Source organism: Winogradskyella pelagia (assembly GCF_017581965.1).
Classification (GTDB): Bacteria; Bacteroidota; Bacteroidia; order Flavobacteriales; family Flavobacteriaceae; genus Winogradskyella; species Winogradskyella pelagia.
Map to the genome: position 1 here is coordinate 1 of NZ_JAGEVF010000001.1, position 115,343 is coordinate 115,343.

Consider the following 115,343-nt stretch of genomic DNA (forward strand, 5'->3'; position numbering starts at 1 on the left):
AGTAGACCTTTGGTTGAGATAGCCGCTTGCGGACAAACTAAATGCTTAAATTAGACCATGATTAAGTTTTTTCGTAAAATTAGATACGACCTTATTGAAAAAAATAAAACTAGAAAGTATCTTAAATATGCCGTTGGAGAAATTGTCCTTGTGGTTATCGGGATTTTAATTGCTTTACAGATTAATAATTGGAACGAAAACCTGAAAAACAAAAAGGAAGAAATTTCTGTACTAAAGGAATTGTTAAGTGATTCCAAAACAAATCTTTTAAGTTTGGAAGAAGATGTCTTTTTAAACCAAAGAGCTATTAGTTCTAATATTTTGATTAATGATATTCTTATAAACGAAAGGCCTTATAATGATTCCTTGGACATACATTTTGGAAACATTCAATATAACACACAGTTTACCCTCAATACAGCTGGTTATGAAAATCTAAAGTCTCGTGGATTTGAAATAATATCAAACGATTCATTAAGAAAGTCCATTATTAATGTCTATGATAGGTGGTTTGATTTTATTGATGATTTAGGAGATATGAATAACACAGTAAGTTTAGAGCAATTTAATCCTAGTTATAAGTTTTATTTTAAAAATTTTGAACGTGATTTAGAAGCATTATATGCCTCATTTAAACCTCAGGATTATGAAAAACTGATTCAAAATAATGCATTTTTAAAATTGATTAGAGAACAGAAGTATAATAACGAGTATACCATTCAGGCTTTAGACATGGGTATAACTCAAATAAAAGAACTAATAGCTCAGTTGGAAACTGAATTAGAAAAATAACGAAAGCACAACATCGTGTATAGCTCATTGCGACTGAATTCCTAATCGGAATTCATTGCAATTTGCTATCTTTCGAATACGGCGAAAAATCATAGCTGATTTTCCGCAACGAGTCATACACAAACAAGTTGTGTTTAATTAAATGAAACTATACAAATATCATACTGTTAATAAAAATCTAGTTTGGAGTTTATCTAACTCTAAGAATTGGTATAGCAAGCTGCTATACTTAAATGACCCATACGAAGTATTTTTTGAAGACAATACTGGAACAGAAGTTTATAAAAATTTTAAAGAAAAGTTATGTGTTTGTAGCTTTTCTAAAAATAAAGAAGAAATATTAATGTGGTCTCACTATGCAGATGAACATAGAGGTGTATGTTTAGAATTTGACTGCATTGAAGACGATGACTTTAATGGTTCAATTCATCACATAAACTACGATAATAAAATATCATCGATACAAGAAGTTAAAGTCACCAAAACTGGACATTTGTCTATAAACCTAGATTCAAATGGTAAATGGTTGAATCAGAAATTAGAAACTTGGAAATACGAAGACGAAGCGAGAAAAATAATGATTGAGGAGAACTCCAATTTGAAAGGTGTAGCTAGAGATTTTCCAGGTAAATTAATCGCAATTTATTTTGGTATTAATGCAAGTCAGTTTGATATTGACCTAGTAAAAAAAATAACTAAAGATTATGAAGGGTTGAAATATTTTAGAGTCAAATTGGGAATAAATTCTGGAAAAATGTCAGTACAAGAAGAAATATAACTAAACACAACAATGGCTATAAGTAATTGCTTGTTCTCACCTACTTGTAAAATGCCTTCGTAATTTTCTCGCGTTCGTTATTGTTTACTAATTTAGTTCCTAGGCAGGCAATACACGAGCGAAGCAAACCTAACCCAAGCGTTGTATTACATTATATCAATAAAAATAGAGCTGAAGAATGATAAAAGGACTTTTTGAAACTCATTTATTCGTTGAAAATCTTGAACGTTCTACAGAATTTTATTCAACTGTTTTAAAACTTGAACAGTTTCTTTACGAAGAAGAAAGAAGAGCTGCCTTGTTTTGGATTGGAGATAAACCAAGACAATCATTTTTAGGGCTTTGGGAAAAACCAAAAGATGAAATTGACTTAAGGCATTTTGCTTTTGAGTGCGACTGGGAATGGATTTTAAATGAATCTGTTGACTTTCTAAAATCTCATAAAATCAGTTTTTGGAATTTTTTAGGTGACAATTCAGAAAAACCAATGGTTTTTGCAAATATTCCAGCTATCGCCATTTACTTTTCAGATCCTGACGGACATTATTTAGAATTTATCGGAAAACTACCCGGAAAGTATAGACCAGAAAAAGGGAGTATGGTAGTTTCCTATGAAGAGTGGCAAGAATTAGAGAAAAATTTAAAATAACGCGATACAACAATGGCTACAAGTAGTACTGTTATGCTTTAGCAAATAACAAGCTCAGAACAGGCCTCTGAATATTACTTGCATCAGATTTCCATCAAAAAAATAGTAACTTTAATTCTTTAAGTGATGGTGATTCCAGACCGTCAACAAAAACGAGGGCAATAGTGGTAATGACAAAATCTGTAATAACCTTTCTTTTTATAGTTTCAGTATTTATGGCTTTTGGGCAAAGCGTGGACCAACCATTTGCTCAAAAAAAAATGAAAAAAGACCTTGAGGTGTTTAAAGACATTAGGCTAAAAGCCAATTCTGGGCTTTATAAATACCGAACAAAAAAACAGATTGATAGTCTTTACATTTGGGCTGAGAATGAAATTGACAAGGCTTCCATCTATCGCGATTTTTACAACATTATTTGTAAATTGACCGATTTTGAAGGGAGCCTACATAACTCTACTAGTTTACCTTCAAAATTCCGGAAAAGTTTAAGAGAGGAATCTTACGGTTATTTCCCCTACCCAATCAAATGGATTGAGGGAAAATGGAGGATAAATTTTGATAAAGGTAATATTCCCTTAGGCGCTGAAATCATAAGCATCAATAATGAGAAGATTTACGACATCATTACAAACTTATATAAATATTATACGACGGATGGTGTAAACACCACAGGGAAACGCATAGGAATAGACATTAGTTTTAGTAAATATTATCGTTTTAATTATGGATTAAAGGACGAATTTATAATTGAATATAAGACAATACATTCGAATGAAATCAAAAAAACCTCACTCAGCAGTGTCGCCTACAAAGACTTTTACAAAAATGTAAACAAGAGATATTCAAAACCCTTTGATTATGTCAACCATAAAGATTGGAAGGAAAATGAAACCTATACCTATGAAATGGCGAATAAACATACTGGGATTTTAACCGTAAATGATTTTGGATTAGGAAATGAAGAAAACCCCAAACACTTAAAATATGTCTCCTTTTTAGACAGTGTGTTTACAAGCCTAAAACATCATAATATTAAAAATTTAATTGTGGATGTTCGTTATAATGGTGGTGGAGATGACCCAAATGATTTGGTAACATATTCGTATCTAACGCAAAGGAATTTTCAGGAAAACAAAAGGGCATGGATTAGTTTTGAGAAAATCCCACTATTGAGATACATTGATTTCTGGTTGCCAAAATTTTTAAGACCTCTTTTCGTGGGTTCCTACAACAAAGACTTTAAAGAGGAATTTCCCTTGGAGAAAAATGGAAAATTTTGTCAAGATGAAAATAGTGCAGACCATTTTGTGAGAATACCCAATAAAAATGCTTTTACTGGTAATATTTATCTACTTATAAGTCCTAGAGTGGCTTCTGCTGGTAGTTTATTTGCTGCTATGGTCAATGGCAATAAGAATACTACGAGCATTGGAGAAGAGACAATGGGTGGCTATTATGGGCATAATGGACATACACCATTAGCTTACAAATTACCCAAATCTAAAATCGTAGTTTATTTTTCCGTTGTAAATTTAGAACAAGATGTTCCTAAAAAATCAAATCAATATTACAATAGAGGAATTATCCCAGACATTGAGGTATCACAATCTTTGGCGGATTTTCTAATCCATGAAGACACACAATTAAATTATGTGCTCAAACTTATAGAAAATAAAGATAAATGAGATATTTAATAAAACAAGCTACACTTTTACCTTTACTTTTTTTTATTCCTGTCTTTGTAGCTGGATTTTTAGTGCCTGATTACGATTTAATTAAACAACACGGTAGCGAAATTACTGTGACCTCATTTGAAACTGCAAAGCTCATTATTAATACGGGAGCTATTCTAACTGGATTATCGTGTATTATTCTTGCTTTTGGAATCATCGTGAATTTTAAAAAATACTACGTTTTAAGTGGCTTAATAGCCGTTTTTGGAGTCTCAATGGTTTCTAACGGAATTTACCCAATGGGTACGCTTATGCATGGGTTTTATGGCATTGGACTAACTCTAATGATAATTCCATTTATTGCATGCTATGAGTTAAAGAATGAGGACGTCAAAAAGGTGTTCTTTAAAATTTCGCTCATATCAGGTTTCATTATTTTTATCTACTTATGGTCCATGCTCGTAGGACTAGACCCAGCTAATTATAGAGGGTTAACCCAGCGCCTGGCAAGTTTATTTATATTTGGATGGTTAGCATACCTCGCTTTTCAGTTTTATAAACTGTTACCTGTAAAAGACTAACTGTAATTATTAGATAACACTAAATCTATTTTTGATATCCATAACTATAACAAGGAATCAATTTCTCTTCCTTCTCTCTGTTGCCGTTGTGTTTATTTAATTTGTATTTGTTAAATTAGATGAAATCATGCAATACTATCCTGGCCCTGTATTAGTATTTGCTTAAAACAATAAAATGACCCATTACGAGAAGAAACTTCATAGGATGCGTAGGGATGTTTATTCAAACGAAGGGCAAATTAATACCGCAATTGGTATTAGAAACTATATCGAAAATAATTATGAAATCAATTTAAATTTAGATTTACTGTCCTGTGTTCAATGTGTTTCTAAATATCATATGTTGCGCCTGTTCAAAAAGTATTATGGCCAGACACCAAGACAATATTTAATGGATAAACGTATTGAGAAATCTAAAGATCATCTTATAAACGGGTTATCGGTAACTGCGACCTGTTTCGCTGTTGGATTTGAAAGCCTTGGCTCATTTAGTTCGTTATTTAAAACTAAAACAGGGAAATCACCAAGTGTATTTCAAAAAGAGCAACTTTCGAGAAGGAAAATAAAGTAAAGGTTCTGAACTTTGAAAAATCATTTAACTAATTAATCATGAAAGTAACACTAATTAGCATTCCGGTAAGAGACCAAGAAAAAGCTTTAAGATTCTACACAGAGAAATTAGGATTTATAAAAAAGAAGGATTTACCACTTGGAGGAGGTAACAGATGGCTAACCTTAGTTTCCCCAGAATGGCAAGATGGTCCAGAATTAGTATTGGAGCCCGCCCCTAATCATTTTGAACCCTCCAAGGTATATCAAGATGCATTAATGGAAGCAGGATACCCATATACTCAATTTGATTCTGAAAACGTTGAAGCAGACTACAAGAGATTGAAAGAATTAGGTGTGGAATTTAGTATGAAACCCACTGAAATGGGTACAGTTAAAGTTGCTGTTTTTAATGATACCTGTGGAAACAATATTCAAATAGTAGAAACCTTATAAGCTTAATAATTACTATAAAAAAGCTAGTCAATAGAACGATAAATAGCTAGTTTAGCCTTATGCTTAAGCTGATTTAAAACTTTTTATTATAGTATGCCAAGTGATAACCTTTAATCAAATGACTAACCTACTATCTCAAAGCCTACATTAAAGAATGGTAATTCTGCTCAACATATTAGAAGAAGAAATTAGTGATGAAAAAAAAACCAAATAAAGACCAAAAAACCTATCCAGAAGGCCATTTTGTCGGTATGTGGATGGGAATAGGAATGGCTATTTTCTCAGGAATGGGCATTCCCATTAGTATAGCAACAGGAAACAACACCTTTATAGCTATTGGCCCTGCCATTGGTGTAGCTTTTGGCATAGCGGTAGGGCAAAGTGTTGAAAATACCTATAAAAAAGCAGGTAGAATAAGACCGCTGACCGTTAAAGAAAAGCGCACTAGAAAAATTTTACTTATAGGTGGAATAGTAGCGCTCCTACTTGGTGTTTTAGCATTTACCTTAATTTATTTTAATAGATTTTAAAATACAATGTAACATTTTATGATTTCTGCATCTAAAGGAAAATTAAACTACAGAAATCATGAAACAATTTATCTTATGCATTGCGCTAATTACCATTGCGGCTTCAATTCAGGCACAAAACAACCAAAGAGTTATTGAGGTAAAAGTCTCTGGTCAAGGGGAACCATTGCTATTTATTCCAGGATTTACTGTGCCAGGAGACATCTGGGAACCCTTTGTGAAACAACTGGAACAAGATTTTGAGTGCCATGTGATTACACTTGCTGGCTTTGGTGGAAAAACACCAATTGATTTTCCTTGGCTTCCACAAGTTAATTCAGCACTTCAAAACTATATCATCGCTAATAACCTAAGCAACGTCACCATTATTGGTCACAGTTTAGGAGGGACAATTGCCACATGGTTGGCTAGCAGAGATTCCCTAAATCTCAGACAAATAATTTTAGTAGACGCGCTACCTGCATCAGGTGCATTAATGATACCTAATTTTAACCCAGATAATTTAGTCTATGAAAGTCCTTTTAACTCGCAGCAATTAAATATGACGGACGAAGAATTTGCGCAAATGGCAGCTGGCATGTCAAGAGGTATGAGTCTAAACACATCTTCACAAGAGCAAATAAAAAAATGGATGGTAAATGCCGACCGTAAAACCTATGTCTATGGCTATACAGATTATCTTAAATTAGACCTCAGAAAAGACTTAAAAAGCATTAATATTCCCGTAACCATAATTGCAGCTGATACACCTTACGGAAAAGATATGGTGACCAAGACCTACCAAAGTCAGTACGCCAATTTAAAAACATACGATTTTATTTTAGCAGAAAACGCTGCACATTTTATTATGTTAGACTAACCAGAATGGTTTATGGAACAAATAGAATCGCAATTATTGCCTAAAGAATGACCATAGAGAAAGATTTTACTTATATCTATAACACACATGCTCCAAAAGTCCATAGACTTTGCTTGGGTTATGCCTCTGGCAACAACGAGCGCGCCAAAGAATGGCTTCAAGAAACTTTTATCAAAGTTTGGAATCATAGGGCCTCTTTTAAAGGAGACGCTTCTGTTGAAACTTGGATCTATAGAATTGCGGTGAATACCTGTCTTAGTGATTTACGCAAAAGCAAAAAACATATTCCCGTAAATGAAGGATTGCTTTCTAATCACCTCGATGATGACAACAATAATAACGAAGCTCAAATAAACCAAATGTATCGTTGCATAAATCAGCTTACGACACAAAATAAAGCCTTAATTCTACTAGAGTTAGAGGAGATTCCTCAAGCTACAATTGCTGAAACCACGGGCTTAGCACATGGAACATTACGAACACGCCTAAGCCGCATTAGAAAGGCATTATTAAAATGTATTACAAATGGAAAATGATACTCTAAAAAACATATGGTCTATACAAGGCAAAGACTTTACGCCTTCCTCTGCTAAAGACATTATCAACAAAGCAAAAAAACAAAGACAAGGGCAGTATATTGGAATAGGAGTTATGGGTATTACAGTGCTCATTTTAGTAGCGTATTCCATTTACTTTGCCACCACCTTTTGGAACAACTTTACATTAGGATTAGTCCTAATGATATCAAGTTTACTTTTTAGAATTGTCCTAGAAGTGATTACCGTTTATAAAAAAGAAAATCGGCTCATAGAAATGGATAGTAAATCCTATCATTCCTATTTAAAAAGGCATTATAGGTTACGGTTAATTATCAACTATTACATCACACCGCTTTGTTTTATAATTTACGCTTATGGATTTTACTTGCTCCTTCCCTTTTTTAAACGAGAGTTTTCAAATGGCTTCTATAACTACCTTTTGGTTTCAGGAATTCTATCAATCCTCGTGGTTTTAGGAATTGTAATCAACAGCGTAGTTAAAGAACGACGATTCTTCAAAGAATTAAGCAATCACTAACCCTAGTAAAAACTAAAATCTCGTAATGAAAACAGATTCCTTACCTCAACTGAAACAAGACCTTCAATTTAAAGCAAAAAATGGTATTGATTTTATTTTTGCTGCTGCAATCCTATGGTTGCTTATTTCATACACATGGACGCTTGATTTTTCATCTTACAATAGAAGCATCCTCACTTTTATGGTTGGTGCCATTCTGTTGCCTCTGGCCTTTGGCCTTTCTAAAGTATTTAAGACTAAGTGGAAACTTAAAGATAATCCGCTTCAACCCCTTGGGTTATGGCTAAATTTTGCACAACTCATCTACTTCCCGTTTTTAATTTTCATCCTCATTAAATATCCCGATTATTTTATAATGACCTATGCTATTATTACAGGAGCACACTTATTCCCATATGCTTGGCTTTACGATGAAATAGGGTATGCTGTTTTTGCTGTACTTATTGCAGCTGGATCACTTTTAATTGCACTTAATTGTACTATTGAAGATATGTGGTATATTCCACTTTATACATCTGTTTTACTTCTAATCTTAGGATTATGGATTTACAGGAATTGGTTGAAACTAGCTATGAAATAGAGTTAATTTGATTAAAAAAACTATCTTATAAGACTATTTGCTGCATTAAGCAGTAAGCCTTTGAACTCAGTAAATAAAAAAGAAATCATTTCAAAAGTCCAAAATAAAAGTGGTGTTAAATGGAAGGTTATTTCCATGCTCAGTATTGTTTGTGCTCTGTTACCATCTGTGATTTTTAGTTTATGGATTTATACCTTTAACCAAGAATCTAATCCTATTCATCGTAAAGTGGTGTTTAGAAATTATTTTCCTGATGCACTACATGGCAGATGGGATATCACCTATTTGGCAATAGTATGCTGTATTTTGGCCATAATTCTAAGTGGTTGGATAAAAGAATACTGTCCAAAAGTTTGGAGAAGGATACATATCTTTATTATTCTAATTAGCAGTATCCTGTTACTTCTTTTTGGGATTACCTTGTTGTAAGCATTAAATACATATTAGTTTTTGCGTTAATTGGTAATAGAAAAATTTTCATCTTCTGTAAAATTCTTACCTTCATCAATAATGAGTAATTAATCCTAAATCAATTCTTATGATTTCAAAATATGTGTCACTTCTTTCAATACTCTTTTGTGGCTTATCCGTCTGTGCTCAAACCTATATCTCTAATGTGACGGTTGTAGATGTAGAAAAACAAAAATTAATACCCAATCAAACTGTGGTCATAACGGATGACCTAATTTCAGTAATTGATAAGGCTAAACGTGTTAGAATCCCTGAAGGTTCGACACTAATTGACGGCTCAGGTAAATATCTCATGCCAGGTATGGTGGATGCGCACATTCACTTTTTCCAAAATGGAGGATTGTACACAAGACCAGATGTTGTAGACTTACGAAAATATAAATCTTATGAGGAGGAATTGGCCCTTGCTAAATCCGATATGGAACATAAACTTCGACGCTATCTTAAAAATGGTATTACTACCGTAATTGATGTTGGTGCTAATTACCATTTTTTAAAGCAGCGAAATGATTTTACAGATAAAGATTTTGCGCCTTCAATATTTATTACCGGACCACTTCTTACCACCTATGAACCTTCAGTCTATGAAAATCTTGGTGATGACGAACCTTTTACCCTAACCAAATCCATTGAAGATGGTGTTGAAGGTGTAAAGGCCCAACTCCCTTTTAACACGGACTTTATAAAAATCTGGTATATCGCAGGTGCAGACGGTTTAAGTATAGAAGAAAGTGCTAAAAAGAACTTACCAATAGTAAAGGCCATTATAGAAGAAGCTCATAAGCACAACTTAAAAGTTGCCGTGCATGCCACCCAACGTATAACCGCCCAGCTCGCAGTTGAAAATGGCGCGGACTTTTTGGTGCATAGCGTAGATGATGAAGTGGTTAAACAAGATTTTGTAGATCTTCTAAAGGCGAAAAATACAATTCTTTGCCCTACTCTAGTGGTCCATGCTGGTTATATGAAAACATTTGGGCAAAATCATAGCTTTAGCCGTCATGAATTTCGCCAGGCAGACCCTTATCAATTAGGGTCGCTATTAGATCTAAAGCATTTAGAAGATACCGCATTGGTTAATGGTCTAAAAAGTTATGCCAATTCACCTCAAGGAGCTGCATCCTTAAAAAAAGCAGATTCCATTAGTATGGTTAACCTCAAGCTCTTATCCGATGCAGGAGTAATCATAGCAACAGGTACTGATGCTGGTAATATTGGGACTTTACACGTATCCTCCTATATAGCCGAACTTAAAGCCATGCAAAATAGCGGAATGAGCAACTGGGAAATTCTAAAAGCTTCTACAATTAATGGAGCAAAGATCTTTGATAAAGCAACTGATTTTGGGACGGTTAATGTTGGGAAAAAAGCAAATCTAGTATTACTAGATGCTAACCCAATCGACGATATTAGCAACGTTTCTAAAATTCATAGCGTTATAAATAAGGGGACAGTATTTAATCCAGAAACACTCATAAAAGATTCTCCTTCGGATTTAGCACAACGGCAATTAAATGCCTATAACTTTAGAGATATAGAAGCCTTTTTGGAACCTTACCATGACGATGTAGAAGTCTATTCATTTCCAAACCAATTATTGTACAAAGGGAAGGCGACGATGAGAGAGCAGTACACTGGGATGTTTAATAACACACCTAACCTCCATTGCGAACTCAAAGAGCGCATTGTTCAGGGCCAAACCGTTATAGATAAAGAACGTGTGCAATTTGGCGATAGAATTCTTGAGGCTGTGGCCATATACACTATTGAAGACAACAAGATTAAACGTGTGTATTTTATTCAGTAATTAAAATTTATGCAGCAAGGATTTATTTTACTAATTGCTTGTTTTTTATGTAGCTTCGTTGGGAGCACCCAAGACTTTAGAATAACTAACGGTGTTGCTTTTGTTAATGATACAGCTTATGTGAAAATTGAAAAAAAGAACAAGAAGAACTATAGCATCTATAATATAGAATCTGGTGAAAAGTTACTTATTATCAACCTTTTTAAGGTTTATAATAGTTTTTCAAAAAGTAAACATAAACTTCCTCGGGTATTTTTTGTTAGGCTTAAAGAAAACATGGTATTTGAAGTAGACATTCAAAATAAATTAGATTTAATCTCTTTTCTCTATAATTATAAACTGATTTCGATTGACGGTAATGTTAACGAAAAAATGCTTGTTAGGCATTTAAATTATAACGAAAAATATGCAATACTTAAATCCTCAAAAAAATCTAATAATTGATGAACAGTTCCCACAACAGCCAGATTTAATCCTCATAAATTCTTAGATTTATTATCTTTAAATCACAACAACGAGTTATTTATGCAACGAAAATGTCCAGAATGTGGAGATAAAATTATTGGCAGAGCCGATAAGAAATTCTGCAGTGATTCTTGCAGAAATGCACATAACAATAGGCTTAATCAAGACCATTCTAAGTTACTACGAAATACTAATAACCGTTTGCGTAAAAACTATAGAATATTACAAAGGCTCAATCCTAAAAAAACAACCAAGTGTCCCAAAGCCAAATTAATAGAAAGAGGCTTCGATTTTAATCTTTTTACCAGTATCTACACTACTAAAGCTGGGGCAACCTATTATTTTGTCTATGATCAAGGCTATTTACCTTTAGAAGGTGATTTTTATGCCTTAGTAAAAAAAGATGGTTAATTACTACTATTGGTCTTACTATTCCAGTTGACACCTTTAAGTTGCAAGGCGGCTTTAAGGATATCCTTTTGACTTATTTGACCAACTAATTTCCCGTTTTCGACGATTGGGAACCGTCGTCTCTTAGAGTTTAAGAATTTATTAGCCGCATCGAATACATCCATGTTACCATCTATGGTCTCTACATCACGCGCCATTCGTTTCTCAACATTATCGTGTTCTAAAGGCATATTGTAATACCGACTTTCACTTAGTTGTTTTAAGCAATCCCCTTCAGAAATAATTCCAACAAGTTCATTGCTCCCATTTACAACAGGACCACCTGAAATCTTATACTTAATTAATGACTCCACTACTTCTTGTACAGACTGATCTGGCTTAAAGGTAATAAGCTTGGTAGTCATATAATCCTTAACCTTTAATGCTGTGGGCGCCGCAGTATTTTGCTGCTTGCGTGACCCTTGAAAACTTTTTATGCCCATATTGGATTAATTTAGTGTGTCCTTGAAAGTTACTTAAAATTAATGATTTAACAAAACACCCTTGGTGCTGGACATAATACGTAACTTTGCCAAAATTGAAATCTATTTGAAACCGAAAATCTCTATATTAGGTTGTGGGTGGCTGGGTTTAGATTTGGCCAAGTTGCTCGTAAACTCAGGATATGACGTTAAAGGCTCGACAACAACTAAAGCCAAACTCAAACAATTACAAGAGAATGCCATAAGGCCATTTCATATAGAACTGACTGAAGATGGCATTACAGGAAACTTTACTGCTTTTCTTTCAGAATGCGATATTTTGATTCTTGCTATTCCACCAGGATTAAGGAAAAACCCAAATAAAAGTCATGTTAAGGAGATGCAACATGTGGTCAAAGCCTTGCAAAGGTCTACAGTAAAAAAGTTAGTATATGTGAGCTCAACCTCTGTATTTAAAGATGATTTTCACTTTCCGATAATTTCAGAAAAAACTGCTCCTAACAGCACTAACAACTCAGCACAACAACTTATTGAGATTGAACAATTATTATCTTCAATCCCTCAAATAAAAACTACCATTATACGATTTTCTGGTTTGGTGGGCGAAGACAGGCACCCTGGTTACTACCTTCGAGGCCGCAAAAATATTTCAAATCCAGAAGCACCAATCAACTTAATTCATAAAACGGATTGTATTGCCATCATATCACAAATCATAAACCAAAATATTTGGGATGAAGCTTTCAATGCTTCATATCCTAACCATCCTGAAAGAAAAACGTACTATACCGAATTTTGTAATACACGTCAATTACCTGTTCCTAGTTTCTCCATGTCACAAAAAAGCAAAGGAAAAATAATTGACAGTTCATATTTGGTACAAACTTTGAGCTATAGCTTTAACAAAGCACCATAATTATTAATGGATTTTTAAGTCCTTTTATATTTAATTTTTATAGTTTTAGCCCCTTGAAAATAATAGCTTAAACACGGATAGCGCAAGCCTATCCATTTTAATAAATTCAAACTAAAATGAAACAGATTTTAACTGTACTAGTAGTAGTTTCACTATCGTTTAGCGTATTTGCTCAATCTACGGCAGAATTAAAGCAACACTACGAAACGTATTACCTAGAAATGAAAAAACAAGGTGATGTTCAAGGCGTAATCAACGCAATAACACACCTAAATATCCTAGAACCGTCAGTGGCTAGAAGGGATACCTTAGCGTATCTATATCTCTCAGAAGGTAGATATATTCAGGCCATCAACACTATCGGTGTAGATAAAAACCCAACAGATTCAGATATGAATGTTGAAGTAAAGGCCTTAGCTCTAAAAAATCTCAATCAACCTAAAATGGCCTTAGAACATTTTGAGATTCTTAACCAACGTAAGCCCAATGTCTTTTTAGCTTACGAGATAGCCGACATGAAAATTCAGACAGGAGACCTTGCTGGGGCAAGAACGAATTTAGATTATGCTATGGCGAATGTAAAAGATGATATGAAACGCGCATTTTACGAGACACAGCAACCCTATGAAACATCCATGAAAGCTGCATTAATGTATTTAAATGGACTGCTAACATTCGCGGAAGACAAAACAGCAAATATAGATGCTGCTCTAAAACTTATGAATGATGCCTTGGCTATTGACCCAAACTTTAATATGGCTAAAATGTCTAGACAAGCTTTAGAGGCTCAAAAAGGGCAACAGGCAACTGCGCCTACAAAGCAATAAACTGCATATATAATAAAACAAAAAGCAGCTAATAGCTGCTTTTTTTATTCTCTTAATTCTAAGATTTATTCAGGTTGAATACTGTCGAATAAATCCCGTTCTAATTTTTTGTTAATCTGAAAATTTAGATTTGCAAAAGCCACAAACAACTGTTTAATACTTTTTAATTGATCTTGAATTTTTATATTGTCTAAGATTAAATCGTCATTTAATTTTAGCAGTGCCGTAACCACTACACCAACACGCGATGATATTGGGTTTGTGTTAAGTACCTCAGGCATACTTTCTTGCAACTCCTGCACAAAAGTCATTATTATCTCACGTTCTCCGTTGAATAGAGATAAATCACCTTGCTTTAAATAACTTATCTGTGTCGCTAACTGCTGATACTTTTGCCAATCAGCGACGGCATTCTCTCCCTCGGTACTTAAGGCATAATCCGTATAACTTAATTGCTCTATTTTTTTAGGTGTTAACCCTGAAGGTTCTTTGGTTTCAGCAGACGCCTCTAGGTTTTCTTTTTGTGCACCATTTCCACAAGCCTGTCCTAGTAAAAGCAGTATAATCACTATTAGTTTTATGGATCTCATTTTATATAAAATAGGCCTAAAGATACTGAAACTAATATATTCTTATAATATTGTTTTGGCCGCGAATAATATTAGCAAATTATCAACAAAAGACCTTTATTTCTGATAATTTTAATACCTGCCTTGATGCTTTCTGTTTATTTTTGAGAACTCTTTAATCCTTTTCAACATGCCTAAAATTTTAATCCTAGGAGCTTGCGGCCAAATAGGTACAGAATTAACCACCAAACTACGGTCTATCCATGGTAAGAATAATGTTATAGCCAGCGATATTAACACACGTAATCTAGAACTTGTACATTCTGGACCCTTTGAAATTATAGATGCCAAAAATTTTAATGCTGTTAGGGACTGTTGTATAGATTATAAAATTGATACGGTTTACCTTATGGCAGCCTTGTTAAGTGCTACGGGCGAAAAGTACCCTATGGAAGCATGGGATTTAAATATGAATTCGCTTTTTCATGTACTTAACTTGGCAAAGGATGGTACAATTAAACGCATATTTTGGCCTTCAAGTATCGCAGTATTTGGACCTACCACACCTAAGGTTAATACACCACAGCATACTATTTGCGAACCAACAACCGTATACGGCATCACTAAACAGGTTGGTGAACGTTGGTGCGAGTATTATCACAATAAACTAGGAGTTGATGTAAGAAGTTTGAGATATCCTGGCATTATAAGCCATAAAGCTATGCCTGGAGGCGGTACTACAGATTATGCTGTTGAAATTTATCACGAAGCTATTAAAACAGGTCATTACAACTGTTTCTTATCTGAGCATACAGAACTTCCAATGATTTTTATGGAAGATGCCATTAAGGCTACCATAGATTTGATGGAAGCTGACGCAAAAGCGCTCTCTATACGTTCTTCCTATAACTTAGCATCAATAAGTTTTACTCCAGAAGATTTAGCTAACAGTATTAAAACGCACTTACCAGATTTTACTATTGAATATAATCCAGACTTTAGACAGGCTATTGCGGATTCTTGGCCATCATCCATAGATGATAGTGTTGCACAAGAGGACTGGAATTGGAGTGCTCAATATAGTTTAGAGGCCATGACTGCCGAAATGTTGCAGCAATTAAAGCTGAGGTATAAGTAAATAAGGCATTTTATTGTGGCCTTACCAGGACTCGAACCTGGATCTAAAGTTTAGGAAACTCTTATTCTATCCCTTGAACTATAAGGCCTGTTTTTAATAGGGTGGCTATATACTAAAAACAAAAAGCCACTACTAAAGTGGCTTTGTTTGCTCCTCAGGTTGGGCTCGAACCAACGACCCTCTGATTAACAGTCAGATGCTCTAACCAACTGAGCTACTGAGGAAGTTGTTACGCTTAAAAAGTTTTATTTAAGCGGTTGCAAATATACCTCTTTTTTATTTTTATCAAAATATAAATTTAAAAATAATAATCGGCTCCTCAACAATCTATAGTGGTTAAATCCTACTCTTTTATAACCAGTTTTTTTACAATCTTTACTGCTGATTGTTTGTCGACTATTTCCATAACATAAATTCCTTGATTCATGTTTGGCAGTTCTATCTTAGCTTCTATAGTTGGTTCGTTGATTTTATAATTAAAAACAAGGGCTCCGGTTATATTGTATACATTAATGTCGCCTGAAAACAAAGTTCCAAAACTAATAGTCGTAACCTGATCTCTCAATGGATTTGGATAAAGCGCGGCCTCTAAAGTTGAATTTTCATTAACACTTAAAACGGAGAGTAATGCAGAATAGGCATTTAAACGTCCAGCACCATAATAATCGTCAAACCCTACGGTATCTTCAATAGGGTTACCTGTTAAATCATCTGCGGTATTCCTTAAAATATCTCGAATTTGCATAGGTGTGAGTTGAGGGTCTTGCGCTAACAATAAAGAAGCCACACCAGCTACATGAGGAGCAGCTTGCGACGTACCCGCCCAATATGATGTGTAATTTGTATCGGACGTATGCGATATGTTAACCGTATAGTTTCCTGGGGCTACTACATCTATATGTGGACCAAAATTACTACCACTTGCGGCACTCCACGGAAAAGGTGATGACCTTTGCCCATCTGGATCTATGGATCCAACTGCAATTACCTCTGGAAAGGCTACTGGATAATACGGTGTATTATTATCAAAATTCATCATAGACGCCACGAAAACAACACCATTAGCATATCCATTTTGAATAACGGCATTTAGGGTAGCAGAATTAAAACTACTTCCCCAAGACATGTTAATAATCTTAGCCCCTTGGTCAATGGCATACTGCACAGCGTTAATAGCCCATGCGCCATCTAAATATGCATTATCAGAATTTAACATCTTAACATTCATTATTTTACAATTCCAATTAACCCCTGCAAAACCAACACCGTTATTGGGATTGGCTGCAATTACCCCTGCAATGTTACTTCCATGGCCAACATCATCCGAAAGGTTATTGTTATTGTAGGCAAAATTCCACCCATCAACGTCATCGATATAACCATTGTTGTCATTGTCTATCCCATCTAAAATTTCATTTTCATTAGTCCATAAGCGTCCGGCTAATTCTGGGTGATCTAGTTTTACACCCGAATCAATAACAGCGATAATGGTTTCGTCACCTTGCTCTATTTGCCATGCTTCGTCCATTTGAATATCAACACCCTCTTGTGGGTTACCTAGCGGAAAAGACCCGTCATTATGCATTCCCCATTGAAAGCCAAAGGCACTGTCATTAGGTAGTGTAGAGAGTAATTCAAAACTTTGACCTGCAGCAGAACCTTTAAAGTTGGGCTCTACATAAACAAATAAGCCTGTATCACTGTAGTCCCTCACCACATCTTCAATGGTCTGGGAATTGGCGAAATACATAGCATAGGTGTCCTGATTTTTCCTAATGCCTGTTAGAATGATGTCGGTTAATCCATACTGCGAATTCAAATCTGATAAATCGCCCTGTTGAAGTTTTTCAAAAGGTGATAACTGCTTATTATTATTGGTAGGTTTTAGCTGTACGAGAATAGAGTTGTCCAGCACATCTGAGGATTGAGCGCCTAAAACTATAGTAAATAGTAAAAACGCGGTAAAAAAGGTAAAATTCTTCATGACATATAAATTTAATTAAACGATTAGTTATTATACATCGTTTAAGTTCACTATTGTCATCAAGTTAAGAAAACTAATTACTTAATTAGTTATGGCTTTAAAGATATCATTGCCGTTTGCAAACAAAACCAAGCCTATTAAAATAAAGAATCCTATGACTTGGGCGCGCTCTAAGAACTGTTCACTTGGTTTCTTTCCTGAAATCATTTCAAACAATAAAAAGGTGACATGCCCGCCATCTAAAGCGGGAATTGGGAGAAGATTTAAAATTGCCAACATTATTGACAAAAATGCTGTTAAACCCCAAAAATACTGCCAACTCCACACTGGAGAAAACTGATCATAAATAGCTTTAAACCCACCAAGTCCTTTGTAAGCGCCTGTACTTGGATTAAAAATGGCTTTCAATTGGCTTCCATAATTACTTATGGTCTTAGTGAATTTGTACCAACCAGCTCCAAAACTTTCTCCAAACGTATATTCTTTTCTAAAAATGTCGTAGTAGCCTAATTCCTCAAATCGTTTTGGATTGTTATACGGTCTAATGCCAAATTTCCCATTGGCATCTAAACTTAATGTCATTACCGTCGTTGTATTGTCTTCTCTCAAAAGCTCAACGGCCACCTCTTGGTTTTCAAGTCCCTTGGTTAGTTCGTCTAACTGGTCAAAATACTTAAGCTCTTTTCCATTAATTTTGGTAATGATGTCTCCTTGCTTAAGAGCTTTGTTTACATTAACGGAGCTATCAGATACTATTCCTACCATAAACGGAATACGATACTCAAAGTTCTGTTTTACCCTACTATCAGAGTAGCGTCCTAAAAAATCTTCTGGCAATTCAATAACCTTCTTTTCTCCTGCTCTCTCAATAGTAATTTGTTGAGCACTGATAAGATTAAAACCTATATCTGAATCATTAATGATGGGCGCATCATTAATTTTTAAAATTTTGTCTCCAGTTTTAAATCCTAATTCTTCTAATAATGGGTTTTCAATAGAATATCCCCCTTTTAAACTTTCAACCTTAACATCTGAATCACCATAGGTAAAAGACATCGCCACATAAATAAAATACGCCAAAATAAAATTCACCGTAACACCCCCAAGCATAATTATAAGGCGCTGCCAAGCTGGCTTAGAACGAAACTCCCATGGCTTTGGTGGCTGGGCCATTTGCTCTTTATCCATACTCTCATCTATCATGCCAGCTATTTTTACATAGCCACCTAGTGGTAACCAACCTATGCCGTAAACTGTTTCACCTATTTTCTTCTTAAATAGAGAAAACTTAACATCAAAGAAGAGGTAGAACTTCTCAACCTTAGTTTTAAATAACTTTGCTGGGATGAAGTGGCCGAGCTCGTGTAAAACTATTAATAGCGACAAGCTGAGTAAAAATTGAGATATCTTTATTACAAATTCCATGGAGTTCGTCAAATTTCGATTGACAAAAGTAAGGTTTTCAGGTTAGTTTGAAAATAATTCTAATTGCAATCCCTATTATTTTAACGGCATTTTAAACATATGAATAATTACATTTTACAAATGTGTTAAATCTATTCTTAAAATGAGGCGTGCATCGTAAATTTGCAACTGCAAATTAAAGAGCTTTTATGTCGTTGATTTCATTTTTTAAAGGGTACAAAAAATTTGGGGTTTTCTTCTCTATTTTGTGTGTAGTCATCATTGCCATTATTTACAATATTTTAAATGTAGATAAACCTTTGCCTATTTATCAACCTGCTATGGTAAGCGAAGAATTGGTAGATAGCACTATTCAGCATCAATTAAAATACCATACCATTTCAGATTTTAAATTGATTAATCAAAACGGTGAAATTGTAACCCAAGACACCTACAAGGATAAAATATACATCGCGGATTTCTTTTTTACAACATGCCAAACCATCTGTCCGATAATGACAGATCATATGTATCAAATTCAAAAAGAAATCATTAATGATGATGACGTGATGTTGCTTTCACACTCTGTAACCCCGAAAATAGATAGTGTTGCGCAATTGAAACGCTATGCCAAAAAAAAAGGAGTGATTGATAGAAAATGGAATTTAGTCACGGGCGATAAAAAACAAATTTACGAGTTAGCAAGAAAAAGTTATCTGGCTGTAAAAACGGATGGTAATGGTGATCAGTATGACATGATTCATACTGAAAATTTTATGCTTATAGATAAGAAAAGGCAAATTAGAGGTTTTTATGACGGTACCAATCCTGAGGATATTGAAAGACTTTTGGAGGACCTAGCCGTGCTTAAAAACGAATCTTAAAATCTTCAAAAATTGGTGTAACCACCTGATTTATTTATCTTATTTTTGCTTCTTTAAATTTATTCTAAATAAACATAGGTTGACAGTAGCAGAGTTAAAACGCGGTCAAAAAGCAATTATCAAGGACGTTTCTTCGATACATATTCCTTTAAAATTATTGGAAATGGGTTGCTTACCAGGAAATGCCGTAGAGCTTCTTCAAGTAGCTCCTTTTGCTGACCCTATGTATCTCAACGTAAATGGGTCTCACCTCGCAATAAGACGTGAAACTGCAAATTACATAATAATAGAGTCCACTAATGAGTAAGCAAATAAATGTTGCTTTAATTGGAAACCCAAATACCGGTAAAACCTCAGTATTTAACGCATTAACGGGTCTTAACCAAAAAGTTGGAAACTATCCTGGTATTACCGTTGAAAAGAAGGAAGGTGTCTGCAAATTAACCCGCAATCTCAAGGCGCACATTATAGATTTGCCCGGCACTTACAGTCTCAATGCTTCGTCATTAGACGAAAATGTGGTTATTGAACTCTTACTTAACAAAAACGATAAAGATTTTCCGGATGTTGCTGTTGTTGTCAGTGAAGTGGAGAACCTGAAAAGAAATCTACTCCTATTCACTCAAATTAAAGACCTAGAAATCCCTGCAATTCTAGTTATTAATATGTCTGATAGGATGGCCTACAAAGGGATTTCTCTAGATATTGACTATTTAGAGGAGCAACTACAAACTAAAATTGCCTTACTAAGTACACGAAAGAATAAAGGTATTGATAATCTAAAGCAGATTATAACTAATTATAAGGCCTTAAATACAACACCTTGCCTTGATGCATCGGTTATTGATAAGGACTATTTCAATTCTCTAAAGAAAACATTTCCTAATCAGTTACTTTATAAACTTTGGTTGGTGATAACCCAGGATGTTAATTTTGGGAAGGTCAGCAAAAACGATTATGACGCCATTGCAGATTTTAAAACAAAATCGGCAACGGAGCTGAAAAGACTTCAGCAAAAGGAAACCATTAAGCGCTACCAATTTATTAATGATACCCTAAAGAAAGGGCAATCTATAGATACTAAAAACGCTAAGGATATTAGAATAAAATTAGACCGTATCTTAACGCACAAAGTATGGGGCTATCTTATTTTTGGAGTTATATTATTAACCATTTTTCAAGCTATTTATGACTGGTCTAGTGTGCCTATGGATTTCATCGATAGCACTTTTGCCTCACTCAGTGAGTGGACCAAAACAGTTTTACCAGAAGGATTGTTTACCAGTTTATTAGCTGAAGGCATTATCCCTGGATTAGGAGGAATAGTCATATTTATTCCTCAAATAGCCTTTTTGTTTTTATTTATTTCAGTGCTGGAAGAAAGTGGTTATATGAGTCGCGTGGTGTTTCTTATGGATCGTATAATGAGACGTTTTGGGCTAAGTGGCAAAAGTGTTGTCCCGCTTATTTCTGGAACAGCATGTGCAATACCAGCCATAATGGCCACTAGGAATATTGAAAGTTGGAAAGAGCGCTTAATAACTATTTTGGTAACACCTTTTACGACATGCTCGGCAAGGCTTCCTGTTTACCTTATCATAATAGCACTTGTGATTCCGGAAGGTCGGTTTTTAGGACTAAGCTATCAGGCACTTACCTTAATGCTCTTATATCTTCTCGGGTTTGCTACTGCTGTGGGCTCTGCTTATCTTCTAAATAAAGTGTTGAAAATAAAAAGTAAATCTTTCTTTGTTATAGAAATGCCTAACTACAAAGTCCCTCTTCTTAAAAATGTGGCTTTAACAGTCGTTGAAAAAACCAAAGCATTTGTGTTCGGTGCCGGTAAAATCATTTTAGCGATTTCTATAGTTTTATGGTTTTTAGCTTCCTTTGGTCCCGGTGACAATTTTAATAATGCAGAAGCAATTGTCAGCGAAGCTTGGTCTAACGAACAAATTACAGAAGAAGAACTAGAACAAAAGATTGCCTCTCATAAACTAGAACATTCCTTTATTGGTTTAACGGGACGAGCTATAGAGCCTGCTATTAGACCTCTTGGTTATGATTGGAAAATTGGGATTGCTATTGTTAGCTCTTTCGCTGCAAGAGAGGTCTTTGTGGGGACCCTTGCTACCATCTATAGTGTAGGCAGTGACGAGGAGGAAACCATAAAAAACAGAATGGCAGGAGAGGTTAACCCTATTCTTGGTGGGCCTTTGTTTAACCTTGCCTCAGGGATTTCATTATTACTCTTTTATGCTTTTGCGATGCAATGTATGAGCACCTTAGCTATTGTAAAACGAGAGACCAATAGCTGGAAATGGCCCATACTACAGTTAGTTATTATGAGTGCTTTTGCGTACCTTGTAGCATTAGCCGCATATCAAATTCTTAAATAAATGAATGTAGTTATACAACATATACTTGCTTTTTCTGCTTTGGCTATTGCTTTATTGTTTTTGGTAAAAACGTTTATTTGGTGGCCAAAGAAAAAAGTATCCCACAGCTGCTCAAGCCATGGCGATTGTGGTTGTCATTAAGAAATTATTATTATTTTTGTTTCGGTTTAATCACCACCTCTAATATGTAATCTTTCTGGTCTATAGGTTCCGAATCGATTGGATAAGGGCTTAAGGAAAATGCATAAAGTTTATAGTTGTCTGTTTCCGCTATTAGATTATTTCTTTCAGACACAAAACCACTCGCGTCTATACGAATGGTAATGGTTTCAGAAATTCTAGGTTTTTTATTAAGAATCAACTCAATATCTGCCTCGCCCGCCCTTACACACATTACAGTCTTAGGGCACCTAGAGTCTTGTATAACCCTAGAGAAGCTAATAGTCATATTCTCAAAAAACATAGATCCGTTTATGGGTAAATCTTTGGATAAACTCAAGGAATCTTTAATAATCCTATTTTGTTGGGCTATTAAAAGTACTGTTTGGAACAGAATAAAATAAATACATATGATTTGTCTCATATTTTGCAGTTTAGACCAAATTTATGCAGTATTAACTGGTATATAAATTTAAAATGAGTCAACCATAATTTTCGTTGAGTGACCTATTTCTTGCAGGACGTCATTAGAAATTTATCCCAATCCCACATCTAAGGTCATCATTACAATAAAGCCACCTATAAACCCTAGTGTGGCTATATCTGTGTATTTATCGCGTTGTGTTTCGGGAATAACCTCTTCTACAACCACAAATATCATAGCGCCTGCAGCAAAAGCTAAGGCATAAGGTAAAATAGGTTGGAAAAAAGTAACTGCTAGGGCTCCTATAACTGCGGCAATAGGCTCAACAATGGCAGACATTTGTCCGTACCAAAAGCTTTTTAACTTACTCACACCATGTCTACGTAAAGGCATAGAAACCGCAAGTCCTTCAGGAAAATTCTGAATTCCTATACCTAAAGCTAGTGCAACAGCTCCACCGATGGTAGCTTCAGGAATACCTGCAGCAACACCTCCAAACAAAACACCTACTGCCAAACCTTCTGGGATATTATGAAGGGTAATGGCCAATACCAAAAGTGTTGTTCTTCGCCAAGGTGTCTTTACACCTTCCTTTTCTTCCTCTTTAAAATTGATGTGCAGATGAGGTAAGACCTTATCTAATGCATAGATAAATAAAGCTCCCAGCGCAAAGCCAACTACCGCAGGGATTACTTTTACAAAGCCTTCACCCTCGCTCATCTCTATGCCAGGTGCAAGAAGACTCCAAAAGCTTGCCGCTACCATTACACCACCTGTAAATCCAAGCATCCCATCGAGTAACGCCCTATTCATTCCTTTTAATAAAAAGACTAAAGAGGCTCCGGCAGCTGTTAAAATCCACGTAAATAGCGATGCCAAAAAGGCTCCCATTACTGGATCAATTGACTCAAAATATTGAATAACACTTTCCATATTACTACAGTTGCTTTACGTAAATATTTGAGGTAATGGCCTTTGACATTACCATGGTTTTTTCTTGGATTTGAATGGTTAAGGATTGGTCAAATTCTTCCCTGTCCAAAACTAATATTTCTGTTCCAATTCCTATATTGTGTTTGTCTAGATATTTTAAAAATTCCGAAGAAGAGTCCAATACACCAACACATTTATATCTTTTATTCAATGTAGTTTGGGATAAAACTATTTTGTTAGTGCGTTGTATTTGACCATCCTTATCAGGTATTGGATCACCATGAGGATCGTGTGTTGGAAAACCTAAAAAAGCCTCTAGTTCGTTTACAAGCTTAGATGATTTAATATGCTCTAATTGTTCTGCCACATCATGAACCTCATCCCATGAGAAATTAAGATTATCCACTAAAAAAACCTCCCAAAGCCTATGTTTTCTTATGATGTCTACGGCCGCTAATCGCCCTTTTTCTGTAAGACTAACACCTTTATATTTTATATATGAAATTAGTTTTTTGTCGGCTAATTTTTTAAGCATATCAGTAACAGAGGAGGCCTTTGCCTCAATCTTTTGTGCAATAGCATTGGTGCTTATACCAGAGTCTTGTTTTTGGCTTAAGTGATAAATGGCCTTTAGATAATTTTCTTCAGTTAGTGTGGTGGTCATATTACTAATGCTTTAAAATTGACACCATTTCCTTTGGTGAAATATATCTATTATAACGCCCCTTTATAATAAATTTTTCGTCTAAAATTACAGTTGCTGGTAACTCCAATGGTGTATTTGGTCTCCCTGCCAAAAGTTTTGGTATGTCATGAAATGGATTGCGTTTTTTTCCGATTTGTTTATTTACAAATGATTTTCCACCAAAATAAATAGTGTCCTTATATTCTGCATTAAACTTAACGGCATAATAATCCATCTTTAAAATAGCTTTAACCTCAGCTTTATTAAATACAGATTGGTCCATTTTTTTGCAATATACACACCAATCCGCATAAAAGTAAACCATGACTTTTTTTGGTTTTTTGCTGAGTTTTATCTCTAATTGTTCAAAAGTTAACCAATTGATTTTCTCTTCTTGCGCTGAGCCAAGTACAGTGAAACAAGTTGCTATTAAAAAGAATACTCTTAGCATTAGTGCAATTTTCCAATGGTTAAACCTACAAAAAATGTTCTTGGCAGTGCCGGCCCATAAACATAATCAGAATCTCGCATTGGACCAGTATCAAAATCATCTTGAAAACTGTTGAACATATTCTTAACGCCAGCATTTAATGTAAGCTGAAAGTCGTCCGAAACATCAAAATGAGTCTCTGCATTGATATTCAAATCAAAAAAAGCGCTGCTTTCATTTAATCTTAAAAACCCCCTATCACTTACAACCAATGGTACAATCATAGGTCCAGTATAAGTCCCTGTAACCGAAATGTTATAGGTTTCATTAGGTGTCCAGTTAGTATTTAAGTATCCGTAATAATTTGGGTTTCTCACAAATTCTGAAATAAGGATATCTCTTTCACCTGGATTTGATCCATCTGATTCAAATAATATCTGGTCTTCTTGATATTCTGAGCGTTGTACGGTACCGCCAACTTGAAACAGCCATTTTTTAGATGGCGATACACCAAATTCAAAATTTGCGCCATATACGCGCGCACCTTCTCCATTTCTAACTTCTTCAACAATAGAACCATTTGGCAGTTGAGCTCCTGTACTTACCAAGGTAAAAGGCTTTTCTAAAACGGTATAAAATCCTTCAATTAGAAAATTGGTTTGCATGGTGTTGAATTCCTTTGTGTAATTAAATGAGCCTGTAAAAGCATTAGAGAATTCTGCTTCTAAATCATTAGATAAAATAACGAACTGAGGTTCTCCACCCACAGATGAGATATGTAAATCTTCATTGAAAGCCTGAGGTGCCCTAAAGCCCCTTGCATAACCGCCTCTAAATTTTAAATCGTCCATTAATTCGTAAGCCAAAGTGACTCTCGGGTTCAATGTCGCTTGAGACATATCTACACGGCGTTCTATGGAACCAACACGATAAAATCCATCAACATTTATGTAATCGAATCGCGATCCAACAAGAGCGGAAAATTTAGAATTTGGTTTCCATTCATATTGCGCATAAACACCTGTTGCGTTAACCTGTTGATCTATAAGCCTGTTATATCCAATGATATTGTCTTCAGTAGAACCAATATTGTATTCTATACCTGTAGTAAGTACATCGCGGTTAAACTGCTTCGTAAATTGAAATCCGCTTGCCATAGCCAAATCCTTTGTAACACCATAAGCATTAAGTGCAGTAAGGCTATCTTGCGCTGTTCTGCCTCCTCCTAAACCACCGTAATAACTATCTCTGTCGGTATACTGAACAGAACTATAAATAGAAAAGTTATTGGTGTTTGCTTCGTTATTAAAATCGTAACTCACCCCTCCCATAATAGTATTGGTTGTTAACTCTTCTGATATATCGGTAAGATGAGGCGCCAATTCTAGTCTATCTCCTCCGCGACGATATTCGTTTAATACGGTAGCGTCCACGGTCAATCGGCTTCTCTCTGTGGGTTTATAATAAAATTTTGTGCCAAAAGTGGTGTTTTTGAGCTCTACGACCTCCGTAAATCCATCTCCATTGGCGTCCCATGCATCCCTGTCTCTATGAATACCATAAAATGTAGCACCACTATTTAAATCATCGGAAACGATAGATCCATTAAAGTTAAGCACTCTATCTGGTGTATCACCATCTATTAAACCCAAATAACCACCTACTTCCCAAGTATTGAGTACCGGATCTTTGGTAATAATATTAACCGTTCCTGCAATAGCATTAGACCCAAATAATGCTGAACCTCCACTGCGTACAATTTCAACTTTATCTATAATCTGGGTTGGAATCTGTTCTAAACCATAAACACTATTTAAAGCACTGAAAACAGCTCGACTATTGACTAATATCTGAGAGTAACTTCCGTCTAGTCCATTTAATCGTACTTGTGTAAATCCACAATTTTGACAATTATTTTCTACCCGAACACCTGGAGAATAATTTAAACTCTCTGATACTGCCAAGGCTTGTGTAGCATTTATTAGCTTTTCTCCTAACGTGTTCACGATGATAGGCGCTTCTTTCTTGTTAACTCGATTCCGTGTTGCGCTTACCACAACTTCATCCAGTCCTAAAAGGTCTTCTTCTAATTCAATTAAAACATTGTTGCTGTTGCTTTTATCTATTTTGATTGTTGAATATTTTGATTTAAAGCCTAAAGCCTCAACTGCCACGCTGAAATTACCAAACGGAATAGACAGCTTAAACAACCCTTTACTATCAGAATAGGTAACATAAACTCCATCATCGTTAGACAACTTTAACACAGCAAAAGCCACTGGAGCATCAGCATATGAAATTTGGCCTTTTACAGATTGATTTTGTGAAAGTGCAACATTCATTACAAATAAACATATCAATACATGCAATCTCATCTAATATTTTTCTGCAAATATAATTTTATTTTTAGATTTATCTAAATATTTTTTTAGTTTGGTTCCTATAATGTTCTAGTTAAATAATTCCAACACTAAATCGTGTTGTTATTACATATTGATTACTTTTGCTTTATAATTAAATTCAATAAATAAATGAAAAAGATTACCATCGTACTATGTTGTCTAATAGGTGTTTTAAGTCTTCAAAACTGTTCTAGTGTAAAGGTGCTTGACGCTTGGAAAAGTGATACCGTATCCTCTGTTAAAGACAATAACTTTTTAGTTATTGCCAGAACAAGTGACAAACAAGCGCGTATTGCCTTTGAGAATGAAATAGTTTCCAGTATGGGAAAATCTGGATTTTCTGCTACACCTAGTTTTTCTAAGTTCGCTTCTATGAATCCTGAAAGGAGACCCACCGAAGATGAGGTCAATCAATTTATTGATATGATAAAAAAGGAAGGCTTCAATGGTATTGTTTTGACAGTGTTAAAGGATTATCAAGAAGAAACTCGTGTTACAACTGACGGCGGCTATTACGCTGGTGGTAATTATTATGGTTATTATCCTAGGTATTATGGCGGATTTTATGGCTACTATCGTCATCCTATGTCTATGTCTACACTGGGAAACTACGTGGAACCAACAACGACTACAAGTACATCTAAAATTTACGTGGTTGAAACTACAGTATATGATTTAGACAAGACCGGTGAAGAGCAATTGGTTGCGGTTGTAACTTCAAAATTAGATAATCCAGAAAGTGCATCGGAAATAGCTAGAGACTATGTTAATAAAATAACTAAGAGCTTGAAATAAGTTCCAAATAAAGTATGATAAAAAGGTGGTTATTTTTAACCGCCTTTTTTATTTAAAGCCTCTTTCATTCTGAATGTGCTCATATGCTTCCTGAACTTGTCTAAATTTCTCCTCAGCACCTTCTTGGTGTTCTCTCCCTAAATGAACAACACGATCAGGATGGTATTTTTTTGCCATTTTTCTATAGGCGCGTTTCACCTCATCATCTGAAACAGTCTTATCAATCTTTAAGATCTTATAGGCATTGTCGGAGCTATTGTAGAACATGGCCTTAATACTATCAAAATCTTTATGGCTTATACCCAAATAACCAGACATGGTATAAATTTGACGTATTTCATTCTCTGAAACATAACCATCTGCTTTGGCAATCCCGAATAAAAAATGAATGAGTTGAAGCCTTGAGGCATGATCCATCATTTGTTTGATCTGCAAACAAACTTGTCTCATGGATATCTGTTGCTTGCTTATTTGCTTAAAGAGCTCGAAAGCATGATTTGCGCGCTCTTTACCATACATAGATTTGAACTGCTGACGCACAAAATCCAATTCTCGCTGATCTTGTTTTCCATCAGCCTTTATTATAATAGAAGCTAAAATAAGGAGGCTTACCTCAAAATCTCCAGATTGGGTTTTAGGTTGTTGCCGTTTTCGACGATAATTAGGCATTCTTCGGTAAGGGTCTTGACCTCTTTTTTTAGACCTTTTGTCTTCTAACAATGGACTATCAGAACCTGAAATATTATCTACAAAGCTTCCAAGAGCAATACCTATGATTGCCCCAATCGGGCCTCCAAAAGACCATCCTATGGCTCCACCTATCCATTTCGCAAAACTCATTATATCAATAGATTTTATAAATGCATAAATATACTATTTGTTAGTGGATGCATTCATCTAATTGTTACACAATTGGTATCTTTGTATCTCAAATTAGTGTTAATTAAAAATTTAGAATATGTATCCTCCAGAATTAGTAAAACCAATGCGCGAAGATTTAACCAATGTTGGTTTTGAAGAATTATATACAACAGAAGCGGTAGAAAATGCACTTGCCAAAGAAGGAACAACCTTAGTTGTGGTGAATTCTGTCTGTGGTTGCGCTGCAGCAAATGCAAGGCCTGGTGCTAGAATGAGTTTACAAAATACCAAAAGACCTGATAATTTAGTAACGGTTTTTGCTGGTGTTGATAAAGAAGCTACTGATAAAGCTAGAGAGCATATGGTGCCTTTTCCACCAAGTTCTCCAAGTATGGCCCTATTTAAAAATGGGGAATTAGTTCATATGTTAGAGCGCCATCATATTGAAGGTAGACCAGCAGAACTTATTGCAGAAAACTTAATGGACGCTTATAATGAACATTGTTAGATTCTACTAAGATTTTATTTAAGAGACCACGATTATCATCGTGGTTTTTTATTTTTACGCCATGAGAAAACTGGCATCTTATCCCTTCTCCGTTATTTATTTCATATGTTTCGGATTAACTCTCGTTCTATTTCATCCTATTCAATGGCTATGCTTTAACCTTTTTGGTTATAAGGCTCACAAACGTAGTGTAGATTTGTTACAGTTCTGTCTGATGCGGTGTTTAAACCTCCTTGGTACTAGATTTACATTTAACAATCCGCAGGAAATTCCTAAAGACAAGCCCTTAATCATTGTGTCTAACCACCAGAGTATGTATGATATCTCGCCGATAATGTGGTATATGAGGAGACATCATGTAAAGTTTGTAAGCAAAAAAGAATTAGGACAAGGAATACCTAGTGTATCTTACAACTTACGTCATGGTGGGTCAATTCTAATAGACAGGAAAAATCCTAGGCAGGCGCTTCCTGAGATGATTAAGTTTGGAGAATATATAGAAAAGAATAACTATGCGGCCGTTATCTTTCCAGAGGGTACAAGGAGCAAGGATGGCAAGCCAAAACCGTTTAAGACAAAAGGTCTGGAAATTTTAATTAAAAAAGTCCCTTCAGCTTTAGTGGTGCCATTGACTGTAAATAATTCTTGGAAGATGCTGCGCTATGGTAAATTTCCTATGGGAATAGGCAATCATATTAAATTTACCGTGCATAAACCACTAGAGTTAGCTAACTTTACTGATAATACTAAACTCATAGCCCAAATCGAATCAACAATAATTGAGGCCATAGAGCACTCAACTTAACACCTTCCCTGCCATGTCTTTAAAAAACATTAGACTCGAAGTAATGAATCATCTAGAAAAAGATGTAGATACCTTAATCGAAAAATATCTAATTCCTATTGAAACCATTTGGCAACCAACGGATTTTCTTCCTGATTCTGAAAGTGATAATTTCTACGATGACATTTCCGAAATTAGAGCTCTTGCCAAGGAATTACCTTATGATTTTTGGGTGGTACTAGTTGGTGACATGATAACAGAAGAAGCTCTCCCAACTTATGAATCATGGCTAATGGATGTTGAAGGCGTAGGACAAGTAGAGCGCAATAGCTGGTCTAAATGGGTACGCCATTGGACCGCTGAAGAAAACCGCCATGGCGACGTACTTAACAAGTACTTATACCTTTCTGGACGCGTTAATATGCGAGAAATTGAAAAAACGACACAGTATCTCATTGCTGATGGATTTGATATAGGTACAGACAGAGATCCTTATAAGAATTTTGTCTATACGTCCTTTCAGGAGTTGGCAACATACATATCCCATAATAGAGTTAGTAGAATTGCCAAGGAAAAAGGGAACAAACAATTAGCTAAAATGTGTAATATCATTTCTGGAGATGAGATGCGCCATCATCACGCTTATGCCGAATTTGTAGAGCGCATTTTTTCGGTTGACCCAAATCAAATGATGATGGCATTTCACTATATGATGAAACAAAAGATTGCGATGCCTGCACATTTTTTAAGAGAATCTGGTAACCAAATAAGTACGGCTTTTGAGGAGTTTTCAAATACTGCTCAGCGCATCGGAGTCTATACATCAAGAGATTATATAGATATACTGCAAAAGCTCATTGTTCGTTGGGATATTGGCAATATTACTGGTCTTTCCGATGAAGCGGAAAAAGCTAGAGACTACCTTATGAAACTGCCAACAAGAATGTTAAGACTTGCAGATAGAATGGTTATACCTGATAATTCTTTTAAATTTAAATGGGTTGAACCAGCTTAATACTATTCCGAGACATGGAAATTGTCGAAATTACAAAGGACTTTGTTAAGACAGCACTTAAAAACGCTGAAGGAGGTCACGACTGGTTTCATACGTTAAGAGTCTATAATAATGCCCTTCATATCGCTAAATATGAATCTGTAAACCAACTTATAGTTGAGCTAGCAGCACTCCTTCATGATATTGCAGACTCCAAATTCCATAAAGGCGATGAAACAAAAGGGCCTGGAATTGCAAGAGAATTTTTATCACATCAAGGTATAGATAACGCCGTGATAGATGAAGTTGTAAATATTATTAAATTCATGTCTTTTAAAAATACTTTCGACAATGATACTGAATATTCTAGTAAGGAGCTACAGGTAGTTCAGGATGCTGATAGGTTAGATGCTATTGGAGCTATTGGAATAGCGCGCTGTTTTAATTACGGTGGATTTAAAAATCGAGCGCTTTTCCATCCCGATATACCTCCAAACCTCAACATGTCTAAAACTGAATACAAAGCCGCAACTGGCCCAACAATTAATCATTTCTACGAAAAACTATTGTTGCTCAAAGACCAAATGAACACGAGTACTGGAAAAACTATGGCTCTTAAACGCCATAATTTTATGCTAACTTTTCTAGAGGAATTCTATGCCGAGTGGCATGGTAAAGTTTAGACTAACTTTCCTTGGCCACTTCCAAAGCAGTTAACTTATATTCAATTATTGCCATTTCTTCGCCGAATCTAATTAACTCGTCAGCTGATAAATCTGTTCTCGTGTTTACAGTTTTTAAGATTTCCTTACCTTGTTTAGAATAATAAGAAACTGCTGCATCTATTTTTTTGGACATAAAACTTATGGCTTCTATTGAATAATCTGTTTAACCCCACTTCTGTACTTGGAAGCACTTTTACCGGTTATTTCTTTAAAAATCTTATTAAAATGAGAAAAGTTATTAAACCCACATTCGTAACTGATATCTGTTATACTCATTTGGCTTTCAGTAAGGAGTTTTGTAGCGTGGACGACCCTATACTCGTTAACTAACTTTGTAAATGTTTTACCAGTGACTCTTTTAAAGTAACGGCAAAATGCAGGGACCGTCATGCTCACTATATCAGCAATCTCATCTAAACTGATATGATTTTGAAAATTGGAATTGACATGCTTAAAAATCTTATCAATTTTAGCACTATCCTGTGGTTCAGTTTCAAACGTAAAACCATCAGAATTCAAAATGATATAGTCCTTAGATTTTGCAAGAGCATTTAATACTTCTAACAACACCAAAATCTTCTTAAAACCCTCCTTTTTATTAAGCTTCTCAATCTTTGGTCCAATTTTCTGTTTGGTTTTAACACCAAATAATATACCTTTTTTAGCACGCTCAAAAAGATTATTAATTCCTTCCATCTCAGGTACTTCAAAAAAATGTTCTCCTAAAAAGCTTGGTTTAAACTGCACGATAGTCTCCGAACCATTTATAGTAAGGCGATCTGTAAACCCATTATGTGGTAAGTTAGAACCAATAAGAACTAACATACTGTTATTAAAGTATGATAAGTGATTGCCTATATGACGTTTACCTTTTCCCTTATTGACATAAACCAATTCAATCTCAGGATGAAAATGCCAAAAAGGCTTTTTTTCACCACCATAAATCTCATTCTTGATAACTCTCATGGAACTACCAAATTCTGTGCTGATTTTCTCTAATGTAGGTTTTCGTGTATTCATAAAACTAATTAAATACAAAGTTAAATTTTATAATCTGGTTAATCTATTTAAAATTACCCCTAATGTGTAATATATTAACTCGTAATATTAATTATCTAAATGATAAGGTTAAAATAATACACATATTTGAAAATTTAGTTGCCTTAATTATACAAGTGAAACCATAACTTTGATGTAATAATCGTTGAGGCGTTTATTTATTTATAGTAGATGATAGGGTTATTTTATTGATACAACCTTCTCTACAAGTAGATTAGACAATTAGATTGTTGTTTATATATTAGTTTTTATTTAGTAAGAAAGTGGACTCCTTGGTCCACTTTTTTTGTAGACTACGTCTATATTGAAGAAACTAGACTCAATACTACGCCCGACATTTGATTCTTAATTTTCCTATAACGTATTACATATTTTCTGTCACTATCAATTTAAACATTAAATTATTGTTTTACAGCATATTAATAGCCTATCAGCAGTAAAAATCTAGAAATGAAAGGTTTTTGGTTAATATGCGACATATATGTGTTAATATACTTGTTTTTAGAACCTTAAGATGTACTCATCTTTGTATAATGAATACTTAACCAAATCTAAAAAATAGAAAAATGAAAAAGTCGCAAATTATATTATTACTATTAAGTCCCTTTTTGTTAGTGTCAATTGTACTAGCATGTCCATTCTATCTTTTGCACAGGGCAATAGATGAAAACAATCCTCACAAAATAAAATTTATTTAAGTAAGGTATTAAAGAAAACAAATTAAATAGTAAAGCTTGCCCATTCATAAAAATGAATTCGGCAAGCTTTTAATTTATTATTCAATCAAGACTAAGCGAGGTAGATTAAAATGCTCCTGATTAAATTTACTAATAACTTATTACAAATAAATTAGTTGCCAGGAAAATCAGCTTTACGTTTTTCTAAAAATGCTGTTGTACCTTCTTTAAAATCTTCAGTCCCAAAGCAATTCCCAAAAGCCTCAATTTCAACATCGAATCCATTTAGCCCATCTTCATAGTTAGCATTTACAGCCCTAATGGCTTCTCCTATAGCAACAGAAGAATTACGCATTATTTTATTGGCTATGCTCTCAACTAAGGTCTTTAGCTCTTCTTGAGGCACAACATGGTTCACCAATCCGTACGAAAGAGCTTGATTAGCATCAATCATACCAGCAGTCATTATCATCTCCATTGCTCTGCCCTTACCCACCAATTGAGGTAAGCGCTGCGTACCACCATAACCAGGAATAACACCTAAAGACACCTCTGGCAAACCCATTCTGGCATTAGAGCTTGCTATCCTGAAATGACATGCCATTGCTAGCTCTAATCCACCACCTAGAGCAAACCCATTAACAGCTGCAATAACTGGGGTGTTAAGACTTTCTACGAAATCAAACAGTAATTCTTGCCCTTTCGCAGCCAATTTGCCACCTTCTTCTACACTAAAATCTGCAAATTCACTAATATCAGCTCCAGCAACAAAGGCTTTTTCTCCACTGCCTGTGATTATAATAACTTTTGTATCTGCATCTTCGTTGGCGTCATCAAAAGCATCATGAAGCTCTTGAATCGTATCTCTGTTGAGGGCATTTAATTTCTTAGGTCTGTTAATAGTAATGGTTGTAATTCCATTAGAATAATCGCTAATAATATTACTGTAAGACATATTTTAAGTTTAATATTTAAATTCTTTCTTATTATGCAGAGCCATTTACTTTAGGAAAAGAAACCGTAAAAATAGTGCCTTTACCTAACTCTGATGTAAAGGTAATATTTCCGTTATAGGTTTCCACAATATTTTTTACCATCGCAAGACCTAAGCCCATTCCGCTACTTTTAGTTGTAAATTTTGGTTCGAATATTTTAGACTTTGTGTCCTCTGATATGCCACTTCCATTATCCTCAACGGTTATCTTTACTTGGTCGTCTTCTGTAAATACCTTAACTACAATTTGGGGGCTATTTTTATCGTTCGGCATAGCTTGAATACCATTTTTAACTAAGTTAGTAACGACCCTTATTAATTGAGTTCGGTCAAATTTTGCGACAATTTGCTCCGAATCTGAATGAAAGGTTATGTAATCCTCATTAAATATATCTAATGCTAGTTTTACAATGTGCACCACATCTAACAATTCACTTTTTTGCGCAGGCATTTTGGCAAAATTAGAAAATGCAGACGCTATTGAACTCATAGTGTCAATTTGTTGAATAAGTGTATTACTATATTCGGCTATCTTTTGGTTTACACTAGGGTCGTTAGGGTTAAAATTACGCTGAAAACTCTGAACACTTAGACGCATTGGCGTGAGGGGATTCTTTATTTCGTGAGCTACCTGTTTTGCCATTTCTCTCCAAGCTTGTTCCCTTTCGCTAGTTGCTAGTTTTACCGCGCTCGCTTCTAACTCATCAATCATACTGTTGTATGAATTCACTAAGGCCTCTATTTCTTCACTAGATGATTGTATTTGTATTTTAGTATTACGCTTTTCAAGGCGCGTTTCATACATCTTTTCACTAATCGTCTTTAACGATTTTGTAATGTATTTAGATATAAAATAGGCAAAGATTATTGCCGCAAGAATCATGGCAACATAAGCAAAACCGAGCCTAAGGAGAAATTCTTTAAGCTCTCTATTTAAGAAGTCATCATTTTCTAAATAGGGTAAGTTAAGAATGGCCAAATTCTTAAATTTCTTATCAGTGATATAAGAATAGGACGATTGAAAGGTTTGACCGTTCTTTTGATTTTTTATAACATGCCGGTGTTCTACAGTATTAGCTAAAGCATTTAAAATTTCTGCATCCAAGCATAATTCTGAAGAGTCCCTTAAAATTGTTCGCTTCGAGCTTTTAAGCAATTCTCCTTCTAAGTCATATAGATTCACTCTAAGGTTGTGTATGGCATCAATATCAAAAATATCTTCCTTAAAAATCAAAGGGATATTTTCTGTCGTAACAGGATAAGTAGTTTCATTTATGGTGAATTCTATACTCTGACGAATAGCACGTTCCTTGCGCTCTAATCGATCTCTATGGTAGTCTTTAGCTTCTTCATTATATTGATAAATAGTTACCGCCGCAATCAATACTGAAGCCAATAATACCAAGAGTATCATGGCAATGAAAATCCGAGAACGTAAGGACAGTTTTTTAATCTTCATCTGGGCTAGTAATGACCTAAATATAGCAATAATCGCGCCATTTAGGCATCAGGATTTTTCTCTCTTATGGACTTGTACACTCTAAATCCAAGCATAATGAGAATACCTAAAACAATAATTCCCACAACGCCAAATATCCAGTTTAAAGTACTTTTAAGAATAACCAAAAAAACTACAGCAAATAGAATAAACGTTGCACCTTCATTCCAGATACGCATATAGCTCGAGGATTTTTTTACAATATCATCTTGCAACTGCTTAAAATACACATGAGTTTTGTAGTGATAGAAAAATAATAATAGAACAAATGTAAGTTTTACATGCATCCAACCTTGATCGAGCCATCCTGGCATTAACAAAAGAAGCCAAACAGCAAAAATTGTTGAAAGTATAGCCGATGGCCATGTAATAATATACCACAAGCGTTTTGCCATGAGTTTAAGCTGCTTACCCAAAATCTCTTTGTCTGGAGAGGGTTTGTGAAAGGCTTCTATCTGATAAACGAACAGTCGTGGTATGTAAAAAAGCCCTGCAAACCATGTTATGACAAAAATGAGATGCAGGGACTTAATATAATTATAATACTCCATTAGTTTTCTACAAACAAGTAATTTAAGCCTTTAGAATTGAAAGCTTCATTAAATGCTTTTATTTCACTGCTCAGCAATTTATTAAAGGTGTTTAACTGAGCATTAATTTTCTGGGTTAATTCGTTTTTTACTTCGATGGCTTGATCTGTTGGTGGAAAATCACCTCGTCTGGTCAATGAGTTCAAACCTCCCAATTTATCCGTTAGCTTAATAGGAAAATTTAAAGGGTCTTGATTACTTCTGTTCTTAGTTTGATAAAGTGCTTTCTCAATATCAGAGAGTTGCTCTTCTAGCGTTTTTGCTTTTTCAACTAAATCTTTTATATCTTCATTGTCCCTGTACTGCTTTTGAAAAGCACTCAATTGCTCATTAATAGATCGGATATTCTTTATGGATTTATGAGCTTTATCCACAGTTGCATTTACATCAGTTATAAAATCAAACTGTTTTTGCATGTCTACAACGGAACTCTCTGCTCTAGGGTCGGCTACAATATTAAAAGATTGGGTTTGTATATCTCCATTGACATTTAGCGCAACCTTATAAGCGCCAGGAACAGCTTTAGGCCCTTGTAAGCTTGCTGCCCACAAAATCATACCAGGTAAGCGCTCTGCACCATCATAGGTCATATTCCAAACAAATTGATTTGGTCCTTTTTTAACTTCTAATTTGTTCTTTTTGTCCGTTGTTGAGAAGGTTTTGATGGTATCACCTTCTTTATCAAAATAGGTGAGTGCAACCTTGTCTTCATCGTTATATTCCTTTAAGTTAAAAAAAGTAATCACACCATTAGGGTGGTTTGTACCAGATGTTTTACTTCCTTTTCTGCTACCTCCAGACATTCGGTATGTATCCTTAGGCTTAAATAAATAGTCTTCGCCTAAATTGGCATCAAACAATTGATGGATAACGGTTAAATCGTCAATTATCCATAAGCTTCGTCCTTGAGTTGCTACAATAAGGTTATTGTCCTTAATGGTTAAATCCGTTATCGGAACAATTGGTAAATTAAGCTGAAAAGGCTTCCAGTCTTTGCCATCGTTAAAGGAAATATACATCCCTGTTTCAGTACCTGCATACAACAATCCTTTTCGTTTTGGGTCTTCTCTCAGAACGCGTGTAAAATGGTCTTCATTAATCCCGTTTGTAATTTTCTTCCAAGATTTTCCATAATCGGTTGTTTTGTATAAATATGGTGCAAAATCACCCGTTTTATACCTTGTACCTGCTACGTAACACGTTCCTTCATCAAAAACGCTAGGCTCAATACTATTAATCATCATCCATTCTGGCATTCCTTTTGGAGTTACGTTTTCCCAGTTTGCTCCTCCGTCCTTAGTAACATGAATTAATCCGTCATCGCTACCTACCCAAAGTAAGCCTTCTTTAAGAGGGGATTCTTGAGCGGCAAAAATGGTACAATAATATTCTACAGCCGTATTATCTTGGGTTATTGGACCACCCGATGACTTTTGCTTTTCAGGGTCGTTAGTAGTTAAATCTGGACTAATAATTTTCCAGGTTTGTCCTTCATTTTCTGTAACATGTACATGTTGAGAAAACGTATATAGTTTGTTTGGGTTGTGTTTTGAAAAAATAATAGGAAAATTCCATTGAAACCTGTATTTCATGGCCTCAGCTCCAGCACCCATTGGATTATCTGGCCAAACATTTATGGCCCTAGAAGTACCTCGTTTATGATTAACACGAGTAAGATAGCCTCCATAACTTCCACCATATACAATGTCATTGTCTTCTGGGTCAATGGCAATATGAGCTGATTCTCCTCCTGCCGTAGACTCCCAGTCATCCTCGGAGATAGAATAACCATCAGTTCTGTGTGGAATTCGTATAGTAGAATTGTCTTGTTGGGCAACATAAATACGGTAAGGAAAGGCGTTATCTGTAGTTACTCTATAAAACTGTGAGGTTGGCTGATTGTAATATGTACTCCAAGTTTCACCACCATCATAGGTAACTTGGGCTCCTCCATCATCTCCTATTATCATTCTATTAGGATCTTCTGGAGCAATCCATAAATCGTGATGATCGCCGTGTGGTGCACGATAATTGCCAAATGTTCTACCACCATCTGTACTCTTATGATAACTCACATTGAGTACATAAACCGTATTAACATCTTTAGTATCTGCATAAACTCGTGTATAATACCAAGCACGTTGGCGCAACTTACGTTCACTATTTACCTGGCTCCAAGTATCTCCTCCATCGTCACTACGATACAGTCCACCTTTATCCTTATTTTCTACCATGGCCCAAACGCGTTGATTATCAACTGGTGAAACAGTTACTCCAATAATACCTAATATTCCCTCCGGAAAACCTTCTTGTTTTGAGATTTCTGTCCAGGTTTCACCACTATCGGTACTTTTCCAGAGTGCTGAACCTTCGCCTCCAGAACTCAAGCTATAAGGTGTGCGCTGTACACGCCAAGTTGAGGCATAAAGAATTCTTGGATTCGTTGGATCCATTACTAAATCCACTACACCAGAATGTTCATTTGAAAACAAGGTTTTGCGCCAAGTTTTACCACCATCAGTACTTTTGTAGACGCCTCGCTCAGGAGTTGGCTTGTAGATGTTACCCATAACACCTGCATAAACAATATTGTGATCAGTAGGATGAATGGCAATTCTTGGTATATGTCTCGATTTTTCTAAACCTGAAGCTGTCCAGGTTTTTCCTGCATCTACACTTTTCCAAACACCGTAGCCTGAAGACACATTACCACGAACCGTTTTTTCACCACCTCCTACATAAATTACGTTAGGATCGCTCTTGGATACATTTATAGATCCTATGCTGCCTCCAAAATAGCCATCTGAAATATTTTCCCAACTACGACCACCATTAAGGGTTTTCCAGATACCACCACCAGCTGCACCAAAATAGAATAAATTCGGTTGATTGGGTACTCCTGTTACAGCTGCGCTACGTCCACCTCTAAAAGGACCTATTAGTCGGTACTCCAAAGCACCGTAATCTGATTCATTAAAATCTTGAGATTCAATATGTAAAGTGAAAATAGACAGCACTATTGCCATCAAAACGGATGTAAAACGCATAGAAATAAGGTTAGTTTGTTGAAGCCTAAAATTACAACTTTATAATTATTTTGTTTCTAAGGGAAGCAAATTTAACTTTACTTCTCTGTGGAGATAATATGCGGTTACAACTGTTGATAGAATATCGGCAACGGGAAATGCAATCCAAACGCCTAACTCACCATAAAAATAGGGTAGAATAAATATTAAAGGAATAAAAAATATCGCTTGTCTCGATAAGGTCAACAGCAATGCCGGAACAGCTTTGCCTATAGCCTGAAAATAGGCTGCACCTATAAGCTGTACGGCAATAATTGGCGTGGCTAAAAATACATAGCGCATGGCAGGTGGTGTCTCTCGGAGAACAGCTTCATCTTGAGTAAACAGGCGCGTTATGGCTTCTGGAAAAACCATTAAAAAGACAAAAACAATAGCCGCTAAAGCCGCTGCATATTTTATAGCTGTCATTATACTTTCCCTAACACGTGCGTAATTCTGCGCACCATAATTAAATCCAGCAATGGGCAAAAATCCTTGGGTAATTCCATATATAGGGAAAAAAGCAAACATTATCATCCGGCCAACAATAGCATAAGCCGTAACTGAGGTTTCTCCACCGAATTCAAATAAAATATTATTCATTAAAAGATAGGTGACACTCACCGCAGCCTGTCTTGAAAGGGTTACAAACCCAAGCGAACCAATTTCCTTAACAATAGGTAATTGTAATCTAAAATTACAATTGACAATTTTAAGCTCAGAATGCTTAGAGAAAAAGTACCATACAATAAACCCCAAACACAACATATAAGATGCCGTAGTTGCCCAAGCTGCGCCATACATTCCAAAGTCAAAAATTTTAATCAAGATATAATCCAACACCAAGTTGCCGACCGAAGGTATTAACATGGCATACATAGCAAATTTTGGCTTACCCTCTGCTCTGATTACTGTATTGCCCATCATGCACAGGGCTAAAAAAGGAATACCATACAGCACAATGGTATAATAAATTTTTGCAGGCTCAAATATGGTGCCTTTTCCTCCAAAAGCTGGTATAATACCATCTACAAAATATAACCCTGGAACCACCAAAAACACAGTAAAAAGCACGGTAAGAGTAATTTGATTTCCAAAGGTGGTTAGTGCTTTGGTTTTGTCTTCCGCACCTAGAGCTCTAGATATTATGGATGAACCTCCAATACCAATGGCCATGCCAAGAGCGGCGATAAAAAATGAAACTGGTAGGACTACATTGATGGCAGCAATGGCTACAGATCCTATCCAATTTCCAACAAAAATAGTATCAATTAGAATATTGAGCGACATTACCAAAATCCCTATTGATGCAGGTACAGCTTGCTTTATCAATAGTTTGCCAATAGGTTGATTACCTAGATCTTGTGAACTAACTTTAGCCATTAAACGGCAAGCATTTCAGCAGTTGCCCACTCGTTAATCCACTTCGCTAATAAAGCCACCCATTCATCATCATCATTTAAACAAGGTATGGTTGTAAATTCTTTTCCACCAACCTCATGAAAAATTTCCTCACCTTCCATGGCTATTTCCTCTAAGGTTTCTAGACAGTCGCTAACAAAGGCTGGTGTTACAATGGCCATTTTTTTCATACCTTCTTTACCAAAACGTTCTATCGTTCGGTCGGTGTAAGGTCTTAACCAAGGATCAAACCCCAGTCGTGATTGAAAACTTGTAGAAAAAGTACCTTCTTCCATGTTTAAGTGTTCGCCTACAAGCCTTGTGACCTCAACACATTGGTGCTTGTAGCAAAACTCGTGTGCTGGCGAAGGCGTCTTACAACAGGCACAATTAGTTGACGGCTTAGGATTGCAATGCGACTTTGTAACATCGCTTTTTCTTATATGTCGCTCTGGAACCCCGTGGTAGGAGAATAACAGATGTTCATAATCCTTTCCTTTCAAATGCTGAGCTATACTATTTGAAAGCACCTTAATATAATCTGGATTGTTATAAAAGGGTTTTAAATCCGTCATTTTAATATGCGGAAAATGTTTTTGCCTAATATCTTCTGCTAGCACTAGAATGGTCTCTGTTGTAGCCATGGCGTATTGCGGATAAAGTGGTATGAGGAAAACATCTTCAACACCCTTATCAACCAATTCTTGAAGACCTTTTTTAATCGTCATACTACCATAACGCATGGCTAGGGCCACAGGAAAATCTACTTGTTTTTGTAATTTTTCCTGTAATTTTTCCGATAATACTATTAATGGTGAACCTTCATCCCACCATATTTTTTTGTACGCTTTAGCTGATGCCTTCGGTCTGGTGTTTAAAATAATACCCTTTACCAACAAGTTTCTAGCCCATAATGGAACGTCTATAACACGTTCATCCATTAAAAACTCACCCAAATACGTTTTTACATCTTTTGGCTGTGGACTATCGGGTGAACCTAAATTAACAAGTAATATTCCTTTTTTCATATTCATTTTCTGTGTGTACTGAAACCTTTTTTCACCAAACTCTTTTAGATTTCAGATTAACAATTCTTTTTGCAAAGATACAATACAACTTGCGCTCTTTAGATAAGCTTAGTATCGTATTTTACGATTGAGATATTAAAGTTCTATTGAGTCCTCTCCAAAATATATTTTTTCGGCGTAGTCCCATATTTCTTTTTAAACGCCGCAATAAAATGGCTAGCAGTGCTATAGCCGACTTTTAAACCAACTTCATTTACATTGTACTCTCCGGTCTCAAGAAGCTTTCTGGCAACATCCATTTTATAATCGAACAAGTAGCTGTAAACCGAGTCGCCATAAACCTGTTTAAAACCTTCTTTCAACTTTTTAAGACTCAATTCTACTTCTATGGCCAATTCTTTTAAGCTTGGAGGCTCAGCCATTTGGGTAATAATAATATCCTTGGCCTTTTTTAGCTTAGCAACATTTACCTCATCCACTAAAAACGGACATTGCTCAACGTCAGCGTCTTCATTTCTATTAAAGAATAATGCTAATAGCTCATATGCTTTACCTTTAAAAAACAATGGTTTTACCATTGTATTTAAATTAAAACTTAATATTTGATTGAGCACTACGGCCATGGAAGGTGCTATTTTACCATCCTTGTAGTACTTTTTATTGCGATTCCCCTCCGCTAAAAAGGTTATATAGCTAACATCTTTGGAGAATAAACTATGGAACTTTTTTATTGAAATTACCAAGGACACTAATGATGCTTTTGGTTGTAATTCGAGATGAATGGGCAAATCACGTTCTGGATTATATAGTAGAAGAGAGGTGTCTTCGTTAATATTAAGGGTATATCTCCCATTATTAAAAACAAATATAGATTGCCCTCTTGTACAAAAATGAAATTGAATGTAACTACTATCAATCTCACGCTCAATAACTTCTACCTCATCGGTTTCGTTTTTGTAGCTCAAAACAAAAAAGCCGTCTTCAATGGCTACTTCATCAAAAGTACCTCTAGCGATACTTTTTTCAGGTTTTAAATTTAAATTCATTTTGTTGTTATTTAGAATCATTCTAAAATAAATAGTGCAAACCGCTTGATTTCACTGCAAAAATATGACAAAAATCATGTTTTGTTTAAAAACTATCTTAAAAAACCAGAAACGATATTTAATGTTCCTTAAGCGTTACTTTTATGTTATTAACAAAATTATTTTTGCATTGTTAATTTCCTTAGTCAGGTAAACGAGCGAATGCAACACAAAACAACTTATTTTTATGCCATAGGGCTTAGCTATAAAAAGGCTGATGCTGAAATACGCGGACATTTTAGCCTTAACGATGCGGCCAAGGCGAATTTATTGCGCCAAGCTCAGAACAATGGTATTGAAAGCCTTGTGATAATATCTACATGTAACAGGACTGAATTATATGGTTTTGCAGAACATCCTTATCAACTGATTCATTTATTATGTGAGAATACTAAAGGCACAGTGGAAGAATTCCAAGAAGTAGCCTATGTCTATAAGGGTAAAGAGGCCATTTCACAGATGTTTAAAGTAGGTTCAGGTTTAGACAGTCAGATTCTTGGGGATTTTGAAATTATAAGTCAATTAAAATCTGCGGCAAGACAATCTAAGAAAGAAGGTTTATTAAATTCTTTTACCGAACGGCTTATAAATGCGGTTATTCAAGCTAGTAAGCGTATTAAGAACGAGACGGAATTATCTTCTGGAGCAACTTCAGTTTCCTTTGCGGCAGTGCAGTACATTATGGCCAATGTTGAAAATGTTTCAGATAAAAATATATTGTTGTTCGGTACTGGAAAAATTGGTCGTAATACTTGTGAAAACTTGGTAAAGCACACCAAGAATTCTCATATCACCTTAATTAATAGAACCAAGACCAAAGCCGAAGAGGTTGCAGGAAAATTTAATTTAGTTGTAAAAGACTACGATAATCTTGAAGCCGAAATCAACGCATCAGATATTGTTATTGTGGCCACTGGCGCACAAAATCCAACGGTTTACAAATCTTTGATTTCTACAAAAAATCCATTATTGTTATTAGATTTATCAATTCCTAAAAACATAAAGGAAGATGTAAGCGAGCTAGAAAATGTTACCTTAGTCCATATGGATGATTTAGCCAAGATTACAGATGATACGCTGGAAAAGCGCAAGACTTTTATTCCTAAAGCTGAAGATATTATCACAGAAGTAATGACCGAATTTAATGCTTGGTTAGACACTTTAAAGTTTGTGCCTACAATCCAAGCTATCAAACTTAAATTATCCGATTTAAAAAAATCTGAAATCAATACACAACGCAAAAAAATAGCAGATTTCAATGAGGATCAAGCTGAAGCTATAAGCAATAGTATTATACAGAAAATAACAAATCACTTTGCGCACCACTTAAGAGCGGATAAAAACACTTCCGATGAGAGTATTGAACTCATCAAAAAAATATTTCAGCTAGAAGAAACCACACAAAATGTCTGATGTCATTCGTATTGGCACACGCGAGAGCGAACTCGCCTTATGGCAGGCCAAAACCGTTCAATCTCAATTAGAGGCATTAGGACACAAAACAGTCCTCGTACCCATAAAATCTACCGGAGATATTGTACTAGATAAACCGCTTTATGAACTAGGTATTACAGGGATCTTTACTAAAACCCTAGATATCGCCATGCTAAATGGAGATATAGATATCGCCGTGCATTCCTTAAAAGATGTTCCAACCGTGCTGCCCAAAGGCATCGTCCAAGCCGCAGTAATTAAACGTGGAAATGTTAACGATACGCTAGTTTACAAAAAAAATGAAGAATTTCTATCGGCTAAAAATGCTGTGATAGCAACAGGCAGTCTTAGACGTCGTGCCCAGTGGCTTAATCAATACCCAACACATACGGTTGTTGGTTTGCGTGGTAATGTAAACTCACGGCTAGAAAAACTCGAAAGTCATGAAAATTGGAATGCTGCCATATTTGCGGCTGCGGGAATTGGACGTTTAAACCTACGCCCAGAGAATGCGATAAATCTCAGTTGGATGATACCAGCACCAGCTCAAGGTGCCATAATGATAACGGCTTTAGAAGAAGACACCAAAACTATAGCTATTTGTAGTGAGGTTAATCATGAAGAAACTGAAATTTGCACAAACATTGAGCGTAAATTTTTAAATAGACTCGAGGGAGGCTGTACTGCACCGATTGGAGCCCTAGCTTTTTTCAAAAAGGAGGAAATTCAGTTTAAGGGAATTCTGCTCAGTAAGGATGGCAGTAAGAAAATTGAAGTTTCCAGATCTGTTCCCATTGGCAAACACCAAACACTTGGTGAAGACTGCGCTGATTACATTATCGATAAAGGTGGTAAGTTATTGATGGACGCTATAAAACGAGGTGACCGTAATGTTAATATTTATTCTACAAAGAAATTAACCGACGACCATCTTCACTTATTCCACAAAGATGTTTCAGCCCTTAGCAATGATGCAGTAAAAATCAGCCTAAATAGACTTTCTAAGAGTATTGTTAGAAATGAAATTCAGAATGTTATTTTAACCAGTAAAAATGCGGTTGAAGCCTTGTTGCACAACTTTTCTGCAATAGAATTACAATTTAAAAATATCTATTGTGTGGGCAGACGAACCAAGCGTATGGTGGAAAAACGTATTGGCGCAGTAAAGCATGCAGAACCTAATGCAAAGAAACTTGCTGAATATCTTGTAGAGTATATTGAAGGTACAGAGGTCACTTATTTCTGTAGTGATTTACGACTTGATCACTTACCAAATATTCTATCTAAAAATAGTATTGAAGTTAATGAAGTTGAAGCCTATCAAACCAAATTTGATGCAGAAAAAATAGCCGAGGAATTAGATGGTATAATGTTTTACAGTCCATCAACAGTGAAAAGTTTTTTAAAACACAATAAGGCCAAGGGCATTGCATTTTGTATAGGTGAAACCACTGCTAAAGAGGCTGGTCAATATTTTGAAGATGTCCGAATTGCTAAGGTCCCAACTATGGAAAGTGTGATTGAATTAGTAAATGACTATTATTCTGTAAAATGATTAAAAACGATTTATACTTAAGGGCTTTAAAAGGGGAAGTTGTCGAGCGTCCACCAGTTTGGATGATGCGCCAAGCAGGAAGATACTTGCCAGAATTTATGGCTATAAAAGAGAAATATGATTTTTTTACCAGATGCCGAACACCAGAGTTGGCGAGTGAAATAACGGTGCAACCTATTCGCCGTTATGGTATGGATGCTGCCATATTATTTTCTGATATTCTGGTAATTCCACAAGCCATGAATATTGAGGTAGAAATGAAGCCTAATTTTGGTCCCTATTTACCCAATCCCGTTCGAAATCAAAACGACGTAGATAATGTTATTGTCCCTGACGTTGCTGTTGAGCTAGATTATGTGATGCAAGCTATAAAGGCCACAAAGGACCTTCTTAATAATGAAATTCCGCTTATCGGATTTGCAGGATCTCCATGGACCATTCTTTGCTATTGTGTGCAAGGGCAAGGCAGTAAAAACTTTGACAAAGCCAAACAATTCTGCTTTACAAACCCAGTAGCGGCACATCAACTATTGCAAAAAATTACCGATACTACTATTGCTTACCTCAAAGCTAAAGTAACTGCAGGCTGTGATGCGGTACAAATTTTTGATTCCTGGGGAGGAATGTTATCACCCACAGATTATCAAGAATTTTCTTGGCAATACATTAATCAAATTATTGAAGCCTTAAAAGATGATGCTCCGGTAATAGCCTTTGGCAAAGGCTGTTGGTTTGCACTGGGTGAAATGGCCAAATCCAATGCTTCAGCTTTAGGTATAGATTGGACCTGTTCTGCCCAAAATGCGCGCTATCTTACAGGAGGCAATATCACTTTACAAGGAAATTTTGACCCAACACGTTTGTTTTCGCCTCCTGGCGACATCAAAAAAATGGTGAAACAAATGATTAACGATTTCGGAAAAGATAAATACATTGTAAATTTAGGTCACGGTATTTTGCCTAATATTCCTTTAGACAATGCTAAGGCCTTTATTGATGCCGTGAAAGAGTACCATGTTTAAAAATATTCTAAAAGGATTACAAGCTTACTCAGGTGGATTTGCCCTAATTTCAAAACTGAAATTGTGGCGCTATTTCGCTATACCTATTCTCATAAGCATAATTGTGTTTTTAGTTATTATTTCAGCAGCCTATGGTTGGTCTGATAATCTTGGTGAATGGATTGCTAATGCTTGGGTCTGGGAATGGGGAAAGTCTGCTTTCACCACCATAGGAACAATTATAGGAGGATTAGTTATTATTGTTATTGGTCTTATTCTATTTAAGCATATTATAATGGCACTATCAGCGCCATTTATGAGTCCGGTCTCTGAGAAAATTGAAGCCTATATTACAAAGTCAGAAACTGTTACGAGTAGAAATACAACTTTTATGTCCCAATTATGGCGAGGCATAAAAATTAATGGTCGAAATTTAATTATGGAATTGGTCTTAACCATTCCTATTCTACTCCTTAAGTTCATTCCTATTGTAAATATATTCTCCACAGTTTTATTATTTATGGTTCAGGCCTACTATGCTGGCTTTGGAAATTTAGATTACACCTTAGAACGTCATTTTTCCTATAGAGACAGTATCGCATTTGTTAAAAAACACAGAGGCCTTTCCATCGGTAATGGGATTGGATTCTTGCTACTGCTATTAATTCCAATAGTCGGTGTTATTCTTGTACTGCCACTGTCCGTAACCGCAGCATCTGTCTCAACAGTAAAGACTTTAAACCCTGAACACAAAGAATTACAATCGTAAAGCATTTTAAATGACAATTAAAGACAAGTTTTACAAGTACATTCAAGAATTACAAGACAGTATTTGCTCAAATCTAGAAGTCGTTGATGGCCAGGCTAAATTTAGGCAAGACCTCTGGAAACGTCCAGAAGGTGGTGGTGGACGTACTAGGGTTATCGAAAACGGTAATGTATTTGAAAAAGGAGGTGTTAATATATCAGCTGTGCATGGCAAGCTTCCTAAAGCTATGCAAGTTCATTTTGGTGTTAAAGATGCTGATTTCTTTGCTTGTGGTTTAAGTTTGGTATTGCATCCTAAAAATCCTATGGTACCAACGGTTCACGCCAATTGGCGCTATTTTGAAATGTATGATTCCGAAGGGAATATTGCCGATCAATGGTTTGGTGGTGGGCAGGATTTAACCCCTTATTATTTGTTTGAGGAAGATGCCAAGCATTTTCACAAGGTATGTAAAACCGCTTGCGATAAGCACCATCCTGAGTTTTATAAAAAATATAAGGAGAAATGCGACGATTATTTTTACAACACCCATCGCAATGAAGCTCGTGGTATCGGCGGATTGTTTTTCGATTACTGCAAAGCCACAGATGATATGTCCATGAATCAGTGGTACAACTTTGTGACTGATGTAGGCGATAGCTTTCTTTCTGCCTACATACCTATTGTTGAAAAACGAAAAAAATTACCCTATACAAAAGCTCAGCGTGATTGGCAGGAAATAAGACGAGGTCGCTATGTGGAATTCAACCTTGTCCATGATAAGGGTACTTTGTTTGGACTAAAAACCAATGGACGTATTGAAAGCATCTTAATGAGCTTACCACCGCATGTTCAATGGGTATATGACCATCATCCTAAACCAAGTAGTGAAGAGGAAAAATTACTTAAAGTATTACAAAAACCTAAAAGCTGGATATAATTATGTTTCCAATTAGAAGACATCGACGATTAAGACAAAATGAAGCTATAAGAAGCTTAGTAAGAGAAACTATTATAACACCAAATGACTTTCTTGTACCACTCTTTATTGTTGAAGGTAAAAGCGTTAAGGAAGAAATTACCTCCATGCCAAATTATTACCGCTATAGTCTTGATTTTCTAAAAGACGAAGTAAAGCTACTTTGGCGGTTAGGCTTGCGGTCTGTATTACTCTTCGTAAAGGTTGATGATAGCCTTAAAGACAATAAGGGCACTGAAGCTTTAAATCCTAATGGATTAATGCAGCGTGCTATAAAAACAGTAAAGGAAGTATGTCCAGATATGCTAGTAATGACTGATGTTGCTCTCGATCCTTTCTCTTCGTATGGCCATGACGGCATTGTAGAAAAAGGAAAAATAATTAATGATGCCACGGTTGAAGTTTTAGCTGAAATGAGTATTTCTCACGCTGAGGCTGGTGCAGATTTTGTTGCACCAAGTGATATGATGGATGGGAGAATCTTGAGGATTCGTGAAGGCTTGGACCAATCTGGTTTTATCGCTACAGGCATAATGAGTTATTCAGCAAAGTATGCTTCAGCCTTTTACGGACCTTTTAGAGATGCTTTAGATTCCGCACCTGTAGACATGGCAAATGTCCCTAAGGATAAAAAAACCTATCAGATGGATTCTGCTAACAGAAACGAAGCTATTCGAGAAACAGAAATGGATATTAATGAAGGTGCTGATGTTGTTATGGTAAAACCAGGCTTGTGTTATTTGGATATTGTCAGGGACCTTAGAAATAATTTTGATATCCCAATTGCGGTATATCAGGTGTCTGGAGAATACGCCATGCTAAAAGCTGCGGCAGAAAAAGGGTGGTTAGACCATGACAGTGTAATGCTAGAGCAAGTGACTTCCATAAAAAGAGCTGGTGCAGATATCATTGCGAGCTATTTTGCTAAGGATGTTGTTAAATTGATTTCGTAACTTCGTACCAACTAATCTTCAATGAATTAATGGGCTTACTCATTTTTTACGCGGTTATATCTATTTTCTTTTCGTTCTTATGTTCCATTTTAGAGGCTGTATTACTTAGTATTACACCAACCTTTATAAATCTCAAAAAAAAAGAAGGTAAAGCCTACGCTAATGATTTGGAGGAGTTGAAGCAAGATGTGGACCGCCCTCTAATCGCCATTCTTACTCTAAATACAATTGCCCATACCGTTGGTGCAATTTTGGTTGGAGTGCAAGCTAAAGTAGCATACGCCGAGTCTCTGGGAACTGCAAAACGAAGTCTCTTTGGTATTAATTTCACTGAAGATGTTATGGTAGGTGTGGTTTCAACCGTTATGACCATTCTTATTCTAGTAGCTTCAGAAATTATTCCAAAAACTATAGGAGCAACCTATTGGAAACAACTCGCAAACTTTACGGCTAAAGCTTTAAACGTACTTATATTTCCATTAAAATGGACGGGTATTCTGTGGCTACTCCAACTTACTACAAAACTAATAGGTGGAAAAGGGCATGGTAGTGTACTAAATAGGGAGAGCTTTGTAGCCATGGCAGATATTGCGCACGAAGAAGGTGTCTTTGAAGAAAGTGAAAGTAAAGTCATAAAAAATCTATTGACCTTTAAAGAAGTCCAAGCAAAAGATATTATGACACCTCGTACTGTAATGAAAACTGACGATGAGAAAACTACAATTGAAGCCTTTTTCAACCAAAACCAAAATATCCGTTTTTCTAGAATCCCTATTTATACGGACGAAGCTGATAATATTACAGGTCTAGTCTTAAAAGATGAGGTATTTAAGGAAATGGCATTAGGCAATGGCACAAAACCTTTGGGTGATATAAAACGGAAAATTATTATTGTAAACCGAAGTATGCCAATTCCAAAACTGTTTGAACAATTAGTAGAAAGCCGTAATCATATGGCTTTGGTCGTGGATGAATATGGCTCAGTAAGTGGCTTAGTAACCATGGAAGATGTTATCGAAACACTTCTTGGACTTGAAATCATGGATGAAAGCGACAATGTCTCCGATTTACAATTACTAGCAAGGCGCAGTTGGGAAGCTAGAGCGAAGCGCCTAGGTCTGATTGAAAATGACAATCCAGAAAATTAGTGGCTTTTAAGCCATGAAAATACAATAAAACAACAATCCTTATTGTAGTCTTTCAATAAAAATCATCGTTATGAAAATTCTGAAAAAAATAATCAAATGGTTAGTTGGATTAGTTGCTCTAATTGTTATTCTTGCCTATATTTTTGATTATGACTACATTTTAAAAGGTGTAAGGGTGGTCTACTTTACTGGCCATGTCACAGCCTTTATAGATGATTACCCTTATTTTGAAAATGACACCATTAAAAAAGGCTTTCAAACGGATGTTTGGCCTCTAGATAAAACATACAATACTGCATCTCCAACGGGGAGGCTCACAGCAACAAATATAAAATTTGGTACAGTAGCCTACCTCATCATAAAAAATGACAGTATTTATTACGAGTGGTATGCAGATGGTTACGGAAGAGATTCTAAAACCAATTCCTTTTCTATGGCTAAAAGTATAACTTCATCACTTTTGGCCAAGGCCATTATGGACGGTTATATCGAAAGCTTGGACCAACCTATTAGTGACTTTTATCCACAATACGACTACGCTGAAACTACAGTTGGTGATTTAGCTTCAATGGCTTCTGGCCTCGATTGGATTGAACACTACACCAGCCCTTTTTCAATAACAGCACGCGCCAATTATGATGATGACTTAGCGGAAACTATCTTAAATCAAAAAGTAGTTAAGGAGCCTGGCAAAGAATTTGAATATTTAAGTGGTAGTACGCAGTTACTTGGAATGGTTATTCAGAAAGCTACAGGCACACCACTGGCCGACTACTTGTCTGAGAATTTTTGGCAACCTCTTGGTGCATCAAACAATGCCCTTTGGCAATTAGATGACGACGATAACCGCCTAGCTAAGGCCTTTTGCTGTATTTCTAGTAATGCAAGAGATTTTGCGCGCTTTGGTAAGCTTTACAAAAATCATGGTAAATGGAACGGCCAACAAATTCTTGACTCCACATACGTGGCAAAAGCGACAACATCGCGCTTTAAAGGCGAACCTTATGGCTACGGATTTTGGATTAGTGATTATCTAAATAAACATATTTTTGCCATGAGAGGTATTTTAGGCCAATACGTCATAACTATTCCAGAAGACAATCTCATCGTGGTTAGACTTGGTCACCATAGAAGCCCAAACCTAGTAAATTCCTTTCCTGAAGACTTCTACATCTACATTGATGAGGCTTATAAATTGCTAGATTAAATTTCTTAAGGTTTTGTTATTTAACATTTTAATACAAAAACCCTAAGAATTTTCTTATTTGCTTTATAAAAAAATTAAATCAATCAAAAATGAAAATACACACGCTTACTCTTGGCCTACTATCATTATTTATGTCTATAGGTTTTTCACAAAATGAACACAACTTAGATTTCGAAGATTTAGAAAATGACGAAGCCAATGGGTGGAATCAATTTGGAGATGGAAGTCACAAAATTAGCTTTGACAATCAAAACTCTCAAAACGGAAAAATCTCAGGTGTTATTGAAAACTCCTCAGACTCTGAGGGTTTCAAAGCCCTGGCCTATACGATTCCGGCCGACTTTGGTGGTAAAAGAATTAAACTTACAGGATATCTCAAAACTGAAAATGTTGAAGGTGGATATGCTGGTTTGTGGCTTAGGGTCGATCCTAATATTGCCTTCGATAATATGGCTTCACAACAAATTAAAGGGACCAATGACTGGACGAAATACGAAATTGAGTTAAAGTTTAATTCAAGAGCAACTCAAATTGTTCTTGGTGGATTACTCGTTGGAAAAGGAAAAATATGGGTAGATAATTTTGAAGTCACAATTGACGGTAAGCCCTTGGAGAAAGCTCCAGAAAAAGAACTAGCTAAAGCACAAAAAGACAAAGAATTCAATGAGGGGTCAAAAGTTAGTATTGCTAACCTAGATTATGACACCATAACTGATTTAGAACTCTTAGGCCGTATTTGGGGATTCTTAAAATACCATCACCCAGCAATAGCAACCGGAAATTACAATTGGGATTTTGAATTGTTTAGAATACTCCCTGAATATCTCAGCGCAACATCAATTGCACAACGTGATGGCATTTTAGTGACTTGGATAGAAAAATACGGTGAGGTTAAGCCCTGCAATTCTTGTAAGGCACCTTCTGAAAGTGCTTTTCTAAAACCAGATTTAAAATGGTTAAACCGTGAAGATGTTTCCGTGGCACTAAAACAAGCCTTAAAGACCATTTATGATGGTAGATATAAAGGAGAAGACCATTATTACATTGGTACTTATCCTGGTGTAGGGAATCCTGAATTTAAAAATGAAGAGCAATATAGTGATATGTCTTATCCTGATGATGGTTTTAGATTATTAGCGCTTTATAGATACTGGAATATGATACAGTATTACTTCCCATATAAACACCTTATGGATAAAGATTGGAATACAACATTGGCGGAATATATCCCAGAGTTTATAAATGCGAGTGATGAGTTAGAATATGAAATTGCAACTCTTCAGCTCATAGGAGATCTCAAAGACACACACGCTAATTTGTGGGATGGAAACGATAAAATTCAAGAACAACGAGGAGAGTATTTTGCCCCAGTACATGTTAGATTCATTGAAAATCAATTAGTAGTAGATGACTTTTATGTTGACGAGAAGAGTAAAACTTCAGAATTAGAAATTGGTGATATTATAACCCATATAAATGGAAAAGCTGTTGCTTATATTGTTGAAGAACTCAGTCCATATTATCCCGCTTCTAATCAACCCACACGACTTAGAGACATAAGTTTTGATTTGCTAAGATCTAAGCAAAATTCCATTGATATTACTCTTCAACGAGATGGACAAAATATTGAAAAATCTATTGATTTATTCCAAAGGGAAGCTATTAAAGGCTATTATAGATGGTACAAAAAACGAACCGAAAGAAGTTTCAACAAAATTAGTGAAGGCATTGGTTACATAACTTTACAAAATATCACAGAAGACGATATTGAAAATCTTAAAGAAGAATTTAAAGATACTAAAGGGTTAATTATTGATATAAGAAACTACCCATCCATCTTTGTACCTTTTAGACTTGGCAACTTTACAAATTCTAATCGCTCAGATTTTGTTAAATTTACAAGAGTCAACCCTGATAACCCTGGCGAATTTAATTTTGACAAAGGTCTCAAAGTAGGTATAAAAAGAGGTTGGTCCTATAAAGGACAAAAAGTAGTAGTTTTAGTAAATGAGCTATCACAAAGTCAGGCAGAATACACGGCAATGGCTTTTAGAGCTGGAGATAAAACTACAGTTATTGGAAGTACAACAGCAGGTGCCGATGGCAATGTGTCAACGATTTATTTGCCAGGTGGTATGCGAACTATGATTTCTGGTATTGGTGTTTATTATCCAGATGGAACCGAAACTCAACGCATAGGTATAGTACCAGATATTGAGATAAAACCAACCATTAAGGGTATAAAAAACGGTAAAGATGAAGTGTTAGAAAAGGCTATTATGCTCATTAACAATGATATTAAAAACACAAAAAAACTAAAAGACTAAAATCCATGATTTCTAAGCTTAATCTAGAAAATATTTTATTCTTAGATATAGAGACCGTCCCAGAGACCGAAAGCTTCTCTGAGCTTAATGCTACTAAAAAAGAGCTTTGGAAAGCCAAATCACAGTATCAACGTAAAGATGAATTCACGGCAGATGAGTTTTATGACCGAGCTGGTATTTGGGCAGAATTTGGAAAGATAATTTGTGTTTCAGTTGGATATTTTCATTTTGAAGGTGATATCAGATATTTTAGAGTCACCTCATTTTATGGAGATGAAGTACAAATTCTCAAAGACTTTAAAAATCTGGTAATTTCACATTTCAGCCAAAACAAACATTTGCTATGTGCGCATAACGGTAAGGAGTTTGATTTCCCTTATATAGCAAGACGCATGATTATTCATAATATTACTTTACCATACAAGCTTAACTTATTTGGCAAAAAACCATGGGAAGTTCCTCACCTAGATACCTTGGAGCTATGGAAGTTTGGCGACTACAAGACCTATACTTCGTTGAAACTATTAACCAACGTCTTAGGTATTCCTTCTCCAAAAGAAGATATTGACGGAAGTGAGGTTTACAAGGTGTACTACAAAGACAAAGACCTAGATCGCATCATTAAGTACTGTGAACGCGATACAATCGCCGTAGCTCAAATTCTTTTACGATTAAGAGGAGATGAGCTTTTGCATAAAAATGAAATAAAATATATATAAAAAACCCTGAAGTTCACCTTCAGGGTTTTTGATTCAAAACAATGATTTAGTTAGTTTCTAATGAACTTTTTGGTAATTATTTCTTCACCATCATTAACTTCTATAAAGTAAACGCCTCCTTCTAATGTTCTTACATTAATAGTACCAGAGGAATTTCCACGAAGAACAGTTTTACCTGTTATATCCATTATCTTAAAATCAAATACTTGTAATTCTGGGAATTCAATATTTAAAATATCTCCTTTAACCGGATTTGGATATAATCTCATGTCGACTTCTGCCAATTCTGGAGACTCAAAATATCCAACCACTTCGAGTTTGTCATTAGACCCTCTAGCACTTCCAGAAATACCTGTAATGGTCACTTGATCTATAAAAATCTGATCATTATTCCCTGACGCATCACACTGGAATCGCAGACCAGAGTTCGCAGCAAAATTGTATTGTGAAGCTGGTATGGTCACAGTAGCATTATAGAAGGTATTATTATTGATATCAATACCTCTTGTCCAAGTCTGTACCGTAATCCATTGGGAGCCATTAAAGAATCTTAACCAGAAGTCTTCCCCATTCTCCATACTTAAGACATAAAAATAGAAATCGACTTCAACCTCATTAAATGAAGTAACGTCAACATTAGATAGTGTCATGGACGAGGCTACTCCAGAATTATCTCTAATTCTAATAGAGAAATTATTTTCAAAAGATCTAGCAGGGTCATTTCGTCTTGCACAATCACTTCCGCCATCTGTCCATCCATCCAAGCCAGTCTCAAAGAAGCCTTCGTTAAGCACTACATTAGAAGTGCTACATGGCGCACAAGAGGAACCACCGCAATCAACACCTGTTTCGTCACCATTTTGAATACCATCAGAACAAGTCGGTGCTGCAAGCGTTGTGATACTGGCGGTGTTACTTTGTGATGAACTATTACCAGCGGCATCATTAGCAATGACATAGTAATTATAATTTGTGCTTTCTGCCAATCCTGTAACTACGTATGACGTTCCTGTTACATTGACTAAGAAAGATCCGTTCTCAAATAGGTCATAATCTGTAACGCCTACATTATCAGTTGCTCCGCTCCATGACAAGTCCACTGAATTTTCAGTGATATTACTTGCCACGATAGTTGCTGGTGATGGTGCTTGCGTATCTGGCGCCGGAGGACCAACTAAGGACACGTCATCAATAGCAATATCCGCTTGCCAGGTTCCTCCTGTAACTCTGTTGAAGCGTAACTGAATACCACCACCAACATAAGCATTTAAACTTATGCTCGCCGTTTGCCAGGCATCACCAAGGTTTCCACCACTGTTCCATATTGATACCCAAGAAGCACCTTCATCATCAGAGACTTCTAAATCTATGGTTCCCATATTGGTAGAACCAAATTGGTGGTAACTAAAATTAAAAGTCGCTTCGGTTAGACCCCTTAAGTCAAAACATGGTGATGTTATTATTGCTCGCTTGTTAGGGTATCCTGTGTTATTCCCTGAGGCTTCTACATAAATATAGAAACTACCTTCAGTAGCGCTAGATGGTCCTGTTCCGCTTGATGGTGTCCCGCCAGAGTTAACCGACCAATTTAAATCATCTGCTGAAGATTGAGACCATGCACCAATTGAGCCTTCAAAGCCTTCTGAATATGGGAAAGAACTAACTCCTCCTGTACATCCAGAAGATGGTTGAGAAACATTAACCGTTCTTACCACCTCATTTGCAGCATTACCAGCACTATCGCTAACATTATAGGTTACTTGATATGTGCCAGCAACATTTGTATTAACAGTTCCTGCGATCACTAAACTTGCTGTTAAATCACCATCGATATTATCGGATGCGGTTGCGCCTTGCTCTACATAAATATCTCCAACTATGAGATTAATGGTCGATGCGCCAATTAAGGTAATGACTGGTGCGGTTGTATCTGCAGCTACATTAACAGTACGAGTAACTTGATTTGCAGCATTACCTGATGAATCACTTACATTATAATTAACCAAATATGTCCCGGCAATTGATGTATTAACATTTCCGGTAATTACAATATTTGATGAAATATCACCATCAAAGTTATCCGTTGCTGTCGCACCTTGTTCTATATAAGTATCACCTATATTCAGATTTAAAGTAGAATTTCCATTGAGAGTAATCACTGGTGCAGTTGTATCTGGATTTACGTTAACTGTTCTTGTTACCTCAGTGGCCGCATTACCTGCAACATCACTAACATTATAAGTCACAACATAAGACCCTACTAAATTGGTGTTTACTGTGTCTCCACCTATAACAATACTTGAAGTTAAATCACCGTCAACATTATCTGTAGCCGTTGCTCCAAGCTCAGTGTAAGTATCTCCCAATTCTAAATTTACCGTTGAGGCACCGTTTAATGTTATCACAGGTGCTTCAGTATCTGGGCCATTCCCCTCAATGACAATTGTATAATCTTCAACTTCACCGTATGTAAATGAATCGCAAGGGCCAACATTTGCGTTATAACTGAGCGTTACACGCATTCTAGTGGCTGCTTCAGCTGCACCCGAAGGTACTGTAAATGATCCTGAAATAGGAGTCGCCTGTGTTGGCGCTTGAGTGAATACCTGTTCTCCAGCATCTAGAAAATCACCATCACGGTTATAGTCTATCCAAACAGAGTAGCCTTCACTGTAAACCGTTCCTGTCCATGTTGGTGTTATGGTTATTGAATATTGAGTGTCTTTAGTAAGTGTTGTTGAAATATTAGTAAAATCTGAGTAAAACTGAGGTCCAGAGGTATTGTCAATAGTATTTAACTGAACCCGACTAATATATTCATCATTGGTGTTGGTACTAGCAGAGTTACAATAATTTAACTGTACATCTGTGGTCGTAAAAGTAACCGAACTACTGTAGGCTGATGTCGCTCCGCCAGAACATGTACTTTTTACTTGAGACTCGTATTGCGTTAAGGCTGTCAATCCCGTTAAACTTTCAGAGATGCCAGTTACAGCAGTAGTAATCCATGGTGTAGTGCCTGTTTGACGATATCTTAGATCATAAGTCGCTCCTGGTACTGCGTCCCAACTCAATGTTGCCGTTGTTGTAGCAACATTTGATGCTGCAAGTCCCGTTGGGACTGTAGCGTTGCATACTACCGGCGGACCAATGGTAAAGTTAGTGTTAGAAATATCAAAGAAAATATTATTAGCACCTCTAACCATTACTCTATTTTGGTTACCCTGAACATCAGGGACTACAATATCATGAGAACCATCATTTGGAACATTCGTTGCTAACGCGACAGTGTAAGTGTCCCCTCCGTCAGTTGATAAGAAAATATCAACATTGGCAGCATTAACACCATTACCAGTAGTCCCAGCGACATCCCAGGTTACAGACTGAAGGGTTCCTGCATTCCACGTTACATTCGTATTTGGTGAATTTACTATGAAAGGTCCAGCAGTTCCATTAACTGAAATCTGAACATCATCACTGTTATTTGTTGCTCCGCCAGGACGATTATCCCTAACTGTTAGTCTAAAATTGAGTGTTCTTGCTACGTTAGGCACTGCTTCCCATTGCCATGATGTACCACCTGTTTTTATAGTAGAAAGACGTGGAAAGTAACGCTTATTATCAGTTGTAGGGTTAAAGGACCTAAAAGCAACACCAGAAGTAGCATTCACCGATGGAAAGGTCGTTGCGGCATTATTTTCATCAGCTTGTTCCCAGCAATACGTTAAGGCATCTCCTGGGTCGTTATCACTTGCTGTCCCTTCTAAAACAAAAGGCGTTCCACGTGGAATGGTATAATTTGCACCTGCATTAACCGATGGAATTGAATTTCCTGTATTAGTGTTGGTTTGACAACTTGTGGTTTTAATGTAATTAGTAACCTGCTGAATTGTATACCAATGAAAATAAGGATCGCTGTTAGACTGAACGTCTGTTGAACCAGTAATACCAGCATAGCCCATTATTGTTGACCCACTACCTGGTTCGTAATGAGCATTGGTCCCTTCATTTCTAAAAGAAAATGTATGATTCCCTCCAAACTGATGACCCAATTCATGGGCAACATAGTCTACATCAAATGGATCGCCTTCTGGAGTAGAACGTGAAGTAAATGCACTTCCTTTTTGTCCATTGACACAAACACAACCAATACATCCAGCATTTCCATTATCTGATGCTCTTGCGAATAAATGACCAACATCGTAATTGGCTTCTCCAATAACATTGGTCAGTACATTTTGAACTTGACTGTTAAAGCTACCATTAGAATATGGATCTGTATTACCATTAGTGTAAATGATAGCATCATTATTAGGTATTAAAACCATGGTAGAGTTAAAATCATTTTCAAAAAGTCCATTTACCCTTGTCATTGTAGTATTTATTGCAGCGAGGGCCAAAGCCACAGTACCACCGTGATACTGAGTATACTCTCCAGTAGCAGAAACGGCTAATCTGTAAGTTCTTAGAATGGCATCATCTGCGTTTCTTAGCGCTGTATTGCCCGAAGCCATTACTTGGTTCATCCGCTCGGTAACTTGACATTCAAACTCGTCCGTATAATCAGTTCTGCTTTGTCTATTAAACACTATGTGTGAGGATGAATTTCTATCCAAGGGTTCAATGAAAGTATAGGGTCTATCCGAGGAAATAATCATACCGCTAAATCCTTGAGGAGAAAGGCTAAATCGTATTATTGAAGTCGGATTATCTAAGCCTCTACCCGCATATGACCTAATATTAGGATAACGAGCTTGTAGTTCTGGATGCATAACCGAGGCTTCCATAATAGCATAGCGTTCCATTTTGCCATCGGCATTAGGAAAGGAAATCGTAAGGCTAGATGCATTATTTGCTCCCCTTTGAGGGGCATTTACCAATGCCTGTCTTAAGGCATCAATGTTTAAATTGTAGGTTTGTGCACCTTTTAATGTTTGGTGACTTTTTTTTGTAATTCTTGCGGTGCTTACGGTTTCTTGCTTCCAAAAAGCATTATCCTGAGCCCAAGAAAAGTTAAACCCAATCAAAGCGATTAGGCATAGTAATCTTAATTTCATAAAGTTGACGGTTATTAGATTAATAAATAGCGATAACGTAAATTACCTAATTATTTTAATAAAAAACCAATTGTTAATATTTTCTTAAATAAAAATGAAATTTTTACGGAAAAACCGTACTAAATTGTAAGATTAGCCGCTCATTCTAAACATAGAACCCCAAACAATTATATTGTTTGGGGTTCTATAAATTAGTTTCAATAGCTTCTATCTCAAAATAATCTTTTTCGTAATTGTAGAAGTATCATTAGTTAAAGTAACCATATAAACTCCTTTAGTTAATTCAGAGGCATTTACAGTATTTGTAGTATTAAAAGTATCTAAATCTGTTTCTAAAACAGAACGTCCTTGTATATCAAATACGGTCAAACCTGTTTGAGAGGTCAATTGTCCATTCACTATGATTTGATTATTCGCATTGCTAAAAATTTGAATGTAATCAAGTGCCGTTTCATTTGTACTTAATGCATTAGCATCAAATCTCAAATAAAAGCGTCCAACACCACTTAAATCAGAATCTGCTGTAAAAGTATATTCAGATGTGGATAACAACGTAAAGGTATTACTTTGAACATCCTCTAAATATATATCAGAATTTAGTCCTGAATTGGTGAGTCTAATGGTAGCTTGTTGGCCTTGACCCAAGTATACACCTAGTGGAATAATAGGGTTGCTATCAATATCTGTAAATGCTAAAGATTGCACAGACATCTCCATTCCCATATTATTTTCTGCCAAATGTGTGAAAATTGAAAAATCTGTCGCTGCTCCACCAAAATGTTCAGCATCATAACCAAGGTCTAACCCTAGCGAAGCATTATTAGTTAAATATAAGTCCGTACTTGCAAAATTAGAACCAGATTCTATTTCTATAATTGCACGCTCAATCGGATTAGATGCCACCATTCCATCAACAAAATCGTCTGAGCTACCAGATGCGCGCATAGAAGGCGTAAATGTAATATTAGCACCACCTGATTTAGAAGACACAAAGAATCCTTGACCTGGAGCAATTAATGTATTTGGATTGAAATCTGAATAGGCTAAGTTCCATATAGTCCAGACACTACCGTTAGAATTATCGGCATCATAACCGTAAACGGCTGCACTTTGAGCATCTAGCTCGGAAATATTCGCCGCTAGAAAATCTGATAACCTAATATATGATGGATAAGGATTACCTATGAGGTTCCATTTGGCAAAATTAGTTCCTGTTCGCTCAATTGATAGATTTACTGGTCCTGTTGTTACAGCACCATTGAACATAAATGTTCCGTTATCTGTTGACGCTGCACGATAACCAGTACCAGCATCCAAAGTAGCAGATTCTGAATTTGTATAAAGCATATATTCGTTAACAGGTTTTTCAAAATCACCAAATAAAAATACCGTTTGGTCACCATTGGCAAATACATTAGTATTATTCGACAGGAAATCTGTAAAGACCTCACCACTTACTGGTGGGGCGATTAAATCGTTGCCATTTAAATTTGAATTGGCATGTCTATGGTAAACAACATCGCCTGAAACTATGCCAGAAACTAAAAGACTAGAAAACTCATTAGAATCAGAATTTAGCACAAACTGCCCGTTATTAGTAACGTTGCCGTTAACCGTAATTGCATTTGCTTTGTCCAAGTTTAATGTCGCTCCGGTATTTACTTCTAGATTATTTACTGTGAAGTTTGAAGTGGCGTTGTATGACCCATCTAAAACTAGAGCATTTTCTGCTCCTGTACTTGAGTTTGGAGCATTAGGTGTCCAATTGTTGTTTTGAAACAACAGACCATTAAATAAGTTTACGGTATAATCCTCGACTTCTCCGAAGCCAAATACTTCACATTCTGTTGGTATCGCATTATATTTCATGGCTACCCTCATTCTTGTGGCTCCATTTGGAATATTAGATGGCACTGTAAAGTTGCCGCTGACAGAAGCTGCTGTGGTTGGTGCTTGCGAAAATACTAACTCTCCAGTATCTGAAAAATCACCATCTCTGTTGTAATCTATCCAAACTGCATAACCCTCAGAAAAAGTTCCTCCAGGCCATGTTGGTGTTATCGTAATGCTATATTGCGTGTTTTTACTCATGTAAGTTGAAATACTTGTAAAATCAGTATAGGATTGTCCTGTTGAACTATTATCTATTGTGTTAACTTGAACTCGACCTATAAATTCTTCACTAGGATTATTCCCCTGTGATGGGCAATAATTTAATGGAGAAGCTGATAAGCCAATTTGATCAATAGCCATATCACTTGCAAAACCGTTTCCGGTTGTACCGACAAAACGTAGTTTAATGATTTGATTGTTATAAGAACTCAAATCTATGGTCTCAGAATTCCAAGTATTACCTAAATCTCCTCCTGTTGAAAAAATATTTACCCAGTTATTTCCGTCATCATTAGTAATCTCAACATCTAAGGTCCCTTGATTTGCTCCAAATAAGTGATAGTTAAATGTTAACAAACCATTATTTAAAATATTAAGGTCAAAACAGGGGCTTTCTAAAATAGCTGTTGCATTAGATCCAATTTCACCAGGACTACCATTTAATGAAGCTTCAAGGAATAAATAATTTCCACCACCAGTAATATCATCTGATGGACCTGTATTGCCAGAAGGTGTTCCACCAGCGTCTACAATCCAATCACCGTCATCGCCAGAGGCCTGCGTCCAATCTCCTAGGTCAGAATCAAAAGTCTCTGCATACGGAAACGTGTTAACCAAAGTCCCTGTACAAGTGATTACGTCAAGCGTTGTAAACACAAAGGAACTTGAATAAGCAGATGTTGAAGACCCACATCGTGTTCTTACTTGCACTTCGTATTCAGTTAATTGCGTTAAACCATTAATTGTGAAACTTTCAGTAGCTACATCAGTAATTTCATTCCATACTGATGTGCCTGTCTCTCTGTATCTCAAATCATAAGTGGCAGATGGAATGTCGTCCCAGATCACCGTTGCGCTTGTATCTAAAATAGAACTTGTAGTTAGACCTGTTGGCGTAGTGGTAACACATGGTATTGTAAGGCCGATGACTTTAAAATCATCTATAAAAAAGCCTTCTCCGTTAGCTGAATAATTTTCGAAATTATTATTGGAATCTGATTCCATTCTAAATCTAAACGATACGTTAGGCGACCCAAATATAGATGGATTGTTAGTCGCATCGATTACGATTTCTTCCATCACCCATTTGTCCATGCGGTCACCATCATATAAATGTCCAGAGCTATTATTGCCTTGGAAAGGTTCGTTAGCATTTGGTTTATTAGCATGGTCATTGGTACTAGCTGTTGAAGATGGCTTAGTATATTTGCCGTTTAAATTTATCCAGGTTGTACCATTAGTCGATGCTTGCAGCTCAACGAAATCAAAATTACGCTCTAAGTCCCACTTAGTGTAAAACTGAACTAAGACCTCATTAGAATTGGATAAATCGTAGGTATTAGAGGTTGTTAAAGTCTTTTCGGTTCCATTAGCATATGGTACGGCATTACCTGTTCTTAATGCGTTAGAATTTGAGTACGCATCAGCCGTGGTATTACTCCAACCACTATTATTCCACCCGGTTAATCCGTCAGTATCTGGGTTGTGAGCAAAAATCACTGTTGGCTGATAGTATTTTTCAATCGTAGCCTCATAAAAAACACCATCGTCATTAGATAAAGCTATCGTGAATTCAATTTTTTCATTAGGTTGAATTCCTGGGTCTAGTGTCATTGAAGCTGAAACATTGCGCTGCTCTAATACAGATATCCCAGATTGAGTTCCTGGTGAACTAATATTTGTGATATTTGAAGAAACTGGTGTCAAGGTTAAGGTAAAATCACTTGGCGCTTGACCTACCCGTTCAATTCCAAAATTTAGTGTTGGATTTAAACCTGTAATATCACTCTGAGTTAAATCGTGAAATTTTGCATATTTTCCACCATAATAAGCATTCATCAACGAAATACGCATCGATTGCTTTGCTATTGGAATAATCGTTGAAGGTGTTGGCCAAAACCATTCGCCTCCATGCTCTGGTGTAGTTGCTATGATGTTCTGTCCTGAGCCAACAGAAGTATTTCCGTCAGCACTTCCTCCTAGCATCCAATCATCCGCAATACCATTAGCTGGTGTAAATATTGTAGCACCCGAAACGTAGCGGTTATACTTGGTCATATCTTCATGCCAACTGTGCATTTCATCCTCTCTACCAGAAACAAAAGTTGGGTTTCCACCATAAGGGTGCGGAATAGAATTAGCAAAAGAGTGATTCCAAATAGCTGTTTTAAAACTACGATTAAGAATAAAATCAACCATGATTTGTGTTTCCGGTTCAGAAGCTCGAGACGGTCCTCTGTAAGAATCACTGGTAGGTGTACCTGAAGATCCAATACCTGCAGAACCCCAGAAATAATCAAAGTTTCTGTTTAAATCGACACCTCTATTATTACTTGTATTAGTAGTACCTCCTGTATTTGGTCTTAGATTTTTACGTTGCATACCGCCTCCATCTCCAGAAAGGACACTATCTAAGTGTTCATTCCAACGCAAACCATCAGGGTTAACGACAGGAACAAAATAAAGTTCATTGTTGTCTACTAAGTTTTTGATTGCTAAATCGGTATCATAATTCTCTATGATGTACCACATAAAATACATATTGTTCATTAAGGCACTGACCTCACGTGAGTGGATCATAGAAGTAAATAAAATCTGTGGTTTAGTTCCTTCTGCAGTTGAACTTTCATTACCAGTTATCCTTATATAGTAAATGGTTTGCGGGTCCCAACGTGTGCCACCTTGACCTGAATACGTCGCAGGACCATTATCTTGCAGGTTAGTAATAGTATTTGCCGGATTTCCCCAGGTTCTTTGACCTGTAGGGGAAGCATCTTGTTTAACTGAGACAATATCTAAGCCATTATTCACAGAAAAATCTCTCATGTCATCGAGTTCAGATAAAACTTGACCAAGAGTATAACAACCTCCCATAGAACCAAGCTCAAAATTCGCTGGCTTTACCCAGTCTTTCTCATTGAGTTCGGAGAATTGTAGATAATTATCAATTGTAGAATTTGAGATAGACCCTCTCTGTTGCATATTAGCGCTACCATCTGCTAAAGCTCGTGCATCTTCTAGTTGTGCAGCAAGTATTGCTGTAGGTAAATCTTGTTTTGCTCGCTCGGCATAAAAGGTAGAAATATCACTTATTTTAGTCTGATAGGAAACACCTAGGCTATCTAAAGTATCTCTGTCTGAATCGGAGATATCTATAGTTATATTATTCCCTTGTTCTTCATGCGTAATTCCGCAACGTAGGTCAACACCTTGTTGTGCCAACAAGTTAAGGGTTGACGCATCTGGGTTAAAAATAGTAATTCTTGAAAAGCCATCTTGCGAAAAGCTAAATTGAACAATAGATAGAAGTGTTACAATTAAGTAGGTAATTTTTCTCATTAGTTTGGGGTTAATGGATTTTATCGGTGCTAATATAAAATTTATATTCATATTTTATCCATAAAATGCATATTTATTCGATGAAATGCAGGGTTAAAATTCATACAGAATAGTAAATCATTGATTTTATGCGTATTAAACCATTATCTAATTTTTAGATAAAACCACGTATATGGATTAAATTCTGAAAAAATTATCTTTACATATGACAAATTCTCTTCTTTTAAAGGTTGAATCCTTAGCAATTTCCTTTAAAAACAAGGACCGTTACACGGAAATAATAAAATCTATTTCCTTTGAATTGCCTGTAAATTCGATTACAGCTATCGTGGGTGAATCTGGATCTGGGAAATCTGTTACCGCTTTAGCGCTTATGGGATTACTCCCTCCAAAGCTTTCAAAACTTACAAGTGGAAATTTATTGTTTATGGGAAAGCAACTAATTGGACTCCCTAATGAGCAATTCCGTAAAATCAGAGGAAAAGACATTGCAATGATTTTTCAGGAGCCTATGAGTTCATTAAATCCATCCATGCGCTGTGGGAATCAGGTTGCAGAAATTCTTAAAGAACATTGTGCCCTGAGCGAACTAGAAATTAGACAAGAAGTGCTTAATTTGTTTGAACAAGTAAAGCTGCCTAATCCAAATAGAATATACAAAGCATACCCACATGAAATTTCTGGCGGACAAAAACAACGCGTTATGATTGCTATGGCCATAGCTTGTAAGCCCAAACTTCTCATTGCAGATGAACCAACTACAGCACTCGATGTTACCGTGCAAAAAGAAATCTTAGACCTCCTTAAAGACATTCAGGGAAAAACGAAGATGAGCATTCTATTTATTTCTCATGATTTAGCTCTGGTTTCTGAATTAGCTCATAATGTCATTGTGATGTATAAAGGAGAAATAGTGGAACAAGGCACCAAATCTTCTATTTTCAATACCCCAGAACATCGCTACACCAAAGCACTAATTGGTGCAAGACCTTCAACAAATCAAAGATTAAAATCTCTTCCGACCATTTCTGATTTTATGTCTAACTCGTTTAGAACCCAAATCATCACTAAAAAAGAACGACAGAAAAAACACAATGAATTATATGCCCAAAAGCCACTGCTAGAAATTAATGACGTTAAGAAAACATACGTGTCAAAAGTAGGCTGGTTTAAAAAAGATAGTCACTTTAACGCTGTAGATGGTGTCAGTTTCAATGTTTATCCTGGCGAAACTTTAGGTTTAGTTGGCGAATCTGGTTGTGGAAAATCTACATTAGGTAATGTGATTCTTCAACTAGATAAAGCAACTGCCGGAACCATAGTCTACAATGGTAAGGATATTACGAATTTAAGTAAACCTGAAATGAGACAACTCCGAAAGGATATCCAAATAATTTTTCAAGATCCTTTTGCCTCGCTCAACCCAAGGCTTAGAGTTGGTGAAGCCATTTTAGAACCAATGAAAGTTTATAATATAGGAAACAACTCTAAAGATCGTAAACAACGTGTTTTGGATATTTTAGTTAGTGTCGGTCTTACTGAAGAAGCTTTTGACCGGTTTCCACATGAATTTTCTGGTGGCCAAAGACAGCGTATTGGCATTGCCAGAACCATTGCCCTAAAACCCAAACTTATCATCTGTGACGAATCCGTTTCTGCATTGGATATCTCTGTACAGGCCCAAGTCTTAAATTTACTAAATGACCTTAAGGTTAAATTTGGCTTTACCTATATTTTTATTTCTCATGACCTCAGCGTTGTAAAATATATGGCAGACCAATTAGTAGTAATGAACAATGGGGAAATTGAAGAAATTGGAGAAGCAGATAGCGTGTTTGCAAATCCACAAAAGGATTATACAAAACGGCTCATAAATGCCATCCCCGGCCGTATCGAAAAAGCTTAACTTATTTCTATTAAAACTATAACCGCTCAATAACATGCAAGTAAAAATCACATTATATCTATTAATAAGTCTAATTGTTTCGAGCTGTATGGATCCTAAAGAAGATATATCCAATATTTCAATAGAACATGAGAGTATTTCCCATAAAGTAGATTCGCTGATGTCATTAATGACTTTAGAGGAAAAAGTTGGACAAATGAATATGTATTCTGATTTTTGGGAGGCAACTGGACCTCTGCCAACTGAAGCAACGTCAAAATATAAATTCGACCACTTAAAAAAAGGGATGGTAGGTGCTATGTTAAATGTTCATGGTGTAGAACACATCAAAAAAATTCAACAAATTGCTGTTGAAGAGTCTAGACTTGGCATACCGCTTCTTTTTGGCTATGACGTTATTCACGGGTTTAAAACAATTAGCCCTATTCCACTTGCCGAAGCAGCGAGTTGGGATTTAACTGCTATTGAAAAATCTGCTAGAATTGCAGCTATTGAAGCTTCAGCGACAGGACTTAATTGGACTTTTGCTCCCATGGTTGATGTTACAAGAGATGCACGTTGGGGCCGAGTAATGGAAGGAGCAGGGGAAGATCCTTATCTAGGTAGTAAAATAGCGATTGCCAGGGTTAAAGGATTTCAGGGAGAAAATCTCAGCGACCTAAATACCATAGCAGCATGTGCCAAACATTTTGCGGCCTATGGATTTGTTGAATCTGGGAAAGAATATAATTCTGTAGATATTGGAACGTCTACCTTATACAATATTATTTTGCCGCCTTTTAAATCAGCTGCTGATGCTGGAGTAAAGACGTTTATGAATTCCTTTAATGATCTTAATGGAATCCCTGTTACAGCAAGCAAAGAATTACAAAGAGACTTGCTAAAAGGGCAATGGAACTTTCAAGGTTTTATAGTTTCTGACTGGGCATCTATTAAGGAACTTATTTCTTGGGGATACGCAAAAAACGAAAGTGAAGCTGCAAAATTGGCTGTAAGCGCAGGAAGTGATATGGACATGGAAGGATACGCATACATTAATGCGCTAGTGGACCTTGTAAAAGAAGGGGGGGTTGATGAACAAAAAATAAATGATGCCGTTTCAAGGATTTTGAGATTGAAATTTGAATTAGGCCTTTTTGATAACCCCTACAAATATTGCAATGAGGCGGTTGAAACAGAAAAATTAGGACATAAAACGCATCATACAGCCGCATTAGATATGGCAAAAAAATCTATTGTTCTTCTTAAAAATGAAACCAATATTCTTCCCTTAAAAAAAACCGGACAACGAATTGCCTTAATCGGACCATTGGCAAATGATAACCACAGCCCACTCGGAAATTGGCGAGCGGCAGCAGAACCTAATAGTGCAGTTTCCGTTTTAGAAGGAATGGCTTCTTTTAAAGGAAATTCCATTGTTTATGAGAAGGGTGTCGATTTAGTAAATGGTGATATCTCATTTGCAAAAGAAGGTGAAATAAATATGACAGATACAAGTCAAATAAAAACAGCTGTCAAATCCGCTTTAAATGCAGACGTCGTTATTATGGTGCTTGGTGAACATGGATTTCAGAGTGGTGAGGCTAGAAGTAAAACCAACTTAAATCTACCTGGGCTTCAGCAAAAATTATTAAAAGCTGTTTATGAGGTCAATCAAAATATAGTTCTCGTCTTAAATAGCGGAAGGCCATTGGCCATTGATTGGGCGGCAGAACATATACCCAGTATAATTATGGGTTGGCAACTAGGCTCTCAAAGTGGAAATGCTATTGCTCAAGTTTTATACGGTGATTATGTGCCAAGTGCTAAGCTGCCCATGAGCATTCCAAGAAGTGTTGGTCAAATACCAATATACTACAATCATAAAAACACTGGAAGACCAACTAATAGAGAAAATAATGTATTTTGGTCGCACTATTTAGACTCTGAAAATTCCCCCTTGTATCCGTTTGGGTTTGGCCTTAGCTATACCGAATTTAAATACGGAAACTTAAAAACAAATCAGGACAAATATACCGTTGATGATATAATAGAAATTTCAGTTAAAGTTTCAAATATTGGATCTTTTGATGGCAAAGAAGTGGTTCAGCTCTACATCAGGGATTTGCTTGCATCTATAACAAGACCAGTTAAAGAATTAAAAGGATTTAAATTAGTGAAATTTAAAAAAGGAGAAACTAAAAAAGTCACCTTTAATTTGTCAAAAGAGGATCTTGGTTTCTATAACAATACAGGAGAATTTGTAGTTGAACCTGGTGAATTTGAAATATTCATAGGTGGAAGTTCTGAAAGTAGACTAAATACAACTATTACACTTAAATAGTCCTGATTATTAAAATAAAAAATATTCACACCATAACTAATATAAGTTATAGCATGAATATCTTCTTAGTTAATTTTAAAACATTGGAGACTAACTGCAATGTACTTTTAAAATTAGAAACGACGCTGTTGTCGTTAAAAGTAGGTTCTGGTAGATTTGGGTCTGTTTTCATAAGCGGTTATTTATGATAGATTTGGGGCAAATCATAAATTAAGTTTATGGTAAATTTGGTTAACTAGATTTGGGAGTGCTAATATGAGATAAAATTCAATTAAATCGGTTAAAAACCATTATAAATCGATAAAGTGCATATTTTTTTAACATTTATAAGAATTACAAACCAAATAATCCACAAAAAAACCACTTCAAAAAGTGGTTTTTCTGTCTAAGAAAACTGTTAGTTATATTTTCATTTCCGGAATATTACCTTCTATAATAAGGTTTCCCGCTGTGGCTTTTTCTATATCTTCTACTGAGACACCTGGCGCACGTTCTAAAAGTTTAAACCCATCTTCTGTTACTTCGAGAACTGCCAAATTTGTTACAATCTTTTTTACACAGCCTACACCTGTCAAAGGCAATGAACAACTTTTTAAAAGTTTAGATGCTCCTGCTCTATTGGTATGCATCATAGCAACAATTATATTTTCCGCGCTCGCCACAAGATCCATAGCACCTCCCATACCTTTTACCATTTTACCTGGAATTTTCCAATTAGCGATATCGCCATTTTCTGAAACTTCCATCGCACCAAGGATTGTTAAATCTACATGTTGTCCTCTTATCATCGAAAAACTCATTGCCGAATCAAAAAAACTTGCTCCTGGTAATGTGGTAATGGTTTGCTTACCTGCGTTAATAATATCAGCGTCCTCTTCGCCCTCAAAAGGAAATGGCCCCATACCGAGTACACCATTTTCACTTTGAAACTCAACTTCAATATCTTCTCTTACAAAATTGGCAACCAAAGTAGGTATACCTATACCTAGATTTACATAGTAGCCATCCTTAACTTCTTGAGCTATTCGTTTTGCTATTCCGGTTTTATCTAACATATTATTTACGTGGTCTTACTGTTCTTTGCTCTATTCGTTTTTCAAAATGTGCCCCTTTAAAAATGCGTTGCACAAAAATTCCAGGAATGTGTATTTGGTTTGGGTCAAGTTCTCCTACAGGTAATAATTCTTCAACTTCCACCACGGTAATTTTAGCAGCACCGCACATATTTGGATTAAAGTTTCTGGCTGTTCCCTTAAAAACTAAATTTCCGGCCACGTCACCTTTCCAAGCTTTTATAAATCCAAAATCTGCATCAAAAGCATGCTCTAAAACATGCATCTTTCCATTAAATGCTCTAGTTTCCTTCCCTTCCTCTACTTCTGTTCCATAGCCAGCAGGTGTGTAGAAAGCTGGGATTCCTGCCTGAGCTGCTCTACAGCGCTCAGCGAGGGTGCCTTGTGGAATTAATTCTACCTCTAGCTCTCCAGATAGCATCTGGCGCTCAAACTCATCATTTTCACCTACATATGACGAAATCATTTTCTTTATTTGCCTTTGCTGAAGGAGTAGCCCTAAGCCAAAATCGTCAACACCAGCATTATTAGAAATACAAGTTAATCCCTTTATATTTCGCTTTACCAATTCGGCGATAGAATTTTCTGGAATTCCCGAAAGACCAAAACCACCAAACACAAAGGTCATATTGTCTTTTACACCATCTAATGCCTCAGAGACATTAGCCACTGTTTTATTAATCATAAAACTAAATATTTGTTTACCGAAAAATACAAAACTGAAGGCAGAAATCATTACAATTTCCGATAAGAAAACTAAGTGAATTTAGAAGTCGACCTCGATTTCATCGAGAGGGTTTGATTCTTCTTTAAGGTCTCCTTCCTCTACAAAATCACAGTTTACATTGATACTCAATTCTTCAGGTTTATCAAACTCATCTTGTGAAACACTGAGGGTTGCGTCAGCATAACAGGCCTTCATATACAAGCCCCAAATTGGCAATGCCATAGACGCACCTTGTCCATAAGTAATAGAACTAAAATGAGCGGCTCTATCTTCTGCACCTACCCAAACGCCTGTTACCAAATTTGGCACCATACCCATGAACCAACCATCACTTTGGTTTTGAGTGGTACCCGTTTTACCGGCAATAGGATTTGTGAGTTCATAGGGGTATCCTGTCATTATTTCCCTGTAAAGTGCATTCCATTTATCAAAGCCCTTATGTCTTAAACGACGGCCTGATCCAGCTTGGGTAACACCTTCCAGAAGATTAACCGTCACATAAGCCACTTCTTCACTCAAAACATCGCGACTTTCTGGTACAAATTGATAGAGAATGGTCCCGTTCTTATCTTCAATCCTCGTAACCATTACGGGCTTATTGTAAACTCCTTTATTAGCAAAGGTAGAGTAGGCTGCCACCATTTCATAAATACTAATATCTGGTGTCCCTAAGGCAATTGCTGGTACAGGTAAAATATCTTGTTCAACCCCTAACTTCTTAGCCATTTCTGCAACAGGTTGAGGTCCTATCTCATTCATCAATCTTGCAGTTATTGTGTTTGTAGAGCTCGCTAAAGCTTCTTTTAAGGTTTGAACACCAGAGTAATTACCATCTGAGTTTTTAGTGGTCCAAGGCTCCGGATTCCCAAATTTATTGGCCTCAATAGTAATTGGTGATCTTGGGAATGAATCGCAAGGCGACAGTTGTAACTGATCTATGGCCGTAGCATACACAAAAGGCTTAAAGGTTGAGCCTACTTGACGTTTACCTTGTTTCACCATATCATATTGAAAATGTTTGTAGTTCATGCCACCTACCCATGCTTTAACATGACCCGTTTGCGGATCCATAGACATCATTCCTGGTCTAAGGAAAGATTTATAATAACGCATTGAATCTATAGGTTTCATAATGGTGTCTACCTCACCAGCCTTGCCATCAATCCATTTAAATACCTTCATTTCAATGGGTTCATAGAACGTTGCTTCAATCTCCTTTTCGGACAATCCTTGATTTTTTAAAATTCGCCAACGCTCTCCTCTCCGCATACCATCCTTTAATAATTTATTAATTTCAGCATTAGTCAATTCTAAAAACGGTGCTGTAGCGTTACGTTCTGGCGTGTTCTGATGGTCGAATTCTGCCTGAAGTCTAGGCATATGAAGTGCAACAGCCTCCTCAGCGTATTTCTGCATACGAGAGTCTATTGTTGTAAAAACCTTGAGCCCATCGCTATTGATGTTGTATTTGGTGCCATCGGGCTTTCTGTTCTTTTCATCATTTACCCAGTTTTTCATAAAAGCTCTTAAATACTCTCTAAAGTATGTAGCTATTCCCTCTCTGTGCGTCTCTGGAGTAAAATTTAAATCAAGGTCCGTATTTTGTAGGGAATCCTTAACCTCCTGAGAAATATATTCATATTTAGCTAATTGAGCCAAAACAACATTTCGCCTATTCTTTGTTCCAACAGGGTTTCTTGATGGAATTGGATTATATAAGGACGAATTTTTAAACATCCCAACCAACATGGCAGATTCTTTTAAATCCAATTCTTTTGGTTCTTTACCAAAATAGATTCTAGCTGCTGAACGTATACCATCGCCGTTATTACCAAAATCATAAATATTAAAGTATTGCGCTATAATTTCTTCTTTGGTGTATTGACGCTCTAATCGAATGGCAATAATCCATTCCCTGACTTTTTGCAAACCGCGTTGAAACTTATTTTTAGAAACTTGATCTGTGAAAAGCTGCTTTGCTAATTGCTGTGAAATAGTACTAGCACCTCCTCCCCTTCCTGTCAAAGCTCTTAGAAAACCTCTTGCATCAATACCTGAATGATTATAAAAACGAATATCTTCAGTTGCAATTAAAGCATCTACTAAGTTCTTTGGTAAATCGTCGTAGGCTACGGGAGTTCTATTGTCGTTGAAGTAAAATTTACCCAAAGTTTCTCCATCTGAAGATATGATTTCAGTTGCTAAATTGGTTTCTGGATTTTCTAATCTTGTATGGTCTGGCATCTCGCCAAGAAATCCCCAAGACGCTAATAAAAACAATAATAATACAGCTACAATTCCTCCCGCAAAGACCATCCAAAACCAGCGGATGTATTTTGAAAAGTCTAACGTGTCTGAATTAGATTTTTGTGTTTTCTTTTTTGCCATAGTCAATATTACTCAACGGGTTCTAATCTAAATCCTACTTCGGTTATACCCTCTAAATCGGTTATACCATTTACCATTCCATTTTGGCGCATTGCGTGTTGAAGAATGACCTGGTATTTGCCGTTTTCCTCAAATCTGAATGAAGTGTTATAGCCTTTAAACCAAAGTTTATTTTCCTTAACATCGGTAAAGCCAACACCTAATAACTCTCCACTTGGTTTGGCCATTTTATACTCTAAGGTGTCTTTCACTGTTTTGCCATTAGGATAATTTAATTGAGCAATGAGAAAAAGATTGTTATACTTATAGTCGTTGTTATTTCTAATGTTAATGAAGAGATTATAGTTATTTACCGTGTCTGGTGCTTTGAACTCAAAACTGGCAACGGAGTCTTTGTGCCATTTATTCGGAAAAGACTTATAAGAATCAAAAACCGCTTTAGAATCACAAGCCGCAACAATAAAGCACATCAAAAGGACAACAAATCCTCTAATTCTTCTTGGCATTTGATTTCTGATTTCTATTTCGATTACGTTTTCGGTTCTTATTAGAATTACGTTTTCTTTTTGATTTTGGATTATCAAATCGTGTTAAACTGTCTTGTCCTACAACGTTTTCAAATTCTGCTTTAGTATCCTTAAGATGCTCTGCTGCATATTCCTCTAAACTTGCAACCTTTATTCTTTTCTTGTTTTTTTCTAAGATTTCATTGGCTTGCTCAGCAGAGATAATATGCCAATTCATCCATTCACCCTCATATGCATACCACATTAACCCCTTAAAAATATCCGTCTTTTGACAGACTGCAGTACCTTTTTCAGTATACAGTTTAGTATCGTTTTTAGGGAATGCTTTTAATGCATCAAGATAGGCGTCTAACTCATAATTAAGGCAGCATTTTAATTTACCACATTGTCCCGCCAACTTAAGTGGGTTGAGGGATAATTGTTGGTATCTAGCTGCAGATGTGCTTACAGACCTAAAATCCGTTAACCATGTAGAGCAACAAAGTTCGCGTCCACATGAGCCAATACCACCGAGTCTTGCGGCTTCTTGCCTAAACCCAACTTGGCGCATTTCTATACGTGTTTTAAACTCTCGAGCAAACACCTTAATTAATTCTCTAAAATCCACGCGTTCTTCTGCGGTATAATAGAAGGTGGCTTTGCTACCATCGCCTTGATATTCAATATCTGAAATCTTCATTTTTAAGTTGAGGTCAATGGCATATTGCCTCGCCTTCACTTTCATTGGTTCTTCCTTGTCGCGTGATGCCGACCAAATATCAATATCTTTTTGGGATGCTTTTCTATATACTTTTAAAACATTTTCCTCGTCATTGATATCTACCTTTTTTCGCTTCATTTGAACCCGAACGAGCTCACCTGTTAAAGTAACCATACCAACATCGTGGCCAGATTTGGCCTGTGTAGCTACAATATCACCTATATTTAAGCTGAGGTTTTCTGTATTTTTATAATAATGTTTTCTGCCGTTTTTAAACCGTACTTCTACACCATTAAAAGGTTCTTGGCCATTGGGAAGAGACATGTTGGCTAACCAATCGAATACCGTTAGCTTATTGCAGCTATCTGTACCACAGGTTCCATTATTCTTACATCCTCTTGGTTGGCCGTCTTTGCCAGTTGAACAACTGTTACAAGCCATAAAATCTTTATATAATCCGGTTTACATTGTATGCAAACCGTGTCTTGTTAATACTAATTTATAGGTAAAGATAGTATTATTAAAACGACTTGTAAAGCGATTATTAACTAAACTCAATTTCGTAATTGAGTCTATCAGACATGGATTTCAATTCTGATTTAGATTTAAAAATATTTTTGAAAAGTATTTTGCCCCAACCAATTTCTTTTGAATACGAATTAAAAGACTCTTCTCTCCAATTAAAACCTTCTTTCCAAAACGAATTTGGTGAGACATAGCAAAACGTATAGTTAAAGATGAAGCTAGATTCATTTTTGCCTGAGAGATCTTCTAAGCTGTGTGGTGCTAAAAGTGTAATACCATTTTGGTTGCTTATGGCTCTAAGTGTATTTATAAGTTCCGTATAATCCTCTTTTAAAGAAGAAATATCAAAATCGTTATACTCAGTATTTCCAATCTTTCTAATTGGCCTTATTTGAAGAATATCAAAGCTATTAGGGCTATAATGTTTAAAAATATCTTTAAGCTCGTAAAAATTATCTTTATTAAAAGTATAGTTAATTCTTACCTTGAAGTCATAGGACTGTTTGAGCTTTTCAAAGGCCAAAAACGCATTTTGGAACTTTTCATAACTGGCCTTTTTCATAAAATTCTCATAGGATTCTCTATGCACGCCATGAAGTGAAATGGTGAACTCATTTAAGCCTGCCTTTAATAGTTCTTCAATTTTCTCTTCGGTTAGTAAATTGGCATTAGTTGTTATGGAAATATAAGGTACTTTATAAGCTTTGCCTAGTTCTACAAGTTGAGGTAGATTTTTATATAATGTAGGTTCTGTACCACAACCTAACTGCAACTTCAGCGCCCTTTTGAATACCGCCTTAGCAACCAATTCTAAATCCTCTTCTTTAAATTGCCCTTTTAAGGTTTTAACATAATCGGAGTCGGTAAAATAACACATCTTACAGCGAAGGTTGCAGGCCATAACAGGGTCGAGGTTAACGGCTAAATAACGCTTATTGAACTTGTGGAGTAAAAAAAGACCTAGAAACTTAATTCTATGGTTTTTAATCATTCGGTTTAACTTCAGTAGTTTATAAACGTCCATATCATTTAAGTGGTGATACTAATACCTTAGCGTTCGGTCTGTGTTGCATTGAAATGCTCATTGATATTCCTTAGGTTTTTATTTGCCCTTAAATGATCAGCTCTTCCTTTCTTAAAAATATCATTACTATTGCCCTGTCCTTTTCGCAAGGCTTTTTGCTCTTCATAAGGAAGTCTATTAATTTCCATACAAGGTGTAGAGCAACAATTTTCCATTTCCTCTCTACATGCATTACATTGTATAAATAACAAGTGGCACGCCTCATTAGCGCAGTTGGTATGTATATCTGCAGGCTTACCGCACTGATGACAACTTGCAATTACATCATCTGTAATGCATTCGGCACGTCTTTCGTCAAATACAAAATTCTTTCCTATAAACTTATTTTCAAGACCCTTTGATTTTACCTCTCTTGTGTAATTAATTATTCCACCTTCTAGCTGAAAAACATTCTTAAATCCTTTATGCTTGTAATAGGCACTTGCTTTTTCACAACGAATACCGCCTGTACAATACATAACCAGTTTCTTATCTTCTTTGTGTTCTTTTAAATCCTCTTCAATTATATCTAGTGATTGCCTAAAGGTATCAACATCTGGCGTAACTGCATTTTTAAAATGACCTATTTCACTCTCGTAATGGTTTCGCATATCAACTAAAACCGTATCAGGATCTTCTATAAGTTGGTTGAACTGCTCTGCACCAACATGAACTCCCTTATTGGTAACATCGAACGTCTTATCGTTTAAACCATCTGCAACAATTTTACGCCGCACTTTTACTTTAAGCTTCAAAAACGAAAAATTATCTTGCTCAATGGCAATATTTAACCTCACGTTTTCTAAAAACGAGATGGTGTCTAAATGCTGTTTAAATGTATTAAAGTTTTCTGCAGGTACCGATAGTTGCGCATTAATACCTTCGCTCGCAATGTATATGCGGCCTAAAACATCTAACTCATCCCATGCTAGAAACATGTGATTTCTAAAAATTTCAGTGTTTTTAATTAGTGCGTACTTGTAGAAAGAAATCGTCAAGCGATCTTTGCCTGCTTCTTCTATAAGAGCAGTTCTTTCCTTAGCACTTAAGTTATTGTACAGTTGCATGCTATACCAATTTTAAGGTTAAAGAATTAGAGTACAAAGGTATTATTTTAAACTACTTAGGGAAGAAAGATAAAGAAAAAAGCACTTCGAAAACTTCCGAAGCGCTTTTCTAGATTAACCAAAATTAAAACTATTAACGATGTCAATCCTAATGGGCTTTTCAATTACTGTAGAATTTACAATAACTGGAACACCTAATATTTTCAATTTTGAACTGATGGAATTAAAATGTTTTAAACCATCTTTTCTAACTACTAACTTAAAGGAAATTTCATAGCAATTTTTTCCTCTTACAATAGTAAGATGTGAAAACTTTAAAATGGTTGCGTTGCAAAACAAAAAAAAGTAAAATAAATGGTATTTTTGATGTTCTAATTAAAAGAAAAGATAACAAATGAGTAGCGAGAAAGAGGCCAAATTAAAGGCATTAAAACTTACCTTAGATAAATTAGATAAAGCCTATGGTAAGGGAACGGTAATGAAAATGAGCGATCAAGCCATTGAAGATGTTGATGCTATTTCTTCAGGTTCTTTAGGTTTAGATATTGCCTTAGGGGTTGGTGGCTATCCAAGAGGAAGGGTTATTGAAATTTATGGTCCAGAATCTTCTGGTAAAACAACCTTAACCCTACATGCCATTGCAGAAGCACAAAAAGCGGGAGGTATTGCAGCATTTATAGATGCAGAGCATGCGTTCGATAGGTTTTATGCTGAGAAATTAGGCGTAGATTTAGAAAACCTGATTATTTCACAACCAGATAATGGAGAGCAAGCTTTAGAGATTGCAGACAACCTTGTTAGATCTGGCGCTATAGACATAGTGGTTATAGATTCTGTAGCGGCATTAACGCCAAAAAGTGAAATTGAAGGCGAAATGGGAGATTCTAAAATGGGACTTCATGCACGATTAATGTCTCAAGCATTAAGAAAATTGACGGCTTCAATTAGTAAAACCAATTGCACAATGATTTTTATAAATCAGTTGCGTGAAAAGATTGGCGTTATGTTTGGCAACCCAGAGACAACAACAGGTGGTAATGCCTTAAAGTTTTATGCTTCTGTTCGCCTTGATATTAGACGCTCTACTCAAATCAAAGATTCAAATGGTGCGGTGTTGGGAAATAAAACCCGGGTTAAAGTTGTAAAAAACAAAGTAGCACCTCCTTTTAGGATGGCCGAGTTTGATATTATGTATGGCACTGGTGTTTCTAAAGTGGGTGAAATTTTAGACTTAGCAGTAGCCCAAGATGTTGTAAAGAAAAGTGGGTCTTGGTTTAGTTATGAAGACACTAAATTAGGCCAAGGTAGAGATGCTGTTAAAAGTCTCCTTTTGGATAATCCCGATTTAATGGATGAGCTGGAAGAAAAAGTCCGAACTTTTATAAATGAAGCTTAAACTTAAAAATCCTGAATATTCAGGATTTTTTTTGTTTAGACGCAACCTTTAGCAACAAATTGCATCTACAAAATGAAATAGATTAGAAAACAGATGAAGAAACTGTTAATATTGGTTGTTTTATTATCTGCATTTTCATCCTGCAGTATAGAGGATGATGGTGAAGATTTCTATTATGAAGTAATGCCAATAGAAAGTGTTGATTTACCTGAAAACTTTGTTTTCGGTGAAACGCACTCCATAGGCGTTACTTATCTTAGAACAAGTACTTGTCATGTGTTCTTCAACTTTGCAAATACCATTGATGGTAATGAAAGGACTATTGCCGTTGTCAACAGGGTAGTGACCGAACCAACTTGCGACCAAGATGATACAGAAGTAACAATTAATTTTAATTTTACTGTTTCATCAAATGAACCATATGTATTTAGGTTTTTCCAGGGTGAAAATGAAGAAGGTGAAGACCAATATTACATGGTAGAAGTTCCTGTAGTGTCAGGAATTTCAGCATTAGGCAATACTAGTATTACTAATTAATTTCAGAATCATGTGAGTTTAAATCAACTCATAGAAAATTGTATTAAGCGAGATGCTAAAGCACAAAGTCAATTATACAAGCAATATGCTAGTAAATTATTTTCACTTTGTCTTAAGTACAGCCGCAATTATACTGAAGCAGAAGATAATCTGCACGAAACGTTCTTAACTGTTTTTAATAAAATAAGCCAGTATAACCACAAAGGTTCTTTTGAGGGGTGGCTAAAGCGTATTGCCATAAATACGGCTCTTCAAAAATATAGAGAACACGTCGGTGTTTTTGATATTGTTAATGAAGAATCTATTGAAGATGTAAACATTGAGATTAATGACGATGAGCTAAGCCTAGATTTTTTATTAGGCATTATACAGGAACTACCAGACCGATATAGATTAGTTTTTAATCTGTATGCCTTAGATGGTTACTCACATGCAGAAATAAGTGAATTGATAGATATTTCTGTAGGAACATCAAAATCTAATCTTGCAAGAGCAAGAATGATTTTAAAAACAAAAATTGAAGAATATAAGGCGAATTTAAATTCGCAATCAATATAATAAATGAGCGACAAAAAACACATAGACAGGCTCTTTCAAGAAAAATTTAAGGACTTCGAGGCTGTGCCGAACGAAGCCATGTGGAGTCGTATAGAAAAAGACCTTCCTGGTAAAAAGAAGAAGCGCAGAACCGTTTTACTGTGGTGGCAATTAGGTGGTGTTGCAGCTGTTATTTTACTGTTTTTAACAATAGGGATATCAGTATTTAATTCAGAGAATAGCAACAATCAAGAATTCCCTGTGGTTAATACAGACGCCAACAATAGTTCTACTAGTCCAGATGGAAGTAATACTACCTTTGACGGCACAATAAAAGATACAAATGCTATTTCTGATTCAGGCAGCAAAACTTCTAATCAAAATGATATTATAGTTGATTCTAGTGAGATTAAACAGGGCATAAATAATGCTGAGGGAGTTGCCAACAAAAAGGTAAACAAAGGAGCCGTGTCTCTCAATAATACAAACTCTACTACATCTAACGCATATAGCAAAGAAGTTGCTTCGGCGAAGGTGGTGGCCAGTAATTCTACAACCGAAAAGAATGCTACTAAAGTCTCTGAAAAACCTACTATCGAAAAAGACAAGGTTAATTCAGCAATAAAGGAAACTATTAGTGGTAGTAATAATGCCTTGGCGAATAAAAGTAGCAAAACTAAAGCAGCGGCTATAGATGCAACAAATACGAGTGTAGAAGACAATAAATTATTAAATAGTGAGATTTCCGTTGAAGAGGAAATTAAAAAACAATCAATACAAGAAGCTATTGCCCAGCAAGATGACTTAATTAATGAAAAAGAAAAAGATGAGCCGAGCAGGTGGAGCATTTCTCCAAATGTTGCACCTGTTTATTTTAGCTCAATTGGTCAGGGATCTCCTATCAACGAACAATTTAATGAAAACACCAAGGGTAGTAATGTAAGCATGAGCTATGGTATCGCTGGAAGCTACGCAATATCTAGTCGAGTTAAGTTAAGAGTTGGCGTTAATAGTGTTAACCTTAATCAGACTACTGCAGATGTTTTTGCTTTTAGTGGTACAGAAATTGGAGGAGCTAGCCGTATGGCCAGAATGGATAACGTAGATTACAAGGGAGGCTCTAGCAACTACGCTATTATGAGTTCTGCCATGATGAACAGAGCAGTTTCTCCAGAGTTATTTAACTCTGAGCTGTCAGGAGAACTGGAGCAACGTTTTGGTTTTATTGAAGTCCCCTTAGAGTTAGAATATCGCGTGCTGGATAAAAAATTTGGAGTTAATGTGATTGGCGGGTTTAGTACCTTCTTCCTTAATAACAATGAACTCTACGCAGATGTACAGGGTAACTCAACTTTAATCGGCGAGGCTACCAATATTAATACAACAAGCTTTAGCGCTAATTTTGGATTGGGCATGGATTACAGCTTGTCTAAGCAATGGAATATCAATCTTGAACCTATGTTCAAGTATCAAATAAATACCTTCAATAATACGTCTAGTGAATTTAGACCTTTCTTTATTGGAGTGTATTCTGGATTAAGTTTTAAGTTTTAGGTTAGTTAGATTAGGTTATTGTAACACAATTTAGCAATGATGGTGAAGCTGCTCTTGGTTAGGGCAGCTTTTTTTTATTGTAACTAATTTTAAGATCTTCTAAAATAATGGATTTTGCTTTCTCATTTAATTCTCTTGTATGTTCAATGGTAAGGCCTTCTGTCTTTAAAAAACTGTGAATCTTCGCTCTTACCTGTCCTGGGCCTCCGCTAAAAAACGTATAAGAAAAACGTTTTTTATTATCGTAAAAGGTTATAGGAACAACTGAAATTTGGTGCTTAATTGCCAATCTAAATGCGCCATCCTTAAATTCATCTAAGATAATATGCTCTTCTGGCACTCCTCCCTCGGGGAAAATACAAATACTTAAACCCTGATGTAAACGACGCTGTGCTCTAAGAAAAACAGCTTGTCGGCTTTTGGCGCTACTCCTATCCACTAATATACAAGTGCGTTTATAGAAAAATCCAAATAGTGGGATTTTTGCCAATTCCTTTTTACCAACAAATACAAATGGATTTTTAACAGCGACTAGCATTAACATTATATCCATCATAGAGGTATGATTTGCTATAAACATGTAGCTTTTGCCAAGAATAGGTTTTTCTTCTCGTACTATACGATATCTAAATCCCATTCCTATTAAAATAAACTTGGCCCAAAATCGAGCAAGTTTAAAAAAGAAAGGGTACCATTTCTCTCTAGAGATTGATATAACTAAAACAGGAAATAAAACCAATATTGGTAAGGCTACTAAAATATAGAACCAAATGCGGTAGAAAATCCAGAATGGATATTTAAAAATCCCCATGGAACCAAAACTAAAAAAATTATCTTTGCATTCAGTTGTGATAGAAGTTTAATTTAATTGAAATTCCTTATTAGAAAGGAAGTTGGCATGGCAAGAATCTTAACAGGAATACAAAGTACGGGAACACCGCATCTAGGAAATATTTTAGGGGCTATTTTACCTGCTATAGAAAAGGCTAAAAATGAAGCCAATGATTCTTTTTTATTTATAGCAGACTTACATTCCTTAACGCAAATTAAAGATGCCACAATGCTTAGGGAAAATACCTATTCTACGGCTGCAACGTGGCTTGCTTTTGGTCTTGATATTGATAGAAGTGTGTTTTATAGACAAAGTGATGTACCTCAGGTAACCGAATTAGCGTGGTATTTAAATTGCTTCTTCCCTTTTAAACGATTAGAACTGGCCCATAGCTTTAAAGATAAAGCTGATAGATTAGACGACGTTAATGGAGGCCTATTTACCTATCCAATGCTTATGGCTGCAGATATTCTGCTTTACGATTCTGAAATCATTCCTGTTGGGAAAGACCAAGAACAGCATATTGAAATGACCAGAGATGTGGCTTCTAGATTCCATGCCAAAATGGGAGAAACCTTTGTACTTCCTAAGGCTGATATTCAAGAAGGCACCATGCTTATTCCAGGTACCGATGGTGCTAAGATGAGCAAGAGTAAGGGCAATATCATTGACATTTTCTTGCCAGAAAAGAAATTACGAAAGCAGATTATGTCTATACAAACCGATAGCACACCACTAGAAGATCCAAAGGACTGGAAAACCTGCAATTGTTTTGCACTTTATAATATTTTAGCCAGCACTGAAAAGGTAGCTGAAATGAAAGCCAATTATGAAAAAGGCGGTTATGGTTATGGACATGCCAAGCAAGCGCTCTACGAATTAATCTTAGAACGTTTTGCAGAAGCGAGACAGCGTTATAACTATTATATGTCTAACCTCAATGAAGTTGATGCAGCATTAGCCAAAGGAGCTATAAAAGCAAAAATTGTGGCGGATGAAGTGTTAAATCGTGTAAGAGCCAAAGTTGGGTATTAAGTTTTGCAAAAAAATCATCAGCCCCTTACTTACCTATGCTGCAACGTTGCTAATAATTCTCTCTAGACTAATGGATAGTGAAAAGAAGTGCGGATAGCATCATTTATTTAGCACTAATTGATACTGCAGCATCAATAGTGCATATAATTAAGATTTACAAAAACACTAAATAGCTTCAAACAGTTTTCCCGGCAAAGGCCTAATTACACCTTTAAGTTCCATGTTTAAAAGAATTCCTGCCACTTTATAACTAGGTATATTGCATTGCACTGCAATGACGTCTAATAGCTCTTTTCCGTACTTTTTTAAATATTTATAAATCTGTTTTTCTTCTTCGTTAAGCTCTACGAACAATTGCTTTTGAACTGAAGTCTTTTTTTGAGAAGCAAATACATCATCTGTCTCTAATTTCCAATTTAGCAATAAAGGCACATCAAGGGGGTTAGACAAGAGGTGCGCCTTTTGATACTTTATTAAGTTATTGCAGCCAACACTTTGCGAATCGGTTGGTCGGCCCGGTACGGCAAAGACCTCTCTGTTATAGGAATTGGCTATATCTGCAGTTACTAAACTTCCGCCTTTTTCGGCAGATTCAATAACAATTGTAGCCTCACTTAAACCAGCTATAATTCGGTTTCGCTTTAAAAAATTATTACGATCAAAAGCATCCGTACTCCAAAAATCAGTAAAAAAACCACCGTGCTCCTCTATGGGTGCCATATATTTTTTATGTGCTCTAGGATAAATTTGGTTTAAGCCATGTGCTAAACATCCTATCGTTTGTAAATTATGTTTAACCGCAGCATTCTGGGCGGTGATATCAGTACCATATGCAAAGCCAGAAACAATAATTGGATTATACGGTGCAAGGGTTTCTATTAATTCATGACAAAATGAAATCCCGCTTGTTGTAATCTTTCGGGTTCCAACGACACTTATAATATAATGCTGACCAATGTTAACATTACCTGATTGAAACAGTAGAATTGGTCCATCAATACAATGTTTTAGGCGCTCTGGATATGCCTCTTCAGTAAAATAATGAACAGTTATATCATTTTCTCTTATAAATCGTAGTTCTTGCTCTGCTTCATTTAAATAATCGGTCTTAAACAAACCTTCAGTTATTAAGGTTCCAATACCGTCAATCTTAAGTAAATTAGAGCGTTTTTCCTTTAAAACAGCTTCCGCAGAACCGCAATGATTAATTAGCTTTTTAGCTGTGGTGGGGCCAACCTTGGGAATGTGTTGTAAGGCTAAAGCATAAATTAATTGACTATCTGTCATTGTATTATACCAGTTTAAATCTTAATACTAAACTAATTTTTTTTGATGTTAATAACTAAATCTCCCGAAAGTTTTGTGGATATTGAAAATTTTTAACTTTGCTATTGATGCAACTGGAGATTTACATAAAAGACTTATTATATCGCTATGACTGCGTTGTAGTGCCAAACCTTGGGGCTTTTTTAACCCAAAGGGTTTCCGCCAAAATTCACAACAGTACACATACATTATATCCCCCAAAAAAATTACTCTCATTTAATGAGCAATTGCAAAAAAATGACGGTCTATTAGCCAATTATATTGCTGAGGTTGAGAAAATCCCCTATAATAAAGCCATCCATAAAATTGCCAAACAGGTAAAATCTATAAAATCGTATTTAATCGAAGGTGAAACGATTCAGTTTGAGCATATAGGAGACTTAATGCTCAATACGGACAGTAATATTGTTTTTGAGCCTTCTAACCACATTAACTTCTTAACGGATTCATTTGGCTTATCGCATTTTAATTCTGCAGAAGTATCTAGAGATGCATACAAAAAAGATATTGAGGTCTTTGAAGAAAAAGTGCCTTTGGTTATTACTCAAGAGAAACGTTCAGGGTCCTGGCTTAAATATGCCGCTGCTGCTGTTATTATTTTGAGCTTAGGTGGTTTTGGTGGCTACCAGTATTATTCTAATTCTATAGAATCCCATAATCAAATAGCCCAAGAGGAAGCCAATGCCCAACTAGATGAAAAAGTGCAAGAGGCGACATTTGTTATCAGTAATCCTCTACCAGCTATAACGCTTAATGTTGAAAAACAAACTGGAAATTATCATGTCGTTGCTGGAGCTTTTAGAATTCAGTCTAATTCAGTAAAAAAAGTAAATCAACTTAGAACAAAAGGGTACAAAGCTAGAGTAATTGGAAAAAACAGATATGGTCTTCATGAAGTTGTTTACTCAAGTTTTGAAACTCGCGATGAAGCTACAAAAGCCCTTTATAAGATTAGGCGTGAGCATAACCGTGATGCTTGGTTGCTCGTAAAAAAGTTAGATTAATCTTACCTTTTCAAATTAATAAATCTTTCGGTGTTATCTTTGCATAAATTTTAAATTCTATGCACTCAAGAACAGCATTTCAATCTAAAACGGTGGTAACCGACTTGGTGCTTCCCAGTGAAACTAATCCGATAAACAACCTATTTGGAGGAGAACTATTGGCACGGATGGACAGGGCAGCTAGCATTGCTGCTAGACGGCATTCTAGGCGTATAGTTGTTACGGCTTCCGTAAATCACGTTGCCTTTAATCGATCAATTCCTTTGGGAAGCGTAGTCACAGTAGAAGCTAAGGTGTCAAGGGCTTTCAGTTCTTCTATGGAGGTGTATTTAGATGTCTGGATTGAGGATAGAGAATCTGGAGAGAGTATAAAAGCTAATGAAGCCATTTATACTTTTGTTGCGGTTGATGAAACCGGAAGACCCATAAAAGTACCTGAACTTGTCCCTGAAACAGAATTAGAAAAACAACGTTTTGAAGGTGCTCTAAGACGGAAGCAATTAAGCTTGGTCTTAGCTGGTAAAATGAAACCCCAAGATGCGACTGAACTAAAGGCTATCTTTGAATAGTGTATCCTACACTAGGCTAAGAACACCAATAATTTAAACCTTTTTGAAATTCTAAGGTCTTATCAGAGAACCAAATTTATTAATGATGAGATTTTTAATTTATTCTTTAATCGTAGTTTTTGCACTAAACTTAAATTCTTGTGCAAGACGTGTTGTGCTAAAAGATTCTAATAGTATAACTGTTGTTCATAAACTTCCTAAACGGTACGATGTTGTGCGTGTTAAAGGGAAACGCCTTTACTTTTTTAATGGAAGGCATTACAAGAAAACCAAACGTGGATATGTGGTAGTAAGAGTGTGATTAAAACTTAGCCAACCACCCTTCTGGGTTAAGTACTTGGTTATCTTTATTTATCCTGAATCCCAATAGCGTTTCTTGTCTTATTCTATTTGTAAATACCTTACCTATAACTTGACCTGTTGAAATCTTATCCCCTTTTTTCACATAAACATTTGAGAGGTTCATATAAACGGTAAGGTAACTACCGTGTCTAATCAAAACAGCGGGATTACCATTTTTAACAACAAGAATTTGGGAGACTTCACCGTTGAATACTGCTTTAACTTCAGCATTCTCCTCCGTTGCAATTTGAATACTCTTATAATTATTTGTAACGGAGCTATCGGTAAGTGAACGTCTCTTACCAAATTTTCCTTTTATAACGCCACGCGTTACGGGCCAGCCTAATTTTCCTTTATTTGATTCAAAATTAGAGGCTAGTCTCTTGGCTTCAGGAGTTAAGACAAAAGCACCTGTAGATTTAGTATTACCGGCTTTTTTGTTAGACGCAGCGATAGCTTCGTTAATTAAGCGATCAATCTCTTTATTTAAACGAGTGGCTTCTCTCTGTTTCTTTTTGATTTCGGCGTTGTATTTACTCATATCGGCTTTTATAGAAGCCATCAATGTTTCTCGCTGCTTCAGTTCTTGCTCCAATTCACGTTTGGCTACTCTATTCTCCTCTATAAGGTTTTGTTTTTCTTCTTTTCGTTTAGAAAGCTTGATATTTAACTCTTGAAGCTCCTTTGTTTTGGCCTTAATGGCTTCACCTTGCTCTTTTTGATAATTGGCATATTGTTTAATATACTGAAGGCGCTTATAGGCTTGTTTAAAATCTTGAGAAGACAATAGAAACATCACCTTACTTTGTTCGGATTTACTCTTGTAGGATTTTACAATCATTGCTGCATAGTCATCCTTGAGCTCTTGTAATTGGGTTCTTAAGCTTGTAATTTCATTTTGATTACTATTTATTTCTCGAGTTAAAATATTCGCCTGCTCGTTTGTTATTCTTATTAGATTTCGCCTTACACTTACCTTATAGTTAAGGTCCTCAATAAGCGTTATTTCAGATTTTTCCTCCTTCTTTTTGGAAAATAATAGAGCATTAATCTGTTTCATTTCCCTAAGCACTTGTTGTCTTTGTGCTTCGAGCTTTTTTTGCTTATCGCTTTGAGAAAATAGGTTTACAGAGCAAAATAAGCCCAAACAAAAAATTAGGAAAAAGCGACATTTAACCATTATCTAATTTGAATTTCTTTATAACCCTTTGGAATCTTAAACGGGAAACGCAATTCTTGATTTAAAGTGATTGATTTAAACTCTAATTCTACCTTAACCTCATCTGTATCTTCCACTGCGATAATATTTATATTTTGAGGTAATACCTCATAGTCTACCTTTTGATAGCTGGTATAGTCTACTTGTAAAATACGTTTTTCTAATTGTTGAAACAATTGAAGACTATCCATCTTAAAGTGGGATGGATTAATAATATAAAACAACTCAAGTAGTGCATTTTGGTTTTTGGGCTGAAGTGCATAAGAATTTTCATTTACTTCAACTTTATGCGGTTGGTCTTGGAGATTGAATATAGCTTGTCCAAGTAATATATTTTGCACTTTGAGAAAATCTAATTCTACACCTACAAAATCACTGAGTAATTGATAATTACCATCGAAATACTCATTGTCTTGCTTATTATAAAAACGTACACTGTCTGGTGTTATCATCATTCTAGCCAACCCTAAAGGTGCGCTAAGCCATATAATCTTATCTTTCTCCATTCTAAAATTAAAGGTCAACCCCTGGGCCTTATCACCTTCAACAATATCTATGCGCACTTTAGCTTGTAGGGTTTTGAAGTCTGCTTCACTTTTTTGATGCTGTTTTACAACTTGTTTTACTGATAATTTATCACTTGCTTCACCAGATGCAATAACGCTTTTGGTAGATTTACAACCAGTAACTAAAAAAGCTATGGCAAGAATCAGTACTACGTTAAATTTTAAATATCGCTTAAAAATCACCATTTACTGTTGTACTTTGAGGGCTTGAGCCTTTTTAGCAAACGCTTCAGATTTACTAATATTATTAAGCTGTTTGTATGCTAGACTTAATTCTGAATAAAAATCTGCTTCCATTTGTGGGTTTTCAACCAAAAAATCTAGGCCCATCTCCAAATTATCAATTGCCATTTTGTGATTTCCTAATTTATTATTTGCTACACCATTTACCAAGTAAAGCATTGGTTGGGCAGGATATAACTCTAAAGCAGTATTACTATCTTCTACAACGGCATTGAAATCTTTAATGTCTAACTGAAGTAATAATACGTCTCTAATTAATTTGAAATCGTTGGGGTCTTGTTTAAGTGCTTCTTTAAAATTAGAAAGGGCTTTAACCTTATCACCAGCCTTTAAATAATATTGACCTAGTTCACTATGTGTTTGGGCGTCTTTATTTTCATCTACCAAAGCAGTTATGTCTATCAAATCAGATTCGTACTCAGGGTTTTTAGCTACAAATGCAACAAAATCTTTTAAAACCTTAGCCTTTGCATCTGCATTTATCTCTGGACTAGTAAGTGCAATTTTTACTGAATTTATAGCTTCATCAACTTTATCGTCTTCCAAGTAAAACTTATACAGCGCTAAATGCACAAACTTTGAATCTGGTTTAACTTTTAAAAGATGTTTAGCTGCTTTATAGGCCTTTTTCTTATCTCCAACTTGGCTATACCTATAGATTAGTTTTAAATGATTGTCCTCGTTATTAGGGTTATTGGTAATGCGCTGTTCTAAGTTTTCTATTCTATCATCAGCGTTACCAGTGATTCTATAGATTTCATTTCGCATAGCGTCTCTAGATTGGCTAACGCCAAGCTCTGTATCTAATTCATCCAATAACTGAAGTGCTTGCCTATACTTCTCTTCCCTAAGATATAGTGCTGCTAAATCTTCCTTGTAATCAGGATGATACTTTACCAACTGCTTTATAGTTCTAATGGCATTATTGATATCCTCTTGCTGATAGTAGACATCATATAGCTCGTCTAAAAACCATTCATTATCAGGTTGCATGTTTATTGCTTTTTTTAAAGCATCTTCGGCGGCACCAAAGTTTTTTAACTTGTTATAATTTTTACCAAGCTCAAAATAAATAATAGGAAGTTTAGAGTTAAGATTTAAGCATTTTTGAAGGGCGTCTACAGCGCGGTCATAGTTCTCAATTCCCTTTTGCTTTAAGGCTTCGAAAAAATACTCTTGAAATTCATCTTCTACATTCCCTAAATCGTCATCTGGTCTATTGTTAAAATTAACTTGAGCCAAAGCAAGACTAGGTACTAAAATGAGTACTAAAATGAGTTTTGCTATGTTAGGTATTAATTTCATAGTAGAAGATGTTTGCGTTTACCCTTAGACCATTCTCTGCGTGACATTAGAGTTTCAAAAGTTATTCCAAACTTTAAACTATAAAATGTGTCTGCCTTCTCAGAAGCCTATTCTAGTGCGGAGTAATCTCCTATGCTAATTTTTGTAAAATTGCCATCATACTTAACAAAATTACCAATCATAGCCTCGTCTAAATTAGCGTTTTTAATACTAGTTTGATTTTGTATTAAACTATTTTTAACGGTTGCATTCTCTATAACACAGTCTTTACCAATAGAAACGAAGGGTCCGACTGTTGAATTGCGTAACACCGTGCCTTTACCAATATAACAAGGTTCAATTATCTTGGAGTTTTCTAAACTAACCGATTGGTCAACAAGGTCTTCATTATCTTGGCTTAAAAAACCAAGCATTTTAGCATTGGTTTCTAGAGTAACTGCTTTATTGCCACAATCCATCCATTCATCTACAGTCCCAGTTTTAAATATTCTGCCATCTGCCATCATGCGTTTAATACCATCATTAATTTGATATTCACCACCATTCATAACATTTTCGTCCAAAACCTGTTGAAGTTTATCTTTTAGGACGGCAACATCTTTAAAGTAGTAAATACCTATTACAGCTTGGTCGCTAACAAATGATTCTGGTTTTTCAACCAGTTCTACAATCTCTTGGTTATCATTAAGTTTAACAACACCATATGCCTCTGGATTTTGTACTTTTTTGGTCCAGATTACACTGTCTGCATTGGGGTCGAGGTCAAACTCAGCCCTAATCAAGGTATCTGCATAAGCAATCACCGCTGGACCAGATAATGAAGGTTTTGCACTCATAATAGCATGACCAGTGCCAAGAGGTTGGTCTTGTCTATAAATTGATGCTTTAGCTCCTAAATCTTCGGCTAACTCTGTTAAACTTTCTACAACATCATCACCAAAAAATGCCGGATCTCCCAAAACAAAAGCAATTTCTTCAATTGGTTGTTTTAAAACTTTGGCAATATCTTTTACTAAACGATGTACTATAGGTTGACCAGCAACAGGAATTAATGGTTTTGGTACAGTTAAACTATGTGGCCTTAATCGAGATCCTCGACCAGCCATTGGGACTATTATTTTCATTTCTTTAAATATTCTTTTTTTAATTATTATTTAGTTCCTGTGCTGCCAAAACCACCTTCACCTCTATCTGTATCGGAAAGTATTTCTACCTCTTCCCATTCTGCACGTTCATGTTGGGCAATCACTAATTGGGCGATGCGCTCACCATTCTGAATAGTGAAGTTTTCATTTGAAAGATTCACCAGAATAACACCTATTTCGCCCCTGTAGTCGGCATCTACAGTACCAGGTGCATTAAGTACTGTAATTCCTTTTTTTGCGGCTAGTCCGCTTCTTGGTCTTACTTGTGCTTCAATGCCAACTGGTAATTCTATAAACAAACCTGTACCTACGATAGTGCGCTCCAAAGGTTTTAGAGTTCTAGCTTCTGTTAAACTAGCTCGTAAATCCATACCAGCGGACGCTATGGTTTCATAATGGGGTAAAGGATGTCTGGATTTATTGATTATTCTAATTTTCATTCTCAATTATTTCTTTCAATTTCCTGTTCTAGGAGATTAATAATGGATAACAATTCTTTTCTCAATATAGGTCCTTCTTCGAAAATTGAACTCATCCAACCACGCAAATGCTGCATTAGATTATTAAATCTTATAGATTCAATCATTTTAACATAGTTGGTTTTGATACTTTGATTGAGAGATTTATTATTTAGGTCGTAATTAAAATAACCCATAGACTCTCCTAATTGAAATGGATATAAATTTTGTTTTGTAAACTCTCTTACTCCTATTTCTTCTTCTTGATAATCTCTAACAATATCCTGAATTCTTGAAATTTTGTTTTTTAAGGAATCGTTTGAGATAAGCTCTATTTTACCCGAATTTATTATTGAATTATATATTCCTTGATACGGGTCAAAGGTATAATTATCATTAACACCTTGCATTAAATTAATTAAGCTGTCGGTTGCTAACTCTTTTGGATTTACAGACATAATTGTCTCAATTACTCTCTTCCTATTAATGTGAAATTTATAAGCGAAATCAAATTTTACAAGGTTTTCTTTAAATTCTCCTAGTAAACTTTTAAGAATTTTTTGTTCCTCTTTTTTTAACTCACTATTATTGTTCCAAGTGTTCACTTGTAACGCTAAGAGAATCCCAATCATCACTAAAATAATCTCACCAATAGCATATTTAAAATAGCGACCCATTTTATTTTCAATGAGCAATTGCTTTCTCATTTTATTGAAGAGTTTGATCATTCGTATTATGTCAACGTTTTAAGATTTGTTTTAGTTGGTTCTTTTCCAACATTATAACCAGTCCCAAAAATACAATTAACATTGCAATTCCTATAAGATATTCTCCTCGATATTGATAGAAGGATAGGGCTGATAAACTGATGGATATGACTAAGTACAATCCTATTTTTTTTAGATTATAGGGTATTGGATAATACTTTCTTCCAAAGTAATACGACAATAGCATCATTGTGCCATAAGCCGCCAGTGTGGCTACTGCAGATGCCTTATAACTATAGGCCTCAATAAACACAAAATTAATAACGAGTGTTACAATAGCGCCTATGACAGAAATATAGGCTCCAAACTTAGTCCTGTCTGTGATTTTGTACCAAACAGAGAGATTGTGATAAATACCTAAAAAGAAGTTTGCTAAAAGTATAATGGGTACAATCCACATAGCTTCCCAATAGGCTTCACTTCTTATAATAATTGGTTTCAATACATCTGCAAAAACAACCACCGCTAATAAAATAATTGAACCAAAGGCCACAAAGAATTCTAAAATACTGGCATAGTTTTTTTGAGGATTTTTGGTTTTTGAATGACTAAAAAAATAAGGTTCAATCCCTAGGCGATAGGCCGTAGCAAATAAGGTCATAAATAATGCTAGTTTGTAACATGCCGAATACATCCCTATGTCGGTTTCGGCAATATTTGCAGGCAACAACGCTTTAAGCAATATTCTATCAAAGGTTTCATTAATAGAAAACGCTATACCTGCTATTAAAACTGGCAATGCATAACGCATCATTTGCTTCCAAAGTACGCTATCAAACCTATAAGTAATCTTAGCATAGAAAGAAAGCATTACCAAAACTGTAAATGCACTTGCCACAAGATTAGCAATGAATATATAGCTGATTTCAAAGTTGGGTTTATATATAAAGTCAAAGATATTTCCTTCTGAGGCTAAATGCTTTAAAGCTAATAAGAAGAACAGGTTTAAGCCAATATTAATTATCACATTTAAAAGCTTAATAATGGCGTACCGCATTGGCTTTTCATTAGCTCTTAACCAGGCAAATGGAATTATGGCCAGAGCATCTAATAGTAATATCCAAATCACCAGATTGATATATTTTACATCTATATCAATGACATTGGCAATTTGACTTTGAAATACCAAGGCCAAAATGAAAAAGCCAAAAGATGAGATAATTAAAGATATTGTTGATGTGCTAACGACTTTATCTTTATCTTCTTCCTTATTAAAAAAACGGAAAAATGCCGTTTCCATTCCGTAAGCCAAAACCACATTAAACAGCACAAAGTATGAAAAGATAATTGAGACTTTTCCATATTCTGAAGGATTGGCTAGAACGGCTTCGCTAGTATAGAGAGGCACCAATAAGAAACTTAACATTCTCGGAAGAACCGTTGCTAAACCATAAATAAATGTTTGCTTAAAAAGTTTTTGAAAGGCACTCAAGTTAAAAATGTGCTTGTTTGGGTTAAAAATATTAAATATAACCAGTAGACAATAACATATCGACCTGTTTATAAATAAAAAAGTCGCACTCAACAGTACGACTTTTTTATTTTTATGTCTAATTTTTAATTGTCTTCCTCATCTAGAGTGGCAAGGGTTGACCTATCTGGTCTTGTGTAAATCGATGGTGCACCATTCTCATAATATGCACCAGCTAATTCTTTATCCATTTCTAATTTATAAAATTTAGTTTCGCCATTTTCTAAATACGTAATAACGCATTCGTTATCATTTAAATCAAACGGGTAATTCTCTGGTTTTTCTGGCTTACTAAATACATAGCCTTTAGTGGGATTTTTCATTATGGCAATATAGCGCCCATCCCGAAGGTGGAATCTACCTTTTAAGTTTCTAAAAAACACTTCTTCAACAGTGACATTTGAGCTCTTTTGTACAACAGGTAAATAAAGCAAATAACCTGTTCCTCCGTAATCAATACCTGCGAACCATTCTTGGAAATAAACAGATTTGATTTTAAAAGGGACACTTTCTTCAAAGTTTGTTGTAGCCACTTGCTTAGGACTGGCACACTGAAATGAAAGACCGCATATAAAGGCAATAATAGCTGTCAGCCATATTTTATGTATTGTTCTCATGTAAAAGTAGGTTAAAATTTGGGAAGCAATATAAAATAATTAATAAGTTTTAACGATTAAAAGCTTTATTTTTCGATTAAATGTAATTATTTTGTAGGTGTTTTAATAAAAAAGCCAGCTAAATAAACTGGGCTTTTTATATCTCAATAATTAAACTCTATTATTTAAAACGATTGTTTTCTCTTAAGAACATTTGGCTAGCGCCTAATTGTTCAGTGCTTCCGCACCTCCAACAATTTCTAAGATTTCATTAGTAATAGCAGCCTGTCGTGCTTTATTATAAGTTAATTTAAGTTGATCTCTTAAATCTGTAGCATTATCAGTTGCTTTGTGCATTGCCGTCATACGAGCACCATGCTCAGATGCAAATGAATCTCTAATGGCCTTAAATAATTGCGTCTTTAAAGATTTAGGAATCAAAGTTTCAACTATTTCTTCCTTAGTAGGCTCAAAGATGTAATCTAAATTAGGATTGGTTTCGTCAGAAGCAGGCACTATAGGTAAGAACTGCTCAGTCATTACAATCTGAGTGGCTGCATTTTTAAAACTATTATAAACCAATTCTACTTTATCAAACGCACCATCTACAAATTTATCCATTATCATTTGAGCAATCTCGGCTACATTATCAAAAGTTAAGTCATCGAATACTTCGCTTTTATTAGCGATAACACTTCCATTTTTAGAAAACGCGTCGTTTGCCTTTTTTCCGATTGCTAATACAGAAACATCTTTGTCTTTATAATGCTCTTCAACTACTGCATTAACTTGTTTTATTATATTAGAGTTGAAAGCGCCACATAAACCTCTATTTGAGGTTATGGCAACTATCAGAACCTTTTCAATATCGCGTTGCTCAGCAAATTTTCCTCCACTTCCGGCGTCCAAAGTAGCACTTAAACTTTGCAACAACTCTGTTAATTTATTAGAATAAGGTCGCATTGCCGTAATAGCATCTTGAGCCTTCTTTAACTTAGCAGCCGAAACCATTTTCATGGCACTGGTAATCTGCATCGTTGAAGACACCGAAGATATTCTATTTCGTATTTCCTTTAAATTTGCCATTTGTTTAAGATTGCGTCTTGTAGATTAGTCCTTCAGTAAAATACCCAAGACCTTATTTCCAATTATGCTTTATATCTAGCTGATAAATCTTTGGCTACGCTGGTTAACGTATCAATGACCTCATCAGTTAATTTTCCAGATTTCAAAGTATCTAAAGTTCCTCTATGCTTTGCGTTTAGAAGCTCTAAATAATCGCGCTCAAACTCCTTAACCTTTTCTACAGGCACATCTCTAAGCAAATTCTTAGAACCGGCATAGATTACAGCTACTTGATCTTCTACAGTAAATGGATCGTTCTGAGCTTGTTTTAAAATCTCAACATTACGTCTACCTTTTTCGATTACATTTAAAGTTGCTGCATCCAAATCAGAACCAAACTTAGCGAAAGCCTCTAATTCACGGAATTGTGCTTGGTCTAATTTAAGGGTACCTGCTACCTTTTTCATTGACTTAATCTGCGCAGAACCACCAACACGAGATACAGAAATACCCACGTTAATTGCAGGACGAACACCTGAGTTAAATAAATCTGACTCTAAGAAAATCTGTCCGTCTGTAATAGAAATTACGTTAGTTGGAATATATGCTGATACGTCACCTGCTTGCGTTTCAATAATAGGTAAGGCAGTTAATGATCCACCACCCTTTACTATTGGCTTAAGAGAATCAGGTAAGTCATTCATGTTCTTAGCAATATCATCATCTGCTATGACTTTTGCTGCGCGCTCTAACAATCTAGAGTGTAGATAGAATACATCACCTGGATACGCCTCACGTCCTGGAGGACGACGCAATAACAATGATACCTCACGGTAAGCAACTGCTTGTTTAGATAAATCATCATAAACAATTAAAGCTGGGCGACCAGTATCTCTAAAGTACTCTCCAATCGCAGCACCAGCGAATGGCGCATAAACTTGCATTGGTGCTGGATCAGATGCATTTGCTGCAACTATCACTGTATATGCTAAAGCACCTTTATCTTCTAGCGTTTTAGCAATATTAGCTACGGTAGAAGCTTTTTGCCCAATAGCAACATATACACAAAACACAGGCTCGCCTGCATCGTAAAATTCTTTTTGATTTAAAATGGTGTCAATACAAACCGTTGTTTTACCTGTTTGACGGTCTCCAATAACCAACTCACGTTGACCTCTACCAACAGGAATCATAGCATCAATAGATTTGATACCAGTTTGTAATGGCTCATCCACAGGTTGACGGAATATAACACCAGGAGCTTTACGCTCTAATGGCATTTCATATAATTTACCACCAATAGGACCTTTTCCATCGATTGGAGTACCTAGAGTATCAACAACTCTACCTACCATCTCTTCACCTACTTTAATAGATGCAATTCGGTTGGTACGTTTAACAGTAGCACCTTCTTTAATTTCCTTTGAAGGTCCCAAGAGTACAATACCAACATTGTCTTCTTCAAGGTTTAGAACAATGCCTTCTAGCCCACCTTCGAATTCAACTAATTCTCCATATTGTGCATTAGATAATCCATAAGCGCGTACAATACCGTCACCTACAGTTAATACTGTTCCTACTTCGTCTAATGAAGCGCCTGCCTCAAATCCTGAAAGTTGTTGTTTTAAAATCGCTGATATCTCAGCTGGTTTTACGTCTGCCATTTTTTATGATCTTTAGCTATTAGCTACTTGCTATTAGTTTAATGTAAATTCTCTTTTTAAATTACTTAGCTTGTTTGAAATACTCGCGTCGAATTGTGTATCACCAACCCTAAGAATGAATCCACCGATAATAGATTCGTCTATAATGTTTTCTACCGTTACAGCTTTATCGGTTAGGTCCTTAATTTTTGCTAGAACCTTTGATTCCATATTCTTAGACATTGCAATTGCGGTTGTCACAGTTGCAACTTCTTCATTATTGTGCTCTTTATAGAGAACCAAGTATTGATTAGCAATTTCCTCTAATGAAGCAAAACGATTGTTTTGGATCAATAACCCAAACAAATCCTTAGTAAGGCTATTTGTGTTTGGAAAAATCTTATCAATAACATTCTTCTTATCTTCCGCTCTTACTATAGAATTTCTTAAGACTTCACCTAGTTCTTCACTTGAGTTGATGCCATTGGCAATTGACAACATATCGTCATTAACCTTATCAGCTTTTTTCCTGTCTAAAGCTAGGCTTAATAATGCTTTTGCGTATCGTATTGCAGCTCTACTCATTTGTATTAGTTTAATGTTGCTTCACCCAACATTGACTCCACAAGTTTCATTTGCTTATCCTTATTAGAAAGCTCATCCTTAATTACCTTCTCGGCAATATCAATTGAAAGGTTAGCCACCTGAGCTTTGAGCTCTGCAATAGCGGCATTTTTTTCGCTATCTATAGCCGACTGCGCTTGCGAAATAAGCTTACTAGCTTCTTCTCTAGCCTCCTCTTTGGCGTCTTCTATCATTTTATTCTTTAAATCACGTGCTTCTTTTAGCATACCTTCTCTTTCTACTCGCGCCTCCTTTAATAATCTTTCATTATCCGCTTGAAGGTTCTCCATCTCTAGTTTAGCCCTCTCTGCAGAATCTAAAGCATCTTTTATACCTTCTTCTCTATCGTTTAGTGAGTTAAGAATAGGTTTCCAGGCAAATTTTACCATTAAAAATATGAGAGCAACGAAAAGAACCGTCTGCTTTACAAATAGGTCTAATGAAAAATTCTCTAATAACTGTTCCATTATTTAGTTTTTAAGTCTTTTTTGTTAATTTAAAACTACTCCCTGTAACCAACCGTTACAGGGACATAGTTTTTCTGCTTAAGGATTATTTTCCTAAGAAGATTGCCGCAAACGCAAGCCCTTCCAAAAGTGCTGCGATAATAATCATCGCAGTTTGAATTTTGTTAGTAGCTTCCGGCTGACGAGCGATACCTTCCATTGCACCTCTACCAATTTGTCCTAAACCTATACCAGCACCGATTACGATTAAACCAGCACCAACTAAATTAGGTACCAAAGAAGTAGCTTCTTGAAGAATTGCTAAAGCCATCATTTTTAAAATATATAGTTAAACAAAAAATTCTATTCTAGTGGTGCTCTCCTTCTTCTACCGCCATACCAATAAACAATGCCGAAAGCATCGTAAAAATATAAGCCTGAAGAAAAGCGACCAAAACCTCAATTACCGTAATAAACATTGCAAGGACCAATGACAACGTGGTAGAACCAAATGCCGTCATATCTTTTTGCATTAAAATACCTATTGAAATCAAACTCATTACAACAATATGCCCAGCGGTAATGTTTGCAAACAAACGTACCATCAATGCAAATGGCTTAATAAGTAAGGTACCTGCTAATTCAATTATTGCCAATAATGGCCTAATTAAATAAGGTACTCCTGGCATCCACAACTGGTGACTCCAAAAGTGTTTATTACTAGAAAAGAGATAAATTATTAATGTTATAATTGCTAAGGCTGCTGTCACGGCCAATTGCCCCGTAACATTAAAACCAAAAGGCGATAACCCAACAAGGTTTAATATCCAAATAAAGAAAAACACAGTCATTAAATACCCTGTAAATTGCCTGTATTTAGGACCAATGTTTGGTTTTGCGATTTCATCCCTAACATAAATAACCAATGGTTCTAGAACGCGTCCAAAACCTGTTGGTACAGATTTTTTCTTGTATTGCTTTGCTAATCCACCAAACCATAGCATCATTAAAAATCCTATGAGTAAAATACCAAATACACTTTTGGTTATTGACCAATCAAAAGGTTTAGAAGCGTTTGTAGGATGATGCTTCTCATCAAACTTTACAGTGTCTGCCCCAGCTTCCAATTCGTAAATGACGCCGTGGTTTTTCACAAAACGACTTCCGCTTCTTTCAACTACAACTTCTCCACTATCATCATGGTGAAATTCTGATGACATAAACGCTGTTAGTCCATTTTCACCCCAAAGAATTACAGGAAGTGGAAATCCCACCTCATGCTTTACACCATTAGAAAAATAATCGAACAAATGAAAATCGTGAGAATCCTTTACGTGGTGTTGTATGTACTCGTTGATTTCTTCTGGTGTATTTACCGGGTCTCCTTTTTTACCTTCGGTGTCTCCCAAAGACTCTAAAGCAAAGGGGTAAGTTGACCACGCTAAACAGAAACTTATAAAAATTATTTTCTTAAAAGATGCCTTCATTTACACTTCTTATTTAATAGTGAAGCTCCAAAAATTCGGCGCAAAGGTATATATTTTTTTTAGAGTAATTAGCCTTTAGGTATGTTTTTTTTAGGCATTGTGGCTTTGAGGATTTTCGAGCAAAACAAGGCTTCAAAAAATAAGGCTATTAGTGTTGGTAATAGCATTGAAATTGCCTCGAGCTGGGTTATTGGTCTCGAATCAAAAAATAAAGCTCTAAATACGATTATAAATACAATTGGTTTTACTAAAACAGTAGCTAAATAAATGAATCCTAAATTATCTGAAACAGCCTTTTTCTTTGAAAAAAATGAAAGTGCAATTAACAATACTAATGAAAATACAGCATTAAAAATAAAGATGCTTTTTGTAGGGAAATCGGGCCTTAGCCTTTCTGCTGAAATTACGGCATCTTCAACAAAATAAAGGATACCTAAGGTTGCTAAAAACAAAACAAGAATTGCAATAAGCTGTCTGTGCATTATTGGTCGGAGTTAAAATGTTTTAGTCTACTGATAACTGAATACATGGCGCCAAAAACCGAAATTAATGTAATGGTGTTTTCTAAAAAGGTAGTTGACAATTCTTGGTCTAACCATTTTCCAAATAGATTACCCAAATAGATAATTAAGCCCATTTGTAATCCAATGCTAGAAAAAACAGCCCAATTTTTAAGACCCTTGCCTTTCCTTCTGGATGGTTGTTTGTTGCGTTTGTTGTGGCTTGATTGGTTCATTTGGTAATGCCTTTACAGTACCCTTCATACTACAAGTAGCGTTGAATGTCGCTCCTGGTTCTACCGCCAGTTTACTCGTATGGACCTCACCCTCTATATGCGCCGTAGATTTAAGTGACAGTGTCCCGGTTAAAATAAGTTTTCCTGAAAACTTACCCTCAAAATCAGCATTTTCTCCTTGGAGCGTACCTTTTATGAAGCCCGATTTACCAATGACCACCTTACCAGATGTTTTTACGTTGCCCTCAATAGTTCCATCAATTCTAAATGGCCCTTGGCTAGCAACATCGCCGACGATTTTTGTGCCTTTTGCTATTATATTCTGTTGAGTACTCGTTTCCATAGTTTCTTGTTTTGGGTTTTTTTCTGAAGAAAACATATTCATCGTTTTAATGTTATTCTAATTTTAAATACGCATTTAAATTTTTATGACGTTGAATAATAGCATAATTAGGTGAAGAGATAGCAAAATAGTCTCTTGTGATTTTAGGTTTTAGCGGTCGGCCTCTTTTATCCTTTTTATCTGATTGTAATAACTGCGCAAATCCTCTTGCCCCCTGAATACTCTTCAATCCGTGGACTACAATAAACAATGTGTTTTGATCATAGATATCTTTAGATACAGATAAGTCAAAGTATTCGATCTTTGCCACCTCTTGCTCTAAAATAGTTACAAAAGCTTCAACATCCTCTTTTGTGTCAACGTTGAACTGATAAATAACATTAAAGTACTCGGCCTTATCGTCTGGCACAAATTCTTTTTTCTCTAAAGTGGGAATTGCATTATCTAGTATGTCTTGCGCCTTATCTCCTTCTTCAGTATTTACATAATTTAAAGCAATATAATTTACACTTTCCTTGTAGGCTTCAAAACCGTAAAGTCTTCCTTTAGCCGAAGCTTTTAAAATTTCAAATTTTGGTACATACCCATCGCCTTCCAACCTCTTAATTTGCTTATCAGCTTCAGCAATGACCTCTGCGTATTTTTGCTCATTAAATTTTTTATAGAGGTTTGTATACAATGCTTCAGGACTATTTTCGTCTTTAGCCAGTTCTGATTGCGGATTTAGCAAAATCTCTGCATACCTAGAATCTGGATAACTTGAAATAATGTGAGATTTCATAGCCTCTGCATTTCGGGTTAGCCCTAATTCACTATAGATTTTAAATAGGTTGTATTTTGAAGGTAAGACTAAGCGTTCCTCTGGACTGTTTTTCAAAAGTGTTTCAAATCGAGATTTAGAGAGCTCTAATTCTTTAAACTTTTCTTTGTAAATGATTCCGAGCTGGTAATAAGCAAAATTGCGCTCTTTACTAATACTATCTATTTGACCTTGCTCTTTAGGAAGCGATGCAATATAAGTCTCAGGGTCGTATTTCTGGTCTTCAAAGGTATCCTTGGCACCTGATTCCTTTAAGGCAACTACATTATTAGCCTTTTGGTTAGAAAGTCTCCAATTATCTTGTAATTTTCTATCTCCCCAAATATTTAAAAACTCATTTTTACCGTAAGCAACTGTACTAGGATTATAGAAATAAAAACTACTACCACTGCCATTTTGGTTGAACCCACCACCGGGAAGCGAATTAGGATTATTTAAGGTTTTACCGGCTCTTGTATTTGCAGCTGCGGTTTTTGCAGCTATAGTATTTTTTTGCCGTTGTTCCTCCTTCTCCTTTAGCTCTTGTTCTTTTATGGCTTGTTCTTTCAAAAAGTCTACATAATCACTGTAGATTGCTAATTGTTCTTCTTTTGAGAGACTTACAATATTTAGTATACTGTCATTGGCCTGCGCCACAGCTTCGTAGTAAATGACATCATCGAGATTTTCTCGCTTTTTCTTTATTATCCTAAATGGTTTTGTATTGGGCTGCATAGCTGTCATTGTACTATCGTAATAAAACCCAGCTGTTTTATAAATATTTCGCTCAAAATACATATTACCAAGAGTCTCGTAATTAAGTGCCCTTAAATAATTGTCGGATGTTGTTTTGCGCAAGGATTTATTGTAATAGGCTTCTGCCATGCTATCTGAGGCTTGACCTCTATGATACTCAGCAATTCTGTAATAAATCTTATCTAAAAACGGTCTGTTTTCCCTATTTTCTTCAAGGTCTACTAAATACTCCTCGAACTCCAAAAGATTACCGTCCAAGGTGTTAAAATTATTAGATTTTTCTAGATGAGCATTAATATAAAACGACCTAGGAATATTGCGATGCATTTCAATTATGGCATCAAATTCTACATTAGCGCTATCCTTTTGCCCGAATTCATTAAACAATTGACCTCGGATATAATGGTATCTTGCTTTTTCGCGATTTATCTTAGTGGTATTTGCTGCGATTGCCAATTGCCCAAGTGCGCTATCCCTAGCCTCAATATTGATGTAGGCTTGTGCTAAAGCTGCAGTGGCATCTGCCAAGTCTTGGCCAGTTATAACACCTTCCTCCTCTTCTAACAATCGTTTTAATCGCTTAATAGCTACCTTATTGTTGTCTAGACGCATATTGGATTTCTCGCGCCAAATCTTAACCTGATTTATTTTATCGCTTGTTGGATATTTATTGAGGATGTTATTAAAAGCCGCCAAAGCAGGTACGAAGCGCTGATCGTAGTATCTCGATTTTCCCAACAATAAATAAGCCTCATCTATCTGATAGTTCTTTTCTTTACCGTCTATATTCATTCCGTGCTTCTGAATAGCCTTAATGGCCTTTTCTTCCGCACGCTCGAAATCTTGATTTCTTGACTCTCCGGGTAAGAACACATCCTCGCTAATGTTCATCCGTTCTACTGGAAGCAATTCCCAGAAATTTTCAGTAAACTCGTCGTTAACTGCAAGCTTACCACGTTCTAAAGCTAGCTCTCCGTTGTAAAGTATATTGTAGCGCGTACCTAGTGCGTGAAAATTACGATTAATAAAGGTGTCTTTTTTACGCGAGCAACTTTGGGCGATAATCGCCATTACACAGCAAAGAAGTAATGAAGTTTTGTAATTGAGTTTCAATATTGCTATTCTTAGACTAACAGATAACTGAAAAGTACGGATATTAGTGTGTTATGGGGTAAAAATAAACATCTTTTTGAATTTTTAAGACTACTTATGAGGTTTTTCCCGTGTTAAACGCTCTGAAAAAAAAAGCTTGTAATCCTTTAATTACAAGCTTTTTATAGCTATTTAACAGAATGAAATATATCTATTCCTCTTCTTCAACGGTCTCTAACCGCCCCGCAAAATGTACCTCCAGTTCTTTTAAAGTCGCTGGACTGGTCTTTAAGTCCTTAACTACATCGCCCTTCTCAAGCACAACGATGCGCTCGCAAACATCTGTAACGTGCATTAAGTCGTGGCTAGAGATTAAGATGGTAACACCTTGTTTTTCGGCAAGATCTTTTAATATTTGTTTTAACCGTATCTGTGTTGTAGGGTCTAGATTAGCAAATGGTTCGTCAAGTACAATAACCTCTGGATTACCAATCAATGCGGCCACAATACCTGCCTTTTTCTGATTTCCTTTACTTAAGTCTCTTAGATACTTCTTTTTGCCAATAATTTCGCCATTGAAGAAGTCTTCAAATTGTGAGGTCAATGCATCTACATCTGCTTTGTTCTGGCCCCTTAAATCACCAATAAAGTAGAAGTATTCCTCTGGTGTGAGGTAACCGATTAAGAAGCTTTCATCTATAAAAGCCGAAGTAAACGGTTTCCAATCCTCGCTTTCATCCACAACGATTTCGTTATTGGTAATACGACCTGTTGATGGTTTAATTAAATCTAATAATAGACTGAAATACGTTGTTTTCCCTGCACCATTATTTCCTACTAATCCAAAACTCTGACCTTTTGGAATAGTTAATTCTTCTATATTTAAAACAGTATTTCCGTTGTAAGATTTTGTAAGCTCTTTAGTGTATATCATAACTTATTATGGTATTAATTGTCTTGACTAAAAGCGTCAATCATTTTGTATTTAGCATTTAAATAGCGTTGCGTAATCTGTTTCATTAATTTTTTATGAAGTACAATACCAACAACTCCTGCAACTATCAATATTGCTATTCCGGCCTCGAAACCAACAAGCCAATTAGCCAAAGCAAAAATAAGCATTGGTAGTATCATTAAGGGTAATCCTATTATCCATTGCACGGCACCTGTACCTTGATAGTTAAATGCTGCACGCTGATTCAAATCAATCTTCTTTCTGTTGAAAGAACCACCATAAAGCATCACATGAGAATTAACACCAATGTTATATATCGCTGCCGCAAAATGGGCAAGAAGGATTTTCCATCCAAAATATACGTATGGTATACTTAGAATAAACATTAAGGCAACACTCAATACCATTAATATAAATTTGGAGCGCAAATATTGCTCATACTTTATATTTTGACTCATTAGCATTTTATAATAGCTACTATCCCAAGCTGGAATAAACTGCCCAAAATTGATGAGAAAAATGCCTGTTACAAATATGCCTATAAACGGATAAATCCAAACTAAATCCCTATAAATCTCTTGCGGGTAGAAAAACAGACCATATAACAATCCTATTACCATGATAAATACAGAAGATTTAGTACGCTTATTTCTCCAAATTAATTTAAGGTCTAGCTGCATAAATGGTGCGATATCTCCAAAGCGCTTAGTCCATGCCAAATCTGCTACTTTAACCTCTGTAACTTTAGACTTTAACGATGCGTCTAAGAATAATTTACCTTTTAAGATTTTAAAATTAAACCCATAACAAAACAATAGTATGGCCAAGGGCGCTAAAATAAGTATTGGGTTATTGGCAATACCTATAAACGCATCACCAATTAAAGATGACATAGAAACAATGCTAAAGGCATCTAAAGCGTATAGTGTACCCACAACAGCAATTAATGGTAAAAACGATAGTTCAGTCTCCGCAGAAAAAGCCTCAATAATAAAGTTTAGGAAATTAATGATCAGCACAACACTAATGAGCGTAAACATCCATGTCAGTACCATTGACGAGTCTTTACCATCTGCAATAAGCATAATACTAAAAGGAATTATGGCAAATAATGGCAAGAAATTAAAAAAAGAAAAGGCTGATTTCCCTAAAACAAAATGAACTACCGTTGACCGTTTTATAGGTAATGTGAGTAAGGGTTTTACACTCATAACTGGCAATTTTTGTAAAAAGAACCGCATCATTAAGTCAACAATGATCCAGAAAAACATAAAGCCATTAACTACAACAAATGGATCTTGTTCTGGGTAGACTTTCTTTAAAATAGGTAACAAGCCAAAGCCTAATGCCAAGAAAATCACAATAAAGTAAAGTGCCAAGAACACCAAAAGGATATTAAGTGCTAGATTTTTTTGCCAATAAGAGGAACGGAAATATTGCTTCCATTCTAAATTTAAAAAATGCTTAATCATAGCGTTTGGTTAGTTTTTGTGAAGAGTTAGTAGCTCTTATTTTCAATTTGTTACAAATGTAGGATAAGTTTCTTTAAGGAGCTCGTTTGCCTTGCTTGGTAGGATTTGAAGACTTATCACCGAAATAATTACCGCGAAGGTAAATAAAGCAGAAACAAATATGGCGACAACCGTCGAAGTTGGCGTGCTGGATAAATTAAAGACATTAAAAATATTCAAAAGGCCAACAAAAACAACACCGCTTGCCTGCTGAAAAATAATATGTTCTAACAACCATTTTTTAGCTGTTTTCCGCCTTTTATTAAAAGCCCGATTTAGAAGAATTGTTTTATAGCCAATCCATAACACAAAAAGGACATAAAAACCCAACAAAATGACTTCTGAAAGTTCAGACTTAAAAATCATGAGGAAAAAGAGAAAAAGACTTAATGTAGCAATGAACTGTGGTACTTTAAACCACTCTTTAACCTCAGCAAAGAGAAATCTTCTATAATGCTTACCCATTGATTTCTCAGTTTCGGACACTACGTCCATAAAACCAAATACTCCAAATTTTTTGAATTCAATATCCAAAGCCTCTTCAAAAGATAACTTTGGGTTGTCCTGCAATTGTGCTTCAATGCCATTAGCCAAGTGATCCACAAGCTCCGTTTGTACATCGTACCATTCTACATAATGTTTTTGTGTAAATGTATATAATTGGTCTATATGGGCTTTAGTAAGCTTCAAACCGTTTCTTTGTTTAGTTTTTTATGAATAGCATTATATTCCTTGTACGTTTTTATATAAATTTTTATACCACCTATGGTGAACAAGACATTAGCGATAGTGGCCCAAAATACAATGATGTTCCGGGTGTTTATTGAAACGTCTATTAAACCACCTGGTTTTGGCAATTGATAGAACAATTGGGTCATTAGCATGGCAAAAATGACATAGAAAAAGCCATAAAAAACATAACCCGATTTCTTAATTCTTAACATGGTCACAGCATAATGAACAGTGAAAAATCCTAATGGGCCCACAAAAAGCGCTATAGTTGTTAGATTGAATTGACCCAACGAACCGTTTTGTAATACGAGATAATATAAAAACACAAACAACAAGACAGCCAGTACACTTTTAAAACTCGTAAAAAGTGAGATAAAATTTTTAAAATAAGCAGCCCTAACTTTAGTGTTAATGGCTTTTAACCTTCTATTCTCTATGTCCTTTAGATTACCTAACCATCCTAATTTGTGAAGCGTATGCTTTAAAGAATTTTCAAAATCGTAACTCCCTTCTTTATTTTCCATATCACAAGCAATATGGTCTATCATCTCTAAGCGAATATCCCAATAGGAAATGCCATTTTCTTTGAGGTAATCTTCTATAAATTGAATATCTTCCTTAGTCATTTTCATAACATTATACCAATTTAGGGTTTACCAAACTTTGCATGGTTTTTATATAATCAGCAAGTTCTGATAGTTTATTTATAGTTTCTTTAGTGCCGTTTTCTGTAAGTTTATAATACTTGCGCAACCTATTATCTACCTTAGCAACTTCAACATCGAGCAAGCCTTCCGCCTCTAGTTTGTGTAAGGCTGGGTATAAGGCGCCTTCTGTAATATTTAATTCGCCTTTGGTTATCGATTTAACCTTTTGAGTAATTTCGTAGCCATACATTTTATCGTGCTCAGTTAGCAGCTTTAAAATAATGGTATTTAAACTTCCCTTATATAATTTTGAATTACTCATAAACACTTTGTTACTGTCCTATTCTCTATTATCATAAATCCACCACGAAAATCAACCCCATACTATTCAGGTATCTTATTTTCTGTTTATCGCTGATCCCTTGATTGGCATTAGTTTCAAATTTTCCAAAATCAGATTGCCCTGAAACATTGATACCAGCGCTAAATCCATCGAATAATTCAAACAAAAGACCAACTCCAAACTGAGCACCAAAATTCCAGCCCTCATAGATATCTTCTTGAGTACCATTAAGAAAGCGATATTCATCCTTGATAATAGTATGGCCATAAAAGCCAAAATTGGCATAAAAACTTATTTTTTCTGAAAACTCAGAATTTAGAGTCAACAATACCGGTATTTTAAGTAATGATCTTTGATGGTAGAAATTCCCTAAAGCATTAAATCCATTTCCTGTCAATTCATAAAGTCCGAGACCTGTTGAAACACCTACTCTTTGGCTAATATTATAATTGAGTAGGATTTCTCCACTGTTGCTGTTAAGGTTGTAATTGGGTTCATTATCATTTTCTACGATGCCGAAACCAATGCCTCCATAAGCGATAAGATTAAACTTAGATGTTGTTGTTTCCTGAGCTTGACCAAGGCAAAAGGCCATTAGAAGAACTAGGATTAAATTGCATTTAACTTTCTTTTTCATTTTTATTTGTATAAAACGTTGAACAAATTTTTAAGCAAAACAAATATACATAATTTTCTTATGCATAAGTAACTTAAGCATTGTTAAGGATTTATTTTTATGAAAACTTTAATCTATTGAAGTGCTTCATTCATTGTTAGTCTATTCTTAGTTTGCTTATTTTTGCAAAAAAAGAATAGTTATGTCACAGTTTCACAAACTCGCCATAAAATCTATAAATCGACTTACAGATAAATCTGTTGTCTTGAATTTTAACGTTCCCGAGGGATTATCAGAAGTATTTCAATTCAATGCAGGTCAATACATAACCTTAAAAACAACTATTGATGGTGAAGACGTTAGGCGGGATTATTCTATCTGCGCTTCTAAAAACAGTGGAGACCTTAGCGTGGCCGTGAAATCGGTAGATGGTGGAACTTTTTCGGTATATGCCAACACAACGATAAAAGCTGGCGACGTGCTCGAAGTGGCCGAACCTAATGGTAGGTTTGTTTTTGAAGCGCACCCACAAAAAACAAGGACAATCGCAGCTTTTGCAGCAGGGAGTGGAATAACACCAATATTAAGTATTGCTAAAACTTTACTAGAGGACGAACCATTCAGTAATTTTATATTGGTCTACGGGAACAAAACACCACAAGACACTATGTTTTTAGAAGACTTGATGTCCCTTAAAGACAAGTATGGCAACCGCATTCATGTACATTTTATCTACAGCCAGTCTAACGAAACCGATGCTCTTTTTGGAAGAATAGAAAAAAGTACCGTTAACCTTATTGTAAAAAACAAGTATAAAGCTATTACAATAGACAAGTTTTATTTGTGTGGTCCAGAGGCTATGATCAATACCGTTAAAGATGTACTACTCGAAAACCATATCAAAGAACACAATATCTTGTTTGAATTGTTTACTGCACCTGCAGCATCTGAATCAGAAACACAAGAAGAAACAACTATAACCAATGGAATGACTTCCATAAAGGTACTTGTTGATGATGAAGATTTTGAATTTGAAATGGCACAAGACCAAACCATTTTAGAAGCTGCTCTAAAACAAGATATTGATGCACCATATTCCTGCCAAGGAGGTATTTGTAGCAGTTGTATTGCCAGACTTACCGAAGGTACTGCTAAAATGCGCCAAAATAATATTTTAACCGATGGTGAAGTTGCTGAAGGTCTTGTCCTTACCTGCCAAGCTCATCCAACTTCTGCTCATATAGTGGTTGACTATGATGATGTTTAATTAAGGTGTTTAGCCCTTAATTTTTGGGCAGATTGAGGTTATCTTTTCTACTATTTGCTGTGGTGAAACCGATGCTGCAGCATCTTCATACCCTCTTGGATATTTGTTGCCATAAACCGAAGTTGGTATTAATGGAAATTTGTCCCTGTCTGCTGTGAGTGCATAAGATTCTGGTTGGTTAAAAGGTTCAAAACCGGCATACGGATGGGTAACGCCCCAAACAGTGACAACCTTAACGCCATACATGGCGGCCAAATGGCCATTACCGGAGTCCATTGATAACATAAGGTCCATATTTGATATTAAAGCCAATTCATCTTTAAAACTAAGTTTGCCCGCAACAGAGCTCACGTTGTTATAAGATTCTTCAAGAGTATTCAATATTTCTATTTCTCGCTGGCCTCCACCAAACAAAATTATATTATAGTCTTCAGCAAGTTGACTTATAACCTCCTCCATTAAACTTAAAGGGTACATTTTACCCTTATGTGCTGCAAATGGGGCAATACCAATATTACAGATTCCATTTTTACCTAAAAAGACTTTGGCTTTTGTGTCTAAGGAGGGTTTCGATAAAACTATTGGGTTGGATAAATCAACATTGCAACCTAGAGCTTTAAACACTTCAGCATACCTTGCTGTTGTTGGTTTTAATGGTTTAAAAATGTTTCCTGTTGTTAGAGCCTTTTTCTCCTGCCTACCTTTATCTATGGTCAACGCTCTCTTATTAAAAAGAAATACCTTAATGATTTTTGTACGAAGTACATTGTGGAGGTCTGCTATGGCATCAAAATCTAGTTTCAAAAGTGCTCTAGACAGCCTGTACAAACCTGGTATTCCTTTGTGTTTTCCCTTAAAGTCGGGAGTAAAAACGCTAACATTAGGAATTTCTTTAAAGATAGGTTCAAAAAACGGCCTTGTGACTACCGTTACTTTGAGCCCTTTGTTCTGGTTTAACAAGGCCAATAAAACAGGCACTATTATGGCTACGTCACCCATAGCAGAGAACCTTAATACCAAAATATGTTTGGGTCTCCGTATCATTAAAATCTTAAATGGGGAAAATTACTTTTGACCTCTTAATACAGGATTAAGCTCATCGTCATTATACATCTTCATTTGCTTGTACACCTTCATATACTTATCTCCTTTAGAGATATCTTCTAAAAGTTGATCAATAGCTTTACTTAAATCTTCTCGCTGCTCTAACAGAACGTTAAGCTTCTTCTCACAAGCCGCTTTATGAGCATCAGACGCATCCTCTCTTATCGTTTCTAAATGCATATGGTAAATCTTTAACGCCAATATGGATAATCGGTCAATTGCCCAAGCTGGACTTTCTGAATTTACTGTTGCATAAGGTTTAACCTCAACGTCTTTGTATTTATCTAAAAAATAGCTATCTATATATTCTACAGTGTCTGTTCTATCTTGGTTAGATGCATCTATTTTACGTTTAAGTTCCAATGCTGCAACCGGGTCAATATTTGGATCTCTTATGATATCTTCATACGCCCACTGAACAGTATCAATCCAGCACTTCCTGTAAAGCAGGTGCGCAATGACATCTTCATTTTTATTGTATTTGTTTGAAAAGGGCTGATCTACCGTGTTAAGAACCTTGTAGGTTTTTATGGCGTCTTGAAATATTTCGTTCGCTTTTTGTGAAAACATGTTGAATTGAAATTTAATCTATGCAAATATAGTTTGAATTATTAACTTACAGGCTCTATAACACTCCCTTACAATGAAGATTCATAACCTTTCTGAAAAGCCTTCTATTCTCAACACTTTTATTTCCGAACTCAGAGATATTTCGATACAGAAAGACAGAATGCGATTTAGGCGCAATATTGAAAGAATTGGTGAAATAATATGTTATGAACTGAGTAAGTCATTACATTATAAGCCACATAGTATTAAAAGCCCTCTAGGGTCTCAAACTTCAGAATTACCTCAAGACGATATTGTACTGTGCTCTATTTTACGCGCAGGTATTCCTTTGCACAATGGTTTACTCAACTATTTTGATAAGGCCGATAATGCTTTCATTTCAGCATACAGAAAGCATGACACAAGTGGTTTTAATTCATTTAAAATTGAAGTAGAATATCTTGCTTGTCCCAACTTGGAGGGCAAGACTCTTATTTTGGCCGACCCCATGCTAGCTACTGGTCAATCAATTGTTTCAACTCTTAAAGCTTTACAGTCCTTTGGGACACCAAAAAAGATTCATCTTGTAAGTATCATTGGTGCCAAGCCAGGTATTGAATACGTTTCTGAATACGTTTCCACGGACGTTATACTTTGGATAGGAACCATTGATAAAGAACTCAACAGTCAATCATACATTGTACCAGGATTAGGTGACGCTGGAGACTTAGCCTATGGGCAAAAATTACAGCAGTAAACTAACAACAGGAACTACAACAAATAAAACTGGGAATATTTCTTTAAACCAGCGTTCAGAAATTACCTCTAAATAATTCGCCATAATTATTGAAAACGGTGCAAACAAAAAGATAAATTCACTACCGTTTTTATTAGGGGCAATAATAGCAACGAAAATAGCTAAAAAGGATGCCCAGCCAACTAGAAAGTAAGATGGTCTAATTTTTTTATTCTTATCCTTCAAACCATTAAAAAAATAAAGTGTAGTCCATAGAAAAGAGGTGAAAATTATTGTTAATTTTAAAATACTTGCCTTAGTGTTGTATGGTGTAAAGTCTAAGCTGGCAAATCTTTCAAAATTAGAGGGTAATAAATAAACATCATGCATTAAAATATTATAGGATACCAATAACAACACAAAAGTTGAAATACCAATAAAGGGTACTGCCAGGTTCTTAATATTATTTTGTGAGTGGTAAATTAAAGCTACCATGACCAATGCAAAAAACAAAAAGGCCCAGAAATAAAATAGTGTAGCGCAAGCAATCCAAAAACCAGCATCAAAAAGTTTCTTCTTAATATGAAGATTAGAATGCAAACTAATAAGGCGTCTTAATGCGAATAACACAAACAGATTTGAAAGCAATAAATTAGAATGGCGTGTAGATTCTGGAAACATTAAAATCAAAAGACCAAAAGTCATTATAGAATAACTATTGCCTTGGGTCAGTTTATTCTTGGAGACTATAAAGTTTAAAAGAAAAACAAAGAAAATAACTAGAAGAAATTTTAGCACTATAGTCGGCGCTGTACTTAAATTATTTGTGACCTGCTGAAAGTTGACTGCCGTAAAAACCAGAGTTATCAGAATACCCACAATAATAAAATTAATGGGCTTTGATTTACTGAAAATACTTGTAATCATTAACTCTTTTTGTATTTTTGCATGATAAATTTAAAAAGTTATGAAGGATTTCTTTTACGGAATACAAGATTTATTTGTTGACGGACTGTTTTTACCTTTTGATATGCTTAGGTCTTTGGAGTTAGAAAGCTGGTTTGGAGCTAATGTTATGTCTTGGATTTTTATGGCTATTGGTTTTGTTGCTTTTATTTATTGGATGATGCAATTGGCGAAGTTCAATTCCAACAATGAGGAGGACAAAAGCGTTACCGCTCACTCATACTTATAAATCAAATCCTATATCCTTACGATAATACATCTTATCAAAACATAATTTATTTATGCTTTGATAGGATTTTTTTATGGCTTCATTATAAGTATTACCATAAGACGTTATAGCCATTACACGGCCGCCCGATGTTACAATTTTACCCTCTTTTGTTGTGGCACCTGCATGAAAAATTAAAGAATCCTCTACCTCTGTTATACCATGAATTTCTTTGCCCTTTTCATAAGATTCTGGATACCCTCCAGAAACAAGCATTACCGTAGTTGCAGCTCTTTCATCAATTTCAATTTCAATATTGGATAAAGACTGGTTAGACATAGCCATAAAAATTTCGACCAAATCTGATTTAAGCCTAGGTAGAACTACTTCTGTCTCGGGATCACCCATCCTCACGTTATATTCTATAACCTTGGGTTCGTCTCCTACTTTAATTAAACCAATAAAAATAAATCCAATGTAGGGTAGATCATCTTCAATTAAACCTTTTACGGTGGGCTTAACAATTTTAGTCTCTATTTTTTCTAAAAAGTCCTGTGTTGCAAAAGGAACTGGTGAAATAGCTCCCATTCCTCCTGTATTAAGCCCTGTGTCACCTTCTCCTATTCGCTTGTAATCTTTTGCCGTAGGTAGTATTTTATAGTCTTTGCCATCAGTTAAAACGAAACAGCTCAATTCAATGCCGTCCAAGAACTCTTCAACAACGACCTTTTTACTGGCATTTCCGAACTTAGCATCAACTAGCATATGCTTTAACTCCGTCTTGGCCTCCTCCAAATCATCGATTATTAATACGCCTTTCCCTGCTGCAAGACCGTCTGCTTTTAAAACATATGGTGCGTTTAATGATTCCAAAAACTTAAAGCCCTCTTCAATATTTTGTGAAGTAAAGCTTTGATAGTCAGCTGTTGGAATATGGTGTCTAGACATAAATTCCTTGGCAAACTCCTTACTTCCTTCCAATTCGGCAGCTGCTTTTTGGGGCCCTATAACTGGAACGTGTTTTATTGCGGTATCGTTTAAGAAAAAATCATGGATGCCCTGGACCAAAGGGTCTTCTGGGCCCACAACAACCAATTCTATTTCATTTTTAATAACAGCATCCTTTATAGCCTTAAAATCCGTTACCGAAACTTGCAGGTTTGTTGCTATATCTGCCGTACCTGAATTTCCCGGCGCTACAAATAAGTTTGTGCAAAGCTTGCTTTGAGCCAGTTTCCATGCGAAGGTGTGTTCTCTACCACCAGAACCAAGGACAAGAATGTTCATGATAATTATGTCTTTGAGCAAAAATAATTGGTTTTAACCTCAAAAAACAATTATTTTGAACAAACCTTAAGGCAACCTATATACTTGCAACTTTTTGACCTTTCATTAAAATTATCAGGCTTTAAAATAGATGAGGCCAAAGCTGCATTTGCCAAAATAAAGGCATTGGCAAATGAAGACCTCCAAAAATACCAAGAGAATAAAAAACGTGAAATCCTTAATTATCATTTAAAATACAACTCGTTTTATAAATCATTTGGGAAAAATATTGAC

Annotated in this window: 109 protein-coding genes and 2 tRNA genes (1 of these 111 running past the window's edge); 51 read left to right on the forward strand and 60 right to left on the reverse strand. The window is 35.8% G+C overall.

All coding sequences use genetic code 11. The annotated features are described in order from the left end of the window. Positions 1-57: 57 nt before the first annotated feature. The 16 genes from J4050_RS00005 (at position 58) to J4050_RS00080 (ending at position 11,678) form a co-directional block, all read left to right on the forward strand. Entirely contained in the window at positions 58-792 is a 735-nt protein-coding gene (locus J4050_RS00005; protein WP_208151890.1) for a DUF6090 family protein, read from the forward strand. A gap of 142 nt (positions 793-934) precedes the next feature. Continuing rightward, positions 935-1,570 carry a DUF2971 domain-containing protein gene (locus J4050_RS00010; RefSeq protein WP_208151891.1) on the forward strand — a complete coding sequence of 212 codons (636 nt, stop codon included), beginning with the start codon at positions 935-937 and terminating at the stop codon, positions 1,568-1,570. Positions 1,571-1,748: 178 nt separating this feature from the next. Then, a complete protein-coding gene (locus tag J4050_RS00015; protein WP_208151892.1) occupies positions 1,749-2,219 on the forward strand; it encodes a VOC family protein in 471 nt (156 codons plus the stop codon). A 260-nt stretch (positions 2,220-2,479) separates the two neighbouring features. Next, complete coding sequence (locus J4050_RS00020) at positions 2,480-3,904, forward strand: S41 family peptidase (RefSeq protein ID WP_243878501.1); 1,425 nt, start codon at positions 2,480-2,482, stop codon at positions 3,902-3,904. Next, entirely contained in the window at positions 3,901-4,473 is a 573-nt protein-coding gene (locus J4050_RS00025) for a DUF998 domain-containing protein (RefSeq protein ID WP_208151894.1), read from the forward strand. Before J4050_RS00020 ends, J4050_RS00025 begins: the two co-directional genes overlap by 4 nt. A 175-nt stretch (positions 4,474-4,648) precedes the next feature. Next, positions 4,649-5,044 carry a helix-turn-helix domain-containing protein gene (locus J4050_RS00030; protein ID WP_208151895.1) on the forward strand — a complete coding sequence of 132 codons (396 nt, stop codon included), beginning with the start codon at positions 4,649-4,651 and terminating at the stop codon, positions 5,042-5,044. Positions 5,045-5,082: 38 nt separating this feature from the next. Next, positions 5,083-5,478, forward strand: a complete 396-nt coding sequence (locus tag J4050_RS00035) for a VOC family protein (RefSeq protein WP_208151896.1) — start codon at positions 5,083-5,085, stop codon at positions 5,476-5,478. A 194-nt stretch (positions 5,479-5,672) separates the two neighbouring features. Continuing rightward, positions 5,673-6,008: a hypothetical protein gene (locus J4050_RS00040; RefSeq protein WP_208151897.1), complete on the forward strand. Its 336-nt coding sequence runs from the start codon at positions 5,673-5,675 to the stop codon at positions 6,006-6,008. A gap of 58 nt (positions 6,009-6,066) precedes the next feature. After that, positions 6,067-6,867 carry an alpha/beta fold hydrolase gene (locus J4050_RS00045; protein ID WP_208151898.1) on the forward strand — a complete coding sequence of 267 codons (801 nt, stop codon included), beginning with the start codon at positions 6,067-6,069 and terminating at the stop codon, positions 6,865-6,867. Positions 6,868-6,914: 47 nt separating this feature from the next. Beyond that, entirely contained in the window at positions 6,915-7,403 is a 489-nt protein-coding gene (locus J4050_RS00050) for an RNA polymerase sigma factor (RefSeq protein WP_208151899.1), read from the forward strand. Then, the gene (locus tag J4050_RS00055; RefSeq protein WP_208151900.1) at positions 7,393-7,944 is read left to right on the forward strand and encodes a hypothetical protein; all 552 of its coding nucleotides are present in this window, start codon (positions 7,393-7,395) and stop codon (positions 7,942-7,944) included. Before J4050_RS00050 ends, J4050_RS00055 begins: the two co-directional genes overlap by 11 nt. Before the next feature lie 25 nt (positions 7,945-7,969). Continuing rightward, a complete protein-coding gene (locus J4050_RS00060) occupies positions 7,970-8,524 on the forward strand; it encodes a DUF7010 family protein (protein WP_208151901.1) in 555 nt (184 codons plus the stop codon). 60 nt (positions 8,525-8,584) lie between these two features. After that, positions 8,585-8,953, forward strand: coding sequence for a hypothetical protein (locus tag J4050_RS00065; protein ID WP_208151902.1), 369 nt, complete (start codon positions 8,585-8,587; stop codon positions 8,951-8,953). Between the two features lie 109 nt (positions 8,954-9,062). Beyond that, entirely contained in the window at positions 9,063-10,802 is a 1,740-nt protein-coding gene (locus J4050_RS00070) for an amidohydrolase family protein (protein WP_208151903.1), read from the forward strand. Positions 10,803-10,811: 9 nt separating this feature from the next. Next, positions 10,812-11,246: a hypothetical protein gene (locus tag J4050_RS00075; protein WP_208151904.1), complete on the forward strand. Its 435-nt coding sequence runs from the start codon at positions 10,812-10,814 to the stop codon at positions 11,244-11,246. An 81-nt stretch (positions 11,247-11,327) separates the two neighbouring features. Then, positions 11,328-11,678, forward strand: a complete 351-nt coding sequence (locus J4050_RS00080; RefSeq protein ID WP_208151905.1) for a DNA gyrase inhibitor YacG — start codon at positions 11,328-11,330, stop codon at positions 11,676-11,678. Here the strand turns inward: J4050_RS00080 and J4050_RS00085 are convergent. Next, positions 11,675-12,160: a CBS domain-containing protein gene (locus tag J4050_RS00085; RefSeq protein ID WP_208151906.1), complete on the reverse strand. Its 486-nt coding sequence runs from the start codon at positions 12,158-12,160 to the stop codon at positions 11,675-11,677. The genes J4050_RS00080 and J4050_RS00085 overlap by 4 nt on opposite strands. Positions 12,161-12,266: 106 nt before the next feature. Here J4050_RS00085 and J4050_RS00090 point away from each other — a divergent pair, with 106 nt between their 5' ends. Together J4050_RS00090 and J4050_RS00095 are read left to right on the forward strand one after the other, a co-directional pair. Then, positions 12,267-13,076, forward strand: a complete 810-nt coding sequence (locus J4050_RS00090; RefSeq protein WP_208151907.1) for an NAD(P)H-binding protein — start codon at positions 12,267-12,269, stop codon at positions 13,074-13,076. Positions 13,077-13,192: 116 nt separating this feature from the next. Beyond that, a complete protein-coding gene (locus tag J4050_RS00095) occupies positions 13,193-13,903 on the forward strand; it encodes a tetratricopeptide repeat protein (RefSeq protein ID WP_208151908.1) in 711 nt (236 codons plus the stop codon). 65 nt (positions 13,904-13,968) lie between these two features. On the opposite strand, the gene J4050_RS00100 is transcribed toward J4050_RS00095, so the two are convergent. Then, positions 13,969-14,493 carry a hypothetical protein gene (locus J4050_RS00100; RefSeq protein ID WP_208151909.1) on the reverse strand — a complete coding sequence of 175 codons (525 nt, stop codon included), beginning with the start codon at positions 14,491-14,493 and terminating at the stop codon, positions 13,969-13,971. Positions 14,494-14,662: 169 nt separating this feature from the next. Here J4050_RS00100 and J4050_RS00105 point away from each other — a divergent pair, with 169 nt between their 5' ends. Further along, the gene (locus tag J4050_RS00105) at positions 14,663-15,610 is read left to right on the forward strand and encodes an NAD-dependent epimerase/dehydratase family protein (protein WP_208151910.1); all 948 of its coding nucleotides are present in this window, start codon (positions 14,663-14,665) and stop codon (positions 15,608-15,610) included. Between the two features lie 16 nt (positions 15,611-15,626). On the opposite strand, the gene J4050_RS00110 is transcribed toward J4050_RS00105, so the two are convergent. From J4050_RS00110 to rseP, 4 genes are all read right to left on the reverse strand, one after another. Continuing rightward, a tRNA-Arg gene (locus J4050_RS00110) sits at positions 15,627-15,698 on the reverse strand. A gap of 62 nt (positions 15,699-15,760) precedes the next feature. After that, a tRNA-Asn gene (locus tag J4050_RS00115) sits at positions 15,761-15,834 on the reverse strand. Positions 15,835-15,953: 119 nt separating this feature from the next. Continuing rightward, positions 15,954-17,594: a S8 family serine peptidase gene (locus tag J4050_RS00120; protein WP_208151911.1), complete on the reverse strand. Its 1,641-nt coding sequence runs from the start codon at positions 17,592-17,594 to the stop codon at positions 15,954-15,956. A gap of 81 nt (positions 17,595-17,675) precedes the next feature. Continuing rightward, the gene (rseP, locus tag J4050_RS00125; RefSeq protein WP_208151912.1) at positions 17,676-19,019 is read right to left on the reverse strand and encodes an RIP metalloprotease RseP; all 1,344 of its coding nucleotides are present in this window, start codon (positions 19,017-19,019) and stop codon (positions 17,676-17,678) included. Between the two features lie 194 nt (positions 19,020-19,213). On the opposite strand from rseP, the gene J4050_RS00130 reads away from it, so the two are divergent. The 3 genes from J4050_RS00130 to feoB all read left to right on the forward strand — a co-directional run bounded on the left by J4050_RS00130 (position 19,214) and on the right by feoB (position 22,281). Continuing rightward, complete coding sequence (locus J4050_RS00130) at positions 19,214-19,882, forward strand: SCO family protein (protein WP_208152331.1); 669 nt, start codon at positions 19,214-19,216, stop codon at positions 19,880-19,882. A gap of 79 nt (positions 19,883-19,961) precedes the next feature. Continuing rightward, positions 19,962-20,189, forward strand: coding sequence for a FeoA family protein (locus J4050_RS00135; RefSeq protein WP_208151913.1), 228 nt, complete (start codon positions 19,962-19,964; stop codon positions 20,187-20,189). Next, complete coding sequence (feoB, locus tag J4050_RS00140; RefSeq protein WP_208151914.1) at positions 20,182-22,281, forward strand: ferrous iron transport protein B; 2,100 nt, start codon at positions 20,182-20,184, stop codon at positions 22,279-22,281. Before J4050_RS00135 ends, feoB begins: the two co-directional genes overlap by 8 nt. A 151-nt stretch (positions 22,282-22,432) precedes the next feature. Here feoB and J4050_RS00145 read toward each other — a convergent pair whose 3' ends face one another. From J4050_RS00145 to J4050_RS00165, 5 genes are all read right to left on the reverse strand, one after another. Beyond that, positions 22,433-22,864, reverse strand: coding sequence for a hypothetical protein (locus tag J4050_RS00145; protein ID WP_208151915.1), 432 nt, complete (start codon positions 22,862-22,864; stop codon positions 22,433-22,435). A gap of 111 nt (positions 22,865-22,975) precedes the next feature. Next, on the reverse strand, positions 22,976-23,797 hold the full coding sequence (locus J4050_RS00150; protein WP_208151916.1) for a ZIP family metal transporter: 822 nt from the start codon (positions 23,795-23,797) through the stop codon (positions 22,976-22,978). 4 nt (positions 23,798-23,801) lie between these two features. Beyond that, positions 23,802-24,461, reverse strand: a complete 660-nt coding sequence (locus J4050_RS00155; protein WP_208151917.1) for a metal-dependent transcriptional regulator — start codon at positions 24,459-24,461, stop codon at positions 23,802-23,804. A 4-nt stretch (positions 24,462-24,465) separates the two neighbouring features. Next, positions 24,466-24,933: a thioredoxin family protein gene (locus tag J4050_RS00160; protein WP_208151918.1), complete on the reverse strand. Its 468-nt coding sequence runs from the start codon at positions 24,931-24,933 to the stop codon at positions 24,466-24,468. Next, the gene (locus J4050_RS00165; RefSeq protein WP_208151919.1) at positions 24,933-27,287 is read right to left on the reverse strand and encodes a TonB-dependent receptor; all 2,355 of its coding nucleotides are present in this window, start codon (positions 27,285-27,287) and stop codon (positions 24,933-24,935) included. Before J4050_RS00165 ends, J4050_RS00160 begins: the two co-directional genes overlap by 1 nt. Before the next feature lie 156 nt (positions 27,288-27,443). Here J4050_RS00165 and J4050_RS00170 point away from each other — a divergent pair, with 156 nt between their 5' ends. After that, entirely contained in the window at positions 27,444-28,109 is a 666-nt protein-coding gene (locus J4050_RS00170) for a hypothetical protein (protein ID WP_208151920.1), read from the forward strand. A 48-nt stretch (positions 28,110-28,157) separates the two neighbouring features. Here the strand turns inward: J4050_RS00170 and J4050_RS00175 are convergent, their stop codons facing one another. Further along, positions 28,158-28,949, reverse strand: a complete 792-nt coding sequence (locus J4050_RS00175; protein WP_208151921.1) for a tellurite resistance TerB family protein — start codon at positions 28,947-28,949, stop codon at positions 28,158-28,160. A gap of 118 nt (positions 28,950-29,067) precedes the next feature. Here J4050_RS00175 and J4050_RS00180 point away from each other — a divergent pair, with 118 nt between their 5' ends. The 4 genes from J4050_RS00180 to J4050_RS00195 all read left to right on the forward strand — a co-directional run bounded on the left by J4050_RS00180 (position 29,068) and on the right by J4050_RS00195 (position 31,939). Beyond that, entirely contained in the window at positions 29,068-29,478 is a 411-nt protein-coding gene (locus tag J4050_RS00180; protein WP_208151922.1) for a BrxA/BrxB family bacilliredoxin, read from the forward strand. 61 nt (positions 29,479-29,539) lie between these two features. Beyond that, a complete protein-coding gene (locus tag J4050_RS00185; RefSeq protein ID WP_208151923.1) occupies positions 29,540-30,283 on the forward strand; it encodes a lysophospholipid acyltransferase family protein in 744 nt (247 codons plus the stop codon). Positions 30,284-30,296: 13 nt separating this feature from the next. Beyond that, positions 30,297-31,277, forward strand: a complete 981-nt coding sequence (locus tag J4050_RS00190) for an acyl-ACP desaturase (protein WP_208151924.1) — start codon at positions 30,297-30,299, stop codon at positions 31,275-31,277. 14 nt (positions 31,278-31,291) lie between these two features. After that, positions 31,292-31,939 (forward strand): HD domain-containing protein, encoded by a 648-nt coding sequence (locus J4050_RS00195; protein WP_208151925.1) that lies wholly within the window; start codon positions 31,292-31,294, stop codon positions 31,937-31,939. A gap of 1 nt (position 31,940) precedes the next feature. On the opposite strand, the gene J4050_RS00200 is transcribed toward J4050_RS00195, so the two are convergent. The 9 genes from J4050_RS00200 to J4050_RS00240 form a co-directional block, all read right to left on the reverse strand. After that, complete coding sequence (locus J4050_RS00200; RefSeq protein ID WP_208151926.1) at positions 31,941-32,114, reverse strand: hypothetical protein; 174 nt, start codon at positions 32,112-32,114, stop codon at positions 31,941-31,943. A 14-nt stretch (positions 32,115-32,128) separates the two neighbouring features. Beyond that, positions 32,129-33,001, reverse strand: a complete 873-nt coding sequence (locus J4050_RS00205) for an AraC family transcriptional regulator (RefSeq protein WP_208151927.1) — start codon at positions 32,999-33,001, stop codon at positions 32,129-32,131. An 888-nt stretch (positions 33,002-33,889) separates the two neighbouring features. Beyond that, positions 33,890-34,672: an enoyl-CoA hydratase/isomerase family protein gene (locus tag J4050_RS00210; RefSeq protein ID WP_208151928.1), complete on the reverse strand. Its 783-nt coding sequence runs from the start codon at positions 34,670-34,672 to the stop codon at positions 33,890-33,892. 31 nt (positions 34,673-34,703) lie between these two features. After that, entirely contained in the window at positions 34,704-36,170 is a 1,467-nt protein-coding gene (locus J4050_RS00215; RefSeq protein WP_208151929.1) for a sensor histidine kinase, read from the reverse strand. 41 nt (positions 36,171-36,211) lie between these two features. Beyond that, the gene (locus tag J4050_RS00220; RefSeq protein WP_208151930.1) at positions 36,212-36,760 is read right to left on the reverse strand and encodes a CopD family protein; all 549 of its coding nucleotides are present in this window, start codon (positions 36,758-36,760) and stop codon (positions 36,212-36,214) included. After that, on the reverse strand, positions 36,760-39,846 hold the full coding sequence (locus J4050_RS00225; protein ID WP_208151931.1) for a VPS10 domain-containing protein: 3,087 nt from the start codon (positions 39,844-39,846) through the stop codon (positions 36,760-36,762). The genes J4050_RS00220 and J4050_RS00225 overlap by 1 nt, the downstream gene beginning before the upstream one ends. A gap of 45 nt (positions 39,847-39,891) precedes the next feature. Next, complete coding sequence (locus J4050_RS00230; protein WP_208151932.1) at positions 39,892-41,247, reverse strand: MATE family efflux transporter; 1,356 nt, start codon at positions 41,245-41,247, stop codon at positions 39,892-39,894. Then, positions 41,247-42,293 (reverse strand): ferrochelatase, encoded by a 1,047-nt coding sequence (hemH, locus tag J4050_RS00235; protein ID WP_208151933.1) that lies wholly within the window; start codon positions 42,291-42,293, stop codon positions 41,247-41,249. The genes J4050_RS00230 and hemH overlap by 1 nt, the downstream gene beginning before the upstream one ends. Positions 42,294-42,436: 143 nt before the next feature. Continuing rightward, positions 42,437-43,339 (reverse strand): AraC family transcriptional regulator, encoded by a 903-nt coding sequence (locus J4050_RS00240; RefSeq protein WP_208151934.1) that lies wholly within the window; start codon positions 43,337-43,339, stop codon positions 42,437-42,439. A 201-nt stretch (positions 43,340-43,540) separates the two neighbouring features. Here J4050_RS00240 and hemA point away from each other — a divergent pair, with 201 nt between their 5' ends. The 10 genes from hemA to J4050_RS00290 all read left to right on the forward strand — a co-directional run bounded on the left by hemA (position 43,541) and on the right by J4050_RS00290 (position 55,449). Then, on the forward strand, positions 43,541-44,791 hold the full coding sequence (hemA, locus tag J4050_RS00245) for a glutamyl-tRNA reductase (protein WP_208151935.1): 1,251 nt from the start codon (positions 43,541-43,543) through the stop codon (positions 44,789-44,791). Continuing rightward, positions 44,784-46,367, forward strand: a complete 1,584-nt coding sequence (hemC, locus tag J4050_RS00250) for a hydroxymethylbilane synthase (protein WP_208151936.1) — start codon at positions 44,784-44,786, stop codon at positions 46,365-46,367. Before hemA ends, hemC begins: the two co-directional genes overlap by 8 nt. Beyond that, a complete protein-coding gene (gene hemE, locus J4050_RS00255) occupies positions 46,364-47,389 on the forward strand; it encodes a uroporphyrinogen decarboxylase (protein WP_208151937.1) in 1,026 nt (341 codons plus the stop codon). Before hemC ends, hemE begins: the two co-directional genes overlap by 4 nt. Continuing rightward, positions 47,382-48,137, forward strand: a complete 756-nt coding sequence (locus J4050_RS00260; protein ID WP_208151938.1) for an EI24 domain-containing protein — start codon at positions 47,382-47,384, stop codon at positions 48,135-48,137. Before hemE ends, J4050_RS00260 begins: the two co-directional genes overlap by 8 nt. Positions 48,138-48,153: 16 nt before the next feature. Beyond that, a complete protein-coding gene (gene hemF, locus J4050_RS00265) occupies positions 48,154-49,056 on the forward strand; it encodes an oxygen-dependent coproporphyrinogen oxidase (protein ID WP_208152332.1) in 903 nt (300 codons plus the stop codon). A 2-nt stretch (positions 49,057-49,058) separates the two neighbouring features. After that, positions 49,059-50,048 carry a porphobilinogen synthase gene (gene hemB / locus J4050_RS00270; protein WP_208151939.1) on the forward strand — a complete coding sequence of 330 codons (990 nt, stop codon included), beginning with the start codon at positions 49,059-49,061 and terminating at the stop codon, positions 50,046-50,048. Positions 50,049-50,077: 29 nt separating this feature from the next. Next, positions 50,078-51,196 carry a CNNM domain-containing protein gene (locus J4050_RS00275; protein ID WP_208151940.1) on the forward strand — a complete coding sequence of 373 codons (1,119 nt, stop codon included), beginning with the start codon at positions 50,078-50,080 and terminating at the stop codon, positions 51,194-51,196. A gap of 70 nt (positions 51,197-51,266) precedes the next feature. Beyond that, complete coding sequence (locus tag J4050_RS00280; RefSeq protein WP_208151941.1) at positions 51,267-52,403, forward strand: serine hydrolase domain-containing protein; 1,137 nt, start codon at positions 51,267-51,269, stop codon at positions 52,401-52,403. 89 nt (positions 52,404-52,492) lie between these two features. Beyond that, entirely contained in the window at positions 52,493-54,730 is a 2,238-nt protein-coding gene (locus tag J4050_RS00285; protein WP_208151942.1) for a S41 family peptidase, read from the forward strand. Between the two features lie 5 nt (positions 54,731-54,735). Next, a complete protein-coding gene (locus J4050_RS00290; RefSeq protein ID WP_208151943.1) occupies positions 54,736-55,449 on the forward strand; it encodes a 3'-5' exonuclease in 714 nt (237 codons plus the stop codon). Between the two features lie 50 nt (positions 55,450-55,499). Here J4050_RS00290 and J4050_RS00295 read toward each other — a convergent pair whose 3' ends face one another. Both J4050_RS00295 and J4050_RS00300 read right to left on the reverse strand, forming a co-directional pair. Continuing rightward, positions 55,500-60,506, reverse strand: coding sequence for an immunoglobulin-like domain-containing protein (locus tag J4050_RS00295; RefSeq protein ID WP_208151944.1), 5,007 nt, complete (start codon positions 60,504-60,506; stop codon positions 55,500-55,502). A gap of 207 nt (positions 60,507-60,713) precedes the next feature. Then, positions 60,714-65,957 (reverse strand): M14 family zinc carboxypeptidase, encoded by a 5,244-nt coding sequence (locus J4050_RS00300; RefSeq protein ID WP_208151945.1) that lies wholly within the window; start codon positions 65,955-65,957, stop codon positions 60,714-60,716. Between the two features lie 205 nt (positions 65,958-66,162). On the opposite strand from J4050_RS00300, the gene J4050_RS00305 reads away from it, so the two are divergent. Further along, entirely contained in the window at positions 66,163-67,863 is a 1,701-nt protein-coding gene (locus tag J4050_RS00305; protein WP_208151946.1) for an ABC transporter ATP-binding protein, read from the forward strand. Positions 67,864-67,897: 34 nt separating this feature from the next. After that, complete coding sequence (bglX, locus tag J4050_RS00310; RefSeq protein WP_208151947.1) at positions 67,898-70,186, forward strand: beta-glucosidase BglX; 2,289 nt, start codon at positions 67,898-67,900, stop codon at positions 70,184-70,186. A 401-nt stretch (positions 70,187-70,587) separates the two neighbouring features. Here bglX and J4050_RS00315 read toward each other — a convergent pair whose 3' ends face one another. The 7 genes from J4050_RS00315 to trhO all read right to left on the reverse strand — a co-directional run bounded on the left by J4050_RS00315 (position 70,588) and on the right by trhO (position 78,256). Further along, positions 70,588-71,241 carry a CoA transferase subunit B gene (locus J4050_RS00315; protein ID WP_208151948.1) on the reverse strand — a complete coding sequence of 218 codons (654 nt, stop codon included), beginning with the start codon at positions 71,239-71,241 and terminating at the stop codon, positions 70,588-70,590. 1 nt (position 71,242) lies between these two features. After that, on the reverse strand, positions 71,243-71,944 hold the full coding sequence (locus tag J4050_RS00320; RefSeq protein ID WP_208151949.1) for a CoA transferase subunit A: 702 nt from the start codon (positions 71,942-71,944) through the stop codon (positions 71,243-71,245). A gap of 81 nt (positions 71,945-72,025) precedes the next feature. Continuing rightward, the gene (locus J4050_RS00325) at positions 72,026-74,374 is read right to left on the reverse strand and encodes a penicillin-binding protein 1A (protein WP_208151950.1); all 2,349 of its coding nucleotides are present in this window, start codon (positions 74,372-74,374) and stop codon (positions 72,026-72,028) included. Between the two features lie 8 nt (positions 74,375-74,382). Beyond that, positions 74,383-74,880 (reverse strand): gliding motility lipoprotein GldH, encoded by a 498-nt coding sequence (locus J4050_RS00330; protein WP_208151951.1) that lies wholly within the window; start codon positions 74,878-74,880, stop codon positions 74,383-74,385. Beyond that, entirely contained in the window at positions 74,864-76,042 is a 1,179-nt protein-coding gene (locus J4050_RS00335; protein WP_208151952.1) for a PSP1 domain-containing protein, read from the reverse strand. The genes J4050_RS00330 and J4050_RS00335 overlap by 17 nt, the downstream gene beginning before the upstream one ends. A gap of 103 nt (positions 76,043-76,145) precedes the next feature. Beyond that, the gene (locus tag J4050_RS00340; RefSeq protein ID WP_243878503.1) at positions 76,146-77,117 is read right to left on the reverse strand and encodes a radical SAM protein; all 972 of its coding nucleotides are present in this window, start codon (positions 77,115-77,117) and stop codon (positions 76,146-76,148) included. A gap of 59 nt (positions 77,118-77,176) precedes the next feature. Next, positions 77,177-78,256 (reverse strand): oxygen-dependent tRNA uridine(34) hydroxylase TrhO, encoded by a 1,080-nt coding sequence (gene trhO / locus J4050_RS00345; protein WP_208151954.1) that lies wholly within the window; start codon positions 78,254-78,256, stop codon positions 77,177-77,179. Positions 78,257-78,650: 394 nt separating this feature from the next. Here trhO and recA point away from each other — a divergent pair, with 394 nt between their 5' ends. From recA to J4050_RS00365, 4 genes are all read left to right on the forward strand, one after another. After that, a complete protein-coding gene (recA, locus tag J4050_RS00350) occupies positions 78,651-79,652 on the forward strand; it encodes a recombinase RecA (protein WP_208151955.1) in 1,002 nt (333 codons plus the stop codon). 93 nt (positions 79,653-79,745) lie between these two features. Next, positions 79,746-80,189, forward strand: a complete 444-nt coding sequence (locus J4050_RS00355; protein ID WP_208151956.1) for a hypothetical protein — start codon at positions 79,746-79,748, stop codon at positions 80,187-80,189. 12 nt (positions 80,190-80,201) lie between these two features. Further along, a complete protein-coding gene (locus J4050_RS00360; RefSeq protein WP_208151957.1) occupies positions 80,202-80,747 on the forward strand; it encodes a sigma-70 family RNA polymerase sigma factor in 546 nt (181 codons plus the stop codon). Between the two features lie 3 nt (positions 80,748-80,750). Next, the gene (locus tag J4050_RS00365) at positions 80,751-82,280 is read left to right on the forward strand and encodes a hypothetical protein (RefSeq protein ID WP_208151958.1); all 1,530 of its coding nucleotides are present in this window, start codon (positions 80,751-80,753) and stop codon (positions 82,278-82,280) included. Positions 82,281-82,338: 58 nt separating this feature from the next. On the opposite strand, the gene J4050_RS00370 is transcribed toward J4050_RS00365, so the two are convergent. Next, on the reverse strand, positions 82,339-83,091 hold the full coding sequence (locus tag J4050_RS00370) for a lysophospholipid acyltransferase family protein (RefSeq protein WP_208151959.1): 753 nt from the start codon (positions 83,089-83,091) through the stop codon (positions 82,339-82,341). An 87-nt stretch (positions 83,092-83,178) separates the two neighbouring features. On the opposite strand from J4050_RS00370, the gene trpS reads away from it, so the two are divergent. Then, the gene (gene trpS / locus J4050_RS00375; RefSeq protein ID WP_208151960.1) at positions 83,179-84,147 is read left to right on the forward strand and encodes a tryptophan--tRNA ligase; all 969 of its coding nucleotides are present in this window, start codon (positions 83,179-83,181) and stop codon (positions 84,145-84,147) included. 165 nt (positions 84,148-84,312) lie between these two features. Here the strand turns inward: trpS and dprA are convergent, their stop codons facing one another. Further along, positions 84,313-85,434, reverse strand: coding sequence for a DNA-processing protein DprA (gene dprA / locus J4050_RS00380; RefSeq protein WP_208151961.1), 1,122 nt, complete (start codon positions 85,432-85,434; stop codon positions 84,313-84,315). A 107-nt stretch (positions 85,435-85,541) separates the two neighbouring features. Between dprA and J4050_RS00385 the strand changes: the two genes are divergently transcribed. From J4050_RS00385 to J4050_RS00395, 3 genes are all read left to right on the forward strand, one after another. Continuing rightward, complete coding sequence (locus J4050_RS00385; protein WP_208151962.1) at positions 85,542-86,477, forward strand: HU domain-containing protein; 936 nt, start codon at positions 85,542-85,544, stop codon at positions 86,475-86,477. Positions 86,478-86,536: 59 nt separating this feature from the next. Next, positions 86,537-87,046: an acyl-CoA thioesterase gene (locus J4050_RS00390; protein ID WP_208151963.1), complete on the forward strand. Its 510-nt coding sequence runs from the start codon at positions 86,537-86,539 to the stop codon at positions 87,044-87,046. Between the two features lie 82 nt (positions 87,047-87,128). Beyond that, positions 87,129-87,347, forward strand: coding sequence for a DUF6515 family protein (locus J4050_RS00395; RefSeq protein ID WP_208151964.1), 219 nt, complete (start codon positions 87,129-87,131; stop codon positions 87,345-87,347). Here J4050_RS00395 and J4050_RS00400 read toward each other — a convergent pair whose 3' ends face one another. From J4050_RS00400 to J4050_RS00515, 24 genes are all read right to left on the reverse strand, one after another. Then, positions 87,348-88,448: a murein hydrolase activator EnvC family protein gene (locus J4050_RS00400; protein ID WP_243878504.1), complete on the reverse strand. Its 1,101-nt coding sequence runs from the start codon at positions 88,446-88,448 to the stop codon at positions 87,348-87,350. Between the two features lie 119 nt (positions 88,449-88,567). Next, positions 88,568-89,359, reverse strand: a complete 792-nt coding sequence (gene lolB1, locus J4050_RS00405; protein WP_208151966.1) for a lipoprotein insertase outer membrane protein LolB1 — start codon at positions 89,357-89,359, stop codon at positions 88,568-88,570. Then, a complete protein-coding gene (locus tag J4050_RS00410) occupies positions 89,360-90,721 on the reverse strand; it encodes a tetratricopeptide repeat protein (protein ID WP_208151967.1) in 1,362 nt (453 codons plus the stop codon). A gap of 107 nt (positions 90,722-90,828) precedes the next feature. Then, positions 90,829-91,845: a sugar phosphate nucleotidyltransferase gene (locus J4050_RS00415; protein ID WP_208151968.1), complete on the reverse strand. Its 1,017-nt coding sequence runs from the start codon at positions 91,843-91,845 to the stop codon at positions 90,829-90,831. 26 nt (positions 91,846-91,871) lie between these two features. Continuing rightward, positions 91,872-92,306 carry a dUTP diphosphatase gene (gene dut, locus J4050_RS00420; RefSeq protein WP_208151969.1) on the reverse strand — a complete coding sequence of 145 codons (435 nt, stop codon included), beginning with the start codon at positions 92,304-92,306 and terminating at the stop codon, positions 91,872-91,874. A gap of 2 nt (positions 92,307-92,308) precedes the next feature. Beyond that, the gene (locus J4050_RS00425; protein ID WP_208151970.1) at positions 92,309-93,031 is read right to left on the reverse strand and encodes a DUF6090 family protein; all 723 of its coding nucleotides are present in this window, start codon (positions 93,029-93,031) and stop codon (positions 92,309-92,311) included. A gap of 31 nt (positions 93,032-93,062) precedes the next feature. Next, a complete protein-coding gene (locus J4050_RS00430) occupies positions 93,063-94,523 on the reverse strand; it encodes a lipopolysaccharide biosynthesis protein (protein WP_208151971.1) in 1,461 nt (486 codons plus the stop codon). Between the two features lie 125 nt (positions 94,524-94,648). Continuing rightward, positions 94,649-95,179, reverse strand: a complete 531-nt coding sequence (locus tag J4050_RS00435; RefSeq protein WP_208151972.1) for a hypothetical protein — start codon at positions 95,177-95,179, stop codon at positions 94,649-94,651. Between the two features lie 204 nt (positions 95,180-95,383). Then, positions 95,384-96,244, reverse strand: coding sequence for an ATP synthase F1 subunit gamma (gene atpG / locus J4050_RS00440; protein ID WP_208151973.1), 861 nt, complete (start codon positions 96,242-96,244; stop codon positions 95,384-95,386). Between the two features lie 62 nt (positions 96,245-96,306). After that, positions 96,307-97,887: a F0F1 ATP synthase subunit alpha gene (gene atpA, locus J4050_RS00445; RefSeq protein ID WP_208151974.1), complete on the reverse strand. Its 1,581-nt coding sequence runs from the start codon at positions 97,885-97,887 to the stop codon at positions 96,307-96,309. A gap of 33 nt (positions 97,888-97,920) precedes the next feature. Further along, positions 97,921-98,451 carry an ATP synthase F1 subunit delta gene (gene atpH, locus J4050_RS00450; protein ID WP_243878505.1) on the reverse strand — a complete coding sequence of 177 codons (531 nt, stop codon included), beginning with the start codon at positions 98,449-98,451 and terminating at the stop codon, positions 97,921-97,923. 5 nt (positions 98,452-98,456) lie between these two features. Beyond that, positions 98,457-98,957: a F0F1 ATP synthase subunit B gene (locus J4050_RS00455; RefSeq protein ID WP_208151975.1), complete on the reverse strand. Its 501-nt coding sequence runs from the start codon at positions 98,955-98,957 to the stop codon at positions 98,457-98,459. 85 nt (positions 98,958-99,042) lie between these two features. Next, positions 99,043-99,267 (reverse strand): ATP synthase F0 subunit C, encoded by a 225-nt coding sequence (gene atpE / locus J4050_RS00460; RefSeq protein WP_208152334.1) that lies wholly within the window; start codon positions 99,265-99,267, stop codon positions 99,043-99,045. A 37-nt stretch (positions 99,268-99,304) separates the two neighbouring features. Next, positions 99,305-100,423 (reverse strand): F0F1 ATP synthase subunit A, encoded by a 1,119-nt coding sequence (gene atpB / locus J4050_RS00465; RefSeq protein WP_208151976.1) that lies wholly within the window; start codon positions 100,421-100,423, stop codon positions 99,305-99,307. Between the two features lie 68 nt (positions 100,424-100,491). Further along, complete coding sequence (locus tag J4050_RS00470) at positions 100,492-100,905, reverse strand: DUF6168 family protein (RefSeq protein WP_208151977.1); 414 nt, start codon at positions 100,903-100,905, stop codon at positions 100,492-100,494. After that, positions 100,905-101,159, reverse strand: coding sequence for an AtpZ/AtpI family protein (locus J4050_RS15345; RefSeq protein ID WP_208151978.1), 255 nt, complete (start codon positions 101,157-101,159; stop codon positions 100,905-100,907). The genes J4050_RS00470 and J4050_RS15345 overlap by 1 nt, the downstream gene beginning before the upstream one ends. Further along, positions 101,095-101,538: a bactofilin family protein gene (locus tag J4050_RS00480; RefSeq protein ID WP_208151979.1), complete on the reverse strand. Its 444-nt coding sequence runs from the start codon at positions 101,536-101,538 to the stop codon at positions 101,095-101,097. Before J4050_RS00480 ends, J4050_RS15345 begins: the two co-directional genes overlap by 65 nt. A gap of 16 nt (positions 101,539-101,554) precedes the next feature. Then, the gene (gene porW, locus J4050_RS00485) at positions 101,555-104,170 is read right to left on the reverse strand and encodes a type IX secretion system periplasmic lipoprotein PorW/SprE (RefSeq protein WP_347879096.1); all 2,616 of its coding nucleotides are present in this window, start codon (positions 104,168-104,170) and stop codon (positions 101,555-101,557) included. A gap of 190 nt (positions 104,171-104,360) precedes the next feature. Then, the gene (locus J4050_RS00490) at positions 104,361-105,083 is read right to left on the reverse strand and encodes an ABC transporter ATP-binding protein (RefSeq protein ID WP_208151980.1); all 723 of its coding nucleotides are present in this window, start codon (positions 105,081-105,083) and stop codon (positions 104,361-104,363) included. 14 nt (positions 105,084-105,097) lie between these two features. Next, positions 105,098-106,576 (reverse strand): DUF5687 family protein, encoded by a 1,479-nt coding sequence (locus J4050_RS00495; RefSeq protein ID WP_208151981.1) that lies wholly within the window; start codon positions 106,574-106,576, stop codon positions 105,098-105,100. A gap of 42 nt (positions 106,577-106,618) precedes the next feature. Beyond that, positions 106,619-107,305: a hypothetical protein gene (locus tag J4050_RS00500; protein WP_208151982.1), complete on the reverse strand. Its 687-nt coding sequence runs from the start codon at positions 107,303-107,305 to the stop codon at positions 106,619-106,621. Further along, on the reverse strand, positions 107,302-107,979 hold the full coding sequence (locus J4050_RS00505; RefSeq protein ID WP_208151983.1) for a hypothetical protein: 678 nt from the start codon (positions 107,977-107,979) through the stop codon (positions 107,302-107,304). The genes J4050_RS00500 and J4050_RS00505 overlap by 4 nt, the downstream gene beginning before the upstream one ends. 4 nt (positions 107,980-107,983) lie before the next feature. Continuing rightward, complete coding sequence (locus tag J4050_RS00510; RefSeq protein WP_208151984.1) at positions 107,984-108,316, reverse strand: PadR family transcriptional regulator; 333 nt, start codon at positions 108,314-108,316, stop codon at positions 107,984-107,986. 31 nt (positions 108,317-108,347) lie between these two features. Next, entirely contained in the window at positions 108,348-108,974 is a 627-nt protein-coding gene (locus J4050_RS00515; RefSeq protein ID WP_243878507.1) for a putative outer membrane beta-barrel protein, read from the reverse strand. Positions 108,975-109,155: 181 nt separating this feature from the next. On the opposite strand from J4050_RS00515, the gene J4050_RS00520 reads away from it, so the two are divergent. Next, complete coding sequence (locus J4050_RS00520; RefSeq protein WP_208151985.1) at positions 109,156-110,220, forward strand: ferredoxin--NADP reductase; 1,065 nt, start codon at positions 109,156-109,158, stop codon at positions 110,218-110,220. 9 nt (positions 110,221-110,229) lie between these two features. Here J4050_RS00520 and J4050_RS00525 read toward each other — a convergent pair whose 3' ends face one another. Both J4050_RS00525 and J4050_RS00530 read right to left on the reverse strand, forming a co-directional pair. Continuing rightward, positions 110,230-111,264: a glycosyltransferase family 9 protein gene (locus tag J4050_RS00525; protein ID WP_243878508.1), complete on the reverse strand. Its 1,035-nt coding sequence runs from the start codon at positions 111,262-111,264 to the stop codon at positions 110,230-110,232. A gap of 21 nt (positions 111,265-111,285) precedes the next feature. Continuing rightward, positions 111,286-111,894, reverse strand: coding sequence for a DUF4254 domain-containing protein (locus J4050_RS00530; protein ID WP_208151986.1), 609 nt, complete (start codon positions 111,892-111,894; stop codon positions 111,286-111,288). 73 nt (positions 111,895-111,967) lie between these two features. On the opposite strand from J4050_RS00530, the gene upp reads away from it, so the two are divergent. Then, complete coding sequence (gene upp, locus J4050_RS00535; RefSeq protein ID WP_208151987.1) at positions 111,968-112,630, forward strand: uracil phosphoribosyltransferase; 663 nt, start codon at positions 111,968-111,970, stop codon at positions 112,628-112,630. Here the strand turns inward: upp and J4050_RS00540 are convergent. Then, positions 112,619-113,536, reverse strand: coding sequence for a DUF6427 family protein (locus J4050_RS00540; RefSeq protein WP_208151988.1), 918 nt, complete (start codon positions 113,534-113,536; stop codon positions 112,619-112,621). The genes upp and J4050_RS00540 overlap by 12 nt on opposite strands. 40 nt (positions 113,537-113,576) lie before the next feature. Between J4050_RS00540 and J4050_RS00545 the strand changes: the two genes are divergently transcribed. Further along, positions 113,577-113,804 (forward strand): DUF6341 family protein, encoded by a 228-nt coding sequence (locus J4050_RS00545; RefSeq protein ID WP_208151989.1) that lies wholly within the window; start codon positions 113,577-113,579, stop codon positions 113,802-113,804. Here J4050_RS00545 and purD read toward each other — a convergent pair. Continuing rightward, entirely contained in the window at positions 113,799-115,070 is a 1,272-nt protein-coding gene (gene purD / locus J4050_RS00550) for a phosphoribosylamine--glycine ligase (RefSeq protein ID WP_208151990.1), read from the reverse strand. The two genes, J4050_RS00545 and purD, sit on opposite strands and share 6 nt — an antisense overlap. Before the next feature lie 84 nt (positions 115,071-115,154). Between purD and J4050_RS00555 the strand changes: the two genes are divergently transcribed. Next, positions 115,155-115,343, forward strand: partial view of a phenylacetate--CoA ligase family protein gene (locus J4050_RS00555; RefSeq protein WP_208151991.1) — the 5' end (the start) only. 1,119 nt of this gene lie beyond the right edge of the window; the window shows 189 of its 1,308 coding nt (coding positions 1-189); its start codon is at positions 115,155-115,157; its stop codon lies off the right edge, out of view.

Coding starts and splice junctions, on each gene's coding strand:
- J4050_RS00005 (WP_208151890.1), top strand. CDS start 58: ATGATTAAGTTTTTTCGTAAAATTAGATACGACCTTATTGAAAAAAAT.
- J4050_RS00010 (WP_208151891.1), top strand. CDS start 935: ATGAAACTATACAAATATCATACTGTTAATAAAAATCTAGTTTGGAGT.
- J4050_RS00015 (WP_208151892.1), top strand. CDS start 1,749: ATGATAAAAGGACTTTTTGAAACTCATTTATTCGTTGAAAATCTTGAA.
- J4050_RS00020 (WP_243878501.1), top strand. CDS start 2,480: ATGAAAAAAGACCTTGAGGTGTTTAAAGACATTAGGCTAAAAGCCAAT.
- J4050_RS00025 (WP_208151894.1), top strand. CDS start 3,901: ATGAGATATTTAATAAAACAAGCTACACTTTTACCTTTACTTTTTTTT.
- J4050_RS00030 (WP_208151895.1), top strand. CDS start 4,649: ATGACCCATTACGAGAAGAAACTTCATAGGATGCGTAGGGATGTTTAT.
- J4050_RS00035 (WP_208151896.1), top strand. CDS start 5,083: ATGAAAGTAACACTAATTAGCATTCCGGTAAGAGACCAAGAAAAAGCT.
- J4050_RS00040 (WP_208151897.1), top strand. CDS start 5,673: ATGAAAAAAAAACCAAATAAAGACCAAAAAACCTATCCAGAAGGCCAT.
- J4050_RS00045 (WP_208151898.1), top strand. CDS start 6,067: ATGAAACAATTTATCTTATGCATTGCGCTAATTACCATTGCGGCTTCA.
- J4050_RS00050 (WP_208151899.1), top strand. CDS start 6,915: ATGACCATAGAGAAAGATTTTACTTATATCTATAACACACATGCTCCA.
- J4050_RS00055 (WP_208151900.1), top strand. CDS start 7,393: ATGGAAAATGATACTCTAAAAAACATATGGTCTATACAAGGCAAAGAC.
- J4050_RS00060 (WP_208151901.1), top strand. CDS start 7,970: ATGAAAACAGATTCCTTACCTCAACTGAAACAAGACCTTCAATTTAAA.
- J4050_RS00070 (WP_208151903.1), top strand. CDS start 9,063: ATGATTTCAAAATATGTGTCACTTCTTTCAATACTCTTTTGTGGCTTA.
- J4050_RS00075 (WP_208151904.1), top strand. CDS start 10,812: ATGCAGCAAGGATTTATTTTACTAATTGCTTGTTTTTTATGTAGCTTC.
- J4050_RS00080 (WP_208151905.1), top strand. CDS start 11,328: ATGCAACGAAAATGTCCAGAATGTGGAGATAAAATTATTGGCAGAGCC.
- J4050_RS00085 (WP_208151906.1), bottom strand. CDS start 12,160: ATGGGCATAAAAAGTTTTCAAGGGTCACGCAAGCAGCAAAATACTGCG.
- J4050_RS00095 (WP_208151908.1), top strand. CDS start 13,193: ATGAAACAGATTTTAACTGTACTAGTAGTAGTTTCACTATCGTTTAGC.
- J4050_RS00100 (WP_208151909.1), bottom strand. CDS start 14,493: ATGAGATCCATAAAACTAATAGTGATTATACTGCTTTTACTAGGACAG.
- J4050_RS00105 (WP_208151910.1), top strand. CDS start 14,663: ATGCCTAAAATTTTAATCCTAGGAGCTTGCGGCCAAATAGGTACAGAA.
- J4050_RS00120 (WP_208151911.1), bottom strand. CDS start 17,594: ATGAAGAATTTTACCTTTTTTACCGCGTTTTTACTATTTACTATAGTT.
- rseP (WP_208151912.1), bottom strand. CDS start 19,019: ATGGAATTTGTAATAAAGATATCTCAATTTTTACTCAGCTTGTCGCTA.
- feoB (WP_208151914.1), top strand. CDS start 20,182: ATGAGTAAGCAAATAAATGTTGCTTTAATTGGAAACCCAAATACCGGT.
- J4050_RS00145 (WP_208151915.1), bottom strand. CDS start 22,864: ATGAGACAAATCATATGTATTTATTTTATTCTGTTCCAAACAGTACTT.
- J4050_RS00150 (WP_208151916.1), bottom strand. CDS start 23,797: ATGGAAAGTGTTATTCAATATTTTGAGTCAATTGATCCAGTAATGGGA.
- J4050_RS00155 (WP_208151917.1), bottom strand. CDS start 24,461: ATGACCACCACACTAACTGAAGAAAATTATCTAAAGGCCATTTATCAC.
- J4050_RS00160 (WP_208151918.1), bottom strand. CDS start 24,933: ATGCTAAGAGTATTCTTTTTAATAGCAACTTGTTTCACTGTACTTGGC.
- J4050_RS00165 (WP_208151919.1), bottom strand. CDS start 27,287: ATGAGATTGCATGTATTGATATGTTTATTTGTAATGAATGTTGCACTT.
- J4050_RS00170 (WP_208151920.1), top strand. CDS start 27,444: ATGAAAAAGATTACCATCGTACTATGTTGTCTAATAGGTGTTTTAAGT.
- J4050_RS00175 (WP_208151921.1), bottom strand. CDS start 28,949: ATGAGTTTTGCGAAATGGATAGGTGGAGCCATAGGATGGTCTTTTGGA.
- J4050_RS00180 (WP_208151922.1), top strand. CDS start 29,068: ATGTATCCTCCAGAATTAGTAAAACCAATGCGCGAAGATTTAACCAAT.
- J4050_RS00185 (WP_208151923.1), top strand. CDS start 29,540: ATGAGAAAACTGGCATCTTATCCCTTCTCCGTTATTTATTTCATATGT.
- J4050_RS00190 (WP_208151924.1), top strand. CDS start 30,297: ATGTCTTTAAAAAACATTAGACTCGAAGTAATGAATCATCTAGAAAAA.
- J4050_RS00195 (WP_208151925.1), top strand. CDS start 31,292: ATGGAAATTGTCGAAATTACAAAGGACTTTGTTAAGACAGCACTTAAA.
- J4050_RS00200 (WP_208151926.1), bottom strand. CDS start 32,114: ATGTCCAAAAAAATAGATGCAGCAGTTTCTTATTATTCTAAACAAGGT.
- J4050_RS00205 (WP_208151927.1), bottom strand. CDS start 33,001: ATGAATACACGAAAACCTACATTAGAGAAAATCAGCACAGAATTTGGT.
- J4050_RS00210 (WP_208151928.1), bottom strand. CDS start 34,672: ATGTCTTACAGTAATATTATTAGCGATTATTCTAATGGAATTACAACC.
- J4050_RS00215 (WP_208151929.1), bottom strand. CDS start 36,170: ATGAAGATTAAAAAACTGTCCTTACGTTCTCGGATTTTCATTGCCATG.
- J4050_RS00220 (WP_208151930.1), bottom strand. CDS start 36,760: ATGGAGTATTATAATTATATTAAGTCCCTGCATCTCATTTTTGTCATA.
- J4050_RS00225 (WP_208151931.1), bottom strand. CDS start 39,846: ATGCGTTTTACATCCGTTTTGATGGCAATAGTGCTGTCTATTTTCACT.
- J4050_RS00230 (WP_208151932.1), bottom strand. CDS start 41,247: ATGGCTAAAGTTAGTTCACAAGATCTAGGTAATCAACCTATTGGCAAA.
- hemH (WP_208151933.1), bottom strand. CDS start 42,293: ATGAAAAAAGGAATATTACTTGTTAATTTAGGTTCACCCGATAGTCCA.
- J4050_RS00240 (WP_208151934.1), bottom strand. CDS start 43,339: ATGAATTTAAATTTAAAACCTGAAAAAAGTATCGCTAGAGGTACTTTT.
- hemA (WP_208151935.1), top strand. CDS start 43,541: ATGCAACACAAAACAACTTATTTTTATGCCATAGGGCTTAGCTATAAA.
- hemC (WP_208151936.1), top strand. CDS start 44,784: ATGTCTGATGTCATTCGTATTGGCACACGCGAGAGCGAACTCGCCTTA.
- hemE (WP_208151937.1), top strand. CDS start 46,364: ATGATTAAAAACGATTTATACTTAAGGGCTTTAAAAGGGGAAGTTGTC.
- J4050_RS00260 (WP_208151938.1), top strand. CDS start 47,382: ATGTTTAAAAATATTCTAAAAGGATTACAAGCTTACTCAGGTGGATTT.
- hemB (WP_208151939.1), top strand. CDS start 49,059: ATGTTTCCAATTAGAAGACATCGACGATTAAGACAAAATGAAGCTATA.
- J4050_RS00275 (WP_208151940.1), top strand. CDS start 50,078: ATGGGCTTACTCATTTTTTACGCGGTTATATCTATTTTCTTTTCGTTC.
- J4050_RS00280 (WP_208151941.1), top strand. CDS start 51,267: ATGAAAATTCTGAAAAAAATAATCAAATGGTTAGTTGGATTAGTTGCT.
- J4050_RS00285 (WP_208151942.1), top strand. CDS start 52,493: ATGAAAATACACACGCTTACTCTTGGCCTACTATCATTATTTATGTCT.
- J4050_RS00290 (WP_208151943.1), top strand. CDS start 54,736: ATGATTTCTAAGCTTAATCTAGAAAATATTTTATTCTTAGATATAGAG.
- J4050_RS00295 (WP_208151944.1), bottom strand. CDS start 60,506: ATGAAATTAAGATTACTATGCCTAATCGCTTTGATTGGGTTTAACTTT.
- J4050_RS00300 (WP_208151945.1), bottom strand. CDS start 65,957: ATGAGAAAAATTACCTACTTAATTGTAACACTTCTATCTATTGTTCAA.
- J4050_RS00305 (WP_208151946.1), top strand. CDS start 66,163: ATGACAAATTCTCTTCTTTTAAAGGTTGAATCCTTAGCAATTTCCTTT.
- bglX (WP_208151947.1), top strand. CDS start 67,898: ATGCAAGTAAAAATCACATTATATCTATTAATAAGTCTAATTGTTTCG.
- J4050_RS00315 (WP_208151948.1), bottom strand. CDS start 71,241: ATGTTAGATAAAACCGGAATAGCAAAACGAATAGCTCAAGAAGTTAAG.
- J4050_RS00320 (WP_208151949.1), bottom strand. CDS start 71,944: ATGATTAATAAAACAGTGGCTAATGTCTCTGAGGCATTAGATGGTGTA.
- J4050_RS00325 (WP_208151950.1), bottom strand. CDS start 74,374: ATGGCAAAAAAGAAAACACAAAAATCTAATTCAGACACGTTAGACTTT.
- J4050_RS00330 (WP_208151951.1), bottom strand. CDS start 74,880: ATGCCAAGAAGAATTAGAGGATTTGTTGTCCTTTTGATGTGCTTTATT.
- J4050_RS00335 (WP_208151952.1), bottom strand. CDS start 76,042: ATGGCTTGTAACAGTTGTTCAACTGGCAAAGACGGCCAACCAAGAGGA.
- J4050_RS00340 (WP_243878503.1), bottom strand. CDS start 77,117: ATGATTAAAAACCATAGAATTAAGTTTCTAGGTCTTTTTTTACTCCAC.
- trhO (WP_208151954.1), bottom strand. CDS start 78,256: ATGCAACTGTACAATAACTTAAGTGCTAAGGAAAGAACTGCTCTTATA.
- recA (WP_208151955.1), top strand. CDS start 78,651: ATGAGTAGCGAGAAAGAGGCCAAATTAAAGGCATTAAAACTTACCTTA.
- J4050_RS00355 (WP_208151956.1), top strand. CDS start 79,746: ATGAAGAAACTGTTAATATTGGTTGTTTTATTATCTGCATTTTCATCC.
- J4050_RS00365 (WP_208151958.1), top strand. CDS start 80,751: ATGAGCGACAAAAAACACATAGACAGGCTCTTTCAAGAAAAATTTAAG.
- J4050_RS00370 (WP_208151959.1), bottom strand. CDS start 83,091: ATGGGGATTTTTAAATATCCATTCTGGATTTTCTACCGCATTTGGTTC.
- trpS (WP_208151960.1), top strand. CDS start 83,179: ATGGCAAGAATCTTAACAGGAATACAAAGTACGGGAACACCGCATCTA.
- dprA (WP_208151961.1), bottom strand. CDS start 85,434: ATGACAGATAGTCAATTAATTTATGCTTTAGCCTTACAACACATTCCC.
- J4050_RS00385 (WP_208151962.1), top strand. CDS start 85,542: ATGCAACTGGAGATTTACATAAAAGACTTATTATATCGCTATGACTGC.
- J4050_RS00390 (WP_208151963.1), top strand. CDS start 86,537: ATGCACTCAAGAACAGCATTTCAATCTAAAACGGTGGTAACCGACTTG.
- J4050_RS00395 (WP_208151964.1), top strand. CDS start 87,129: ATGATGAGATTTTTAATTTATTCTTTAATCGTAGTTTTTGCACTAAAC.
- J4050_RS00400 (WP_243878504.1), bottom strand. CDS start 88,448: ATGAAACAGATTAATGCTCTATTATTTTCCAAAAAGAAGGAGGAAAAA.
- lolB1 (WP_208151966.1), bottom strand. CDS start 89,359: ATGGTGATTTTTAAGCGATATTTAAAATTTAACGTAGTACTGATTCTT.
- J4050_RS00410 (WP_208151967.1), bottom strand. CDS start 90,721: ATGAAATTAATACCTAACATAGCAAAACTCATTTTAGTACTCATTTTA.
- J4050_RS00415 (WP_208151968.1), bottom strand. CDS start 91,845: ATGAAAATAATAGTCCCAATGGCTGGTCGAGGATCTCGATTAAGGCCA.
- dut (WP_208151969.1), bottom strand. CDS start 92,306: ATGAAAATTAGAATAATCAATAAATCCAGACATCCTTTACCCCATTAT.
- J4050_RS00425 (WP_208151970.1), bottom strand. CDS start 93,031: ATGAGAAAGCAATTGCTCATTGAAAATAAAATGGGTCGCTATTTTAAA.
- J4050_RS00435 (WP_208151972.1), bottom strand. CDS start 95,179: ATGAGAACAATACATAAAATATGGCTGACAGCTATTATTGCCTTTATA.
- atpG (WP_208151973.1), bottom strand. CDS start 96,244: ATGGCAAATTTAAAGGAAATACGAAATAGAATATCTTCGGTGTCTTCA.
- atpA (WP_208151974.1), bottom strand. CDS start 97,887: ATGGCAGACGTAAAACCAGCTGAGATATCAGCGATTTTAAAACAACAA.
- atpH (WP_243878505.1), bottom strand. CDS start 98,451: ATGAGTAGAGCTGCAATACGATACGCAAAAGCATTATTAAGCCTAGCT.
- J4050_RS00455 (WP_208151975.1), bottom strand. CDS start 98,957: ATGGAACAGTTATTAGAGAATTTTTCATTAGACCTATTTGTAAAGCAG.
- atpE (WP_208152334.1), bottom strand. CDS start 99,267: ATGGCTTTAGCAATTCTTCAAGAAGCTACTTCTTTGGTACCTAATTTA.
- atpB (WP_208151976.1), bottom strand. CDS start 100,423: ATGAAGGCATCTTTTAAGAAAATAATTTTTATAAGTTTCTGTTTAGCG.
- J4050_RS00470 (WP_208151977.1), bottom strand. CDS start 100,905: ATGCACAGACAGCTTATTGCAATTCTTGTTTTGTTTTTAGCAACCTTA.
- J4050_RS15345 (WP_208151978.1), bottom strand. CDS start 101,159: ATGAACCAATCAAGCCACAACAAACGCAACAAACAACCATCCAGAAGG.
- J4050_RS00480 (WP_208151979.1), bottom strand. CDS start 101,538: ATGTTTTCTTCAGAAAAAAACCCAAAACAAGAAACTATGGAAACGAGT.
- J4050_RS00490 (WP_208151980.1), bottom strand. CDS start 105,083: ATGATATACACTAAAGAGCTTACAAAATCTTACAACGGAAATACTGTT.
- J4050_RS00495 (WP_208151981.1), bottom strand. CDS start 106,576: ATGATTAAGCATTTTTTAAATTTAGAATGGAAGCAATATTTCCGTTCC.
- J4050_RS00505 (WP_208151983.1), bottom strand. CDS start 107,979: ATGAAAATGACTAAGGAAGATATTCAATTTATAGAAGATTACCTCAAA.
- J4050_RS00510 (WP_208151984.1), bottom strand. CDS start 108,316: ATGAGTAATTCAAAATTATATAAGGGAAGTTTAAATACCATTATTTTA.
- J4050_RS00515 (WP_243878507.1), bottom strand. CDS start 108,974: ATGAAAAAGAAAGTTAAATGCAATTTAATCCTAGTTCTTCTAATGGCC.
- J4050_RS00520 (WP_208151985.1), top strand. CDS start 109,156: ATGTCACAGTTTCACAAACTCGCCATAAAATCTATAAATCGACTTACA.
- J4050_RS00525 (WP_243878508.1), bottom strand. CDS start 111,264: ATGATACGGAGACCCAAACATATTTTGGTATTAAGGTTCTCTGCTATG.
- J4050_RS00530 (WP_208151986.1), bottom strand. CDS start 111,894: ATGTTTTCACAAAAAGCGAACGAAATATTTCAAGACGCCATAAAAACC.
- upp (WP_208151987.1), top strand. CDS start 111,968: ATGAAGATTCATAACCTTTCTGAAAAGCCTTCTATTCTCAACACTTTT.
- J4050_RS00540 (WP_208151988.1), bottom strand. CDS start 113,536: ATGATTACAAGTATTTTCAGTAAATCAAAGCCCATTAATTTTATTATT.
- J4050_RS00545 (WP_208151989.1), top strand. CDS start 113,577: ATGAAGGATTTCTTTTACGGAATACAAGATTTATTTGTTGACGGACTG.
- purD (WP_208151990.1), bottom strand. CDS start 115,070: ATGAACATTCTTGTCCTTGGTTCTGGTGGTAGAGAACACACCTTCGCA.